This window comes from Arthrobacter nitrophenolicus, from assembly GCF_000332815.1.
In the GTDB taxonomy this organism is placed as follows: domain Bacteria; phylum Actinomycetota; class Actinomycetes; order Actinomycetales; family Micrococcaceae; genus Arthrobacter; species Arthrobacter nitrophenolicus.
The window spans coordinates 1-98,566 of record NZ_AOFD01000009.1 but is presented as its reverse complement, the minus strand read 5'-3'; the positions used below and the strand labels follow the sequence as shown (position 1 = coordinate 98,566).

At 67.3% G+C, this 98,566-nt stretch carries 72 protein-coding genes, 1 tRNA gene and 17 pseudogenes; 63 read left to right on the top strand and 27 right to left on the bottom strand.

The features are described 5' to 3' along the window. Both G205_RS20950 and coaA read right to left on the bottom strand, forming a co-directional pair. A pseudogene (locus G205_RS20950) lies at nucleotides 1-323 on the bottom strand (D-alanyl-D-alanine carboxypeptidase family protein); the annotation flags it as partial. A 5-nt stretch (nucleotides 324-328) separates the two neighbouring features. Continuing rightward, a pseudogene (coaA, locus tag G205_RS05150) lies at nucleotides 329-1,322 on the bottom strand (type I pantothenate kinase). Nucleotides 1,323-1,432: 110 nt separating this feature from the next. On the opposite strand from coaA, the gene glmS reads away from it, so the two are divergent. The 8 genes and pseudogenes from glmS (at nucleotide 1,433) to G205_RS05110 (ending at nucleotide 14,094) form a co-directional block, all read left to right on the top strand. Next, complete coding sequence (gene glmS / locus G205_RS05145) at nucleotides 1,433-3,325, top strand: glutamine--fructose-6-phosphate transaminase (isomerizing) (protein ID WP_035752118.1); 1,893 nt, start codon at nucleotides 1,433-1,435, stop codon at nucleotides 3,323-3,325. A gap of 4 nt (nucleotides 3,326-3,329) precedes the next feature. Then, nucleotides 3,330-3,677, top strand: a complete 348-nt coding sequence (locus G205_RS05140) for a holo-ACP synthase (protein WP_009357040.1) — start codon at nucleotides 3,330-3,332, stop codon at nucleotides 3,675-3,677. 31 nt (nucleotides 3,678-3,708) lie between these two features. After that, entirely contained in the window at nucleotides 3,709-5,301 is a 1,593-nt protein-coding gene (locus G205_RS05135; RefSeq protein ID WP_009357039.1) for a bifunctional ADP-dependent NAD(P)H-hydrate dehydratase/NAD(P)H-hydrate epimerase, read from the top strand. A gap of 64 nt (nucleotides 5,302-5,365) precedes the next feature. After that, a complete protein-coding gene (glgX, locus tag G205_RS05130) occupies nucleotides 5,366-7,621 on the top strand; it encodes a glycogen debranching protein GlgX (RefSeq protein WP_009357038.1) in 2,256 nt (751 codons plus the stop codon). Then, entirely contained in the window at nucleotides 7,618-9,948 is a 2,331-nt protein-coding gene (gene treY, locus G205_RS05125) for a malto-oligosyltrehalose synthase (RefSeq protein ID WP_009357037.1), read from the top strand. Before glgX ends, treY begins: the two co-directional genes overlap by 4 nt. Further along, nucleotides 9,945-11,712: pseudogene (gene treZ, locus G205_RS05120) on the top strand (malto-oligosyltrehalose trehalohydrolase). The gene treY and the pseudogene treZ overlap by 4 nt, the downstream one beginning before the upstream one ends. Nucleotides 11,713-11,814: 102 nt before the next feature. Beyond that, complete coding sequence (gene mgrA / locus G205_RS05115) at nucleotides 11,815-12,858, top strand: L-glyceraldehyde 3-phosphate reductase (RefSeq protein ID WP_009357036.1); 1,044 nt, start codon at nucleotides 11,815-11,817, stop codon at nucleotides 12,856-12,858. Nucleotides 12,859-13,008: 150 nt separating this feature from the next. Continuing rightward, nucleotides 13,009-14,094: an inositol-3-phosphate synthase gene (locus tag G205_RS05110; protein WP_009357035.1), complete on the top strand. Its 1,086-nt coding sequence runs from the start codon at nucleotides 13,009-13,011 to the stop codon at nucleotides 14,092-14,094. A 75-nt stretch (nucleotides 14,095-14,169) separates the two neighbouring features. Here G205_RS05110 and G205_RS05105 read toward each other — a convergent pair whose 3' ends face one another. The 4 genes and pseudogenes from G205_RS05105 to G205_RS05090 all read right to left on the bottom strand — a co-directional run bounded on the left by G205_RS05105 (nucleotide 14,170) and on the right by G205_RS05090 (nucleotide 19,749). Beyond that, nucleotides 14,170-14,766 carry an endonuclease domain-containing protein gene (locus G205_RS05105; RefSeq protein WP_338058382.1) on the bottom strand — a complete coding sequence of 199 codons (597 nt, stop codon included), beginning with the start codon at nucleotides 14,764-14,766 and terminating at the stop codon, nucleotides 14,170-14,172. 450 nt (nucleotides 14,767-15,216) lie between these two features. Beyond that, nucleotides 15,217-16,892, bottom strand: a pseudogene (locus G205_RS05100) (formate--tetrahydrofolate ligase). Nucleotides 16,893-16,983: 91 nt separating this feature from the next. Continuing rightward, nucleotides 16,984-18,248: pseudogene (gene mshA, locus G205_RS05095) on the bottom strand (D-inositol-3-phosphate glycosyltransferase). Between the two features lie 97 nt (nucleotides 18,249-18,345). After that, nucleotides 18,346-19,749, bottom strand: a complete 1,404-nt coding sequence (locus tag G205_RS05090) for a family 4 glycosyl hydrolase (RefSeq protein WP_009357031.1) — start codon at nucleotides 19,747-19,749, stop codon at nucleotides 18,346-18,348. 92 nt (nucleotides 19,750-19,841) lie between these two features. On the opposite strand from G205_RS05090, the gene G205_RS05085 reads away from it, so the two are divergent. From G205_RS05085 to tsaD, 6 genes and pseudogenes are all read left to right on the top strand, one after another. After that, nucleotides 19,842-20,933, top strand: coding sequence for a carbohydrate kinase family protein (locus G205_RS05085; RefSeq protein ID WP_035752135.1), 1,092 nt, complete (start codon nucleotides 19,842-19,844; stop codon nucleotides 20,931-20,933). Nucleotides 20,934-21,042: 109 nt separating this feature from the next. Beyond that, nucleotides 21,043-22,278 carry an alanine racemase gene (alr, locus tag G205_RS05080; RefSeq protein ID WP_009357029.1) on the top strand — a complete coding sequence of 412 codons (1,236 nt, stop codon included), beginning with the start codon at nucleotides 21,043-21,045 and terminating at the stop codon, nucleotides 22,276-22,278. Between the two features lie 43 nt (nucleotides 22,279-22,321). Further along, a complete protein-coding gene (tsaE, locus tag G205_RS05075) occupies nucleotides 22,322-22,858 on the top strand; it encodes a tRNA (adenosine(37)-N6)-threonylcarbamoyltransferase complex ATPase subunit type 1 TsaE (protein WP_035752115.1) in 537 nt (178 codons plus the stop codon). Then, a complete protein-coding gene (gene tsaB, locus G205_RS05070; protein ID WP_009357027.1) occupies nucleotides 22,858-23,529 on the top strand; it encodes a tRNA (adenosine(37)-N6)-threonylcarbamoyltransferase complex dimerization subunit type 1 TsaB in 672 nt (223 codons plus the stop codon). Before tsaE ends, tsaB begins: the two co-directional genes overlap by 1 nt. 44 nt (nucleotides 23,530-23,573) lie before the next feature. Next, nucleotides 23,574-24,032 (top strand): ribosomal protein S18-alanine N-acetyltransferase, encoded by a 459-nt coding sequence (rimI, locus tag G205_RS05065; protein ID WP_052014048.1) that lies wholly within the window; start codon nucleotides 23,574-23,576, stop codon nucleotides 24,030-24,032. Next, nucleotides 24,029-25,116 (top strand): annotated as a pseudogene (gene tsaD, locus G205_RS05060) (tRNA (adenosine(37)-N6)-threonylcarbamoyltransferase complex transferase subunit TsaD). Before rimI ends, tsaD begins: the two are co-directional and overlap by 4 nt. A 91-nt stretch (nucleotides 25,117-25,207) precedes the next feature. Here the strand turns inward: tsaD and G205_RS05055 are convergent. After that, nucleotides 25,208-26,357: pseudogene (locus G205_RS05055) on the bottom strand (glutamate--cysteine ligase). A 595-nt stretch (nucleotides 26,358-26,952) separates the two neighbouring features. Here G205_RS05055 and G205_RS22510 point away from each other — a divergent pair. The 4 genes and pseudogenes from G205_RS22510 (at nucleotide 26,953) to G205_RS05045 (ending at nucleotide 29,000) form a co-directional block, all read left to right on the top strand. Beyond that, entirely contained in the window at nucleotides 26,953-27,567 is a 615-nt protein-coding gene (locus tag G205_RS22510) for a glycoside hydrolase family 3 N-terminal domain-containing protein (RefSeq protein ID WP_268743660.1), read from the top strand. Continuing rightward, nucleotides 27,567-27,644: pseudogene (locus tag G205_RS23965) on the top strand (hypothetical protein); the annotation flags it as partial. The gene G205_RS22510 and the pseudogene G205_RS23965, both read left to right, overlap by 1 nt. Nucleotides 27,645-27,849: 205 nt before the next feature. Continuing rightward, nucleotides 27,850-28,164, top strand: coding sequence for a hypothetical protein (locus G205_RS22505; RefSeq protein WP_235046793.1), 315 nt, complete (start codon nucleotides 27,850-27,852; stop codon nucleotides 28,162-28,164). Between the two features lie 17 nt (nucleotides 28,165-28,181). Beyond that, on the top strand, nucleotides 28,182-29,000 hold the full coding sequence (locus G205_RS05045) for a shikimate 5-dehydrogenase (protein ID WP_268743659.1): 819 nt from the start codon (nucleotides 28,182-28,184) through the stop codon (nucleotides 28,998-29,000). Nucleotides 29,001-29,026: 26 nt separating this feature from the next. Here G205_RS05045 and G205_RS05040 read toward each other — a convergent pair. Next, nucleotides 29,027-30,267, bottom strand: a pseudogene (locus tag G205_RS05040) (THUMP-like domain-containing protein). Nucleotides 30,268-30,320: 53 nt separating this feature from the next. On the opposite strand from G205_RS05040, the gene G205_RS05035 reads away from it, so the two are divergent. Beyond that, nucleotides 30,321-30,701 (top strand): hypothetical protein, encoded by a 381-nt coding sequence (locus G205_RS05035; RefSeq protein ID WP_009357024.1) that lies wholly within the window; start codon nucleotides 30,321-30,323, stop codon nucleotides 30,699-30,701. On the opposite strand, the gene G205_RS05030 is transcribed toward G205_RS05035, so the two are convergent. Then, complete coding sequence (locus G205_RS05030) at nucleotides 30,641-31,558, bottom strand: DMT family transporter (RefSeq protein WP_035752113.1); 918 nt, start codon at nucleotides 31,556-31,558, stop codon at nucleotides 30,641-30,643. The genes G205_RS05035 and G205_RS05030 overlap by 61 nt on opposite strands. A gap of 225 nt (nucleotides 31,559-31,783) precedes the next feature. Between G205_RS05030 and groES the strand changes: the two genes are divergently transcribed. Both groES and groL read left to right on the top strand, forming a co-directional pair. Continuing rightward, a complete protein-coding gene (groES, locus tag G205_RS05025; protein WP_003805290.1) occupies nucleotides 31,784-32,077 on the top strand; it encodes a co-chaperone GroES in 294 nt (97 codons plus the stop codon). 77 nt (nucleotides 32,078-32,154) lie between these two features. After that, entirely contained in the window at nucleotides 32,155-33,765 is a 1,611-nt protein-coding gene (gene groL / locus G205_RS05020) for a chaperonin GroEL (RefSeq protein WP_009357022.1), read from the top strand. 115 nt (nucleotides 33,766-33,880) lie between these two features. Here groL and G205_RS05015 read toward each other — a convergent pair whose 3' ends face one another. Then, nucleotides 33,881-34,480, bottom strand: a complete 600-nt coding sequence (locus tag G205_RS05015) for a dihydrofolate reductase family protein (protein WP_009357021.1) — start codon at nucleotides 34,478-34,480, stop codon at nucleotides 33,881-33,883. Beyond that, nucleotides 34,480-35,082: a dihydrofolate reductase family protein gene (locus G205_RS05010; protein WP_009357020.1), complete on the bottom strand. Its 603-nt coding sequence runs from the start codon at nucleotides 35,080-35,082 to the stop codon at nucleotides 34,480-34,482. Before G205_RS05010 ends, G205_RS05015 begins: the two co-directional genes overlap by 1 nt. Before the next feature lie 122 nt (nucleotides 35,083-35,204). Here G205_RS05010 and G205_RS05005 point away from each other — a divergent pair, with 122 nt between their 5' ends. From G205_RS05005 to G205_RS04975, 8 genes and pseudogenes are all read left to right on the top strand, one after another. Continuing rightward, complete coding sequence (locus tag G205_RS05005) at nucleotides 35,205-36,728, top strand: ATP-dependent DNA ligase (RefSeq protein WP_009357019.1); 1,524 nt, start codon at nucleotides 35,205-35,207, stop codon at nucleotides 36,726-36,728. Between the two features lie 113 nt (nucleotides 36,729-36,841). Beyond that, entirely contained in the window at nucleotides 36,842-37,375 is a 534-nt protein-coding gene (locus G205_RS23695) for a hypothetical protein (protein WP_338058380.1), read from the top strand. A 118-nt stretch (nucleotides 37,376-37,493) separates the two neighbouring features. Then, nucleotides 37,494-38,474: a helix-turn-helix transcriptional regulator gene (locus G205_RS23690; protein ID WP_338058379.1), complete on the top strand. Its 981-nt coding sequence runs from the start codon at nucleotides 37,494-37,496 to the stop codon at nucleotides 38,472-38,474. Between the two features lie 101 nt (nucleotides 38,475-38,575). After that, entirely contained in the window at nucleotides 38,576-38,923 is a 348-nt protein-coding gene (locus G205_RS04995) for a hypothetical protein (protein WP_235046791.1), read from the top strand. Further along, nucleotides 38,920-40,041 (top strand): flavin-containing monooxygenase, encoded by a 1,122-nt coding sequence (locus G205_RS04990; RefSeq protein ID WP_009357017.1) that lies wholly within the window; start codon nucleotides 38,920-38,922, stop codon nucleotides 40,039-40,041. Before G205_RS04995 ends, G205_RS04990 begins: the two co-directional genes overlap by 4 nt. Before the next feature lie 78 nt (nucleotides 40,042-40,119). Further along, nucleotides 40,120-42,228 carry an acyltransferase family protein gene (locus G205_RS04985; RefSeq protein WP_083875012.1) on the top strand — a complete coding sequence of 703 codons (2,109 nt, stop codon included), beginning with the start codon at nucleotides 40,120-40,122 and terminating at the stop codon, nucleotides 42,226-42,228. 211 nt (nucleotides 42,229-42,439) lie between these two features. Continuing rightward, nucleotides 42,440-43,950, top strand: a pseudogene (guaB, locus tag G205_RS04980) (IMP dehydrogenase). A 101-nt stretch (nucleotides 43,951-44,051) separates the two neighbouring features. Continuing rightward, nucleotides 44,052-45,911, top strand: coding sequence for an ABC transporter ATP-binding protein (locus tag G205_RS04975; protein WP_009357015.1), 1,860 nt, complete (start codon nucleotides 44,052-44,054; stop codon nucleotides 45,909-45,911). Here the strand turns inward: G205_RS04975 and G205_RS04970 are convergent. Further along, nucleotides 45,908-46,513: a hypothetical protein gene (locus tag G205_RS04970; RefSeq protein WP_009357014.1), complete on the bottom strand. Its 606-nt coding sequence runs from the start codon at nucleotides 46,511-46,513 to the stop codon at nucleotides 45,908-45,910. The two genes, G205_RS04975 and G205_RS04970, sit on opposite strands and share 4 nt — an antisense overlap. 49 nt (nucleotides 46,514-46,562) lie before the next feature. Here G205_RS04970 and G205_RS04965 point away from each other — a divergent pair, with 49 nt between their 5' ends. The 7 genes from G205_RS04965 (at nucleotide 46,563) to G205_RS04935 (ending at nucleotide 57,557) form a co-directional block, all read left to right on the top strand. Then, the gene (locus tag G205_RS04965) at nucleotides 46,563-47,699 is read left to right on the top strand and encodes a GuaB3 family IMP dehydrogenase-related protein (RefSeq protein ID WP_009357013.1); all 1,137 of its coding nucleotides are present in this window, start codon (nucleotides 46,563-46,565) and stop codon (nucleotides 47,697-47,699) included. Nucleotides 47,700-47,808: 109 nt separating this feature from the next. Continuing rightward, nucleotides 47,809-49,548: a glycerol-3-phosphate dehydrogenase/oxidase gene (locus G205_RS04960; RefSeq protein ID WP_009357012.1), complete on the top strand. Its 1,740-nt coding sequence runs from the start codon at nucleotides 47,809-47,811 to the stop codon at nucleotides 49,546-49,548. A gap of 40 nt (nucleotides 49,549-49,588) precedes the next feature. Then, nucleotides 49,589-50,077, top strand: coding sequence for a PTS sugar transporter subunit IIA (locus G205_RS04955; RefSeq protein WP_009357011.1), 489 nt, complete (start codon nucleotides 49,589-49,591; stop codon nucleotides 50,075-50,077). 73 nt (nucleotides 50,078-50,150) lie between these two features. After that, nucleotides 50,151-51,020: an SURF1 family protein gene (locus G205_RS04950; protein ID WP_009357010.1), complete on the top strand. Its 870-nt coding sequence runs from the start codon at nucleotides 50,151-50,153 to the stop codon at nucleotides 51,018-51,020. Beyond that, complete coding sequence (locus G205_RS04945) at nucleotides 51,017-51,529, top strand: DUF3817 domain-containing protein (RefSeq protein WP_009357009.1); 513 nt, start codon at nucleotides 51,017-51,019, stop codon at nucleotides 51,527-51,529. The genes G205_RS04950 and G205_RS04945 overlap by 4 nt, the downstream gene beginning before the upstream one ends. A gap of 115 nt (nucleotides 51,530-51,644) precedes the next feature. Further along, on the top strand, nucleotides 51,645-53,234 hold the full coding sequence (guaA, locus tag G205_RS04940) for a glutamine-hydrolyzing GMP synthase (RefSeq protein WP_009357008.1): 1,590 nt from the start codon (nucleotides 51,645-51,647) through the stop codon (nucleotides 53,232-53,234). A gap of 129 nt (nucleotides 53,235-53,363) precedes the next feature. After that, on the top strand, nucleotides 53,364-57,557 hold the full coding sequence (locus G205_RS04935; RefSeq protein ID WP_035752110.1) for a DUF4011 domain-containing protein: 4,194 nt from the start codon (nucleotides 53,364-53,366) through the stop codon (nucleotides 57,555-57,557). A gap of 41 nt (nucleotides 57,558-57,598) precedes the next feature. On the opposite strand, the gene G205_RS04930 is transcribed toward G205_RS04935, so the two are convergent. The 3 genes from G205_RS04930 to G205_RS04920 form a co-directional block, all read right to left on the bottom strand. Next, a complete protein-coding gene (locus tag G205_RS04930) occupies nucleotides 57,599-58,336 on the bottom strand; it encodes an RcpC/CpaB family pilus assembly protein (protein ID WP_083875011.1) in 738 nt (245 codons plus the stop codon). A 107-nt stretch (nucleotides 58,337-58,443) separates the two neighbouring features. Continuing rightward, complete coding sequence (locus tag G205_RS04925) at nucleotides 58,444-58,719, bottom strand: FmdB family zinc ribbon protein (RefSeq protein ID WP_009357005.1); 276 nt, start codon at nucleotides 58,717-58,719, stop codon at nucleotides 58,444-58,446. A 116-nt stretch (nucleotides 58,720-58,835) separates the two neighbouring features. After that, nucleotides 58,836-59,456 carry a 5-formyltetrahydrofolate cyclo-ligase gene (locus tag G205_RS04920; RefSeq protein WP_009357004.1) on the bottom strand — a complete coding sequence of 207 codons (621 nt, stop codon included), beginning with the start codon at nucleotides 59,454-59,456 and terminating at the stop codon, nucleotides 58,836-58,838. A 108-nt stretch (nucleotides 59,457-59,564) separates the two neighbouring features. Here G205_RS04920 and galU point away from each other — a divergent pair, with 108 nt between their 5' ends. From galU to G205_RS04900, 4 genes are all read left to right on the top strand, one after another. After that, entirely contained in the window at nucleotides 59,565-60,470 is a 906-nt protein-coding gene (gene galU / locus G205_RS04915) for a UTP--glucose-1-phosphate uridylyltransferase GalU (protein WP_035752108.1), read from the top strand. Nucleotides 60,471-60,475: 5 nt separating this feature from the next. Then, nucleotides 60,476-61,096, top strand: a complete 621-nt coding sequence (locus G205_RS04910) for a GNAT family N-acetyltransferase (protein ID WP_009357002.1) — start codon at nucleotides 60,476-60,478, stop codon at nucleotides 61,094-61,096. Nucleotides 61,097-61,201: 105 nt separating this feature from the next. Further along, on the top strand, nucleotides 61,202-62,110 hold the full coding sequence (locus G205_RS04905) for a hypothetical protein (protein ID WP_009357001.1): 909 nt from the start codon (nucleotides 61,202-61,204) through the stop codon (nucleotides 62,108-62,110). 127 nt (nucleotides 62,111-62,237) lie between these two features. Next, nucleotides 62,238-62,310 (top strand) — tRNA-Ala (locus G205_RS04900). Nucleotides 62,311-62,403: 93 nt separating this feature from the next. On the opposite strand, the gene corA is transcribed toward G205_RS04900, so the two are convergent. The 3 genes from corA to G205_RS04885 form a co-directional block, all read right to left on the bottom strand. Continuing rightward, nucleotides 62,404-63,399, bottom strand: a complete 996-nt coding sequence (gene corA, locus G205_RS04895; RefSeq protein WP_009357000.1) for a magnesium/cobalt transporter CorA — start codon at nucleotides 63,397-63,399, stop codon at nucleotides 62,404-62,406. A gap of 34 nt (nucleotides 63,400-63,433) precedes the next feature. Beyond that, nucleotides 63,434-63,859 (bottom strand): DUF1761 domain-containing protein, encoded by a 426-nt coding sequence (locus tag G205_RS04890; protein ID WP_009356999.1) that lies wholly within the window; start codon nucleotides 63,857-63,859, stop codon nucleotides 63,434-63,436. 73 nt (nucleotides 63,860-63,932) lie between these two features. Then, a complete protein-coding gene (locus G205_RS04885) occupies nucleotides 63,933-64,412 on the bottom strand; it encodes an Lrp/AsnC family transcriptional regulator (RefSeq protein ID WP_200859134.1) in 480 nt (159 codons plus the stop codon). 169 nt (nucleotides 64,413-64,581) lie between these two features. On the opposite strand from G205_RS04885, the gene G205_RS04880 reads away from it, so the two are divergent. Beyond that, nucleotides 64,582-65,832: an MFS transporter gene (locus G205_RS04880; RefSeq protein ID WP_035752102.1), complete on the top strand. Its 1,251-nt coding sequence runs from the start codon at nucleotides 64,582-64,584 to the stop codon at nucleotides 65,830-65,832. A gap of 14 nt (nucleotides 65,833-65,846) precedes the next feature. Here G205_RS04880 and G205_RS04875 read toward each other — a convergent pair whose 3' ends face one another. Further along, nucleotides 65,847-66,350 (bottom strand): Lrp/AsnC family transcriptional regulator, encoded by a 504-nt coding sequence (locus G205_RS04875; protein ID WP_009356995.1) that lies wholly within the window; start codon nucleotides 66,348-66,350, stop codon nucleotides 65,847-65,849. A 159-nt stretch (nucleotides 66,351-66,509) separates the two neighbouring features. Continuing rightward, nucleotides 66,510-67,751: an MFS transporter gene (locus tag G205_RS04870; protein WP_052014044.1), complete on the bottom strand. Its 1,242-nt coding sequence runs from the start codon at nucleotides 67,749-67,751 to the stop codon at nucleotides 66,510-66,512. 106 nt (nucleotides 67,752-67,857) lie between these two features. Between G205_RS04870 and G205_RS04865 the strand changes: the two are divergent. After that, nucleotides 67,858-68,831, top strand: a pseudogene (locus G205_RS04865) (LysR family transcriptional regulator). A gap of 80 nt (nucleotides 68,832-68,911) precedes the next feature. Continuing rightward, nucleotides 68,912-69,862, top strand: coding sequence for an N-acetylglucosamine kinase (locus tag G205_RS04860; protein WP_009356992.1), 951 nt, complete (start codon nucleotides 68,912-68,914; stop codon nucleotides 69,860-69,862). A gap of 15 nt (nucleotides 69,863-69,877) precedes the next feature. Here the strand turns inward: G205_RS04860 and G205_RS04855 are convergent. After that, nucleotides 69,878-70,893 (bottom strand): annotated as a pseudogene (locus tag G205_RS04855) (pirin family protein). A 242-nt stretch (nucleotides 70,894-71,135) separates the two neighbouring features. Here G205_RS04855 and G205_RS04850 point away from each other — a divergent pair. The 6 genes and pseudogenes from G205_RS04850 to G205_RS04825 all read left to right on the top strand — a co-directional run bounded on the left by G205_RS04850 (nucleotide 71,136) and on the right by G205_RS04825 (nucleotide 76,932). Then, nucleotides 71,136-72,236 (top strand): ABC transporter ATP-binding protein, encoded by a 1,101-nt coding sequence (locus tag G205_RS04850; RefSeq protein ID WP_009356991.1) that lies wholly within the window; start codon nucleotides 71,136-71,138, stop codon nucleotides 72,234-72,236. Beyond that, nucleotides 72,236-72,967: an ABC transporter permease gene (locus G205_RS04845; RefSeq protein WP_009356990.1), complete on the top strand. Its 732-nt coding sequence runs from the start codon at nucleotides 72,236-72,238 to the stop codon at nucleotides 72,965-72,967. The genes G205_RS04850 and G205_RS04845 overlap by 1 nt, the downstream gene beginning before the upstream one ends. Beyond that, nucleotides 72,964-73,707, top strand: a complete 744-nt coding sequence (locus G205_RS04840; protein ID WP_009356989.1) for an ABC transporter permease — start codon at nucleotides 72,964-72,966, stop codon at nucleotides 73,705-73,707. Before G205_RS04845 ends, G205_RS04840 begins: the two co-directional genes overlap by 4 nt. Then, nucleotides 73,704-74,666, top strand: a complete 963-nt coding sequence (locus G205_RS04835; protein ID WP_009356988.1) for an ABC transporter substrate-binding protein — start codon at nucleotides 73,704-73,706, stop codon at nucleotides 74,664-74,666. The genes G205_RS04840 and G205_RS04835 overlap by 4 nt, the downstream gene beginning before the upstream one ends. A gap of 140 nt (nucleotides 74,667-74,806) precedes the next feature. After that, a pseudogene (locus G205_RS04830) lies at nucleotides 74,807-76,025 on the top strand (pyridoxal phosphate-dependent aminotransferase). A 52-nt stretch (nucleotides 76,026-76,077) separates the two neighbouring features. Next, nucleotides 76,078-76,932 carry a polyphosphate kinase 2 family protein gene (locus G205_RS04825; RefSeq protein WP_009356987.1) on the top strand — a complete coding sequence of 285 codons (855 nt, stop codon included), beginning with the start codon at nucleotides 76,078-76,080 and terminating at the stop codon, nucleotides 76,930-76,932. Between the two features lie 9 nt (nucleotides 76,933-76,941). Here G205_RS04825 and G205_RS20940 read toward each other — a convergent pair. Together G205_RS20940 and xseA are read right to left on the bottom strand one after the other, a co-directional pair. Further along, nucleotides 76,942-77,159, bottom strand: a pseudogene (locus tag G205_RS20940) (exodeoxyribonuclease VII small subunit). Next, entirely contained in the window at nucleotides 77,152-78,489 is a 1,338-nt protein-coding gene (gene xseA, locus G205_RS04820; protein ID WP_009356986.1) for an exodeoxyribonuclease VII large subunit, read from the bottom strand. The pseudogene G205_RS20940 and the gene xseA overlap by 8 nt, the downstream one beginning before the upstream one ends. Before the next feature lie 164 nt (nucleotides 78,490-78,653). Between xseA and G205_RS04815 the strand changes: the two genes are divergently transcribed. Further along, entirely contained in the window at nucleotides 78,654-79,505 is an 852-nt protein-coding gene (locus G205_RS04815; RefSeq protein WP_009356985.1) for a hypothetical protein, read from the top strand. A 9-nt stretch (nucleotides 79,506-79,514) separates the two neighbouring features. Next, entirely contained in the window at nucleotides 79,515-80,591 is a 1,077-nt protein-coding gene (locus G205_RS04810; RefSeq protein WP_009356984.1) for a 4-hydroxy-3-methylbut-2-enyl diphosphate reductase, read from the top strand. Between the two features lie 92 nt (nucleotides 80,592-80,683). Here the strand turns inward: G205_RS04810 and G205_RS04805 are convergent. Next, nucleotides 80,684-81,909, bottom strand: a pseudogene (locus G205_RS04805) (DNA recombination protein RmuC). 90 nt (nucleotides 81,910-81,999) lie between these two features. Between G205_RS04805 and ychF the strand changes: the two are divergent. The 7 genes and pseudogenes from ychF to G205_RS04775 all read left to right on the top strand — a co-directional run bounded on the left by ychF (nucleotide 82,000) and on the right by G205_RS04775 (nucleotide 90,633). Then, nucleotides 82,000-83,085 (top strand): redox-regulated ATPase YchF, encoded by a 1,086-nt coding sequence (gene ychF, locus G205_RS04800; RefSeq protein ID WP_009356983.1) that lies wholly within the window; start codon nucleotides 82,000-82,002, stop codon nucleotides 83,083-83,085. A gap of 106 nt (nucleotides 83,086-83,191) precedes the next feature. After that, nucleotides 83,192-83,503, top strand: coding sequence for a hypothetical protein (locus tag G205_RS22500; RefSeq protein ID WP_235046789.1), 312 nt, complete (start codon nucleotides 83,192-83,194; stop codon nucleotides 83,501-83,503). Continuing rightward, entirely contained in the window at nucleotides 83,443-84,951 is a 1,509-nt protein-coding gene (locus tag G205_RS04795) for an ABC transporter family substrate-binding protein (RefSeq protein ID WP_009356981.1), read from the top strand. Before G205_RS22500 ends, G205_RS04795 begins: the two co-directional genes overlap by 61 nt. A 292-nt stretch (nucleotides 84,952-85,243) precedes the next feature. Continuing rightward, nucleotides 85,244-86,929, top strand: coding sequence for a peptide ABC transporter substrate-binding protein (locus G205_RS04790; RefSeq protein ID WP_009356980.1), 1,686 nt, complete (start codon nucleotides 85,244-85,246; stop codon nucleotides 86,927-86,929). A 123-nt stretch (nucleotides 86,930-87,052) separates the two neighbouring features. Further along, nucleotides 87,053-87,981 (top strand): annotated as a pseudogene (locus tag G205_RS04785) (ABC transporter permease). Next, nucleotides 87,971-88,915, top strand: coding sequence for an ABC transporter permease (locus tag G205_RS04780; protein WP_009356979.1), 945 nt, complete (start codon nucleotides 87,971-87,973; stop codon nucleotides 88,913-88,915). The pseudogene G205_RS04785 and the gene G205_RS04780 overlap by 11 nt, the downstream one beginning before the upstream one ends. An 11-nt stretch (nucleotides 88,916-88,926) precedes the next feature. Continuing rightward, entirely contained in the window at nucleotides 88,927-90,633 is a 1,707-nt protein-coding gene (locus tag G205_RS04775; protein ID WP_009356978.1) for a dipeptide ABC transporter ATP-binding protein, read from the top strand. A gap of 76 nt (nucleotides 90,634-90,709) precedes the next feature. Here the strand turns inward: G205_RS04775 and G205_RS04770 are convergent, their stop codons facing one another. Next, nucleotides 90,710-91,474, bottom strand: coding sequence for an SGNH/GDSL hydrolase family protein (locus G205_RS04770; RefSeq protein ID WP_338058377.1), 765 nt, complete (start codon nucleotides 91,472-91,474; stop codon nucleotides 90,710-90,712). A 371-nt stretch (nucleotides 91,475-91,845) separates the two neighbouring features. Between G205_RS04770 and typA the strand changes: the two genes are divergently transcribed. After that, entirely contained in the window at nucleotides 91,846-93,774 is a 1,929-nt protein-coding gene (gene typA / locus G205_RS04765) for a translational GTPase TypA (protein WP_009356976.1), read from the top strand. 673 nt (nucleotides 93,775-94,447) lie between these two features. Continuing rightward, nucleotides 94,448-94,819, top strand: a complete 372-nt coding sequence (locus tag G205_RS04760; protein WP_152419530.1) for a hypothetical protein — start codon at nucleotides 94,448-94,450, stop codon at nucleotides 94,817-94,819. Between the two features lie 8 nt (nucleotides 94,820-94,827). Here G205_RS04760 and G205_RS04755 read toward each other — a convergent pair whose 3' ends face one another. After that, nucleotides 94,828-95,007 (bottom strand): putative acetyltransferase, encoded by a 180-nt coding sequence (locus G205_RS04755; RefSeq protein ID WP_035752096.1) that lies wholly within the window; start codon nucleotides 95,005-95,007, stop codon nucleotides 94,828-94,830. Between the two features lie 192 nt (nucleotides 95,008-95,199). Between G205_RS04755 and fdxA the strand changes: the two genes are divergently transcribed. The 3 genes from fdxA to G205_RS04740 all read left to right on the top strand — a co-directional run bounded on the left by fdxA (nucleotide 95,200) and on the right by G205_RS04740 (nucleotide 98,215). Beyond that, nucleotides 95,200-95,526: a ferredoxin gene (gene fdxA, locus G205_RS04750; RefSeq protein WP_009356972.1), complete on the top strand. Its 327-nt coding sequence runs from the start codon at nucleotides 95,200-95,202 to the stop codon at nucleotides 95,524-95,526. A 13-nt stretch (nucleotides 95,527-95,539) separates the two neighbouring features. Next, the gene (dapC, locus tag G205_RS04745; RefSeq protein ID WP_009356971.1) at nucleotides 95,540-96,679 is read left to right on the top strand and encodes a succinyldiaminopimelate transaminase; all 1,140 of its coding nucleotides are present in this window, start codon (nucleotides 95,540-95,542) and stop codon (nucleotides 96,677-96,679) included. A gap of 249 nt (nucleotides 96,680-96,928) precedes the next feature. After that, a complete protein-coding gene (locus G205_RS04740) occupies nucleotides 96,929-98,215 on the top strand; it encodes a citrate synthase (RefSeq protein WP_009356970.1) in 1,287 nt (428 codons plus the stop codon). A 132-nt stretch (nucleotides 98,216-98,347) separates the two neighbouring features. Here the strand turns inward: G205_RS04740 and G205_RS04735 are convergent. Beyond that, a pseudogene (locus G205_RS04735) lies at nucleotides 98,348-98,566 on the bottom strand (UDP-glucose 4-epimerase GalE); the annotation flags it as partial.

The following is a 98,566-nucleotide window of genomic DNA, read 5'->3' as shown; positions in this document are numbered from 1 at the left end:
AGCGGCCGGCGCTTGTTGACGATCAGCCACGGGCTCGCCGGGTCCGTCAGGGAGAACTGCCGCGGCAGCTCGGCGGAGGGCGACGGCGCAGGGGCGGCCTCCGGCGCTGCGGGAGGCACTGCGGCGGCCTCCGCCGTCGTGGTTGCCGAGGCGGTGGCGGCAACAGGGGAGGGGGACGCAGATGAAGGGGCCGACGACGCCGCCGCCGCCCCGGGTGCCTCCGGCGTGCAGGCCGTCAGGACAGTCAGCCCTGCCCCCGCCGCCAGGAAACGGGTAAAGCTGCGGCGGCTGGAAAGAGGCGGGCCGGAGCAGTCGTGGCACACCTGTGCTACACCTTCCGGAGCAGCATGCGGCGGACCGTATGGTCGGCCTCTTTGGTGAGCACCAGCTGCGCCCGCCCGCGGGTGGGCAGGACGTTCTCCTCCAGGTTGGGCTCGTTGATGCGCTTCCAGATTTCCCGGGCGGTGGTCTCCGCTTCCTCGTCGGACAGGCTGGCGTAGCGGTGGAAGTAAGATTCCGGCTGCGCGAACGCCGTGCTCCGCAGCTTCCGGAACCGGTCCACGTACCACTCCTCGATGTGGGACGTCTTGGCATCCACATAAATGGAGAAGTCAAAGAAGTCGCTCAGCGCCAGGCCCTGCCGGCCGTCATGCCGGGGCCGTGCCGGGGCCAGCACATTCAGGCCCTCCACAATCAGGACGTCCGGCCGGCGGACCACCACTTCCTTGCCCGGAACAATGTCGTACGTAACGTGCGAGTACCAGGCGCGCGGACCTCCTCGGCCCCGCCCTTGATCTCGCTCACGAAACGCAGGAGCGCACGCCGGTCATAGGACTCAGGAAAACCCTTGCGGTCCAGCAGCTGGCGGCGCTTGAGCTCAGCCAAGGGATAAAGGAATCCGTCAGTGGTAATCAGCTCCACGTTGGGCGTGCCGGGCCAGCGGCGCAGCATCTCGCGGAGCACGCGGGCGATGGTGGACTTTCCCACGGCCACGGAACCGGCAACGCCGATCACGAACGGGGTGCGCTGGGTCTGCTCGCCCAGGAACGTGGTGGTGGCCGCGTGCAGCTGGCCCGCTGCCTCAACGTACAGGTGCAGCAGCCGCGACAGGGGCAGATAGACCTCCCGGATTTCCGTCATGTCCAGGGGGTCGCCCAGGCCGCGCAGACGGAGAATATCCTCCTCGTTAAGAGGCTGCTCCATCTGGCTGCCAGCCTGGACCAGGTCTGCCGGTCCAGCTCCACGAACGGGGAGACACCCTCTCCATTCGCCTCGTTGCGTTGCAAAGTCACGCTAGTGATTCTGCCCCGCCCCCGGCACATAGCGAAATGCAGGCGCCTGTACGGAGCGCCGCCCGCCCGCAACATAGGAGTCCTTGGCGGCCTGGCCTCGCGTTTTAAAGCTACGGCTCCCAGCCGATAGTCTTTAGCGTATGTGTGGAATCGTGGGATATGTGGGCCGTCGGGTTGACGGCGTAATTGCCGGTCACAGTGCGTTGGATGTTGTCCTGGAGGGGCTGCGCCGCCTGGAGTACCGGGGCTACGACTCCGCCGGTGTGGCGGTGGTGTCCCAGGGCAGCATCGAGTCCCGGAAGAAGTCCGGGAAGCTGAGCAACCTGGTGGCCGAGCTGGAGGCCCGGCCGCTGCCGGAGACCGTGACCGGGATCGGCCATACCCGCTGGGCCACGCACGGCGGCCCGACCGACCGTAACGCGCACCCGCACCTGGCCGACGGCGGCAAGCTCGCCGTGATCCACAACGGCATCATCGAGAACTTCGCCGAGCTCAAGCTCGAGCTGCTGGACAAGGGTGTGGAGTTCCTCTCCGAGACCGACACCGAAGTGGCGGCCGCGCTGCTGGGGGACATCTTCCGCAACAAGCTGGGCGGTGACACGTCCGACGGCGGCCTGACCCGGGCCATGGAGCTCGCCTGCCAGCGCCTTGAGGGTGCCTTCACCCTCCTGGCCGTGCACGCTGACCAGCCCGACGTGGTGGTGGCCGCGCGCCGCAACTCGCCGCTGGTGGTCGGCCTGGGCGAGGGCGAGAACTTCCTGGGCTCTGACGTGTCCGGGTTCATCGACTACACCCGCCGCGCGGTGGAGCTGGGCCAGGACCAGATTGTCACCATCACCGCGGACACCGTGGAAATCACGGACTTTTACGGCAACCCGGCCGAGGGCAAGGAATACCACGTGGACTGGGACCCGACCTCTGCTGAAAAGGGCGGCTTCACCTCGTTCATGGAGAAGGAAATCCATGACCAGCCCGACGCCGTGGCGCAGACCCTGCTGGGCCGCTCGGACATCAACGGCAAGCTGACCCTGGACGAGCTGCGGATCGATGTTGAACGCCTGAAGCAGGTGAACAAGATCATCGTGCTGGCCTGCGGCACCGCCGCGTATGCGGGCACGGTGGCGAAGTACGCGATCGAGAACTGGTGCCGGATCCCCACCGAGGTGGAGCTGGCGCATGAGTTCCGCTACCGCGACCCGATCCTGGACGAGAACACCCTGGTGGTCTCCATCAGCCAGTCCGGCGAGACCATGGACACGCTGATGGCCGTCCGCTACGCCCGGGAACAGGGCGCGAAGACCATCTCCATCTGCAACACCAACGGCTCCACCATCCCGCGCGAGTCCGACGCCGTGCTCTACACGCACGCCGGTCCGGAGATCGCCGTCGCCTCCACCAAGGCGTTCCTGGCCCAGATCACGGCCGCGTACCTGCTGGGCCTGTACCTGGCCCAGCTGCGCGGCAACATCTTCTCCGGCCAGATCAAGGACGTCCTCGCGGACCTGAACAAGATCCCCGCGAAGATACAGAAGATCCTGGACAACGCCGGACCGCTGCGCGAACTTGCCCGCAGCATGGCCAACGAGAAGTCAGTGCTCTTCCTGGGCCGGCACGTCGGCTACCCGGTGGCGCTCGAGGGTGCGTTGAAGCTGAAGGAAATCGCCTACATCCACGCCGAGGGCTTCGCCGCCGGTGAGCTCAAGCACGGCCCCATCGCCCTGATCGACGAGGGCCAGCCGGTGTTCGTGGTGGTCCCGTCCCCGCGCGGCCGCGACTCGCTGCACGCCAAGGTGGTCTCCAACATCCAGGAAGTCCGTGCCCGCGGGGCCCGCACCCTGGTCATCGCCGAGGAAGGCGACGAAGCCGTCAAGGCCTACGCCGAGCACGTCTTCTACGTCCCCGAGACGCCCACCCTGCTGATGCCGCTGCTGACCACCGTTCCGCTGCAGATCTTCGCCGCGGAACTCGCCGCAGCCAAGGGCTACGACGTGGACCAGCCTCGCAACCTCGCCAAGAGCGTCACCGTAGAGTAGTGCCATGATCGTAGGCATTGGGGTAGACGTCGTTGACATCGAGCGGTTCGGCCGCCAGCTGCAGCGCACACCGGGACTCCGGGACCGTTTGTTCGTCCCCGCGGAGCGGGAACTGAACATCCGGTCCCTGGCCGCCCGGTTCGCCGCCAAGGAAGCCGTGGCCAAGGTCCTGGGTGCGCCCGCCGGCATGAACTGGCAGGACTGCTGGATCGGCCTGGACCACAACGGGCCCACCGTCCAGGTCAAGGGCACCGTGCTGGCCGTCGCCGAGGCCAAGGGCGTCAAGCGCTGGCACCTCTCCATCAGCCACGACGGCGGGATAGCCACCGCCACTGTCCTGGCCGAGGGCTGATCCTGCACCGGGCCCGGCCCCAGGTAACCGGATGATCAGCGCCTTCACCGGAACGCAGGTCCGGGCCGCCGAGGAACCCCTCCTGGCGGCCGGGCTGGGCGACGTCCTGATGCAGCGCGCCGCCCACGGGCTGGCCAACGCCATCATCACCGAGCTCCGTGCCCGCGGCCGCCGCATTTACGGCGCGCGCGTGGTGGTGCTCGCAGGCAAGGGCAACAACGGCGGTGACGGGCTGTACGCGGCCGCCTTCCTCGCCGCCCGCGGGATGCGTACGACGGCGGTCCTCACCTCAGGTGCCGGGCACCCGCAGGCCCTGGCCGCCTTTGAACGCGCCGGCGGACGTACCCATGACCTCGCCGGCGCGGCACCCGGCGGGCTTGCGGCGGAAACCGCACGCGCCGACGTCGTGATTGACGCCATCCTGGGAACGGGCGCGAAAGGCGGGCTGCGGGGGAGTGCTGCCGGCCTAGTAAAGGCCATTGTAGAGGCACGCCGGCAGGCCGGGCACGGATTCGTGGTGGCCTGCGACCTGCCCAGCGGCGTGGACTCCGATACGGGCGCGGCTGTGGAACCGGTGCTGGCGGCGGACCTGACCGTCACGTTCGGCGCCGCGAAGAGCGGACTGCTGGCCGACCCCGGCGCGGACTATTCCGGCCGGGTCCACGTGGTGCCCATCGGCATCGAAGACAACTTTCCCCGCCCCTCCGTGCGCCGGCTGGAATCGGCGGACATCGCCGGACTCCTGCCCGGCCCCGCCCGCCGCGCGCACAAATACTCGCGCGGCGTCCTGGGTGTCGTGGCGGGATCCGCAACCTACCCCGGAGCCGCAGTGCTGGCCTGCCGTGGCGCGCTTGCGGCGGGCGTGGGGATGGTGCGGTACCTGGGCCCGCCCGAGGTGGCGGACCTGGTGCGCCAGTCCTGCCCGGAAGTGGTGTGCAGCACCGGCTCGGTGGCCGAGAACCGGGTGCAGGCGTGGCTGGTCGGTTCCGGGCTGGGCCCCGACGACCACGATCAGCTGGCGCGGGCCCGGGATGCCATTGACTCCGGACTCCCCACCGTGGCCGACGCCGGCGCCCTGCCGGCCCTTCCGGACCGGCTCGCCCCGCACGTGGTCCTCACCCCGCACGCCGGTGAGCTCGCCACGCTGCTGCAGCGCCTTGGCGGAACCGAAGACCGCGCCGCCATCGAAGCGGCGACACTGGAAGCCGCCCGGGACGCAGCCGCCCGCACCGGCGCCACCGTCCTGCTCAAAGGCGCCTCCACCCTGGTGGCCGCACCCTCCGGCGACGTCTACAGCCAGGCGGACGGCACACCCTGGCTCGCCACCGCCGGCAGCGGCGACGTCCTGGCCGGCGTCATCGGTGCGCTGCTCGCCCAGGCGGGTCCCGGCGTCGAACATTTGAACGAACTCGCCGTTGACGGGGACGGCCGGTGGGCTGCCCTTGCCGCGCTGGGAGCCGCCCTGCACGGCAAAGCCGGGAGGGCGGCGTCGGACGCCAACTCGGGAGGCCCGATCACTGCTGGCGTAATCGCCAGCGCGATTCCCGGCGCCTGGGGTAAAGTCAGCATGCTTAGCAATCCGGGTGGTCCGAAACGTAAAAGTCACAGCCACCCGCTACGGTAGGCATAGTTCGCACCGGCAGCTGGGGGCGGTTTGGTACCGCTGCCGACCTACGATGAGGAGCAATATGGAAGTCTGGCCTGGATCGGCTTATCCGCTTGGCGCCACCTACAACGGCACCGGCACCAACTTCGCCCTGTTCAGCGAACGAGCAGAAAAAGTGGAACTGTGCCTCTTCGACGACGACGGCAAGGAAACCCGCATCACGCTGGACGAAGTGGACGGCTACGTCTGGCACTGCTACATCCCGCAGGTCCAGCCCGGCCAGAAGTACGGCTACCGCGTGCACGGAACCTACGACCCCGCCTCGGGCAACCGGTTCAACCCGAACAAGCTCCTGCTGGACCCCTACGCCAAGGCCATCCACGGCCAGATCGACTGGGACCCGGCGCTGTTCACCTACAACCTGGGCGAGCCTGACTCCATCAATAACGCGGATTCCGCCAAGCACATGATGATGGGCGTCGTCATCAACCCGTTCTTCGACTGGGAGGGCGACCAGCAGCTGCGCATCCCCTACCACCAGTCCGTCATCTACGAGGCCCATGTCAAGGGCCTCACCCAGCTGCACCCGGACGTGCCCGAGGAACAGCGCGGAACCTACGCCGGCGTGGCGCATCCCGCCGTCATTTCCCACCTGCAGAAGCTCGGCGTGACCGCCATCGAGCTCATGCCGGTCCACCAGTTCGTCAATGACGGCACCCTTGAGGACAAGGGCCTGAACAACTACTGGGGCTACAACACCATCGGCTTCTTCGCGCCCCAGAACACCTACAGCTCCACCGGCGATAACGGCATGCAGGTCCAGGACTTCAAGGCCATGGTCCGCTCGCTGCACAAGGCGGGCATCGAGGTCATCCTTGACGTGGTCTACAACCACACCGCCGAAGGCAACCACCTGGGCCCCACGCTGTCCTTCAAGGGCATCGACAACGCCGCCTACTACCGGCTGATGGAGGGCGACGAAAAGCACTACATGGACTACACGGGCACCGGCAACTCGCTGAACGTCCGGCACCCGCACTCCCTGCAGTTGATCATGGACTCGCTGCGCTACTGGGTCACCGAGATGCACGTGGACGGCTTCCGCTTCGACCTCGCATCCACCCTGGCCCGGGAGTTCTACGACGTGGACAAGCTGTCCACCTTCTTCGAACTCATCCAGCAGGACCCGGTAGTTTCCCAGGTCAAGCTCATTGCCGAGCCGTGGGACGTTGGACCCGGTGGCTACCAGGTGGGCAACTTCCCGCCGCAGTGGACCGAATGGAACGGGAAGTACCGCGACACTGTCCGCGACTTCTGGCGGGGTGAGCCCGCCACTCTTGGCGAGTTCGCCTCCCGCATCACGGGCTCGGCGGATCTCTACGAGCACTCCGGCCGCCGCCCTGTCGCCTCCATTAACTTCGTCACGGCCCACGACGGCTTCACGCTCGCGGACCTGGTGTCCTACAACGAGAAGCACAATGAGGCCAACGGCGAGGGCAACAACGACGGCGAGTCCCACAACCGGTCCTGGAACTGCGGTGCCGAAGGTCCCACGGACGATCCGAAGGTGCTGGCGCTGCGTGCGCGCCAGCAACGGAACTTCATCGCCTCGCTGCTCCTGTCCCAGGGCGTGCCCATGCTCCTGCACGGCGACGAGCTGGGCCGCACCCAGAAGGGCAACAACAACGGCTACTGCCAGGACTCCGAACTGACCTGGATCAACTGGGACAGCATCGACCAGCCGCTGATCGAGTTCACTGCCGCAGTGAACGCGCTCCGCGCCAAGCATCCCACCTTCCGCCGCAGCCGGTTCTTCGACGGACGGCCCGTCCTCCGGGGAGAAGGCGAACGGCTGCCGGACATCGTATGGCTGGACCCCTCCGGCGAAACGATGAAACCCGAGGCCTGGGACAGCGGGTTCGGCCGCTCCGTGGGCGTCTTCCTGAACGGGGACGGCATCCAGGGCAAGGACACCCGTGGACGCAGGATCACCGACGTGAGCTTCCTGCTGTTCTTCAACGCCCACGATGACACTGTTAAGTTCACGCTGCCGTCCGACGAGTACGCGCCGGCCTGGGACATCATCATTGACACTGCCGGGCAGAACGCCGACACTGAACCGGTTCCGGCCGGGCAGCCGCTGCCGGTTGAAGCCAAGTCCCTGGTTGTCCTGCGCGCCCACACCGTTGAGGAAGTCGAGCCGGACCACTCCGTAGCCGCATCCCTGGCCGCGCTGACCCAGACGTCCAGCAGCGAGACGGAAACCATCAGCACCCCCGCCGTGGCGGAACCCGGAAAGACCACCAAGGTGGGGGAGCGGAAGGCTGCGACAAAGTGAGGGCCCCCGCATCCACGTACCGGCTGCAGATCCGCAGCAGTTTCACGCTGTTTGATGCCGCCGAGCAGGTTCCGTACCTGAAATCGCTGGGTGTGGACTGGGTGTACCTTTCACCCATCCTCACCGCGGAGCAGGGCTCGGACCACGGCTACGACGTGACCGACCCGTCCGCCGTCGACCCCGCCCGCGGCGGCCCGGAGGGACTGCTGGCACTGTCCACGGCGGCCCGCGAGCACGGCATGGGCGTCCTGGTGGACATCGTGCCCAACCACGTGGGGGTTGCCTCACCGCCGCAGAACCCCTGGTGGTGGTCGCTGCTCCGGGAGGGCCGCGGCTCACCGTACGCGGAAGCGTTCGACGTCGACTGGGACCTCGGCGGCGGCAAGATCCGGCTGCCCATGCTCGGTTCTGATGAGGACCTGGACGAGCTGGAAGTGGTGGACGGCGAGCTCCGCTACTACGACCACCGCTTCCCGCTTGCTCCGGGCACCTACACGGAGGGCGACTCCCCGCAGGAGGTCCACAGCCGGCAGCACTACGAGCTGATGGGCTGGCGCCGCGCGGATGCCGAGCTCAACTACCGCCGCTTCTTCGCCGTCACCACCCTGGCGGGCATCCGGGTCGAGGACCCCAAGGTCTTCGAGGAAGCCCATGCCGAGGTGGGCCGCTGGTTCCGTGAGGGACTGGTGGACGGACTCCGGGTGGACCACCCGGACGGGCTGGCCGATCCGGCCGGGTACCTCCGCTGGCTCAAGGACCTGACCGGTGGGGCTTATGTCCTGGTGGAGAAAATCCTTGAGCCGGGCGAGGTCCTGCCCGGCGACTTCGCCTGCGAAGGCACCACCGGCTACGACGCCCTGGCTGACGTGGACCGCGTGTTTGTGGACCCCGCCGGGCAATCTGCGCTGGACCGGCTGGACGCGGACCTGCGCGGGGCACCGGAACCGGCAGACTATGCCCGGATGATCCGCGGAACCAAGCGCATGATCGCCGACGGCATCCTGCGTTCCGAGGTGCTGCGCCTGGCCCGGCTGGTGCCGGAATCCTACGGCCTGCCCCAGGACCAGGCGGCGGATGCCATCGCGGAGATCATCGCCTCCTTCCCGGTCTACCGCACCTACCTGCCCACCGGCGCCGAGGTCCTCAAGGAAGCGTGCGAGTCCGCGGCCGAACACCGGCCGGATCTCGCCGTTGCCGTGGGAACCCTCCTGCCGCTGCTGCTGGACCCCTCAAACCCGATTGCGGTCCGGTTCCAGCAGACCTCCGGCATGGTGATGGCCAAGGGCGTGGAGGACACCGCGTTCTACCGCTACACCCGTTTGGGAACCCTGACCGAGGTGGGTGCCGAACCCACCGAGTTCGCGGTTACGCCGGACGAATTCCACCACCGGATGCGCCGTCGGCAGCAGGACCTGCCGCTGTCGATGACCACCATGTCCACGCACGACACCAAGCGCAGCGAGGACGCGCGGGCCCGGATCTCCGTGATCGCCGAGCTGCCGCAGGAGTGGACCGCCACGCTGGACACCCTGCGCGAGCTGGCGCCGGTGCCGGACGGCCCGTACGAGAACCTGCTCTGGCAGGCCATCGTCGGCGCCTGGCCCGCCAGCCGGGAACGGCTCCAGGGGTACGCCGAAAAGGCCGCCCGCGAGGCCGGCAACTCCACCACGTGGACGGAGCCCAACGAGGACTTTGAGTCCGCGGTGAAGGCGGCCGTGGACGCGGCGTTCGATAACCCCCGGGTCAACCAGGCCGTGGCGGAGTTCGTGGCGCGGATCGACGCCTATGCCGCCTCCAACTCACTGTCGGCAAAACTCGTCCAGCTCACCATGCCCGGCGTGCCGGACGTCTACCAGGGCAGCGAGTTCTGGGAGCGGTCCTTGACGGACCCGGACAACCGGCGGCCCGTCGACTTTGCGCTCCGCCGCGAAGAACTGGCAAGGATCGACGGCGGGACGTTGCCGGACGCCGGGACGGAAGCCAGCAAGCTCCTGGCCACCGCGCGGGCACTCCGCCTGCGCAGGGACCGGCCGGAACTGTTCCAGGGCTACACCCCGGTGACTGCCTCCGGCGCCGCAGCCCGCCATCTGCTGGCGTTTTCCCGCGGCACGTCGGAAACGTCGCCCGGAGCGGTGACCCTGGCCACCCGGCTTCCCGCCGGACTGGAAGCCGGCGGCGGCTGGCGGGACACCGCCGTCGAACTTCGCGCTCCGATGCGTGACGAACTCACCGGCACCGCCTTCGGGCCCGGACCCGTTTTGGTGGCGGATGTCCTGGGTACCTACCCCGTGGCTTTGCTGGTTCCGGTGGATGGAGAGAAGGCATGACCCTCGTCAATGACGGTCCCGAACGCTTCGATGTGTGGGCGCCGGAGGCCGGGTCCGTGGTCCTGCTGGCCGATGGCCGGGAGTACGCGATGCAGAAAAAGGAGACGGCGCCCGGCTCCGGAGGGTGGTGGACCGCCCCCGGCGCCCCCGCCCAGGGCGAGGTGGACTACGGCTACCTGCTGGACGGGGACAGCAAGCCCCTGCCCGACCCCCGGTCCCGCCGGCTGCCGTCGGGCGTCCATGAGCTGTCCAGGACATTCGATCCCGCCTCCTACGCCTGGCAGGACTCCGGCTGGCGCGGCAAGGACCTGACAGGCTCGGTAATCTACGAGCTCCACGTGGGCACCTTCACGCCTGCCGGGACCCTGGACGCCGCGGCGGAAAAGCTGGGCTACCTGGCCGGGCTGGGCATCGACTTCGTGGAACTGCTGCCCGTCAACGGGTTCAACGGAACCCACAACTGGGGCTACGACGGCGTGCAGTGGTACTCCGTCCACGAGGGCTACGGCGGGCCGGCCGCGTACCAGCGGTTCGTGGACGCCGCCCACGCGGCCGGGCTGGGCGTCATCCAGGACGTGGTCTACAACCACCTCGGACCCAGCGGCAACTACCTGCCCAAGTTCGGCCCCTACCTGAAGCAGGGGGACGCCAACACCTGGGGCGATTCCCTGAACCTGGACGGTGCCGGCTCGGACGTGGTGCGCGAATACATTTTGGAGAACGCCGCCCTGTGGCTGCGGGACTACCACGTGGACGGGCTCCGACTGGACGCCGTGCACGCCTTCCGGGACGAGCGCGCCGTGCACCTCCTCGAGGAACTCGGCGCCCTGGGCGATGCCGTGGCCGCGGAAACGGGGCTGCCCAAGACGCTCATCGCCGAATCGGACCTGAACAACCCGCGCCTGCTCTACCCGCGGGATGCCAACGGCTACGGCTGGCGGGGCAGTGGAGCGACGACTTCCACCACGCCGTCCACGTGAACGTCAGCGGCGAAACCACCGGGTACTACTCCGACTTCGACTCCCTGGCCGTGCTCGCCAAGGTGCTGAAGGACGGGTTCCTGCACGACGGCAGCTACTCCAGCTTCCGCGGCCGGCACCACGGCAGGCCCATCAACACCGCACTGGTGCACCCCGCGGCGCTGGTGGTCTGCAACCAGAACCACGACCAGATCGGCAACCGGGCCACGGGGGACAGGCTCTCGCAGTCGCTGTCCTACGGGCAGCTGGCTGTGGCCGCCGTGCTCACGCTCACCTCGCCGTTCACCCCCATGCTGTTCATGGGGGAGGAATGGGGTGCCTCCACGCCGTGGCAGTTCTTCACGTCGCACCCGGAACCCGAGCTCGGCAAGGCCACCGCGGAAGGGCGCATCAGGGAGTTCGAGCGCATGGGGTGGGATCCCGCCGTCGTGCCCGATCCCCAGGATCCGGAAACCTTCCGCCGGTCCAGGCTGGACTGGGACGAGGCCGCCACCGGCGACCACTCGCGGCTGCTGGACCTGTACCGGCAGCTGACCGCCCTGCGGCGCAGCATACCGAGCTGGCCGGGCTGGGGTTCACGGAAACGGATGTGGCGTTCGACGACGACGAGCGCTGGCTGCGGTTCCGCCGCGGCAGCGTCGAGGTGCTGATCAACTTCTCCGACGCCAAGATCCGGCTGGACGGCGCCGCCGGGTCCGTCCTGCTGGCCACGGATGAGGCGACCGGCCTGGAGGGCGAGGCTCTGGCCCTGGCGCCGTGGAGCGCAGCAATCCTGAAGTCCTGAGTGATGGACTGAAGTGGCGCCGCGGGCCGGCTGTTGTCAGCCCGCGGCGTAACTTTCCATCGTTGTCCTGTTACCGGGGTCACAGCTGGCAGGATGGAATGTATGACTTTTTCTGCAGCGGGGGACCGCTACGATTCCATGCCCTACCGACGCGTCGGCCGCAGCGGCCTGAAGCTTCCAGCCATCTCGCTGGGCCTGTGGCACAACTTCGGTGACGACAAGCGCTTTGACGAACAGCGCGCCATCCTCCGCCGCGCGTTCGACCTCGGCGTCAACCACTTCGACCTTGCCAACAACTACGGCCCGCCGGACGGCTCCGCCGAGACCAACTTCGGCCGGCACCTGCAGGACGACTTCAAGCCCTACCGTGACGAGCTGGTCATCTCCACCAAGGCCGGGTACTACATGTGGCCCGGGCCCTACGGCGAATGGGGGTCCCGCAAATACCTCATCTCCAGCCTGGACCAGTCCCTGCAGCGGATGGGCCTGGACTACGTGGACATCTTCTACAGCCACCGGCCCGATCCGGAAACCCCGATGGAGGAGACCATGGGGGCCCTGGACCACGCCGTCCGCTCCGGAAAGGCCCTCTACGCCGGTATCTCCTCCTACACGCCGGAGCAGACCATCGAGGCCGCACGGATCCTGAAGGAACTGGGGACGCCGCTGCTGATCCATCAGCCCAGCTACTCCATGCTGAACCGCTGGACCGAGGACGGTTCGCCCAACCTGTACGAGGTCCTCGACCAGGTGGGCGCCGGGTCCATTGCCTTCTCGCCCCTGGCCCAGGGCATGCTGACCAACCGGTACCTCAACGGCATTCCCGCCGACTCCCGCGCAGCCAAGGCCCGCTTCCTGTCGGAGGATGCCATCACTGACGAGAAACTGGACCGGATCCGCGGGCTCCACGCCATCGCCGAAGGCCGGGGACAGTCCCTGGCGCAGATGGCCATCGCCTGGATCCTGCGCGACCAGCCCAAGGGCTCCCCGGTCACGTCTGCGCTCATCGGCGCGTCCAGCGTCCGCCAGCTGGAGGACTCACTGGCCGCCATCAACAACCTGGACTTTACGTCCGAGGAGCTGACAGCGATCGACGAATTTGCCGTCGAATCGGACATCAACCTGTGGAAGCAGCCGGTTTCCTGATTGTTGAAGCGCGGGACGGGGGAACAATGCCCCGTCCCGCGCTGTTGGGTACTATGAAAAGGCGCCGCGCGGCGCCGTACCAGCCGGCCGCCGTCGCGATCCTCCCCGACGCACCCCGGCCGGCTGACGTTTTGTCCTCAAAGGAGTTCCGTGTCTTCACATCCGATCCGTGTTGCCATCGTCGGCGTAGGCAACTGCGCCGCTTCGCTGGTCCAGGGCGTCCAGTACTACAAGGATGCCGACCCCAACACCACCATCCCGGGCCTGATGCACGTTGAGTTCGGCCAGTACCACGTGGGTGATGTTGAATTCGTCGCCGCGTTCGACGTCGACGGCAAGAAGGTCGGGCACGACCTGGCCGACGCCATCCTGGCCAGCGAAAACAACACCATCAAGATCGCCGACGTGCCGCCCACCGGCGTTACCGTCCAGCGCGGCCACACCCTGGACGGCCTGGGCAAGTACTACCTCGAGACCATCGAGGAGTCCACCGAAGAGCCCGTGGACGTGGTCCAGGCCCTCAAGGACGCCAAGGTTGACGTCCTGGTCTGCTACCTGCCCGTCGGTTCCCAGGATGCTGCCGAGTTCTACGCCCAGGCTGCCATCGACGCCGGCGTCGCCTTCGTCAACGCCCTGCCCGTCTTCATCGCCGGCACCAAGGAGTGGGCTGACAAGTTCACCGCTGCCGGTGTGCCGATCGTGGGTGACGACATCAAGAGCCAGATCGGTGCCACCATCACGCACCGCGTCATGGCCAAGCTGTTCGAGGACCGCGGCGTCACCCTGGACCGCACGTACCAGCTGAACGTTGGCGGCAACATGGACTTCAAGAACATGCTGGAACGCGACCGCCTGGAGTCCAAGAAGATCTCCAAGACCCAGGCCGTCACTTCCAACGTCGAGGCCGAGCTGGCAGCGAAGGACGTCCACATCGGACCGTCCGACTACGTCCAGTGGCTCGACGACCGCAAGTGGGCGTTCGTCCGCCTCGAGGGCCGCAACTTCGGTGACGCCCCCGTCTCGCTGGAGTACAAGCTGGAGGTCTGGGACTCGCCCAACTCCGCCGGCGTGATCATCGACGCCATCCGAGCCGCCAAGATCGGCCTGGACCGCGGCATCGGCGGCCCGCTGCTCTCCGCCTCGAGCTACTTCATGAAGTCGCCGCCGGAGCAGTTCAACGACGACCTCGCCCGCGAAAAGGTGGAAGCCTTCATCCGCGGCGACCTGGAGCGCTAACCCCCTTCCGTTGCTCTATCACTTTTGGTCCCTAAAACCCCGGTTTGGGGACCAAGAGTGATAGAGCAACGCTGTTTAAGGCTCGCGGAGGGCGGCGCGGACCTGCCCTACGGCACGGCGGAAGTTTTGGGCCAGGTCGTCGGCATTGAACTTGAAGTACTTCCACCCGGCTGAGTGAAAATATGCATCCCGCCGATTGTCGCGTGACTGCTGTTCCCGTGTCAGGTGATGGCCGCCGTCGTACTCTATGGCAACGCGCTGCCGGCGGTAACCCATATCGGCGGCAGGTGAATAGGGGTCATCCTGCACGATACGCATCTGCAATTCGGGCTCCGGCAGTCCCGCCTCCGTCAGAGCCAGCCGCAAAAACGTCTCAGGGGCAGAGTCCGCGCCAGCGCGAATAAGGTGGACGGCGGCGCGTGCCTTGACGATGCCCTGCAGCTTCGGGTGCCGGGTCAGCATCCGCTGCAGCTCCGGAAGACTGGACCAAGGCTCCGCCCGTACTTCCAATCCGGGCCGCGGCTGGCGAACCAATTGGTCACCGACAGCAACAAGGTCCTCAAGCGGAACAAGCCGGGCCAGGTCAAGCCACGTTCGCGCTGGAGTGGAAATCCAAGTGCCCTCCCAGAACACCACCTCGTCCGCGAAAGCAAGTACGGTATGGCCCACCACGCCCTCACGGCGCACTGGTGGCAGTGCTCTGGGCTTGCTCAGGTGCAGCTCACGGCAGTCCTGAAACCAGGCAGGAAGCCACAAACCGAAAAGGACAGCTGCGGTGAGGTGGGAAATCCAGGCACCGGGGGTCGCAGCCGACAGGGCCCGCGCCATGGCAGGCAACTCAAACTCCCAACCCGACGGCATATACAGCAGACGTCCACCGGATGCGAGGTCCGATGAGCGGAGCCTCCCTGGGCTCAGGCTCGCCGCACGCGCCTCGAGGACAGTGAACGGAGCAGACCTGAGGTGAACGGGTAACGGTTGCACGGGGCGCATGCGAAACATTCTTACCCGGGGCGGCCAACCCTCGCAGAACTTATCCACACCCCCTGTTGCTCTATCAGTGTGGTCCCCAAACCCCTGCTTTAGGGACCACAACTGATAGAGCAACGGGGGGAGGCGGGGTTAGGTGAGGCCGACCGGGTTGCCGGCGTCGTCCACATCCATGCGCAGGGCCGCGGGGACGGCCGGGAGGCCGGGCATGGTCATCACCGCACCCGTGAGCGCCACAATGAAACCCGCGCCGGTCTTGGGCAGCAGGTCACGCACGTGGATGGTGAAACCCTTCGGGGCGCCGAGCCGGGAGGCGTCGTCGGTGAAGGAGTACTGGGTCTTCGCCATGCACACCGGCAGCCCGGACCAGCCGTTCCGCTCGATGTCGGCCAGCCGCTTCAGCGCCGGCACGGAAAAGTCCACGCCGTCCGCCCCGTAGATCTCCTGCACGATGGTCCGGATCTTGTCCTCCACAGACAGCTCCAGCGGGTACAGGTGCCGGAAACTGTTCGGCCCCGCCACCACGCGTGCGACCAGGGCCGCGAGCTCGTCCCCGCCGTCCCCGCCACCGCCGCGCCCCCACACATCAGCGACAGCAGCGTGCACCCCCTCGGCAGCGCACCAGGCCAGCAGCCAGTCCAGCTCCTCCTGTGAATCAAGGCCGAATTTGTTGATGGCCACGATGGGAGTAACGCCGAACTTCTCCACGTTCCGCAGATGCCGGCGCAGGTTGGGCACTCCGGCCTCGAGCGCTGCGAGGTCCAAACGGGTCAGCTGGTCCTTGGCCATCCCGCCCTGCATCTTCAGCGCCCGCACTGTGGCCACCACCACGACGGCGGACGGTGCCAAACCAGCGGTCCGCGCCTTGATGTCCATGAACTTCTCGGCGCCCAGGTCGGCGCCGAAGCCGGCCTCGGTCACCACGATGTCCGCCAGCCGCCGGGCAGTCTGGGTGGCGATGAGCGAGTTGCAGCCGTGCGCAATGTTGGCAAACGGACCACCGTGGACCAGGGCCGGCGTGCCGGCGATGGTCTGCACCAGGTTGGGCTTGATGGCTTCCTTCAGGAGCAGTGTGAGTGCCCCCTGCACGCCGAGGTCGGCCACGGTCACGGGAGCGCGGTCGTAGGAATAGCCGAACGTGATCCTGCCCAGGCGCCCGCGGAGGTCGGCGAGGTCCGAGGCCAGGCAGAAGATGGCCATGATCTCGGACGCCACGGTGATATCGAAACCGTCCTGCCGGGGAACCCCCTGGGAGGGCCCGCCGAGTCCGATCACCACTTCACGCAAAGCCCGGTCGTTCATGTCCAGGACCCGTTTGAAGGTCATCCGCCGGGGATCGATGTTCAAGGCGTTGCCTGGTAGATGTGGTTGTCCACCAGCGCCATCAGGGCGTTGTTGGCCGACGTGATCGCGTGGAAGTCGCCAGTGAAGTGCAGGTTGATCTCATCCATGGGCAGGACCTGGGACAGCCCGCCGCCGGTGGCACCGCCCTTCATGCCCAGGACCGGGCCCAGCGACGGTTCCCGGAGCGCGATCATCACTTTGTGCCCGGCCCGGGCCAACGAGTCGGCGAGGCCGACAGTGGTGGTGGATTTCCCCTCGCCCGCGGGGGTGGGGGACATGGCCGAAACCAGCACCACCTTCCCGGCCGGCGGCGGGGCGTCCAGCCGGGCGGGGTCGATCTTCGCTTTGAACCGGCCGTAGAGCTCCACCGCGTCGGCGTTGATCCCCGCGGCGGCAGCTATTTCCGGAATCGGCCGGATCCGCGCGGCGCGTGCTATCTCAAGGTCGGAGGGGAAGCCAGACATCATCGTCCTTTCCTGTGCGTCACAGGTAACGTACCCCGGGAACGCCGGCCCAAGCCCCGGCCGCGCCGGGTCCCTTACGACGCCGGGTCCCTTACGACGCCGGGACGGCCGGCGCCAGCCGGTGCCCCACGTGATGCTCGACGGCGGCGTGGTAGCTTTCGAGCGTGATGGCGGCGGTGCGGGACCAGCCGGAGTTCTGGGCGCGGATGGCGGCGGCCCGCCCCATGTCCTCCCGGGTGGCGGGATCGTCGTAGAGGGCCTCCAGGCGTCGGCCCAGTCCGCGGCATGGTGCCCGTCAACGAGCAGCCCGGTGCGGCCGTGGAAGATGGCCCGGGAGAGCCCGCCCACCCGGGTGGCCACCACCGGAGTGCCGCAGGCCTGGGCTTCCAGCGCCACCAGGCCGAAGGATTCGCTGAAGGATGGCATCACCACAACGTCCGCCGCCCGGAACCATTCAGCAAGCTCCGGTGCCTTGACCGGCGGAAGCTGCGTGACGACGTCGTCCATTGCCGCTTCTGAAATCCACCGGCGCAGGTTGAACTCCTTGTTCCCGCTCAGGGAGCCCAGAATGGTGAGCCGCAGGTCGATGTCCGGGCGTCTCTGCCGCAGCAAAGCGGCCGCTTTGACCAGGACATGGGGCCCCTTCAACCGCTGGATGCGTCCGGCGAACAACAGGTGGAAGGTGCCGGGACCGATTCCGCGGTTTGCCCGGGACCGGGCCCGGAACGCCGGCGTGAAGGTGCCCAGGTCAACGCCGGGCGGGGCGATATCGATCCGGTCGTACCTGGCACCGTAATGGGATACCAGTTCGGCGGCCTCGGAACTGGTGTTGGCGATCAGCCGCGCCGCTCCGTCCACAATGCGGTGCTCGCCCAGCTCGCGCCGCCGCGGCTCGGGCTGCTCGCCGGACTCCAGCAGCAGGTTCTTCACCTTGGCCATGGTGTGCATGGTGTGGACCAGCGGAACGCCCCACAGTTCGGACAGCTCCAGGCCGGCGATCCCGGAGACCCAGTAGTGGGAGTGGATGACGTCATACCGGCCGTGCGGCTGCCGGCGGCGGATCTGTTCGATCTCGGCCACCATCTGGTGCAGGAGTCCGGGAAGTTCCTCCTTGGGAATCTTCCGGGGCGGCCCGGCCAGGACGTTGTGCACGCAGACACCGGGATCGGGGTGCTCGACGGCGAGCTGGCCTGCGGAGGTGGCTCGGGTGAAGATCTCCACCTCAACGCCTGCCTCGGCGAGGGCGGAGGCGAGTTCGCGGATGTAGACGTTCATGCCGCCCGCGTCACCGGACCCCGGCTGCTCCATGGGGGAGGTGTGGAGGGAGAGTAAAGCGACCCTGCGGATCAATGCCACGGGACCTCCTTCCGGCCGCCGGCTCGTACTGTGCGCGCCGGATCATTGGGCGTTCGATAAAACACTACTCCCTACCCTTAACGCCCGCCGTTGTGTGTCAGGCGGCGCCCCCGCCCCACAATTTCCGCAGCGCAGGAAAGGCGTGTTCGTACCCGGCGAGCAGATCCGAGGCCAGGTCCGGCGAATCAACCAGGGGATGACGCGCGAACGCCGCCAGGGCAGCGTCCCGGGTGCCCTCCGTGGCCGCCAGGACCGTGAGCCGTTCCACCTCCTTGACCCGGCGGAGCAACTCCATCTGCTCTTTCCCCGGTTCCGCCTGGGGCAGCGGCAGCGCGCCGTCGGGGGTCACCGTGCAGGGAAGTTCGACGACGGCGTCCGCCGGCGGCCCGGGAATGGCGGCCCGAGCGGGGGGTGCTTCAGCCGTAGCGGCGTTGGAAGCGGCGGGCAGGGAGTTGCGCGTGTTCAGGATCAGCTGGGTGTCCCCGGCGCCGGACAGGGCGCGCATTGCTGCCAGCGCAACGCGCTCATAGCCACCGCCGGCCAGGTCATCCTCGTCCCGCTGTTCGCCATTAGCCCGGGCCTCGGCCAGGTAGCCCTCCTCGCGCGAGCGGCGCGCCTCTTCCCACAGCCGGTACGCATCAGTGCCGGCGGCAGCCAGCCGCGGATACAGCTCCTGCTGCTGCAGGTGGATGGACTCCCCGCGCGTGACGGGCATGGCCCGCATCGCCCGCCGCGCGTCGTCCAGCCGGTAATAGTAGTAGAGGTACTCATTGGGAAGCGCGCCCAGCCCGGCCAGGAAGGGCTGCGGAAAAAGCCGGCCCTCCTCGAAGGACTGCAGCGCCCGGGGATCAGCGAGCAGGCCAGGCAGGACGTCGCGGCCGCCGGACTCCAGCCGGTACAGCCAGCCCAGGTGGTTCAGCCCGTAGTAGCCCACGCCGTCGAGCCGGCCATCCGGCAGCGCCACGCCAGCAGCCCGCGCCGCCCGCTGCACCAGCCCGCCCGCCGAATCGCAGATTCCGATGACCCTGGAACCGAGCACCGGAACCAGCGCTTCGGTGACCATGCCGGCCGGGTTGGTGAAGTTGATCAGCCAGGCCTCCGGGCTGTGTTCCCTCATCTGCCGGGCCAGCCCGAGCATGTGCGGAATGGTGCGCAGGGCGTAGGAAATGCCGCCGGCGCCCGTGGTCTCCTGGCCTAGCAGCCCGAGGTCCTGGGCCACCTTCTCATCCGCCACCCGGCCCGCGGTGCCGCCCGGCCGGACCGCCGCGAACACCATCTGCGTTCCGGCCAGCGCGTCCGGCAGGCTGGTGGTGGCACGGACCGGAGGGCCTGCCCCCGGTCCGGGCATGCTGCGGAGCACGGCGGTGACGGCGGCCAGGCGGGAGGGGTCGACGTCGTAGAGAACCAGTTCGCTGACCAGCCCGGCGAAACGGCCGGAAGCCAGTGCCCGGTAGACCAGCGGCACCCGGAACCCGCCGCCGCCGGCAATGAGGAGCCGCATACCCAGCAGTCTAGGCCTGCGCCCTCCCGCATCACCGCAGAAAGCCGGGCATCCCCTACCGGATGTCGGCGGCAGGGCGTATCGTGCCGGGCATGGACGCCATTCCTGCCCGCCCGTTCGACCCCCTGGCTGCCGTCCGGTCGCCCGATGAGCCGGGGTTCGACGTCCTCCTGGCCGGGACCGTCTTCCAGGACATCATCTTCACCGGGCTGCCGCACGGCCCGGAACCGGGCACCGAAATCTGGAGCGACGGCATGGGCAGCTGCCCCGGGGGCGTTGCCAACCAGGCCATCGCCGCGGCCCGGCTGGGACTCCGGACAGGCCTCGCGGCGGCATTCGGCGACGACGGCTACGGGGACTTCAACTGGAAGATCCTCTCCAGCCAGGAACACGTGGACCTCAGCCTGTCCCGGCGCGTCCCCGGCTGGCACTCGCCGGTGACGGTCTCGCTGTGCGTGGAAAAGGACCGGTCCATGGTGACGCACGGCCACGCCGCCCCGGTAACGTCCTCCGAACTGATCGGCACGCCGCCGCCGGCGCTCGCCGGCATCGCGGAGGTGGGCGTGGAGGTGGAGCCCTGGGCCAAGGCCGCGCACCAGGCGGGCGTCAAGCTCTTCGGTGACGTCGGCTGGGACCCCACCGGGGAATGGGCGCCGGTCCGGCTGGAGAACCTGCAGTATTTCCACGCGTTCCTGCCCAACCAGCGGGAGGCCATGGCTTTCACCGGCAAGGACGACCCGTGGACGGCGCTGTACGCGCTGGCGGACCGGGTCCCGGTTGCCGTGGTGACGCTCGGCCCGCAGGGTGCGATGGCGGTGGACTCGGAAACGGGGGAGGAGGAGTGGGTGCCGTCCCTCCCGGTCAAGGCCTACGATCCCACCGGCGCCGGTGACTGCTTTGACGCCGCGTTCATCGTGGGCAGCCTCGCCGGCTGGCCGCTGGGGAACCGGCTACGGTTTGCGAACCTGTGCGCCTCGCTGGCGGTGCAGGAAGTGGGCGGCTCGCTCGCCGCCCCCGGCTGGGGGGACATCGCCGACTGGTGGAAGCGTGCCAACGCGCGGCCGGAGCGGCAGATGAGCCAGTGGCTGCGCCGCTTCGGCTTCCTGGCGGAGATCGTCCAGGACGTCCCGCTCGCCGCCCAGCGCCGGGCCGCGGCCACCATCGCACACCTCTCGGACGCTTAGCGCCCGACGGCGGCGCACCGGCAGGTGCCCCGGCGCGCCAACGCGTTCCGGAAACCCTCGCGGTCCGCGTGATTATTCGGCCGGAACCGCCCGCACTAGAATCACTAAGGTGACTTACCCCGCAACAACCGGTGAATTCAGCGGTGCCCCCGGACCGGACCCGCACCACGAGCGGTCCGCCGTGATCGATCTGGACGCCATCCGGCACAACGTCCGCCGGCTCGCTGCCGCCGCCTCCCCCGCGAAGGTCATGGCAGTCGTCAAAGCCGACGCGTACGGCCACGGCGCCGTTCCCGTGGCCCGCGCAGCCATCGAAGCCGGCGCCTCCTGGCTGGGGGTGGCGCACATCTCCGAGGCCCTGGCGCTGCGGGCCGCCGGCATCGACGCCCCGCTGCTTGCCTGGCTGCACACGGTGGACAGCAACTTCGGCGCGGCGGTGGCCGCCGGCGTCGATATCGGCTGCTCCGGCTGGGAACTGGACCGCATTGTGGCGGCCGCCCGGGAGCAGGAACGCCCGGCCCGGGTGCATCTGAAAGTCGATACGGGCCTGGGCCGCAACGGCGCCACGCTCGACACCTGGGACCAGCTGGTGGGCGAGGCCATGGACTACCAGGACCAGGGCCTGCTGCGGGTGGTGGGCATCTTCTCCCACCTGGCCGTGGCCGATGAACCCGACCGGCCCGAAACGGACCAGCAACTGGCAGCCTTCCGCGAGGCCCTGGCCGTTGCCGAGGACGCCGGGGTGGACCCCGAGGTCCGCCACCTGGCCAACACCCCCGCCACGCTGTCCCGGCCGGACACCCACTTCGACCTGGTCCGCGCCGGCCTGGGCATTTACGGGCTCTCACCCTTTGAAGGCCAGACCTCCGCGGAACTCGGGCTCCGGCCGGCCATGACGTTCCGGACCCGCGTGTCCCAGTGCAAGGAGGTACCGGACGGCCAGGGTGTCTCCTACGGCCTCCGCTACCACACCACCGGCCGGAGCACCCTGGCCCTGATTCCGGTGGGCTACGCTGACGGCATTCCCCGCATCGCCACCGGCGGCCCCGTCCGCGTGGCAGGCCATACCTACCCCGTGGTGGGCAGGATCGCGATGGACCAGATGGTGATCGACCTTGGCGACACCGGTCCCGCCGGTGCCGCGCTGCTGGGCGCGGAAGCCGTCCTGTTCGGCAGCGGTGACGACGGCGGCCCCACCGCCGATGACTGGGCCCGCGCCGCCGGGACCATCAACTACGAGATCGTGACCCGGATCAGCCCCCGGGTGCCGCGGCGCTTCATCAACGAACAGGACACGTCCGGGGGCCGGCACGCGGCCGCCCTGCAGACCGGGGGAGCCGCGTGACCGCCGTCGAACAGGGCACTCTGCCAACTGGGAGCAGACCTTCATCGCGGCGACGGCGGACCAGACCCATGAGCTAGGCGCCCGCCTTGCCGGGCTGCTGGAGGCCGGGGACCTGCTGGTGCTTTCCGGCGAGCTGGGTGCCGGCAAGACCACCTTCACGCAGGGCCTGGGAGAGGGGCTGGGCGTCCGCGCCGGCATCATCTCGCCCACGTTCGTCCTGGTCCGCATCCACCCCAACCTGCCCGAAGGCCCCCGGCCCGGCGGCCCGGACCTGGTCCACGTGGACGCCTACCGCCTCGGCTCGGCCGCGGAGATCGACGACATCGACCTGGAGAACACCATGGATTCGTCCGTGACGGTGGTGGAATGGGGGCACGACCGGGTGGAGCACCTGAGCGAAAGCCGGCTGGAAATAGACCTGCACCGCGCCATCGGGCTGGCTGCCGCGGGACCCTCCACCGCGGAGGGCCTGGACTTCGACACAGACGACACGGACGAGCCGCGCACCATCGTCATGCGCGGATACGGCCCGCGCTGGCCGGCCCCGCCCGGGCTGGGCGCCGCCGAAGGGAACAACTGATGCTGATCCTTGCGATCGATACTTCCGCCGTGGCCAGCGCCGCGCTCGTCTCCGATGACGCGCTGGAGGGCGTGGTGGCCAGTTTCTCCACCGAGGACACCCGCAGCCACGCCGAGGTGCTGGCGCCGGGGATCGAGGACATGCTTGCCACAGCCGGCGTCACCGGACAGGACATCGACGCCCTGGTGGTGGGTGTCGGGCCCGGTCCCTTCACCGGCCTCAGGTCCGGCATCGCGACGGCGCGCACCCTCGCATTCGTCTGGGGCAAGCCGCTGCATGGGCTGATGAGCCTGGACGCCGTGGCCCTGGAGGTGGCGGAATCCACCGCGGCCCCGGCCGAATTCCTGGTGGTGACGGACGCCCGCCGCAAGGAGGTCTACTGGGCCCGCTACACCCTGGCTGAGGGGCAGCTGCCGCGGCTCGAGGACGGCCCGCACGTGGGCTTCGCCGCGGACCTGCCGGACCTGCCGGCCTTCGGCGCTGGAGCAGGCCTCTACGCGGACACCCTGCAGGCGGACCCGGACTTCGTGCAGGAACAGCCGGACGCCCTGTACCTGGGCCAGTTCGCGCTGGCCCGGCTGGCCGCCGGCAACGGCCTCCTGGACTCCACGCCGCTGTACCTCCGGGAATCCGATGCCCAGGTCCCCGGACCCCGGAAGAGGGCCCTGTGAGCGCAGCCTCGGATCCCCGCTTGGACGGCATCGTCGTGCGTGACATGACGGTAGACGACGTGATCGCCGTCAGCGTCCTGGAACAGCGCCTCTTCCCGGTGGATGCGTGGCCGCTGCAGATGTTCTATGACGAGCTGGCCCAGCCGGAGACCCGCCGGTACTTCGTGGCCGAAAGCGAAGAGGGCATCGTGGGCTACGCCGGGCTCATGTGCATCGAGCCCATCGCGGACGTCCAGACCATCGCCGTCGTACCCGGCTACGAGGGGCGCGGCATCGGCAGCACACTGCTGACCGGCCTCATCGACGAGGCACGCCGCCGCAACGCGGCGGACGTCCTCCTGGAGGTGCGCGCGGACAATCCGCGGGCGCAGCGCCTGTACCTGCGCTTCGGATTCGAGCAGATCCACGTCCGCCCCCGCTACTACCGCGACGGCGTCGACGCCCTGATCATGCGGCTCCAGCTCATGGGCGACGAGGAAACACACGAAGGAAACCAGCCATGAACCGCACCCAGCCACTGGTCCTGGGCATCGAGTCGTCCTGCGACGAGACCGGCGTCGGCGTCGTCCGGGGCACCACCCTCCTGACCAACACCGTCTCCTCGTCCATGGACGAGCACGTCCGCTTCGGCGGCGTCATCCCCGAGATCGCCTCCCGGGCGCACCTGGACGCTTTCGTTCCGACGCTGGAACAGGCGCTGTCCGACGCCGGAGTCACCCTGCACGAGGTGGACGCCATCGCCGTCACCTCCGGGCCCGGCCTCGCCGGCGCCTGATGGTGGGGGTCTGCGCCGCCAAGGCCCTGGCCGTGGCCACGGGCAAACCGCTGTACGCCATCAACCACCTGGTGGCGCACGTGGGCGTGGGACTGCTGGACGGCAAGGACGGCAAGGCGCCGCAGCTGCCGGAGAACCTTGGCGCGCTGCTGGTGTCCGGCGGCCACACCGAGATCCTGAAAATCAACAGCATCACCGACGACGTGGTCCTGCTGGGCTCCACCATCGATGACGCAGCGGGGGAGGCCTACGACAAGGTGGCCCGCATCCTGGGCCTGGGCTACCCCGGCGGCCCGGTCATCGACAAGGTGGCCCGCACCGGCAACCCCAAGGCGATCCGCTTCCCCCGCGGCCTCAGCCAGCCCAAGTACATGGGCACCGCGGACGAGCCGGGCCCGCACCGCTACGACTGGTCCTTCAGCGGCCTGAAAACCGCCGTGGCCCGCTGCGTCGAGCAGTTCGAGGCCCGCGGCGGGGAGATCCCGGTGGCGGACATCGCCGCCGCCTTCCAGGAGGCCGTGGTGGACATCATCTCGTCCAAGGCCGTGCTGGCCTGCCGGGAACACGGCATCAAGGACGTCCTGCTGGGCGGCGGGGTGGCGGCCAACTCACGGCTCCGGGAGCTGACCGGGCAGCGCTGTGCCTCGGCCGGCATCAGGCTCCACGTGCCGCCGCTGGATCTGTGCACGGACAACGGGGCCATGGTGGCCGCCCTCGGGGCGCAGCTGGTGATGGCAGGCGTTGCCCCCAGCGGGATCGGCTTCGCCCCGGACTCGTCCCTGCCGGTGACCTCGGTGTCCCTCCCGGCCTAACAGCATCACTTGCTCTATCAGTTGTGGTCCCTAAACCCGGGTTTTAGGGACCACAACTGATAGAGCAAGGGGTTTTGCCTGGGGCATCGGGTCAGGCGGTGGGGCCGTTCCGCATCTGCTTGACCAGGTCCAGGACCACGGCCTGGAGATCCCCGCCGTGTTCGGCTGCCACCCGGCGCTGGCGCTGGTAGCCGGCCCCGCGGCGGATGATCTTTTCAACGTCCGCCAGTTCATCCGAGCAGCGCAGCTTCGCTGCCACCGGTTCCAGCCGGTTCAGGGTTTCCAGCAGGTGGTCGGTCACCAGCTGCTCCTTGCCGGCGGCGTCCAGGATGATGATGGCGTCCATGCCGTAGCGGGCGGCCCGCCACTTGTTCTCCTGGACGTGCCACGCGGCATGGTGGGAATGCTGCCGCCGTTGTCCAGGATGGTGGAAAATTCGTCCACCAGGCACTGGGTGAGCGCGGCGATCGCGCCCACTTCCTCCAGGGTTGCCAGGCCGTCGCAGATGCGCATTTCGATGGTGCCCAGGTTCGGCACGGGCCGGATATCCCAGCGGATCTCGGAGAGGGTGTCGATCACGCCCGTGGTGAACATGTCCTGGACGTAGGACTCGTATTCCTCCCAGGACGGGAACTGGAACGGCAGGCCGGCCGTGGGCAGCTGCTGGAACATCAGGGCACGCTGGGACGCATACCCGGTGTCCTCGCCGCCCCAGAACGGGCTGGACGCGGACAGTGCCTGGAAGTGCGGGAAGTAGTTGACCAGCCCGTCCAGCACCGGCAGGACTTTGCTCCGCCGGTCCAGCCCCACGTGCACATGCACGCCATAAATCACCATCTGCCGGCCCCACCACTGGGTGCGGTCGATCAGCTTGGCGTAGCGGGCCTTGTCCGTCACCGGCTGCAGCTGCGGCGGGCTGAACGGGTGGCTGCCGGCGCAGAACAGTTCCACGCCCATGGGATCGGTGATCTCCCGGACGGCGGCAAGGGACCGGCTCAGGTCCTCTTTCGCCTCGGCGGCCGTCTCGCAGATTCCGGTGACGAGTTCCACAGTGTTCAGCAGCAGTTCCTGCTTGATGTGCGGGTGCTCGTCGTCCTCGTTCAGTTCGGGATGGCGGTCCACCACACCGCGCAGCACCTCATTGGCGACGGATGCGAGCTCACCGGTTTTGCCGTCCACCAGCGCGAGTTCCCATTCGACACCGAGGGTTGACTGCTCGATGAAGCGAAGTCAATCTTCACGCGTGTCCTTACTGTCCGGTGCGGGCGGGCGCCGCTCACGGCAGGCGAACGGGTGTTTCAAGTCTATAGCTCAGGGGTAGCCTAGTAATGATGTCCCCGTTTCAACGCCTGCGTGACAGTCCACACAAAATCCTCCCACTCTTAGCCGCAGTTTCTGTCGTAGCACTGGCCTCCTGCACCGCCGCACCCGGCCCTTTACCGTCGTCGGCACCTTCCACCTCGGCACCGTCCGCCACCGTGTCACCGTCGGCGCCAGCGGGTCCGACGACGGCGCCCGCCACGGCGTCCCCCGCACCCGACCCCGGTTCCCGGCCCCTGGGCTGGGGCCCGGAACAGCGCGACCAGGACGCCGCCGCCGCGGCTGTGGCGGGCATGACGCCTGAGGAAAAGGCCGGCCAGGTACTGATGCCGTTCTTCCAGGGCACCAATGCGGAGGCGCATGCCGGCACCATTGAGCGGCTGCACCTGGCGGATCCATCATCATGGGTGACAACGTTCCCCGCGACCCGCAGGGGAAGGTGGACCTGGCCCGCATGGCGCCATCAACCAGCGGCTGGCCCAGGCCACAGCGGCCGACGGCGACCCCTGGCCCGGGATGATCGGGGTAGACCAGGAAGGTGGCCTGGTGGCGCGGCTCGGCCCTCCCTTGACCGAGTGGCCCGCACCCATGAGCTACGGTGCCGCGGGCAGCGAAGGGCTGACCCGCGAGGCTGGGCAGGGACTGGCCGGGGAACTGGCGGGGCTGGGCTTCAACGTTGACTTCGCGCCGGACACGGATGTGACCATGGGGCCGACGGACCCCACCATCGGGGCGAGGTCCATGTCCGCGGACCCGGCGGCCGCCGCCGTGCACGGGACGGCGTTCTCGCAGGGCATGCTCGCCGCCGGAGTCCTGCCCGCGGTGAAGCACTTCCCCGGGCACGGATCCGTGACCGCGGACTCGCACCTGAGCCTGCCGGTCCAGCCCGCCGGCCTGGAGGAGCTCCGCGCGCGGGACTGGAAGCCCTTCCAGGCTGCCATCGCCGCCGGAACCCCGATGGTGATGACCGGGCACATTGCCGTGCCGGCGCTGGAACCGGGCGTCCCGGCGTCGCTCTCTGCCCCCACCTACGCAGCCCTGCGGGGGCTGGGCTTCGAGGGTGTGGCGGTGACGGACGCGCTGAACATGGGTGCGGTGACCAAACAGTATCCCGGCGGCAAAGCCGCGTGATGGCGCTGGCCGCCGGCGCCGACCTGCTGCTGATGCCCGCCGACGTCGGACAGGCCCACGCCGCCATCGTCGAGGCCGTGAAGTCCGGGTCCCTTCCCGCGGAGCGGCTGGATGAGGCCGCCCGGCGCGTGGCCACCATGATGACCTGGCAGGGCCGGCGGGGTTCACCCGCAGCCGCGCCGGCGGGCAGCGCTGCACCGGTTTCGGCCCGGGTCTCGGCCTCGGCCGTAACAGTGGTGTCCGGTCCGTGCGGCGGGCCGCTTGTTCCGGGGGCTGTCCCGGGTGGCCGGCGGAGGACCGGGGGACAAGGAACGGTTCGAGGCCGCCGCCGCCCGGGCAGGACTCAGCGTGGGAACCGGGCCGCTGGTCAACCTCATCGGGTACGGCGGGAAGCCCGCCGGCGGAGACATCGAGGTGGCGCTGGACGCCCCGTGGACGCTGCAGGCCTCCCCGGCGCCGGTCCGGCTGGCGCTCTACGGCCGCAGTGACGCCGCCTTCGACGCCCTCGCCGCCGTGCTGGCAGGAAAGGCGCCGGCACCCGGAAAGCTGCCCGCCGCCGTCGGGAATGTCCCTGCCGGAACCGGCTGCCCCGCCTGAGCGCGTTTAATAGTCAGGTGCCCATTCTGAATAAAGACATGACTCTCTGCATCTCGCTCTCGGCCCGTCCCAGCAACAACGGGACCAGGTTCCACAACCACCTGTATGACCAGCTCGAGCTCAATTGGATCTACAAGGCGTTCGCCCCCACCAACCTGGAGCAGGCCATCGCCGGGGTCCGCGGGCTGGGCATCCGCGGCTGCGCCATCTCCATGCCGTACAAGGAGGACGTCATCGCCCTTGTTGACGAGATGGACCCCTCCGCGAAGGCCATCGATTCGGTGAACACCATCGTGAACACGGACGGCCACCTCAAGGCCTACAACACCGACTACACCGCCATCGAGCAGCTGCTCGCCAGCAATTCCGTGCCCACAAAGTACTCCGTCCTGGTTCAGGGCGCCGGCGGCATGGCCAAGGCCACCGTGGCGGCACTCCGGGACGCCGGCTTCAAGGACGTCACGGTGATCGCGCGGAACGAGGCCACCGGGCGCGCGCTCGCCGGCCAGTACGGCTTCCAATGGCGGGCAGCGCTCGACGGCGGCACGGCGGACCTGATCATCAACGTCACCCCCCTTGGCATGGCCGGCGGGGCGGACGCCGAAACGCTGGCGTTCCCCGCCGAAGCCATCGACAGCGCCAGGATCGTCTTCGACGTGGTGGCGCTGCCCGCCGAAACCCCGCTGATCCGGGCGGCCCGCGCCGCAGGCAAGCCGGTGATCACCGGGGCGGAGGTGGCCACCATCCAGGCGCTGGAACAGTTCGTGCTCTATACGGGCGTGCGGCCCACCCCGGAACAAGTGCGGGCCGCCGAGGAGTTCATGCGGGCCCAGTAGCCCGCAGGGCTTGATAGCCGGCCGGCTCAGGTGCCGGTTGCCACCGGCTCCACCACGATGGCCACCCGGTCCTCCCCGATGCGGGTCAGGACCAGGGTGGCTGTTTTTCCGGCGCCCTTCTTACCGGCATTCCTGCCGCCGGGCAGCAGCTGCTTCCGCAGTTCCTCCGGGGTGACGGCAGTGCCGCGCTTCTTGATGTCCAGCACCGTGATGCCTTCCTGCTTGACCCAGGCCTTGAGCGCCTTGACGTTGTAGGGCATGACATCCAGCACTTTGTAGGCACGCGCGAACGGGGTGTCCGCCAGTGCGGGGGCGCAGATGTACGCGATGTGCTCGTCCACCAGGTGGCCGCCGAGCTCCTGCGCGACGTCGGCCACGAGGCCCGCCCGGATCACGGCGCCGTCCGGTTCGTAAAGGTAGCCCGCCACGGGACCCACCGGTGCCGCCGGTCCGGCACCGAAATCCGCGGCGCTGGCCAGCTCGGCTGCTCCGTTTGGCCCCAGCACCAGTGCTGAGCGGCGGACGTCGGCGCGGCGCACGGCATTGAACCACAGCGCCACCTCGGTGACGTCCCCGTTCACGGACACCCACTGGGCTTCGCAGCCCTGCGGCACGGATTCATGCGGCATGCCCGGGCCCATCTTCACGCCCACGGCCATGCCCGACTCCGCAAGGGACTCCACGAAGGACAGCGGCGGCGAAAAGGCCTCGGGTCCCAGATGCGCGTGGTGCCGGAGGTGGAGGTGACCCGGCGGGCGGGGTCCAGCCACACGCCGTCGATCCCGTCCAGCGGGACGGCGGTGGCGTCCGCGTGGACCACGGTGGCGTTCGGGAAGGGGATGAGGTTTACGGTGGCGCAGGCGGCAGTTGTCTCGTCCTGTTCCACCGCGGTGACCGTGAGGTCAAGCGACGCCAGTGCAAGGGAATCAGCGCCGAGCCCGCAGCCCAGGTCTGCCACGTGGCTGACGCCCGCTTCGGCGAACCGCTGCGCGTGGCGGGCTGCAACGTTCAGGCGGGTGGCCTGCTCCAGCCCGGCCTGGGTGAACAGCATCTGGCTGGCAAACTCGCCGAACTTGGCCTCGGCCCTGGTGCGGAGCCGCGACTGGGTTAGGACGGCGGACACCAGCTCGGGGGAGTGCCCCGCCTTGCGCAGCGCGGAATTCAGCTCGAACGACGCGTCCTCCCGGTATGGACCCAGTGAGGCCAGCAGGTCCCAGCCTTCCGGGGTGAGCAGCGGCGCGATCTGGTCCTGGGGAGCGTTGGGCATGCGTTCCAGCCTAGTGGAGGAGCGTCCTGCGGGATGCCGATAGGGTTGAAAGCATGGAAGACAGCGCAGGCCCCCAGCAGTCCGGAGAACAGCAGCCCACGGACCGGGGTCCTGCCAGGTACGCCCGCCCGGCGCTGATCGCGGCGTCGGTGGTGGCCGTTGTTTGCCTGGCGCTGCTGGTGATCATCTTTTTCCTGGACACGTTCAACGCCACCGTCTACTCGGTAGGCGGCAACAACATCGAGGACGATACCCAGGAGGCCCGAGATATCCGCGGGCTGTATACCGGGGCACGGACCGGAAGCATCGTGTTCCTGGTCGCCTCGCTGTTGGCCGCGGCCGGCGCTGCCGCGGTGCTGTACCGGGGCAGGAATCAGGGGACGCGGGATTCCGACGGCGGCGAGGAAGTGGATTTCGAGGACCTGGGCCGCTGAGGCTGCTGCCCGGCGCTGGTGAGCAGTACGCCTGATATCACCAGGATGCCGCCCGTTACCTGCGCGAGGGTGATGGGCTGGCCCAGCAGCACCGTGATGACCGCGGTGAAGACGGCGATCAGGTTCAGGTAGTTGCCCGCGTTCGCGGCGGTGGTCCGTTTCAGGGCCAGGTTCCACAGCAGGTAGGAGCCCAGCGACGGGAACACCGCGATGAACGCCAGCGACCAGCTTTCCGCGGGAGTGGACGGCAGCCCCGCGCCTGCCACCGCGGCCACGGGGGCGAGGACCACGGCGGCCAGTGCAACCTGCACCGCGGTGGACGTGATGGCCGGCAGGGACAGCCTGCGGGCGATGATCGTGTAGAAGCCCCAGACCGTGATGGCAGCCAGGATCAGCAGTTCCCCGGTGTTGATGGAGAAGGTCAGCAACCGCTGCAGGTCACCGCCGGTGAGCACCAGGACGACCCCCGCCAGGCCCAGGCCGATGCCCAGCCAGCTCACCGGGCGGGGCCGGTCGCGAAGGAAGACGACAGCCAGCACCATGATCAGTGCCGGGTTGGCGGCGGTGACCAGGGACGCGTTCAGGGCCGAGGTGTGCTGCAGCGCGCTGTACAGCAGCAGGGTGTAGCCGCTCATCCCCAGCACGCTCAGCAGCAGCAGGACCGGCCAGCGGCGCAGCACCCCTTTCCAGTCCGGCCTGTCCACGAAGTGCGCCAGGAGGAGCAGCGGTGCGGCGGCCAGGACCCAGCGCCAGAACGTCAGCTGGAGCGGGTCCATCGTCTTCATGGCCGACTGCCCCACGACGAAGTTTCCGGCCCAGAACAGGTTCGCAAGGATCAGGTACACGGCGGCTCGCACCGCTTCAATGTACAGGGCGGATGTGTCCGCTGAAGACGAAACGCTGGCACTCGCCTTGACCGAGTGCTAACCCGGACATAGAGTCTTCATTAGCACTCTCCCTAGGAGGGTGCTAATACATGAAGAGCTGCCAGCCAGGCTGCTGCCGGCACCGCGACGACGGTTGCCAGCCAGGGCGAAAGCTTTCCAAGTCCACGAATTTGCTGACGAAAAGGAGAGGTCCGAGTGTCGGTCTCTATTAAGCCTCTTGAGGATCGTATTGTTGTCCGCCCGCTCGAAGCCGAGCAGACCACGGCTTCCGGCCTGGTGATCCCGGACTCCGCACAGGAGAAGCCGCAGGAAGGCGAAGTTGTTGCAGTAGGCCCCGGCCGCTTCGAAGACGGCAACCGCGTACCGGTCGACGTAGCCGTGGGCGACGTCGTGATCTACTCCAAGTACGGTGGAACCGAAGTCAAGACCGGCGGCACCGAGTACCTCGTGCTGTCCGCCCGCGACGTCCTGGCGATCGTCGTAAAGTAACTTCCCGGATCCCCGTGCCGCTGGTCATGCCTTCTGCTGGCCAGCTGCGCGGGGTTCTGTCTTGAAAGGACAAAACCATGGCAAAGCAGCTTGCGTTTAACGACGCTGCCCGCCGGTCTCTTGAAGCCGGCATCGATAAGCTCGCCAACACCGTCAAGGTAACGCTCGGCCCCCGCGGCCGCAACGTTGTCCTGGACAAGAAGTGGGGAGCGCCCACCATCACGAACGACGGCGTCACCATCGCCCGCGAAGTGGAACTGGACGACCCGTACGAGAACCTTGGTGCCCAGCTGGCCAAGGAAGTCGCCACCAAGACCAACGACGTTGCCGGCGACGGCACCACCACCGCAACGGTCCTGGCCCAGGCACTGGTCAAGGAAGGCCTGCGCAACGTAGCTGCCGGCGCTGCTCCCGGCCAGATCAAGCGCGGCATCGAGGTTTCGGTTGAAGCCGTCGCCGCCCGCCTGCTGGAGAACGCCCGCCCCGTCGAGGGCACCCAAGTCGCCAGCGTCGCCGCCATCTCGGCACAGAGCGAAGAAATCGGCGAGCTCCTGGCTGAGGCCTTCGGCAAGGTGGGCAAGGATGGTGTGATCACCATCGAGGAATCCTCCACCACGCAGACCGAACTGGTCCTGACCGAGGGCATGCAGTTCGACAAGGGTTACCTGTCCCCGTACTTCATCACGGACGCGGACCGCCAGGAAGCCGTCCTCGAGGACGCCCTCATCCTGATTAACCAGGGCAAGATCTCCTCGCTGCAGGACTTCCTGCCGCTGCTGGAGAAGGCGCTGCAGGCTTCCAAGCCGCTGTTCATCATCGCCGAGGACGTCGACGGCGAGGCCCTGTCCACGCTGATCGTCAACCGCATCCGCGGCACCCTGAACGTCGTTGCCGTCAAGGCTCCGGGCTTCGGTGACCGCCGCAAGGCCATGCTGCAGGACATCGCCACCCTCACCGGTGCACAGGTTGTCTCCCCGGAGCTGGGCCTGAGCCTGGACACGGTTGGCCTGGAGGTGCTGGGTACTGCCCGCCGCATCACGGTCACCAAGGACAACACCACCATCGTGGACGGCGCAGGTTCAGCCGAGGACGTGTCCGCACGCGTTGCGCAGCTGCGTGCCGAGCTGGCCCGCACCGACTCCGACTGGGACCGTGAAAAGCTCCAGGAGCGCCTGGCCAAGCTGGCCGGCGGCATCGGCGTCATCAAGGTGGGTGCTGCCACCGAGGTTGAGCTGAAGGAAAAGAAGCACCGCATCGAAGATGCTGTGTCCTCCACCCGCGCTGCCCTCGAAGAAGGCATCGTGGCCGGTGGCGGTTCCGCCCTGATCCACGCCCTCAAGGCACTGGATGAGGACCCCGCCGTGAAGGCGCTGGAAGGCGACGCCGCCGCTGCTGTGGGCATCGTCCGCCGCGCACTGGTGCAGCCGCTGCGCTGGATCGCCCAGAACGCCGGCTTCGACGGCTACGTCATCACCTCCAAGGTCGCCGAGCTCGAAACCAACAACGGCTTCAACGCCAAGTCGGGCGAGTACGAGGACCTGATCGCTGCCGGAGTCATCGACCCCGTCAAGGTCACCCGCGCCGCCCTGCGCAACGCAGCCTCCATCGCTGCCCTGGTCCTCACCACCGAGACCCTGGTTGTGGAGAAGGCCGCTGAGGAAGACGAGCACGCAGGCCACAGCCACTAAATCCCCACCGGCTCCCAAATCCCGCTTCGCTCGACTTGGGTCCCTCGCCCGTGTGGGCCCTTGGCCCGCGCACACAAAAACCGGCCCGGCATCTGCTGGGCCGGTTTTTTGTCGCCTATTTCCGTACCGCGTAGCGCACGTGCGTGGCGAATGGCGAGCTGACGGTCTGCAGGATCTCAAGATTGACGTCCCGGTCGAAGCCGTCGAACAGCCGCTTTCCCGCGCCGAGGAGCACCGGGGCGGTGGAGAGCACCAGCTCATCCACCCGGCCGGCTGCCAGAGCCTGCCGGATCACGTCAGCGCCGCCGCCAACAGAGACGTCCTTGCCTCCGGACGCAGCGGCCGCCCGCTCCAGTGCCTCGTCCAGGCCCGCAACGAACGTGAACCCGGACTCCGGTGGAGGTTGGTCCGCCAGGCGGTGCGTGAGCACGACGAGCGGCCCCGGGAAGGGGTTGGTCCCGCCCCAGGCGCCTGCGGCGTCGTACATGCCCCTGCCAACGATTCCCGCTCCGGTGCCTGCCACGAGTTCGTCGTAGAACTCCTTGTCCGGCCCGTGCATGGCAAACTCGTGCCCGCCGTCGTAGGTCCAGGGGCCGCCCATCACCCAGTAGTGCAGGCGTTCGCCGCCCCTGCCCAGGCCGTAGCGCGGCCCGTCGTCAGGACCGGTGATGAAGCCGTCCACTGAGGTGGTGATGGATGCGATAACCCTTCCCATCAGGTTCCCGGCATGTCCTGGGTCTCGACTCCGCCCGCACGCTCGTAGACCAGCGACACCGCCCCTTTCGGAAAGGAGCGTGCCGGTTCGGCGAGGCGGAAGGTGGCGGGAATGGTCCCGGCGTCGAAGAGCCGCTTGCCCTGCCCGAGGGTGAGCGGATAGAGCCAGATGCGGAGTCGGTCCAGCACGTCCGCCTGCAGCAGGGAACGGATGAGGACGCCGCTGCCGAACATGTGCACCTCCCCGTACTCCTCGCGGAGCCTGCCCGCTGCCGCCGCGTCCGGCAGGACGGTGGTGCCGGCCCAGCCGGGGTCGGTCAGCGATCCGGAGACCACGAATTTGGGCACCCGGTTCAGCGCGCCGCCGATGTCGCCTGACTGGTGCGGCCAGTACGCGGCAAAGATGTCGTAGGTCTTCCGGCCAAGCAGGAGGGCGTCCATGCGGCCGATCCCGGCCTCGATGTCCGCTTCAGACTCGTCATCGGACACCGGCAACTGCCAGCCGCCGAAGGCGAAACCGGCCTCGGTGTCCTCCTCGCGGCCGCCGGGAGCCTGGTAGACGCCGTCGAGGGTCATGAACAGGTTTGCGACGATGATGCCCACCCGCCCATTGTGGAACTCCGCCCGGACCCTGTCCAGAGCCGGGACTGCACCCTGTCCGGAACCGGGACGGCGCCTCGGCGGACAGCCGCCGGACGCCTGCCTGCCCGTGGCAGACTGGTGCCATGCTGCTCGACGAGCTCGTGAAAACCACTGATGCTGTCGCATCCACACGCTCCCGGCTCGCCAAGGTCGAGGCACTCGCCGGCCTGCTGCGCCGGCTTGAACCCGGGGAGATTGCCACTGCAGTCGGCCTGCTCATCGCAAAACCGCGGCAGGGACGGGTGGGAGTGGGCTGGAGCGGGATGCGGTCGGCCATGGGGGACCCGGCCGACGAACCCACCCTGACGGTCGCCGACGTCGACGCCGCCCTGGACCGCCTCCTCGGCACGGCCGGCACCGGGTCCGCAGCGGAGCGTGCCGCCACCCTCCGCACACTTCTGTCCACCGCCACCGAACGGGAGCAGGCGTTCATCGCCGGAGTCCTCCTGGGTGAGCTGCGCACCGGCGCCCTGGAAGGCGTCCTGACTGACGCCGTCGCCCGCGCCGGCGGGCGGCCGGTGGAGTCCGTCCGGCGGGCGGCGATGCTCTCCGGCGACCTCGGCGGCACCGCCCTGGTGGCGATCACCGGGACGGAGGAAGAGTTGGACGCGGTGGGCCTCGTCGTCGGCCGCCCCGTGCAGCCCATGCTCGCGGCAACGGCGTCCAGTGTTAGTGCGGCGCTGGAGACCACGGGGGAGGCCTCAGTGGAATACAAGCTCGACGGCGCCCGCATCCAGGTGCACCGCTCCGGCGAGCAGGTGCGCATCTACACGCGGACGCTGGCCGAGGTGACACACCGGCTCCCCGAGGTGGTGGATCTGGTGCGCACCCTCCCGGTACGCGACGTGATCCTCGACGGCGAGACCCTCGCCCTGGGCGAGGACGGCGCCCCGCGGCCGTTCCAGGAGACCATGTCACGGTTCGGGGCCGACCAGGCGCGCTCCACGCTGCTGCATCCGTGGTTCTTTGACGTGCTGCACCTTGACGGCCGCGACCTGCTGGATGAGCCGCTGGCCACGCGCCTCGGCGTGCTCGAACGCATCGCGCCCGACCACCGCATCCCCGGCGAGATCACCGCGGATCCGGCGGTTGCAGAGAACGTCTCGCGGCAGGCGCTCGCCGCCGGGCATGAGGGTGTGGTGGTGAAGGCGGTGGGCTCGCTCTACGCTGCCGGCCGGCGCGGGTCCAACTGGATCAAGGTCAAGCCGGTGCTGACGTACGACCTGGTGGTGCTCGCGTGCGAATGGGGGTCCGGGCGGCGGACGGGGATGTTGTCGAACCTGCACCTCGGAGCCCTGGACCCGGCCGGCGAGTTCGGCGAACCCGGCAACTATGTGATGGTCGGGAAGACCTTCAAGGGCCTCACGGACGAACTTCTGCGCTGGCAGACGGAGCGGTTCCAGGAGATCGAAGTGCGGCGGACGGCAAACACGGTCTGGGTGGAGCCTGTCACGGTCGTGGAAATTGCGATCGACGGCGTGCAGCAGTCTTCGCGCTATCCCGGCGGCATCGCCCTCCGGTTCGCCCGCGTCAAGCGCTACCGGGACGACAAAACGCCCGCCGAAGCCGACACCATCCAGACGCTGCGCGCCCTGCTGCGTTCCTGACGAAGGCCGCTTGTGCCCGTGCCCCGGCGGGCGTACGGTGACGCTTAGGGACCGCCACTGCAGAAGCACGACGACGGCGGGCCGGCTGGGCGGGGTATCCGAAAGGAGGCCAGGTGTCCACTGAAGCAGGTATTGACCAGGGCCGGGCTGCCTTCCGCGAGCACCGCTGGACAGATGCCTTCGAGAACTTCCTCGATGCCGACCGGCGGGGCGGACTTCCGGCCGCGGACCTGGAAAGGCTTGCCACCGCGGAGATCCTCACGGGCAACACCACCGCAGGCCTTGAGACGCTCACCAGGGCGCACGAGGAATTCCTGGAAGTTGGAGACGTGGCCGGCGCAGCCCGCTGCGCCGGCTGGATGGGCATCCAGCTGAGCAACCTCGGTGAGATGGCGCGTGCGGGCGGCTGGCTGGCGCGCGGGCAGCGGCTGGCGACGGAGCTTGACGAACTCCACGCGGTACAAGGGCTCCTGCTCATGCCCCAGGGGCTGGGAAAGCTCTATGGCGGTGACCCCGCGGGAGCCCTGGAGGTATTTACCCGGGCCGCCGAGATTGCCCGCCTGGCGCAGGACAGGGACGTGACAGCCTGGCACTCCTTGGCACCGGGCAAGCCAACCTCATGCTCGGCCGGCCAAACGAGGGCCTGAAGATCCTCGACGAGGTCATGGTGCTGTCACCTCGGGCGAGCTGTCCCCGATACCCTCCGGCATCGGCTACTGCGCCGTCATCGGCAACTGCCATCTGGCCTATGACCTGGCGAGGGCCATGGAATGGACTATCGCGCTGGACCGCTGGTGCCAGGCCAGGCCCGACATGGTGGCGTTCAGCGGGCAGTGCCAGTCCCACCGGGCAGAGCTCTTCCGGCTGCACGGCGCCTGGGCGGAGGCTCTGAAAGCGGCCGCCGCTGCCCAGGACAGGTCAACCAGGGGTGATCCCCAGGCGCTGTTCGGCGGCTGGTACGAGCAGGGCGAAGTGCACCGTCAGGCGGGCAACATCGCCGCCGCGGAGGAGTCCTACCGGAAAGCGGCAGAAAGCGGCTATGAACCCCAGCCCGGTCTGGCGCTGCTGACACTGGCACGCGGAGACGCTGTCCAGGCGCAGTCGATGATCCGCAGGGCAGCAGGTGTTGCCGACACTGCCACCCGGCGGCACCTGCTGCCTGCCCTGGTGGAAATCGAGCTGGCCGCCGGGGACCTGGCAGCGGCACGCGGGGGAGCCGATGAGTTGGACGCCTTCGCCGGCGAATGCCCCATGCCCATGGTCACAGCCGTGGCCCGCCAGGCAAGGGGGACCGTCAATCTGGCAGAGGGCGAAGCGGCGGCGGCGTCACGGTTGCTGCGGCAGGCCTGGCGCCTCTGGTTCGAACTCGGGGTGCCGCACGAGGCCGCGCGCTGCCGGGTGCTGATCGCGTGCGCCTGCCGCGAACTGGGGGATGAGTCGTCCGCCGCGATGGACTTGGAGGCCGCCCACGCCGAATTCCTTGAACTTGGCGCAGCCCCCGCAGCGGCCTGGGCAGCGTCCTTAATGCAGCACCCGGCCAGTACTCAGGAGGGTCCCCTGACGGCGCGGGAGCGCGAGGTGCTCCGGCTCGTGGCGTCCGGAAAGGGAAACCGTGCCATTGCCGCCGAGCTGTACCTGAGCGAGAAGACGGTAGCCCGGCACCTGAGCAATATCTTCCTCAAGCTCGGCGTGACCTCCAGGGCGGCGGCCACCAGCTACGCCTACGAACACGGCCTGGCGGGATAAGCCCGCACCCCGGTATGGGCAAAAAGACCCATGCCGGCGGGCGTGAAGGTTGCATGATTTGGCCGACGCGCAGCCCCCGGGCGCGCCAATAGCCTCAGGACATGAACCTTCCCATGCTGGCCGGCACCCTCTCCACGGTGCTGTTTGCCGTTGGCATGCTGCCAATGCTGGTCAAGGCTGCCCGCACCCGGGACCTGGCGTCCTACAGCCCGGGCAACCTGGTGCTGAGCAACGTGGCGAATGCCGTCCATTCCGTCTACGTCTTCAACCTTCCCGCCGGTCCCATCTGGGTACTCCACCTGGCCTACGTCCTCGCGTCAGCGCTGATGCTCGTCTGGTGGATCCGCTACGGCCACGGCGGTCCGGTGACAGGACAGGCGCAGATGGGCGGAGCTGGGGGAGGTTCAGTCCACGAAACCGCAACCAAGCAGGGAGTGAAACAGCCATGAACAACGAAGACAGCAGCACGAACGGGACCGGCACAGTGCTGGACACGCTGGTGATCGGGGGAGGGCAGGCAGGCCTCGCGATGGGCTACTTCTTGAAAGCGCAGAAGCGGAAGTTCCTGATTCTGGATGCAAGCCAGAGGGCCGGCGAGGCCTGGCGGCAACGATGGGACTCACTCCGGGTGTTCACCCCTGCCAAATATGACGGGCTGCCCGGCGCACCGTTCCCGGCGGACCGGCTGTCCTTCCCCACCAAAGATGAATTGGCGGACTACCTCGAATGGTATGCCGAGGAATTTGAACTGCCCGTGAACCACGGCGTCCGCGTGGAGCGCCTCTGGCGGGAAGCGGACCGCTACGTCGCCACCGCCAACGGCCACCGATGGGAAGCACGCAACGTGGTGGTGGCCACAGGCTCCACGCAGACACCCGAGGTGCCGGCCTTCGCAGCGGGACTGGCACCTTCCGTGAAGCAACTGCATTCCAGCCAGTACCGGAACCCGCAACAGCTCCAGGCGGGACCGGTCCTGGTTGTGGGGCTGGGGAACTCGGGGGCGGAGATCGGCCTCGAAGTTTCCAGGACCCGGCCGTCCCTGGTGGCGGGCAAGCCGACAGGCGAGATGCCGGTGAAGCATGGCAAAACCGCGGCACGCTACGCTTTCCCGATTGTGCGCTTCCTTGGCCTGCACGTACTCACGCTTGGCACACCGATAGGCCGCAAAGTGGCGCCGGCGCTTAAGGCGCACGCCGAACCTCTGATCCGGACGAAGACGAAGGACCTCGCCGCAGCCGGCGTGCGCGTCGTGCCGAGGGTCGCCGGAGTGGTTGACGGGATGCCTGTACTGGCGGACGGAACGCGCCTTGAGGTCTCGAGCGTGATCTGGTGCACCGGTTTCCGGGAGGATTTCAGCTGGATCGATCCGGCCCTGCTCGACGGCGGTGCTATGCCCAGGCAGTGGCGCGGTGTGGCTTTGGATTGCCGCGGGCTGTTCTTCCTGGGGCAACGGTTCCTGTACGCGGAAGCTTCGGACACCCTTCCGGGCCTCAGCCGCGACGCGCGCTACCTGGCCGCCAAAATTCCGGCTCCCGCCGTTCTCGGATCCGCTGTGGCTGCGGCCTGAGCTGACCCAACGCTTCGCCGAGAGGGCCGTGATGCCTGTTACCTTTCCCGGAAAATCCCCCGCGCCTCGGTAGAATTGATGCTTTGTCCGCCGCCGGAAGGTCTTTTTGTGTCGATAGCGAGAACCGCGGCTGCCTCCGGCCCGGAGCCGAAAGCAGCCGCCAAGAGCCGGAAACCGACATTCCGTCCCGAGGTCCAGGGCCTGCGCGCACTGGCCGTCCTGATGGTGGTTGCCTACCACGTGTGGCTCGGCCGGGTGTCCGGCGGCGTCGACATCTTCCTGCTGATCTCCGCGTTCCTGCTGACGCTCTCCTTCGTCCGGAAGGCCGAATCGGGCAGGCCGTTCGGGCTGTTGGGGCACTGGCTGCACCTGTTCAAGCGGCTGCTGCCTGCCGCCGTCGTGGTCATCCTCGGCGTCCTGGCCGGCACCTGGCTCATCCTCCCGCAGGGCCGGTGGCCACAGGTGCTGGATCAGGCGTGGGCATCACTGCTCTACAGCCAGAACTGGCTGCTCGCCGACACCGCCGTGGACTACTACGCGCAGGACCACGCTGGCGCCAGCCCCCTCCAGCACTTCTGGTCCCTGTCCATCCAGGGGCAGGTCTTCATCCTGTGGCCCCTCATCTTTGCCGGAAGCGCGGCACTGCTGGCGCTGCTGCACCGCATCACCGCGCTCCATGGATTGACCTACCGCGGACTGCTTGCCCTGGTGTTCGGTGCGGTGTTCGCCATCTCGCTGGCGTTCTCGGTGGAACAGACCGCCACCAACCAGGCGTACGCCTACTTCGACACCAGGGCCCGGCTCTGGGAATTCGCCCTGGGGTCCCTGCTCGCCCTTGCCCTGCCCTACCTCAAACCCCGCCGGGCCCTGCGCCTGGTGCTGGGCTGGGCAGGCCTGGCGGGCATGGTTTCCGTAGGCCTGCTGCTGACGGTGGACCGGTCCTTTCCCGGCTTCGTCGCCCTGTGGCCCACGCTTTCCGCCGCAGCCATCATCGTGGCCGGGCAGACCGGGAGCCGGTTCGGGGTGGACCGTTTCCTGAGCAGCAAGCCCGCCGTGGCCCTGGGTGACAATTCCTACGCCCTCTACCTGTGGCACTGGCCCGTGCTGGTGCTGGCGCTCGCCGCCACCGGCGTGGAGGAGCCCAACCTTGTCCAGGGCCTTGCCATTGTGGGCGCCTCGATCGTGCTCGCCGTCCTCACCACCCGCTTCGTGGAAAAACCGCTGCGCGACTGGCACTGGCCGAAGCTGCGGGCCTGGCGCACCGCCGTCGTGATTGCCGCCTGCGGTGCGGTGCTTGCCGGTCCGGTGGCCATCTGGCAGACCACGCTCACAGCCGAGGAAGCCGCGACGGCGGCGCAGCCGCGGGAACTTACACCCGGGGCCGCGGCCCTCAGCCCGGAGAATGCCGGGGTGCCGGCACCCGAGGCCAAATTCATTCCCGGCCCTTCCGCCTTGGACCAGGACTGGGCTGGCATCCACGCCCCCTGCACCGGAGCAAACGCCACGGCCGACCCCATCCTGGAAGGGTGCCGGCAGGCCGTTCCCGCCGAGGGTGCCAGCAAGCGGATCGTGGTGCTGGGCGACTCGCACTCCCAGCAGTACCTCGGCGCGCTGGCACCGATCGCCGAGGCGAGAGGCTGGGAACTGGTCACCCTGCTGATGCCGGCCTGCCGGTTCGGCGCCTCGTCAGACACCCGCAACGCGGAATGCAATGCGTACAACAGCGCAGCTTCCGCCTACGTCCTGGAGCACCGCCCGGACGCCGTCTTCACTGTCGCATCGCTGACGCACGAGGAGGCCCCCTTCGAGACGGAAGTGCCGGGCTACCTGGACGGCGTGCGCCCGTTTACCGAGGCCGGCATCGAAGTGGTGGGCATCCGGGACAACCCGCGCTTCACGTTCAACATGCCCGAGTGCGTGCAGCGGCACGGCGCCGAGGCCCCGGAATGCAACCCGTCGCTCAGCGAATCACTCGTTGATCCCTCACCCCTGGAGGGTTACCGGGGCAAGCTGGACGGGCTGCACCTGATGGACATGAGCGATTTCATCTGTGCCCGCGGAGTCTGCCCCGCCGTGGTGGGCAACGTCTACGTGTACAAGGACGACAACCACCTGACCAGGACCTATGTGGAGAGCATGATCCCCATGTTCGAGCAACGGCTGCTGGCCGCCACCGGCTGGCGCTGACTCTGCCCGGAGGGAGTTCGTGCAGTTGCTCACATTGCACGCGTGGAATAGGGGGATCGGCGCAGAGGTTCTAATATTTACTCAATACTTCCTGCCCCCGGAACGCCGCATGCGGCGGTCCTGATCCCCTGCACAGGCCAGACCCGTAATGACGGGCTGGTCATCGGCTGCAACCCCTACCCGCCCAGCAACCAAGGTAAGAGGCGCACTCATGACCGAGCCCGAACACAACCCCTTTGGCTTCATCGGCCTGACCTACGACGACGTCCTGCTCCTGCCCGGACACACCGACGTCATCCCGTCCGACGCCGACACCTCCTCCCGGATCTCCAAGCGGATCACCGTCCACACGCCGCTGCTGTCCGCAGCGATGGACACGGTCACCGAATCCCGGATGGCCATTGCGATGGCGCGCCAGGGCGGCCTGGGTGTCATCCACCGCAACCTGTCCATCGCCGACCAGGCTGACCAGGTGGACCGGGTGAAGCGCAGCGAATCCGGCATGATCACCAACCCGCTGACCATCCGGCCGGAAGCGACGCTGCTTGAGCTGGACAACCTGTGCGCCCAGTACAGGGTCTCCGGCCTGCCCGTGGTGGACGAGGAAAACCGCCTCCTGGGCATCGTCACCAACCGCGACACCCGCTTCGTGCCGGAGTCCGATTACCCCATCCGGCTGGTCAGCGACGTCATGACCAAGATGCCGCTGGTCACCGGGCACGTGGGCATCAGCCGCGAGGAGGCCTCGCACAAGCTGGCCACCAACAAGATCGAAAAGCTTCCCCTCGTGGACGAGCAGGGCCGCCTCAAGGGCCTCATCACCACCAAGGACTTCACCAAGGCGGAGCAGTACCCGCTGGCCACCAAGGATGACGAAGGCCGCCTGCGCGTTGGCGCCGCCATCGGCTTCTTCGGGGACGGCTGGGAGCGGGCCATGGCACTCATTGATGCCGGCGTCGACGCCTGTTCGTGGACACCGCCAACGGCCACTCCCAGGGCGTGCTGGACATGATCCGCCGGCTCAAGTCCGATCCGGTTGCTGCGCATGTGGATGTCATTGGCGGCCAGGCTGCCACCCGCGAAGGTGCCCAGGCCCTCATCGACGCCGGCGCCGACGGCATCAAGGTGGGCGTGGGTCCCGGCTCCATCTGCACCACCCGCGTGGTGGCAGGCGTGGGTGTCCCGCAGATCACCGCGATCTACGAATCGGCGAAGGCTGCGATCCCGGCCGGCGTGCCGCTGATCGCCGACGGCGGCCTGCAGTACTCCGGCGACATCGGCAAGGCACTGGTTGCCGGTGCCGACACCGTGATGCTGGGCTCGCTGCTGGCCGGCTGTGACGAGTCCCCAGGCGAGCTGATCTTCGTCAACGGCAAGCAGTTCAAGTCCTACCGCGGCATGGGTTCCCTCGGTGCCATGCAGTCCCGCGGCAAGAACACGTCCTACTCGAAGGACCGCTACTTCCAGGCTGACGTCTCCGGTGACGACAAGCTGATTCCGGAGGGCATTGAGGGCCGGGTGGCCTACCGCGGCCCGCTGGCCTCCGTGGCCTACCAGCTGGTGGGCGGCCTGCGCCAGACCATGTTCTACACCGGAGCGCCGACCATCCCCGAACTCAAGGCCCGCGGCAAGTTCGTCCGCATCACCCCGGCCGGGCTGAAGGAATCGCACCCGCACGACATCCAGATGACGGTCGAGGCGCCGAACTACGGTTCCCGCTAAGGCCCGCTTGGTGGTTGAGCCTGTCGAAACCAGGGTTTCGACAGGCTCAACCACCGGCTGATGCCTCCGCCCCTTCCGCCGGGCGGTAATAGGCTGGGGGCATGCCTCCGACTGGCCATCCGGCCGAACTGCAACCCAGACGCGATCCGCAGCGCCGGCTGGCCCTGCGCCCCTACGCCCGGGCTGTAGCCCAGGTCCTGCGGGTCAGCTTCCGCGCCTCCCCGGGCGCGGTCATCATGAAGGTGCTCGGCTCGCTGATCTCAGCGGTGCTGCCCCTCGTCACCACGTACTTCGCGGCCCTGACCACAACCGCTCTGGCGGCCGCCTACACAGGCGACGCCGGTGCCGGCCAGATGGCCATCGTCTATGTCATCATCACCGCCGCGCTGGGCCTCTTCTGGGGCGCCTTCACCAGCGTCGACCGCTACATCCAGCAGCTCATGAGCTTCAAAGTAGGCGCCATCGTGGGCGACCAGATGTACGAACGCTTCCTGGCCCTTGAGTTCTGGCGGTACGACGACAAAGAGACCGTTGACCTCTATGACCGTGCCAAGCGGTTCTCCGATTCCTATGCCCGGGTCCTTGACCGCATCGCCGGCATCTTCACCCAGCTCGTCTCGGTGATCCTGGCCGTAGGAGCCCTGCTGCTGGTCAGCTGGTGGATCGCGGTCATCGTCCTGGTGGCGATCGTGCCCAGCGTTTATCTGCAGTTCAAGCTCTCCCGCGAACAGATCGCGCACTGGAACACGCAGGTGGACTCCCGGCGGCAGCGCCGGATGATCGAGACCAACCTCCTGCGGCCCCAGCACATCGCGGAAATGCGGCTGTACGGAATCGTCGGTTTCCTTATGGATCTCCGGTCGAGGCTGCGGGACGCGGACGAGCGCCGCCGGCTCGATTTCCAGCGGCGGTACATCCCCAAGCAACTGGCTGCCGACGCCCTCCAGTACGGCGCCGAGGTGGTATCGCTGATCTGGGTGGTGGGGCAAATCATCGCCCGCGCCCAGCCCGTCGGCCAGTTCCTCTACGTCCAGCAGATCGTCAGCCGGGCCCTGTCCACCGCGAACAACCTGGTCTCCTCCCTCAGTTCCATCGATGAGGACCTGGCAAACCTCAAGGACTACGAGCTGTTCATGGCCCTTCCCGTGCACTCCGAGCACGCGCCGCCGCTGCTGGCCGCGCCCCGCGAAGTGGAGCTCAGGGACATCCGCTTCACCTACACCGGCAGCGACATCGAAGTCATCCGCGGGATCAGCATGACCATCCGTGAGGGCCAGCACATCGCCATTGTGGGGGAGAACGGGGCCGGAAAGTCCACCCTGATCCGGATCCTTGCCGGCCTCTACCGGCCGGACTCCGGGCAGGTAATGCTCGACGGCGTGGACCTCGCCGCCGTCGACGTCACCTCCTGGCACCGGCACCTGGCGGTGCTGAGCCAGGAGTTCCTCAAGTACGAGTTCGCCACTGCCGCCGAGAACATCTGGTTCGGCGACGTCGACTCACCCAGGGACGACGCCAGGATCCGCCGGGCCGCTGCCGACGCTGAGGCGCTCGACTTCATCAACAAGCTGCCCAACGGCCTGGACAACCACGTCAGCAACTGGATGGAGGACCCCCGAGGCCGCAAAGGCAGCGGACTGTCCGGCGGCCAGTGGCAGCGCCTCGCCATGGCACGCAACTTCTACCGCGACGCCTCGTTCATGGTCATGGACGAACCCACGTCAGCCATCGATGCGCTCGCCGAACACCGGATTTTCACCCGGCTTTTCGCGGACCGCAGCAGCACAATCATTGCCATCAGCCACCGGCTGGCCACCATCGAGAAGGCGGACATTGTCTACATGCTCGAGGACGGCCGGATCGTGGAGCAGGGTACCCACCGGGAACTGGTGGCACTCCGCGGCCGCTACTTTCGCATGTTCGAATCCCAACTCTCCGTTGAGGAGGCAGGCGGGATCTAGGACTCCACCACCGTGGTCCGCACCCGCGCCAGGCTGGGCCGCGGCGGGACGCTGCTGAAGCCGAACGTCACCGGCGGCTTGATGTCAGCCAGCCTCCCGGCGTCGTCCCCGTCCCAGTGCACGACGGCGGAGGTGACGTGGTGCAGGTCGCTCACCCCGTAGTACTCAAGGCGGCCGTTGCCCGCCGTGCCGAACGTCCGGGCGCCCGGCGCGGCCAGGGACGCCAGCGGGCTCACCGCACTCAGCCAGCGGGGATGCACCGCCAGCGGCCGGGGAACGGCCCGCAGCCCCTTCCCGAGCAGGGTCCGGGCACCGATGCGGGCGCGCAGGTGGAGGGGCCCGGCGTCAACGGCCAGGGCCCGGCGGGCAAGCACCACGGACACGTCCTGGACGCGGACCTCGTCAAAGCTGTAGGTGTCGGAGATGAAGCCGGCCACCTCGTCACTGGGAGCGAGCAGCAGCCGGTGGCCGGACTTTTGCTGGACCATGACATCCGCAAACGGCCCGAAAGGGGAGTGCTGCCAGACCCCCACGACTGCCCGCAGGCCGGAGGCGGTGCCAATACCGGCAATATGCCCGTCAAAAATCCACCGCCTGCCCATAAGGCCACTCTAGCCAAGGGCGGCACGCGGGCTGGGATAACCTAGAGCAGTGACTTATGAGATCGAGATCGGCCGTGGCAAGCGTGGGCGTCGTGCCTACTCCCTGGATGACATAGCAATCGTCCCCAACCGTCGCACCCGCGACCCCAAGGACGTCTCCGTCTCCTGGCAGATCGATGCCTACCAGTTCAGCATGCCCGTCATCGCAGCGCCCATGGATTCGGCCATGTCCCCGGCAACGGCCATCACCCTGGGCAAGCTCGGCGGCCTTGGCGTGCTCGACCTTGAAGGCCTCTGGACCCGCTACGAGGACCCGCAGGCCATCCTGGACGAGATCGGCGCCCTGCAGGACGAGACCAACAGCCCCGCCGTGACGCGGCGGATGCAGGAGCTGTACCAGGCACCTATCCAGCCCGAACTCATCACCACCCGCCTGGCCGAAATGCGCGACGCCGGCGTCACTGTTGCCGGCTCCCTGACCCCGCAGCGCACGCAGGAACACTACAAGACCGTGGTGGCCGCGGGCGTCGACATCTTCGTCATCCGCGGAACCACCGTATCGGCAGAGCACGTGTCCAAGGACCACGAGCCGCTGAACCTGAAGCAGTTCATCTACGAGCTTGACGTCCCCGTCATCGTGGGCGGTGCGGCCGGCTACACCCCCGCCCTGCACCTCATGCGCACCGGCGCGGCCGGCGTCCTGGTCGGCTTCGGCGGCGGCGCCACCACCACCACGCGCCGCGCACTGGGCATCCACTCGCCCATGGCCTCCGCCATCTCCGACGTCGCCGCAGCCCGCCGCGACTACATGGATGAGTCCGGCGGCCGGTACGTGCACGTGATCGCCGACGGCGGCATGGGAACCTCCGGCGACATCGTCAAGGCCATTGCCATGGGCGCCGACGCCGTCATGCTGGGCAGCGCGCTGGCACGTGCCGAGGAGGCACCCGGCAAGGGCTGGCACTGGGGGCAGGAAGCGCACCACCTGGAGCTCCCGCGCGGCGACCGGGTCAACGTGGGAACGGTCGGCCCGCTGGAGGAAGTCCTCTTCGGACCGGGTCACCACACCAACGGGACGTCCAACCTGATCGGGGCCCTCCGCCGTTCGATGGCAACCACGGGCTACTCGGACCTCAAGGAATTCCAGCGCGTCGACGTCGTCGTTTCACCCTACGAAGGGAACTGACCCATCGGGGAAGGCCAGGGGCGGCGTCCGCCCCTGGCCTTCCTGCCAAGTGGGCGTCCAGCAAGTAGGGTGGTTCTACTACCGGCACTAGCGGCACTGGAGGCGTTCGATGAAGACTGTTCCTGCTCATGGCGGGGCACTCGGTCCGGCAGCCAGGGAAGCAGCCATCCAGCGGCTTCGTGACACCTCACGGCCAGGCCAGGAACTGGACATCCTCATTGTTGGCGGCGGCATCGTCGGCACCGGAGCAGCCCTCGACGCCGTCACCCGGGGATTGAGCGTCGGCATCGTCGAAGCCAGTGACTGGGCAGCCGGGACCTCGTCCCGGTCCTCCAAGCTCATCCACGGCGGCCTGCGGTATCTCGAGATGCTCGACTTCGCGCTGGTAAAGGAAGCCCTGCAGGAACGCGGGCTGCTGCTCTCCGAGCTGGCCCCGCACCTGGCCCGGCCGGTGCCCTTCCTCTACCCGCTCACCAAACCCTTCATCGAGCGCCCCTATGTGGGCGCCGGCATCGCACTGTACGATGCCATGTCCATCTCCAGCGGACACAGCCGCGGTGTCCCGTTCCACAAGCACCTTTCGAAGCGGGGCACCCTGCGGGCCGCCCCGAGCCTCAAGAATGACGCGTTCGTCGGTTCCATCAGGTACTACGACGGGCAGGTGGATGACGCCAAATACGTCGCCAACCTTGTCCGCACCGCCGCCTACTACGGCGCCCATGCCGTCAACCAGATGGCGGTGGTGGACTTCCTCCGCGAAGGCGAACGCGTGGTGGGCGCCAAGGTGGTCAACCGTGAGAACGGCACGCAGTTCAACGTCCGCGCCAAGCAGGTCATCAACGCCACTGGTGTCTGGACCGACGAAACCCAGGCGATGGTGACCGAACGCGGCCAGCTGAAGGTGCGCGCCTCGAAGGGGATCCATCTGGTGGTGCCCCGGGACCGCTTCCAGTCCACCGTGGGACTGATCCTGCGCACCGAGAAATCTGTGCTGTTCGTCATCCCGTGGGGCCGGCACTGGATCATCGGCACCACTGACACTGAATGGAACCTGGACAAGGCCCATCCGGCGGCCTCCAGCAAGGACATCGACTACATCCTTGAGCAGGTCAACAGGGTCCTCAAGCGGCCGCTGACCCGCGAAGACGTTGAAGGCGTCTACGCCGGACTGCGGCCCCTCCTTGCCGGCGAAAACGACTCCACGGCCAAGCTGTCCCGCGAACACGTGGTGGCGCACCCGGTTCCCGGCCTCGTCGTCGTCGCGGGCGGAAAATGGACCACCTACCGGGTGATGGCCAAGGACGCCGTGGACGAGGCCACCCGGACCATGGACGAGCGGGTCCCGCCCAGCTGCACGGAAACCATCCCGCTGCTCGGGGCCAACGGCTTCCGTGCGGCCTGGAACCGGAGGAACCGGACCGCCGAGGAATCCGGCGTGCACGTGGCCCGGATCGAACACCTGCTCAACCGGTACGGATCCCTGACCCCGGAGGTGCTGGCGCTCATTGAAGAGAACCCGGCGCTGGCCGAGCCGATCCCCGGCGCCGACGACTACCTTCAGGCCGAAGCCGTCTATGCGGCAACACATGAGGGGGCGCGGCACGTGCACGATGTACTCACCCGGCGGACGCGGATCTCGATCGAAGCGTGGGACCGCGGTGTGTCCGCGGTCCCGGTTGTCGCTAAACTGATGGGTGACGTCCTCGGCTGGAGCGACGCGCAGCGCGAAAATGAGGTGCGGCACTACATTGCGCGCGTGGAGGCCGAACGCCTCAGCCAGCAACAGCCGGACGACAAATCCGCAGACGCCGCCCGCCTGGGCGTGGAAGACATCGTGCCCTTGCGCTGAGGGGCCGGATGCCCCGTACTGCCGACTGAAGGGAAACGCCTTGGCGGAAGCACTTGACCCGTATGATGCCGACCTCACCACCCCAGAGATGGTCATCCTCGAAATGGAGGCATCGGACAAGGCCGACGCCGCAACCCAGCTTGCGGAACGGCTCTACGCCGCCGGACGCGTCTCGAACCTTGAAGGGTTCCTGCAGCACGTCAACGCCCGCGAGCACCAGCTGGCCACCGGGCTTCCGGGCGGAATCGGGCTGCCGCACGCGCGCAGCGAGTACGTGACCCGCACGTCCATCGCGGTGGGCGTCGCCAAGTACGGCCACGCCCTGGACTTCGGCGCCGCCGACGGGCCCGCCACGCTGATCCTTCTGATCGCCACCCCCGCCAGTTCCTTCTCCGACCACCTTGAAGTCCTGGCGACCCTGGCCAGGTCCCTGTCCAAGGAATCGTTCCGCGAATCGCTGCGGCGCGCCTACGACGCCGACATCATTGCCGAACTGATCAACTCCAGCCTGGTCTTCTTCGACCACTGATCCGGCGCACTCCGCAGATGCCGCCGGCGTCTGCGTTTAGTTGTTCTACAAAGGTACGAAGTACGGTTAAGACGTGTGGAAAACTGCCCTTAAACCCCGCTGGATCGCTGGATTTGTTTTTGCGATCGCCATTTCCGGGGTCTTCGTGCTGCTCAGCCAGTGGCAGTTCGGGCGCTCCACGCAGCCCGAAGCACCGGTCAACCCCGCCACCGAAAAGGTCCAGCCGCTGACCGGCACCCTCCAGCCGGGCGAGTTCTTCCACGGTACCGACGCCGACCAGATGGTCAGTGCCCGGGGCACCTATGATCCGGAGAAGCAGGTCCTGGTCCCGGACCGCCTGCATGACGGCAAGCCCGGCTACTGGGTGGTTTCCGCCTTCGCCGTCGACGGCGCCCCGGCGCTGGCCGGCGCCGCGGCCTCGCCGCAAACCTGGATCCCCGTGGCCCGCGGATGGGTTGCCAACCCCGAAGACGCGCCGGCGCCGCCGTCTGGCGCTGTTGAACTGACCGGGCGGCTGCTGCCGTCCGAAGCCCCGCTCCCCAAAACTGCACCGCAACCGGGCCAGGCCACCGCCGTTTCCGTGGCCGAGCTCATCAACTACTGGGAAGTCAGCAGCTACCCCGGCTTCGTGGCTGCCACCGCCGAAGTGGCAGGGGGAGCTGATGTCAGCCCTGCGGCCGTGCCCGGCGACCTGCTGCCCCTGGAAATCGGGCCGCAGCCGCCCGGTCAGCAGATCAACTGGCTCAACCTCTTCTACTCGCTCGAATGGGTGGTCTTCGCCGGGTTCGCCCTGTTCATCTGGTGGCGGCTGGTGAAGGACGACTACCACCGCGACCTGGAAGAGGCCCTGGACGACGAACACCACGAGGCCGCTCCGGACCCCGGACAGCGGCCTGACCAGAACCAGCACCCGGAACCGAACCAGCAAAAGGTACAGCCATGATTGAACCGAAACCCGCCACCTCCGCAGCAGGCGGCAACACAGCCGGCAAGGCCGCAGGCAAGAAGCGGCGCTTCGGCGGCACCGAGGCGCAGATCCGCTCGGCCCTGAAGTTCTACAAGGTGCTGGCCTACCTCACCGGCGCCATGCTGCTGCTGCTCTGCGCCGAACTGATCGCCCGGTACGGCTTCGGGCAGTACCTGTTCGCCGGCGGCACCAATGCCGTCACGGGGCAGCCGTTCGGCTTCGGGTTCGCCGACGCCGAGCCTCCGGGAGTGCTGGACGGGGTCAACCTGTCCGTCACCGTCCTGATCGTGCACGGCTGGATGTACGTGGTGTACCTGATGTCCAACTTCCGGCTCTGGTCGCTCATGCGCTGGCCGTTCCTCAAGCTGATCCTGCTCGCCCTCGGCGGCGTCATCCCGTTCCTGTCCTTCATTGTGGAGAAGAAGTTCCACGCCGAGGTGGAGGCCGAGCTGGCCGCCAACCCGCAGGCGCCGCAGCGGTACTGACGTCCATGTTCGACGGCGGGCGGCACCCGGCCGCCGCCCGCCGTCGGACGTCTGCTCCGTCACAGCACCCCTTCTCAAGGTGCGCCGGTGCAACGGCGCAAAGTAGGCTATTACGGTGACTACTCCCACTGCATCCCAGACTTCCCAGAAGCCGGTGCTGGTAGTTGACTACGGTGCCCAGTACGCGCAGCTGATTGCCCGCCGCGTCCGGGAAGCGAATGTGTATTCGGAAGTGGTTCCGCATACCTACTCCACCGAGCAGCTCCTCGCCAAGAATCCGGCCGCCATCATCCTGTCCGGCGGACCCTCCAGCGTCTACGCGGACGGTGCCCCGACCGTCGGTGCCGACCTCTTCGAGGCCGGTGTTCCGGTCTTCGGCATTTGCTACGGCTTCCAGGCCATGGCGAACGCCCTGGGCGGCAAGGTGGACAAGACCGGGCTGCGGGAGTACGGCTCCACGGAAACCACCATCCTGGGCGAGGGACGCTCCGTCCTGGAGGGCATGCCCCAGCACCAGAAGACCTGGATGAGCCACGGCGACTCCGTCCACCGGGCCCCGGAGGGCTTCGAGGTCCTGGCGACGACGGCGGGCGCCGAAGTGGCTGCCTTCGCCAACGAGGAAAAGGGCCTCTTCGGCGTGCAGTGGCACCCCGAAGTCAAGCACTCCGCCTACGGCCAGCAGGTGCTGGAGAACTTCCTGTTCAACTGCGCCAAGATCGAGCCCAACTGGACCACCGGCAACATCCTGGAAGAGCAGGTGGAGCGCATCCGCCAGCAGGTGGGGGACGCACGCGTGATCTGCGGCCTCTCCGGCGGCGTGGACTCAGCCGTCGCCGCTGCCCTGGTCCAGCGCGCGGTGGGCGACCAGCTTACCTGTGTCTTCGTGGACCACGGCCTGCTGCGTGAAGGCGAAGCCGAACAGGTGGAGCGGGACTTTGTGGCGGCCACCGGCGTGAAGCTCTACGTCGCCAACGAGCAGGAGCGCTTCCTGTCCGCCCTCGCCGGCGTCAGCGATCCCGAGACCAAGCGCAAGATCATTGGCCGCGAGTTCATCCGTGCTTTCGAAGAGGCCGAGCTGGCCATCATCGCCGAGGCCGCCGCGCACGGCGAGAAGATCAAGTTCCTGGTCCAGGGCACCCTGTACCCGGACGTCGTCGAATCCGGCGGCGGCGAAGGCGCAGCGAACATCAAGAGCCACCACAACGTGGGCGGGCTCCCCGAGGACCTGCAGTTCGAACTCGTCGAACCGCTGCGTGCACTGTTCAAGGACGAGGTCCGCGCCGTCGGCGCCCAGCTGGGGCTGCCGCAGGAGATCGTGGGCCGCCAGCCGTTCCCCGGGCCCGGCCTGGGCATCCGGATCGTCGGCGAAGTCACCAGGGAACGCCTGGACCTGCTGCGCAGGGCCGACGCCATCGCCCGCGCCGAGCTGACCGCCGCCGGGCTGGACAACGACGTATGGCAGATGCCCGTGGTGCTGCTGGCCGATGTCCGCAGCGTGGGCGTCATGGGTGACGGCCGCACCTACGGCCACCCCATCGTGCTCCGCCCGGTCTCGTCCGAGGACGCCATGACCGCCGACTGGTCGCGGCTTCCGTACGACCTCCTGGCCAGGATTTCCAACCGGATCACCAACGAGGTGGACGGCGTTAACCGCGTGGTGCTGGACGTCACCAGCAAGCCGCCAGGAACCATCGAGTGGGAATAGCATCCTGAGTGGCCGGCCTCCGTCAACGGAGGCCGGCCACTCCTGTTTCCGGATCAAATCTCCGCAAATTCGGGCTCTCCAGTGTTGCGGTCTCTCGAGTCCGGCGCCGGAGCGGCTACGCTCGAACGTATGCCGGTATGGTCCAGGGCGTCACGCGCAAGCGCAGAAAAGAAGGCAGTAGTGTCAGTTGGTCAAGGCCACCCGGAAGGCTCGGAAGAGCTTCGCAAATGGCTGTCCGGGCTCAAACCCGTCACGGGTGCAGACACGATGCTGCGCTTCACCAAGACCCCTGAAGGCTCCATCGACCTGACCCACGCGCATCCGTCCGGCCTTGCCCAGCTCATGGCCGGGCGCCGCACGCGCCTCTCCACCCTGATCCGGGACCGGCAGCAGTACCTCGTGGCGGCACGGGCCTCGCGCAACATCCGCTCCAAGATCTTCGAGCTCGCTAACGACCGCGGGATCGACGCCGGCTACCTCTCGGCCGGCACCGTGGTGTGGACATCCGCCGTCGGGGGCAAGCCGCAGCGCATCTCTGCGCCAGTCATGCTCACCGCGATTTCCCTGACCGTGCGGCCTGGCGAAGACGACTACGAGCTTCAGCTGACCGAGCAGGCGCACATCAACCCGGCGCTGGTCCGGCACCTGAAAAACATCCACGGCATTGTGTTCGACGTCAATGCCGTCACCCGGCTGGCCTACAGCACCGCCCGCTTCGACCCGCAGCCTGTACTGGACCGGCTGGGCACCCTGATCCGGCCCATCCATGGCGCCGAGGCCCAGCACAACCTGTTGGTGTCCACCTTCGCTGACCTGTCCGGAAACCTGGACGACCCCTGGATCAACGATTCCAATCCCATCGTCTCTGCCCTGGCTACCGCGGCCGGGGGAGAAGTGGTGGACGTGGAGGAGCCGGATCCGTCCCGTTTCCCGCCGCTGGACAGCCGGCACCCCAAGGACGAACTGCTCCTGCTGGATGCGGACACGGACCAGCAGTACGTCATCGATGCTGCGCGCGCCGGCGATTCCCTGGTGGTCAGCAGCCCGCCCGGCACCGGACAGACGCAGACGGCCATCAACACCATCGGCGCCCTGGTGGATGCCGGCAAGACCGTCCTGGTGGTGGGGGACCGCCGCGCCAGCCTCAACGAGGTGTCCGGCCAGCTGGAGTCCCTGGGCCTTGAATCCATCCTGTTCCAGCTCTCCGGGAACGTGACGGCCCAGCAGCTCAAAGGCCAGCTGGTCCGGGCCATCGTCCGCAACGAGAAGTCGCTGGAACCGCAGCTCGGCAACCTCTACACCACCCTGACCGAACACCGCCACGCGCTGATGGACCACGTGGCCTCGCTGCACAACGTCCGGCAGCGGTGGGGATGCTCGCCCTACCAGGCCATGCAGTCGCTGGCGGAACTGACCTCCATCCACCCCGCTCCGGCCACCACCGTGCGGCTCAAGCGGAGCGTCCTGGACAGCATCCGCGACCGCGATGAACTGGCCGGAAGGCTCCGCCGTGCGGCCGAGCTGGGCAGCTTCAGCAAGGCCGCCACCACCAGCCCCTGGCACGGCGCGCGGCTCCTCACCCGGAAGGAAACCGAGGAAGCCCAGGAACTGGTCCGCTCCGTGGCGAAGAGCCTGCCTGCCCTGCGGGAGCGCATGAACGCCGTGGCCGAGCACGCGGAGATCCGCCTCGGTGCATCCTTCGCCGAATGGGGCGAGCAGCTGGAACTGCTGGTGGCTGTGCGCGGCAGCCTGGACAAGTTCACCCCGGACATCTTCGACCGGCCGGTCACCGACCTCATTTCCGCCACCGCCCCTTCCTCCTGGCGGCGGGAACGCGGCATCGAGATGACCTCCATGCAGCGGTCCCGGCTGCGCAGGGTGGCCAAGGAATACGTCCGGCCCGGCGTCCACATCGCCGACCTGCACAGCTCGCTGGTACTGGTCCAGGAACAGCGGGCCTTGTGGGCCGGCTACGCCACCACCCAGCGGCACCCTGCTGTTCCGTCCGGGCTTGCCGAGATGAACGCCATGTACCGGGAACTGGACCGTGAGCTCACCCAGCTGGGCGAGGCCCTGAGGCATACCGCGGCGGGCGGCGCGCTCTCCACCGTCCGGTACGAGGAGCTCATGGAGCGCCTTGAGCGGCTGGTGGCGGATACGGACACGCTGAAGACCCTGCCGGAACGGACGCTGCTGGTGGAGAACATGCGCGAGCACGGGCTGGGGGAGCTTCTGGCGGACCTGGCCGAGCGGGAAGTACCCGCCGCCTCCGTGGCCGCCGAGCTGGAACTCGCCTGGTGGCAGTCGGCGCTTGAGGCGATGATCAGCGGCGACGACTATCTGGCAATGTCCGACGGCGACGCCCTGCGGCAGCTCGAAGCCGAGTACCGGCTCGCGGACAACGCGCACATCGCCAGCGGCGCGGCCCGGCTCCGCTGGGACCTTGCCGAACGCTGGCGCGCCGCGATCGCTGACCAGCCGCGCCAGGCCGACCTCCTCCGCAGCCTGCTCAAGGACGGCCGTGTGTCCCTGCCGGCGCTGACCGCCCAGGCCCCGGACCTGATCGGGACCCTGGTGCCGGTGTGGTCCGTGAGCCCCTACCTGATGACCGGGCTGCTGCCCGCGGAGCAGCACTTCGACGCCGTGGTCGTCCTCGACGCCGAAGCCACCTCGCTGCAGGCAGTACTGCCCTCCATCGCGCGGGCGCGGCAGGTCATTGCCTTCGGTGACGCCCGCATCGCCAGCCCGCGCACCTTCACCGTGGGGGTGGAGCGGCTGGCGCCCGGTGAGTCGGCACACCAGCGGGTGGAGAGTGCCTTCACCGCCCTGTCCGCCGTGCTGCCGGTGTGGCGGCTGAACTTCGTCTACCGCGCCGTGGACGAAGACCTGGTCCTGCAACTGAGCAAGAACTTTTACGACGGCGGGCTCCAACGCCTGCCGGAAGGCCAGTCGGCCACGGGGCTGGACCGGTCCCTGCTGGTGGAGTACCTGCCGGATGGAACCGGGCTGCCCAGCGCCGACCACGAAGGCGTTGAATCCGTGGTGGCCGAGGTCAACCGGGTGGTGGAACTTGTCTTCGAACACGCCCGCCTCCGCCCGCGCACCTCCCTTGCCGTGGTCACGGCAAGCCTGCGTCACGCTGCCCGGATCGGGGAGGCCATCAGGCTCCAGCTGCCCAACCATCCCGGACTCGCCGGGTTCTTCGGTGCGGGCCCGGAATCGTTCCGGGTGGTGGACCTGGAACGGGCCCAGGGCCTGGTACGCGACCATGTCATTTTCTCGCCGGGCTTCGGCCGCACCCCGCATGGGCGCGCCCTGCACAGCTTCGGGCCGCTTTCGGCAGAAGGCGGGCGGGAAAAGTTCGCCCTCGCCATGACCCGCGCCCGGCGCTCGATGCACGTGCTGACGTGCTTCCGGCCCGAGGACCTGGACCACACGCGGCTGACGCACGGGGCAGTGGACCTGTATGCCCTTCTGGACCGGGAAATTTCGGGCAACACGGATCTCGGTACGCCGGCGTCCCGCGCTGCCGCCAGCGAACAGGCGCTCGGCGCCGACCCGCTCGTCGCCGACCTGGGCGACCGGCTGCGGGCGCGCGGGGCACGGGTGTGGCACCAGTACGACGGTGCCATCGACGTCGTGGCCGCCGCCGATCCACTGAACACCATGGGCCAGGACGACGCCGATCTTCCGTGGCCTGTGGCTATCGAATCCGACGGCACTGAACAGTACCGGACGATGAGCGTCCGGGAACGGAGCAGGCTGCGTCCCCAGCTGCTTGAGCGCCTCGGGTGGCGGTACATGCCGCTGTGGACCATCGAGGTTTTCACCGACCCGTCTGCCTGCGCAGACCGGATCGCCAAGTACCTCGGACTGGAAAAGGTTGTCCTTCCGGGACGGGTGGCTTCCCCCGGATTCCTTGACGACGACGTCGATCAGGCGCTGAATGATATCGATGCCGCCGCGGACTCCGCCCCGGCATCGAACGTTACGCATTTCCCGGGCCCGGCCTCCGGACGCCGGGCCGGCATCGCCGGAGCCCGGGCCGGTCAGCAGGCAGTACCCGCCGCGGACCGGCAGGACAGCAAGGAGGCGGCCCAGGTGGGCAGCGACGAAAAGACCAACAGCACCAACAGCGAAGCGCGGCCCACGGACGGTGGCGAGGCGGCGGAAGCGCCTGCTCCTGCCACGCGTGCAGGCCAGAAGCCGGCGGAGGGCATCCTGCCCGCCCGGGCTGCCGAGGATGATCCGCGGGCGTGGGGCGACCGCGAGGATGACCACGATGCATGGCTGAAGGAACAGAAGCCGCCGCACTGGGGCTGACATCCTGGCGGGCACTGGCGCCGCCTGAGGAAGGCAGCCCGTCACGGCGTCCCCACCAGGACAAAGAACAGTTTGCCCTGCGTGGATGCCCCGGCCAGCCGGGCCGCCTGTTCCGGAGTGGCGGCTACGACGATCAGGCCGTCAGTCTCCTGCGTGCCAAGCCATTGCCCGCCCTGGCCGCCGGTTGCGGAGGTCCACAGCACGGGCACCGCAGTGGCCAGGACTTCGGACGGAGCGTGCTGGTCGAATCCGTTCGCCGCCGTCAGCACCACGTTGACCAGCTGCCCGGGGGAGACCAGCTGGATGGACGAGGGGTCCGCCATCCGAAGGGGCACTGCAGCCGAGCCGGCGGGACTGCCCGTGAGGAGGCCGGGCCCCAGCAGCTGGGCGTCCGCCAGCAGCTGGCCTTTGCGCAGCGGGGCCGCGAGCTGCCTGCCTGACGCTTCGCCGGGTTCGCGCAGGACCCCGTGTGCGAGCATGCCGGGCGGAACCTGGATGGGGGATATGTCTGTGGCTCCGAGGGCAGACCCGGCAGGAAGGTCCCGGGCGGCTGCAAGCGCTGTGACGGTGTGGACCGGTGCCGGCGTGAGCTGGTGGACGGTGAGTGCCGCCGCCGCGCACAGCAACAGGGCAACGGCAAGCCGCCTGTTTCGGATCAGCCAGGCGCCGAGCCTGGCACCGGGACGTGCCGCTGCCGAACGGCCGGCGGGAACCGGAGGGCGGGGACGTCGAAAGAATCCGGAAGCTTCCCGGCGGGCACGGAAGGAATGAGCAGGCATGCCGCCACGCTAAGCGCCCCGGATATGCAAAAGACAGCGGCCCCGCGCCTATGTGGACAACGTCCCATTGGCTGCAGGGCCGCCGTCGTAACGGCGAACGCCGGAAATCAGCTGGCGGCGGCCGCAGCTGCCGGAGCGGGAGCGGAAGGCGCCGCCGGAGCGGGCGTGGAGGACGCCGGCGCTGCGGAGACGGTGCTGCCCTTGGAGTCCCGGGAATCGGTCCGGTAGAAGCCGGAACCCTTGAACACGACACCCACGCTGTTGAACTTCTTGCGCAGCGCGCCCTGGCATTCAGGGCACGACGTCAGTGAGCTGTCCGAGAACGACTGGACGATGTCGAAGGCGTGGCCGCAATCCTTGCAGGCGTAAGCATATGTTGGCACTGGTGCTCCTCCTCTTGGGCAAACGAGAGGTCCCGTGCTGCCACCTGGTAATCCATTAGCAGTCGCAGGGCCTGAGTGCTAATTCTATCATCCCGCTGCGGCCACCCCGCCTGACCCTAGGCGATCTTGCCCAGCGGCCTTAGCCCGGAGGGAACAAGGACGGCGGGAACGGGACGGTCGAACTCCTCGGCAGGAATCCGGCCCGCCGGGAGAAGTTCATCGTCGTAGATAACAGCGGCCAGCGGAATTTCCTTCCCGGCGGTGGCGAGGTGGCCCAGGAACTTGTCGTAGTAGCCGCCGCCCTGGCCCACCCTGTTGCCGTCGAGATCCACGGCGGTGGCCGGGATGAACAGTGCGGTGGCTTCCCCCGCAACATCGGGTCCATGGCGGGTCCCTGCCGGTTCCATGATGGGTGCGAACCTGCTGCGTTCAAGCGGGCTGTCCGGACTCCAGAAAACCCAGCTCAGCTCGCGGCCCGGCTCGCAGACGGGGAGCAGGACTTTGTGGCCGTTGCCGTGGAGGGCCGCGATGAGGGGCAGCGTGGGCGGCTCCACGCCGGTACCGAGATACACGCAGAACGTGGCCTGCCTTCCACCGGACATGGATTCGGCCCAGGCCGCACCGTGCATCGCCAGGGCGGCGCCGGCGGCTTCCAGTTCGGCAGGGGTCAGGGCGGCCCGCCGCCGGCGGTGGGCAGTCCGGATGTCGTCCTTCACGGTGGCTTGCTGCTGGGCCATTGTGTCTCCTTGTTACCCGCGTTGTGGCGGTTGATGGGCCGGTTCCGGGGCGGCTGCCCGCCGGTCCGTTGATTACTGAATGCTTGACGCTGACGTTAGATTAGTCCGGTGAGTACCAGTAACCCGAGAGTTCGCAAAGCCGTCATCCCCGCTGCCGGACTGGGCACCAGGTTCCTTCCTGCCACCAAGGCTATGCCCAAGGAAATGCTGCCCGTGGTGGACAAGCCTGCCATCCAGTATGTGGTGGAGGAGGCCGTACAGGTGGGCCTGAACGATCTCCTGATGATCACGGGACGGAACAAGCGGGCCCTTGAGGACCACTTTGACCGGGTCCCGGCGCTGGAGTCCATGCTCGCGGACAAGGGGGACACCGAGAAGCTGGAATCCATCCAGGCGGCCAGCAACCTCGGGGACATCCACTATGTGCGCCAGGGCGACCCCTACGGGCTGGGCCACGCCGTCCTCCGGGCCAAGCAGCATGTAGGCGATGAAGCTTTCGCCGTGCTGCTGGGAGACGACCTCATTGATGCCCGCGACGAACTGCTCAGCACCATGATCGATGTCCAGGCCAAGACCGGCGGGTCAGTGGTCGCCCTCATCGAGGTGGAACCGTCCCAGATCAGCGCCTACGGCTGCGCGGACATCCAGGAGATCGAGGGCGAAAGCTATGTGCGCGTCAACGGCCTGGTGGAGAAGCCGTCCGCGGATGAAGCGCCGTCAAACCTTGCCATCATCGGCCGCTACGTGCTGCACCCGGCCGTCTTCGAGGTCCTGGAGCGCACGGCCCCCGGCCGCGGCGGCGAGATCCAGCTGACGGACGCCCTGCAGGAGCTCGCCACGGGGGAAGGCGAAGGCTACGGCGTTTACGGCGTCGTGTTCCGGGGCCGCCGCTACGATACCGGCGACAAGCTGAGCTACCTCAAGGCATGCGTCCAGCTGGCCATTGACAGCGAGGACCTCGGTCCGGGCCTGCGGGAGTGGCTGCCGGGGTTCACCAGCGGCCTGTCCAAGTAGCAGCCGTGCGATTCGGCCCCATCTGGCCCGTAACCCTGGAGTGCGGTGACCTTGTCCTGCGGCCCATCAGGTACCGGGACAAAAAGGAGTGGACGGAGGTCAGGTCCCGCAACAGCGAGTGGCTCGCGCCGTGGGAGGCGTCCAACCCGGACCCCCGCGGAGGGCTTCCCGACTACCGGCAGATGGTCCGTTCGCTGAACGCGCAGGCCGCGCAGGCCACCGCCCTGCCCTTCGTCATCACGGAGCGGACTGCGGGCCTGCGGAATCCGCCGATCATCGGCCAGCTGACGGTCTCCTCGATTGTGTGGGGCTCGGCAATGATGGCCACTTTGGGGTATTGGGTGGACCAGGCCAGGGCAGGGCGCGGGATTGCCCCCACTGCGGTGGCCCTGGTGACGGACCATTGCTTCCAGACCCTCGGGCTGCACCGGATGGAAATCAACATCCGGCCTGAAAACGGGCCCAGCCTGCGGGTGGTGGAGAAGCTGGGCTTCCGGGACGAGGGCTACCGGCCACGTTACCTGCACATCAACGGAGAATGGGCGGACCACCGGTCGTTCGCCCTCACATCGGAAGAGGTTCCGGAAGGCCTGCTGACGCGCTGGCTTGCCGCCAGGCCGTCATAATTCCACTCATTTGCTGTCCGGGCTGCGACACACCGCGGCTAATGCGGCGGCAGGAGGCGTGATGCTCATACGGTTTTGAGTGTGGACTTCCCCCTTAGCAGCTCAGTGATCCTTGTGGTTGCCGTCGTGCTCTGGATTGTGTGGGTTGCCCCCTACGTCCTCCGGAACCGCCGGCACCAGTTCCAGCCAGCCGGCGATTTTCCGTCGGACGGCCCAGCCGAGGAAAAACCGGATCAGCCAGCCGGTCTGGTACTGAACGCCGCCGCCCAGCAGGAGAAGCCCATGGAAGCCAGGAAGAGCGCCGGACCCTCCGCCACGTCTGCCGGCCCGGCCCCCGCAGGCCGCCTTCGGATCCGTTACGGACGTACGGCACTGGCGCTTGCCGGACTCCTGGCTTTAATGACGGCGCTGGTGTCGGCGCTTCTGCTGCCTTTTGGCCTCGGCTCGCCATTCCTGCCGCCGGCCTGCGCTGCCCTGACGGCGGTGTCCGTGGCCATCCTGCGCTGGCTGGCAGTCCGCGACCGCAAGGCCAAGGTGAACGCGGCCTTTCGTGCGGCCATGAGCGCACCGCCGGTTAAGCACGTGTCCGAGCGGATTCCGCCGAAGCCGGAGTCCGCCCCCGTCCGCCGGGAAAGCCCGCTCTTTGACGCCGAGGCCCACCAGCCGAAAGTCCAGCAGTTGACAGCCCAGGAACTTCGCGAGGCAGCCCTGGCCGTTGCTGTGGCTGCGGGTGATCCGAGCGCAGCGGCTGCGGCGCAGGGCAAACCCGCCGGCACCCCTTGGGAGCCGGTAGAGGTTCCCAAGCCTGTATACGTTGACGCCGCCAAGGCCGAACGCCCCGAGCCTGAGCCGCTTGAGCTGCCGGCCGCCCCGAAGGCAGTGGGCAAGCCCTCGCTGAAGCAGGGTGCAGCAGGGGCGCCCGCCGCCGCGCCGGCTGCCGAAGCCCAGCAGCTCAGCAAGGCACAGAGCGCGTTGAGCAACCTCGACGACGTCCTGCAGCGCCGCCGCGCATAGCCTGGCCGGCGTACGACGGCGGCGCCCGCCTGCTGCTGGCCCCTCACCAGGGTGCCGATTGGCATTGGGGCGGGAAAATTTGTAGCCTAGGGTCACCGGTCCAGCACCTGCACCAGGCGGCCGTTCCGGGGCTATAGCTCAGATGGTAGAGCGCTTCGTTCGCATCGAAGAGGTCAGGGGTTCAAATCCCCTTAGCTCCACAATTGTGGCGGGTTTTAGATTCATGAATGATTCAGCTCATCGTCAACACCCCGGTCTTCGGACCGGGTGTTGTTCTTTCCGGGAAGCCAGGCCTACAGCCAGCCCTTCTTCTTGAAAATGCCGTACATCCCCGCGCCCACTGCCGCCATGAGGCCGATCGCCATCGGGTAGCCAAAGGCCCAGTGCAGCTCGGGCATGTGGTCAAAGTTCATGCCGTAGATCCCGGCCACGAATGAGGGCGCAAACAAGATGGCTGCCCACGACGAGATCTTCTTGACCTGCTCGTTCTGCGCGGCGCTGGCTTCATTCTGCCGGTTGGCCGTCAGGGTGCCGTCAAGCGTCAGGGCATTCTGGAGCAGGTCCCGGAAGGAATCTGCCCGGGAGATCACCCGTTCAACATGGTCCTCCACGTCGCGCAGGCTGTGCTGGAGTTCGCTTTCCACGCCGTACTTCGCGAAGCCGCGCTTGAGCTGGTGCATCATGTCCGGCAGGGGGTGGATGGCGCGCTGGAACTGGATCACTTCCCGGGCCAGTTCGTAGATCCGGCGGGAGACGGTGGAATCGCCGCTGAAGAGCTGGTCCTCAATCTCGTCGATGTCGTTCTCGAGCCCCGCCACCACTGGCGCGTAGTCGTCCACCACTGCGTCCAGGAGGGCGTACAGCACCGCCTCCGGGCCGTGCCGGAGAAGGTCAGGCCTGCCTTCAAGCCGCTTCCTGACGCGGGCCACACCGGCTGTCTCGGCATGCCGCACGGTGACCACGAAGTTCTTCCCGGTGAAGATATGGAGTTCCCCGAACTCCACTGTTTCACTGGCGTCCAGGTAGCGTGCCGGCCGGAGGACGGTGAAGAGGTTGTCCTCGTAGCGCTCCATCTTGGGGCGCTGGTGGGCCGAGATGGCGTCCTCCACTGCGAGGGCGTGGAGCCCGAACTCCGCGGCCACTGCGGTCATCTCCTCCGCGGTGGGACGGTAGAGCCCGATCCACGCCATCCCGCCGTGGTGGGCCAGCGTCTCGAACGTCTGCTCCAGGTTTTCCGGCTCGGCATGGCGGACGCCGTCAACGTAGACGGCATTGTCGATGATGGTCATGGGCGGGCGCCTTCGCTGTACGTGCTCACAATGGTCAGGACATCGCTCCAATAATGGCGCCGGACACGGCCATTGCCACTAGGTCGTGACCGGCGTCGATCACTGTCACAGCAGCCGGACGCCCTGCAAATCCGTTGTGGATTACGTGGCCTCCGGCACGGAAGACAAGTCCCAGCACCAGCGCGAACCAGGCTCCTGCGAGGGCATTGTCAAGCCCCAGCTTGCTGATGAGGACGGCCAGGAGGATGGCGGTCAGGGCAGAGGCCAGCATCATGGGAAGCCAGATCCCCGCTCCGCCTCCGATGTTCTTCAGGTCCTCCTCGGTCTTGCCTATGGCGGCCATCCACCGGGTGCCCAGCACTGCCGGCATGTACCACACGAAGCCGATGGCCATGCTGGCCACGAAAGCCAGCAGGACCGCGAGCCAGTTGATCTGTGAGACGTAAGAGAGCCAATCCATTCAAGAAATCCTAGCCGTCCGGGCCCGGCAGGCAGGGGAGGCCGGCCCCGGTACTCCGGGAGGGAATCCGGGGTCAGCCGGCGGTCGCCTTCGTGAGGCCGCTGATGAGGGGCTCGGTCCGGTAGGGAATATGGGTGTGCAGTGCCAGCACCGTTTCGGTCCGGATGACCCCCTTGATCCGGAGGACCTGCCGGAGCGATGCCTGCAAATTGTGGGTGTCCGTGGCCACCACCCGGCACCAGACGTCGCCGCGTCCCGAAATTTCATGGACTTCCAGGACCTGGGGGATCAGCCGCAGCGCGGCGATCACACCGTCGAGTTCCCGGTGTGTGACCTCGATGGTCACAAACGCCACCACGTCGTAGCCCACGGCCTCAAGGTCCACTTCCCGGCCGCCCGGGCGCAACACACCCGCCCGGATGAGCCGCCGGACCCGGGACTGGGCGGTGTTGCGGGCCACGCCAACCGATTCGCTGAGATCGCCGATCTGGATCCGGGGGTCGCGGATCAGCGCCAGGAGGATCTTGAGGTCGGTGGGGTCCAAATTATTCAAATGATCACTCTCCATCACTTGGGCATGAAACTTTTGATGAACTTGCTCAATTCTTTCACTGATTTCGCATCAAACGATCAGCCATGCCCCAATCTGGAACCATCGCACATCCACGCCGCGCCGGGCTCCCACAAGGATCACCTGCCGCGGCAAAACCAAAGGCGGCACCATGACGGTCTTCAGCGAGCTTCGGATGCGCCCGGCCCCTGCCACATCTGCCGGGTGGGACGCATCCACAACGGCACGGCTTGTGATGGCCGGTGCAGTCATTTTCGTCCTGCTGGTAGGCGCCAATCTCGCTACGCCGCTGTATCCGCTCCTGCAGGCGGAGCTGGGACTCACGCCGCTGGATGTGTCCGCAGCGTTTGCCAGCTACGTCCTCTCCCTGGTGGCCACCCTGATTCTGGCCGGGCACTGGTCGGACCACATAGGACGCCGCGCCGCGCTGCTGCTTGCCGTGCTGACCGGACTGATGGGCGGCTGGGTGTTCGCCGGTGCGGACTCTCTCGCCGCACTCTGCACGGGGCGGGCACTGCAGGGCGTTGCCGTGGCACTCGCCACGGGCGCCAGTGCTGCCGCCCTGCGGGAGCTGCTGCCCTCGCGGCCGGAGTGGGCATCACGGTTCACGCTGCTGGCCTCCGCCGGCGGAGTAGCGGCCGGCCCTGTTCTGGGCGGGCTGCTGTCGCTGCTGCCTGGCGCCACCAGCGCCCCCTACACCGTGTACTCCGTGGTCCTCGCGGCGCTCCTGGTGCCGCTCTACCTGATCCGGGCGCGGCCGGCCATCATGCTTCCGGCCGTGTCCCGCCCGCTGCAGGTGCTGGCGCCGCGGCCCCTCGCCGTGCCGGGGAATGCCAGGGGCGCTTTTTGGCTGGCATCGGCCGTGGGCTTCCTCAGTTTCGCTGTGTTCGGCTTCTGCCTCTCCCTGGCGCCCGGCTACTTCGCCCAGGTCCTGGAGACGCAGTCCCGGCCGTTGATCGGCCTGCTGGCCGCCCTTCCGCTGGGTGCCTCCGCACTGAGCCAGCTGGTGACCCTCCGCGGGCGCTACACGGTCCCCGCGGGGCTGGCAGTGCTGGGCGGGTCCGTCTTCCTGCTGGGGGCAGCCGGCGCGTGGCATAGTCCGCTGCTGCTCGTGGTGGCCGCCGTCGCTGCCGGTGCCGGGCAGGGGCTGGCCTTCAGGACCACGTTCAACGAGGTCGCCGCCATGGTGCAACCCGTCCGCCACGCCCAGACTGTCAGCACGGTCTACGTCATCACCTATCTGGGCAGCGCCGTCCCGGTCCTTGGCCTCGGCTGGCTGGCCGGACTTGCCGGACAGGAGGCTGCGGTGGCCGGCTTCGTCCTTGCCTGCGGTACCGCCGCGCTTGTGCTGGCCGTCCTGACGCTGGTCCGGGCAGAGCGCCGGCACGGACGGTCCCGCTAGTCCGGTACGCCGCCTTACTCCGGGAGCGGCCCGTGGTTGCCCTGGATGTGTTCGAACACCAGGGTGGTTTCGGTGTGCCCCACCACCGGGTCCGTGGCGAGGTTGTCCAGCACCCAGTCCCGTAGGTCCTCCGTGCTTCCGACGGCGATATGCAGCAGGTAGTCCACGGAACCCGAGGTGTGGAACGTGGACAGCACCGCCGGCAGGTGCGGAACGCGGGAAGTGAACCGGTCGATCTGGTCACGGTCGTGGGCGCGGAGCCGCACCGCAACAAGTGCCTGGACTGACCGGCCGATGGCGGACAGGTTGAGCTTCGCCTCGTAGCCCTGCACGATGCCCCGTTCGGACAAGGCGCGGGTCCGCATCAGGGCGGTGGACGGGGCGATCCCCACCAGTTCGGCGAGCTGCTTGTTGGAGATCCTGGCGTCGTTCACCAGGGCTTCGAGCAGCCGCTCGTCAATGGCATCCAGCGGCTCCAGGTGCGCTCCCGGCCTGATGTTCCTGGGATTGGTGGTCACTGCTGTTCCTTCCAACGGTCCTGCATTCATCCTAGACCGCTGAATCTGCGCCAAGATGCCCTTTGCTGCGGGTCCCGCCGAATATCAGCATCCGTAGCACGGCCGTCCCGAGCGGTTAATTCGCTGCCCCTTGAACCGGGCGCCGCGCATCCCGGCCGGTCAGCCGCCTGCACCTTGCGCGCGGGGATGTACGACGGCGACGGCGGCCGCGGTAAGGCAGGCAAGGACCATGACCCCTGCCGCGAGGGCCTGCCAGCCCAAGGACTGGAAAACGAGCCCGCCGGCCCACCCGATGACGCTTGACCCCAGGTAATAGGCCAGGTTGTACAGGGACGCCGCCTGCGCACGGCCGCTGCTGGCGATGGCTCCGGTCCAGCCGGCCCCGATGCTGTGCGCGGCGAAGAAGCCGCCCGTGAACACCACCAGGCCGGCGAGGATGAGCGGAAGGTACGGAACAAGCGTCAGGCCGAGTCCCGCCGTCGAAAGGGCCAGCCCGGCCAGCAGGACGTTCCGCCGCCCAAAGCGTGTGGTCAGCCCGGCGGCCCAGCGTGAAGACACGGTTCCGGACAGGTAGGCCAGGAAGATGAGGCTGATCAGCGTGGCTGGCAGGTTGAAGGGGGCACCGGACAGCCGGAAGCCGAGGTAGTTGTAGACGGCCACGAAACCGCCCATCATCAGGAACGCCTGGACGTACAGGGCGAGCAGCCTGATGTTGCCAAGGTGCCCGCCGAGGGTCTTGAACGCACTGCCCAGTCCTGCCGCCGGTGACGAGACGAAGCCCCGGGCCCTTGGCACCAGGACCAGGAAGGCAACGGCGGCAAGGGTGGCCAGGATGGAAACGGCCAGCGCCGCGGCACGCCAGCCCCACAGCTCACCGGCCGGTCCCGCCACCAGGCGGCCGGCGAGGCCGCCGAGGGTGGTGCCGGCGACGTAGCTGCCCGCAGCCAGGGCGGCGTGTGCCTTGGTCACTTCCTCGTTGAGGTAGGCGATGGCGATGGCAGGGATCCCGCCCAAGGCCATTCCTTCCAGCAGCCGCAGTGCAAGGAGCATTCCGAAGCTCGTGGACAGCGGCACCAGCAGGCCAAGGACCGTGGCGATGGAGATGCCCCAGGTCATGGCCTTGACCCGTCCGATCCGGTCGGCGAGGAAGGACCAGGGGATCACGGTGACGGCGAGGCCCACGGTGGCCAGCGAGATGGTGAGCGCGGCCTCGGCCGCGGTGATGCGCAGGTCGGCCGCCAGCAGGGGAAGGACGGCCTGGGTGGAGTAGAGCTGTGCAAAGGTCGCCACTCCGGCGAAGGACAATCCGGCCAGGATCCGGCCGTAGGCCCGGGACCCCTTGGCGTGCCCGTCCCAGCGCGGGAGTGGTGGGGTGCCGGTCACGCGTGCTTCACAGGCCATTTCCTTAGCCTAGGCCTGGTCCCATACATGCCTCCAATGCATAATTCGTGGAAAACTGATAGCAAAAACGGATTGAAATACGATATGCAGCGAGGGAGCCAGGAACATGCAGGCAGACCACAGGCAGTTGGCGCAGATACTTCCCCTCCTGCCCGTGCTCGCCGAGCTGGGCCGGACGGAGCACGTGACTGAAACGGCGGAACTTCTCGGAGTGCCCCAGTCCACGGTGAGCAGGGCACTGGCACGGGCCAGCGCCGCCGTCGGTACGGAACTGTTGGTGCGGGACGCAGGGGAGTCCGGCTCACCCCTGCCGCCCGGACGCTCCTCCCGTATATCGAACAGGCACTCACCGAATTCCAGACCGGACTGGATCTGGTGCGGGAGGAATCGTCGGTGGTCCGGGGCAGGATCTCCGTGGCGTTCCAGCACACCTTCGGCGAGGCCACGCTGCCGCTGCTCATCAGCGCCTTCCGGAGCCGGCATCCCGGCGCTGTGTTCACCTTGAGCCAGGGTTCAAGGAATGCCTGCCTCGAGGAGCTGGCGGCCGGGGAGGCAGACCTGGCCCTCACGGCCCCGGTGGGTGCTGACGGCACGCACCTGCAGTCCGCGCCGCTGTATCGGGAACCGCTGCGCCTCGTGGTGCATCACAGCCATCCGCTCGCCGGCCGGCAGTCGGCGGCGTTGCCGGACATCAGGACGGAACCCTTTGTGGCACTCGAGCCCGGTTACGGCATGCGTTCGCTGACGGATGCACTGTTCCGTGAGGCGGGGTACCGGCCGCGCATTGCCTTTGAAAGCCAGGATTCGCACACAGTCCGCGGCCTCGTGTCCGCCGGGCTTGGCGTGAGCATCCTGCCCCCGGGAGGGGATGCGCCGGGCAGGACCGTCAGCCCGGAGACCGGAAACCTTGGCTGGGCGGAGGTTCCCCTCGATTCACCCCTGGCCTTCCGGGAAGTGGGCTTGAGCTGGCGCCGCAGGAAGACCGGCGCCGAACCGGTGCCGGTGCGGCTTTTCCGGGACATGGTGGTCGGCGAGGGACCCCAGCTGCTGGCAGGACTCGTCAGGCAGCGCACCGGCTGAGCCGGAGGGAGCGGGCACACCCACGACGCCCGGGCCAGTCCCGGCAGGATGGCAGCTGCGCCGGCCAGTAACCTTGTGACGTGACCAACACCGAAAACCCCTCCGCACTGCCCACCGACAAGACTGTGGCGTACGCACCCAACCCGCTCGCCGGCGTCGTGATTGGCCTGGATATCGGTGGAACCAAGACCCACGGCATCAGGTTCGAGGACGGGGTGCCTGTTGCGGACGAGTCCGCAGGCAGCTCGAACGTGCAGAACGTCAGCCGGGAGGAGGCCGCCCGCAACATCGCGGACCTCTTCGGCCGGATTGGCGGCGGAACCGTATCGCGGGTGTATGCCGGATCAGGCGGGATCGACACGGAAGAGGATGCGGCCGCCCTGGCATCGCTGATCCAGCCGCACGTCCCGGATGCCCTGGTCACAGTGGTGCACGACTCGCGGCTCCTGCTCGCAGCAGGCCATGCCAGCGCCGGGGTGGCAGTGATCGCCGGGACCGGTTCGGCAGCCTGGGGAAGGAACGCCGACGGCGGCGAGGCCCGGGCAGGAGGCTGGGGCTACCTGCTGGGTGATGAAGGCAGCGGGTACTGGCTGGGCCGCGAAGCCGTGCGGCACAGCCTCCGGCGGATGAACCAGGGACTCCCCGCGGACGAACTCACCACCGCCCTGCTGCAGTCCTGCGGAGTGGATCATCCCAACCGGCTCATCGCACTGTTCCACTCCCCGGAGACCGGACGCCGCTTTTGGGCCCAGCAGGCACGGCACGTGGTGGCGGCAGCAGCCGCCGGGCACCCGGGCAGCCAGGCCATGCTGGACCAGGCCGGCCGGGACCTTGGGGACCTGGCCCTGCAGGTGCTCCATCAGATCGGACTCGGCGGCCCGGTCATCCTGGGCGGCGGGCTGGGAATGAACGTGGAACCACTGCAGGATTCCTTCCGCCGGCACCTTTCCAGTGCCGGCGCCACAGATGTACGGGTCCTGGACCAGGAACCCGTATTCGGGGTGCTGCAGCTGCTGGCGGAGCCGGCCTGAGGCGGCTCGGCCGAATCAGACGGCCCGCTTCCGCGGAGTGAGCCGCACCGCCGGCAGCGGGGGTGCGGGGATGCGCCCGGCTTCGGCGCCCGCATCGGGTCCGTGGCCGGGCACCAGGCCGTACCTGGCGGACTGCGCGTCAGCTACAGACAATTCGGCCTGGGCTTCCCAGTCCTCCCGTGCCTGTTCCACCTCGTCGTGTGTCCGGCCCACGAAGTTCCACCACATCAGCAGTTCCTCCTCGAACGGCTCGCCGCCGATGAGCAGGAAGCGGGTGCCCGGCAGGGCCTGCAGCCGCAGTTCCTCCCGGCCCGTGCCAGGTAGCCCAGCGGCCCGGAACGAAGTTCCTGCCCGTCCAGCGTCAGCCCGCCGTCGAGCACCAGGATGCCATGCTCAAAGTCCGCATTCAGCGGGAGCACCGCGGCACCTTCACAGGACACGTCGGCTCCCACGATGGGCGAGTACATGGTGGCGGGGGAGGCCACGCCGGCCAGTTCTCCCACCATGACTGTTGCAGTAAAACCGGCGCCGCTGGCCTTGGGCAGTTCCCGGTGCTGCTCGAACGACGGCCCGCGGTGCCGCTCGCCGTCGGGCAGCGCCACCCACAGCTGGAGGCCGCGCTGCAGCGGCAATTCCCCGCCGGCAGGCGGGAGCACGGCAAACTCGGAGTGGGAGACACCGTGCCCTGCGGTCATGATGTTCAGCTCTCCGGGCCGGACCACAACGTCGCTGCCCACGCTGTCCCGGTGCCGGATATGCCCGGCCAGCGGCCAGGTGACTGTCTGAAGCCCGATGTGCGGATGCGGCAGCACGGACATCGCCGTCCGGTCAGGACCGAAACTGTCCAGGAAGCACCACGCCCCGATGGTGGGAAGGCCGCGCTGGGGCAGGGTCCGCTGGACATTCATGGCCCGCACCCCGCCCAGCGGGACTTCACGCTCCGGCCACAGCTGCAGGCAGGGTCCTGGACTCCCCTCGGCGCTCGCCGGCGGACAGATTTCCTGCTGGGGTGAAATCTCCAAGTTGGTCACCCTCCAACTCTAGGCCGGTGCAGGCGGGCCGGTCAGTGCTTCCCCCAACGCCCCGTGATCAGGATCTGCGCCAGTCCGCATCACGTGCGGCTCCGAATGGTCACAGTAGGGAATCCTTTGCGCGGATTAGGTGCCGCCACCGGTGATGCCGGCCCCGGATTGGGTTACCGTAACTATCAGCGTGCTGATGACAATGTCGCGTGCATTCAGATGCCGTCCAACAGAACAGGTAAGTCCGCACCATGGACCAGGCGATGATCGAGTTCCAGAGCGTTACCAAGCAGTACCAGGGCGGGCAGCCGGCCGTGGACAACCTCTCGCTGTCCATCGCCAAAGGCACCATCACGGTCTTCGTCGGACCATCAGGCTGCGGCAAGACCACCTCGCTGCGCATGATCAACCGGATGGTGGAACCCACCAGCGGCACCATCACGGTGGGCGGCCGGGATGTCACCTCCGTGCCGGCCTCCGAGCTGCGGCGCTCCATGGGGTACGTCATGCAGTCCGCCGGCTTGCTGCCGCACCGCACGGTGCTGGACAACATCGCCACCGTTCCCCGGCTGAACGGGGTGTCCAAGGCGGACGCCCGCAGGCGCGCCGAGGAACTCCTGGACGTGGTGGGCCTGGCCCGACCCCTGGCCAAGCGGTACCCCTCGCAGCTTTCCGGCGGCCAGCAGCAGCGCGTCGGGGTGGCCCGCGCCCTCGCCGCGGATCCGCCGGTCCTGCTCATGGATGAACCCTTCAGCGCCGTGGACCCGGTGGTCCGCGACGAACTGCAGCAGGAGCTGCTGCGGCTGCAGAAGGACCTGGCCAAGACCATCGTCTTCGTCACCCACGATATTGACGAGGCCACCACGCTGGGGGACAGGGTGGCGGTCTTCGCCGTGGGCGGCAGGCTCGCCCAGTACGCCACGCCGGAGGAGATCCTGCGGGCACCGGCCAACGATTTCGTTGCCTCCTTCGTGGGCCGGGACCGGGGCTTCCGGCATCTGGGCTTCACCCCGTCCGACGGCGTCACGCTCCACCCGGTGCCGACCATCGTCCGCGGCCCGTCCGGCCCGGAGTCCGACCCGGCAGCAGCCGGCGGCTGGCAGTTGGTGGTGGACCAGGACATGCGCCCGCTCGGCTGGTCGACCCCCGGCACCGACACCGGGCTGATTCCCGGCGGTTCCCTGTTCCGGCCCGGCGAAAGCCTGCGGAAGGCGCTCGACGCGGCCCTGTCGTCGCCGTCGGGCCTGGGCGTGGCAGTGGATTCGGAAGGCAAGGTGCTGGGCGCCGTCCGGGGCGGCGAAGTCCTGGCGCTGATCGAGGAAGCACGCCAGCTGCGGCAGGCCGCACTCTGATGGAGTGGTTCCTCGCCAACAGCGGCATGGTCTTTGAACGCGCAGGCCAGCACATGGTGCTGGCCATTGTGCCCATGGTCCTGGGCCTGCTGATTTCCATCCCGCTGGCCCAGCTCGCCCGGCAGCACCGCGCACTCCGCTCCGTGGTGCTGACCGCATCCTCGCTGCTGTACACCATTCCGTCGCTGGCCCTCTTCATCATCCTGCCCACCATCCTGGGCACCCGGATCCTGGATCCGCTCAACGTGGTGGTGGCCCTGACCATCTACGCCATTGCGCTGCTGGTCCGCGCCGCCCTGGACGCCTTCGATTCCGTGGACGCCGAGATCAGCCAGGCCGCTGTGGCCATGGGCTACAAGCCGCTGGCACGGTTCCTGCAGGTTGACCTGCCGCTGTCCCTCCCGGTCCTGTTCGCCGGCCTGCGGGTGGTCTCCGTCAGCAACATCTCCCTGGTCAGCGTCGCCGCCCTGCTGGGCATCGGAAACCTGGGCATGCTGTTCACCTCGGGCCTGCAGCGGGACTTCGTGACCGAGGTGGTGGTGGGAATCATCGCCATCCTGGTCCTGGCGCTGGTCATGGACGCGTTGCTGGTCCTGCTGGAGCGCATCCTGACCCCGTGGGAGCGCGCCGGGAAGGGACGTGGCCCGCAGGGCCTGGCCGCAGGCAGGCTCGAGCCTGCATCCGCGGAGGCAAGGCTCGCCGCTCCGGGGACTGGGGGTGGAAGCGCGTGAGCGTCTTCAGCGATACCTTTGCCTGGCTGGCCGACCCGGAAAACTGGACCGGCGCCGCCGGCATCCCGGCGAGGCTGGGTGAGCACCTCCAGTACACGGGCCTGGTGATGCTGATTGCCGTGGCCATCGCGGTCCCCGTGGGCATGTATGTCGGACATACCGGCAGGGGCCGGGTGGCGATCGTGGCGCTGGCAGGGGCCTTGCGGGCCCTGCCCACACTCGGCCTGCTGACGCTCTTCGTCCTGCTCGCCGGGATCGGCCTCATGCCGCCGGTCTGGGCGCTGGTGATCCTGACCGTGCCGCCGCTCCTGGCCGGGACCTATGCAGGGATTTCCAGCGTGGACCGGAACGTGGTGGACGCCGCCCGCGCCATGGGGATGACTGAGCTCCAGGTCCTGTTCCGCGCGGAGCTTCCCAACGCCCTGACGGTAATGTTCGGAGGTTTCCGGACCGGCGTGCTGCAGGTGATCGCCACCGTCTCTGTGGTTGCCTACATCAACCTCGGCGGCCTGGGCCGGTACCTCTTCGACGGGCTGGTCCTCAGCGACTTCCCGCAGATGCTGGGAGGGTCACTGCTCATCGCAGCGCTGGCCATCGCCGTCGACCTTGTTTTGTCCCTGTTCCAGCGGCTGTTCCTGACACCAGGGGCAGCAGGGCAGTCCCGCCGCAGCCAGCAGGCTGCGGCCGATCTCACAGACCCCGTAGCCACGGAGCCTGTTGTCCAAGGAGGTAAACCATGAAACAAAGCCGTCACCCACGCCTGGGCAGGCGGACATTTGGCGGGCTGGCCGCAGGACTCGGCCTGGCAATGGCGCTGTCCGCATGCGGCGGTTCGTCAGACCCCCTGAGCGAGGCTCCGGAAACCACAGGCGGAGCATCCGGCGAAGCAACCTCCCTGGTGGTCGGCTCCGCTGACTTCCCGGAGAGCCAGATCATCGCCGAACTGTACGCGGGGGCACTGAACGCCGCCGGCGTTACCGCCACAACCAAGCCGAACATCGGCTCCCGCGAGGTCTACTTCAAGGCCGTCCAGGACGGTTCCGTTGACGTTGTCCCGGACTACACCGGCAACCTGCTGCTGCACGTCGACAAGGCAGCCACGGAGGAGTCGGCCGAGGACATCGCCAAGGCCCTTCCGGACAAGCTGCCGGACGGCCTGGCCGTGCTGGACGCGTCCAAGGCGGAAAACAAGGACGCCATGGTGGTCACCAAGGCAACGGCCGAGAAGTACCAGCTGAAGTCCATCGAGGACCTCGCAAAGGTCTGCAGCGAGATCACTGTCGGCGCCCCTGCCACCTTCGCCGAGCGTGCCTACGGGCTGCCCGGCCTGAAGGAGAACTACAACTGCGAGCCGAAGAAGCTGGAACCCTTCAGCGACGGCGGCGGGCCGCTGACCCTGAAGGCGCTGCTGGAGGACCAGGTCCAGGTGGCCGACATCTACACCACCACCCCGTCCATCGCCGACAACGACCTGGTGGTCCTGGAGGACCCGAAGAACAACTTCATCGCCCAGCAGGTCATCCCGCTGTACAACGAGGCCAAAATGACGGACAAGGCCAAGGAAGCGCTGAACAACGTGTCCAGCCAGCTGACCACCGAGGACCTGATCAACCTCAACCGTGCTGTCAGCGGCAGCCAGAAGCAGGGTGCCAAGGAAGCAGCCGAAGCCTGGCTGAAGGATAAGGGCATTCTCAAGTAGGGGCCTTTCACGCGCCCGCCGGGCCTTCCGCACTGTGATGACGACGGCGGCTGCCGGACTTTCCGAAGTCCGGCAGCCGCCGTCGTGCGTGTGGGCGAGGTCTCAACAGCCGTGCATCCTTCCTGTGGCATATTTGAGGGATGGCAGAATTCAGGCAGTCCACGAAGCTCAACAACGTCCTTTACGACATCCGTGGACCGATCCTGCAAGCCGCCCAGCAGATGGAAGCGGAGGGCCACCGGATCCTCAAGCTGAACATCGGCAACCCCGCACCGTTCGGCTTCGAGGCCCCCGACGCCATCCTGGTGGACATGATCCGCCACCTGCCCCACGCCCAGGGCTACAGCGACTCCCGCGGCATCTTCTCCGCACGGACGGCCGTCTCGCAGTACTACCAGACCCGCGGCATCCAGAACATCCACGTGGACGACATCTACCTGGGCAACGGCGTCAGCGAACTCATCACCATGTCCCTGATGGCGCTGCTGGACGACGGCGACGAAGTCCTCATCCCCACCCCGGACTACCCGCTCTGGACCGCCTCCGTCGCGCTGGCCAGCGGAAAACCCGTGCACTACCTCTGCGACGAGGAATCCGGCTGGCAGCCCGACCTGGAGGACCTGGAAGCCAAGATCACGCCCCGGACCAAGGGCATCGTGGTGATCAACCCGAACAACCCCACCGGCGCCGTGTACCCGGAGGAGACGCTCAAGCGCATCGTTGCCCTGGCAGAGAAGCACGCTGGTGATCTTCGCCGACGAGATCTACGAAAAGATCCTGTACGAGGACGCCGTCCACATCAACCTCGCCGGCCTCACCGGCGACCACGTCCTGTGCCTGACCTTCAGCGGGCTGTCCAAGGCGTACCGGGTGTGCGGCTACCGCGCGGGCTGGATGGCCATCTCCGGCCCCAAGAAGGACGCCGCCGACTACCTTGAAGGCATCAGCCTGCTGGCCAACATGCGGCTGTGCGCCAACGTCCCGGCGCAGCACGCCATCCAGACGGCGCTGGGCGGATACCAGAGCATCAACGACCTGATCCTGCCCGGCGGCCGCCTGCTGGAGCAGCGCAACAAGGCCTACGACATGCTGAACGCCATCCCCGGCGTGAGCACGCAGCAGGCACGCGGCGCCCTGTACCTCTTCCCGAAGCTTGACCCCGAGGTCTACCACATCCGGGACGACGAGAAGTTTGTCCTGGACCTCCTCAAGGAGCAGAAGATCCTGGTGTCCCACGGCCGCGCGTTCAACTGGGTGCGTCCGGACCATTTCCGCATGGTCACGCTCCCCAACGTCAAGGACATCGAGGAAGCTGTTGGCCGGATGGGGGACTTCCTGAGCAGGTACCAGGGGAACTAGCCTGTGCACACGGGCTTTGAGTCCCGTGGCACCTCGCGGAAAGGATCCCCCCATGGCCGGCGTCATTCGCTTCGATCAGCATCCTTCTGAAACCCTTCGGGTAGGGGACGGGTTTTCCCTCTCCGACGTCGATCCGGACTCCACTCCCGGCTACAGCGGCACCAAGGAGGACGGCCGGCTCCTGCTGGCAGACATGGACGACGAGCTCACCGAGTTGCAGGAAAAGCTGTTCGCCGAGTCCCGTTTCGGCGGCCGGAAGCGGATCCTGCTGATCCTCCAGGCCATGGACACCGCCGGCAAGGGCGGGATCGTCAAGCACGTCATGGCGGCCATGGATCCCCAGGGTGTCCAGTTCAAGGCCTTCAAGGCACCCACTGACGAGGAGAAGTCCTACGATTTCCTCTGGCGGATCGAGAAGGAAGTGCCGGCCGCCGGCATGGTGGGCGTCTTCGACCGGTCCCACTACGAGGACGTCCTGATCCACCGGGTGCACGGCTGGGCCAGCCCCGACGAGATCAAACGCCGCTACGCGGCGATCAGGGAATTCGAGGACCGGCTGACCGACTCCGGTACCAAGGTGGTGAAGGTGATGCTCCACATCAGCGGCAAGGAGCAGAAAGAGAGGCTGCTGGCCCGGCTGGACAACCCGGAAAAGCACTGGAAATACAACCGGGGGGACCTCGACGAACGCGCGTTCTGGGAGGACTACATGAACGCGTACCAGTCGGCCATCGAGGAGACAAGCACTCCGGACGCTCCCTGGCACGTGGTTCCGGCCAACAAGAAGTGGTACGCCCGGATCGCCGTGCAACAACTGCTCCTGGGCGCCCTGGAAGACCTGCACCTTGAGTGGCCCAAAGCCGAGTTCGACGTTCCCACCGAGCGGGAACTGATCCTCCGCTCCTGAGCGTGCCTGTTAGAGCGGCTGGTCGCGGGCAGCGGCCAGCCGCTTCCTTGCCCCTTCCAGCCATTCCTCGCATCGGGTGGCCAGGGCTTCGCCCCGCTCCCACAGCGCCAGCGACTCTTCGAGCTGGCGCCTCCGGCCTCGAGCCGGCCCACGACGGCGATGAGCTGCTCGCGTGCCTCCTCGTAGCTCAGGCCCGCGATCCCGGCGTCTGTTGTCTGCTCACTCATGAGCGTCTCCTTCCTGAAGTTCGTCCGTGTCCGCAGCAGGGCTGCCCGTTCCGGTGGAGGTGGCGCCGAAGCGCCCTTCCGCCACCCGGATGGAAAGCGGTGAGCCTGCCGGTGCATCCGCCGGGCGGCGGACCACAGCGTGGCCGGCAACCGCAGTGGGCGCCGCCTGTCCACCTGAGAGTTCGACGACGGCGTACCCGCGGTCGAGTGTCTTCTGCGGCGACAATGCCCGCACCTGCGCCTTGAGGTGTTCCAGCTGGTCCGCAGCCCGGACCACGGTGGAGTTCACGGCCGCCGACGACCGCCTCAGCAGCCGCTCGATCTCCTCCGCCCTGACAGTGACCAGCCCTTCCGGAGACGCCAGGACGGGGCGGGAGCGCAACGAGGCAAGCCTGTCCGCTTCCCGGTCCACCAGGCGGTCTATGCAGCGGCGTAGCTGTTCCCGCGCCTGCCGGACGCCGGCCAGTTCCTCGGACACCTCCGGGACAATCCGTTTGGCTGCATCCGTGGGCGTGGACGCCCGCAGGTCGGCGACGTCGTCCAGCAGCGGCCGGTCCGCCTCGTGCCCGATGGCACTTACCACCGGGGTGGCCGCCGCCGCCACGGCCCGGATCAGTTCCTCGCTGTTGAACGGGAGCAGGTCCTCGAGTGCGCCGCCGCCGCGGGCGATCACAATGACGTCCACCACGGGGTGGGCATCCAGCTCGCGGAGGGCCCGGACTACCTGCGACACCGCAGCGTTGCCCTGGACGGCCACTTCCCTGATTTCAAACTCCACCGCTGGCCACCGCAGCGCGGCGTTCCGCAGGACGTCCTTCTTGGCGTCCGAGTCCCGGCCGGTGATCAGGCCGATCCGGTGCGGCAGCAGGGGGAGCGGTTTCTTGCGTGAATCGGCGAAGAGCCCTTCAGCGGAGAGGGCCTGCCGGAGCCGTTCAATCCGCGCCAGCAAATCACCCAGGCCCACCGGCCGGATGTCGCGGACCAGCATATTGAGCCGGCCTGTCTTCATCCAGAATTCGGGTTTCAGCAGGGCCACCACGCGCGATCCGCGTTCAAGGGGCAGGTTCTGCCGCTCCAGTACCTTGGTCCAGACCGAGGCGGGCAGGGAAACTTCGGCATCAACATCCCGCAGCGTCAGGTAGGCGTTGCTTCCGCGCCGGTTCAGCTCGATGACCTGGCCTTCAACCCACGCGGAGGGCGTCCTGTCGATGTGGGCCTTGAGCTTCTGCGAGAGCAACTGCAGCGGCCAGGGGTTGTCCGGGGTGGTTTCAGCGGCCGTCGCAGGCAGCGTGGAGGGTGCGGTGCCGGGAAGGGAAGCCTGGTCAGACATGCAAACGCCCTTGCGGGACTGGAGCTGCGGGCATGGGGTCCTTCGTCTGTTGTACGGCGGCCATTCAACCTTATCCATAAGCTGTAGCATGCGGGACTGACAGAATCCCGCCAGGATCCTTTGCCTAGGATGGGTCTACCGCCAACAACGACGAAGGACCTGCTGTGCGCACTTTTGTTTCCGCCGTGGCCACCGTGCTGGGTGTCCTGCTGGCAGCCGTGGCCGTCCCGGCCATCTGGCTCGACCGCAACCTCGTCCAGGAGGACGGGTTCGTGGAACTGGCGGCCCCGCTGGGAAAGAACCCGGAGTTCCAGCAGCAGCTCGCCACGGCGGCTGTAGGAACCATTGACACCAGCGCAGTCCCCGGCTTCCTCGAGGACCTTGTCCAACCGGTGCTGGAGGACGCCGCCACGTCACTGGCCGGCCTGCCGGGGTATCCGGCGGCCTGGGAAGAGACCCTCCGCAAGAGCCACCGGCTGAGTTTCCCGCAGGCCCCAGCAGATCCGGGCGCCACCGGATCCGTGTCCTCCCTCACCCTGGACGTGGCGCCGCTGGTGGCACTGGGTGTTGAGGAGATCTCGCGGGCCACCAGGCTTCCGCTGGATCCGCCGGGGGAGACTCTGATCAACGTCGGCCAGCCCGAACAGCGGGAGTGGACGGAGCGGCTGGCGACCTACGCCCCCATGGGCTACATGCTTGCTGCAGGGTCCGGCATCGCCTTCCTCCTGGCCCTTGTTGCGGCCCGCCGGCGCTGGACGGTACTGATGGCCGCCGGGCTGGGCGGGTTGGCCCTCGCCGGGCTGTGGGCCCTCGGTGCGCAGATAGGTTCGGCGCGGGCGCTGGCCACGGACACCGGCAACGAGGTGGCCAACTTGTTCCGGAACGAATTCGTGGCCGCGGCCACCGCCGACTTCACGCGCTGGACCGTTGCTGCAGCCATCGCCGGTGGCGTGCTGGTGGTGTTGGGCACTGTGGCCGGGATCGCATCGCGGAGGCGGCCGGGGGCAACCCGGTAGCATGGAGAAATGACCTCCTCTGTTTCCCTTTCGATGCCCACCATCCCGCGTCGGCGCCGCTCCCCGGAGGAAGTAGCAGCTGCAGCCCCCGTCCTGGGAACCAAGAAGGTGCTGCTGGCCGCGCCCCGCGGTTACTGTGCCGGCGTGGACCGCGCGGTCATCGCCGTCGAAAAGGCCCTGGAACACTACGGCCCGCCGGTCTACGTGCGTAAGCAGATTGTGCACAACGTCCACGTGGTCAGCTCCCTGGAGGAAAAGGGCGCCATCTTCGTGGATGAAACCGATGAGGTGCCCGAGGGCGCCCTGGTCATCTTCTCTGCGCACGGTGTCTCTCCCGCGGTGGTCGAATCAGCCGAGGAACGCGGGCTGCGCACCATCGATGCAACCTGCCCCTTGGTGACCAAGGTGCATAAGGAAGCCGTCCGGTTCGCCAAGGATGATTTCGACATCCTCCTGATCGGCCACGACGGCCACGAGGAAGTCGAAGGCACGGCGGGCGAAGCGCCCGAGCACATCCAGATCATCAATGGCCCGCACGAGGTGGACAAGGTCACCGTGCGGGACCCGGAAAAAGTCATCTGGCTCTCGCAGACCACCCTCAGTGTCGACGAGACCATGGAAACGGTCCGGCTGCTGAAGGAACGCTTCCCCACGCTCCAGGACCCGCCCAGCGACGACATCTGCTACGCCACCACCAACCGGCAGGTGGCCATCAAGAAGATCTCGCCGCAGGCGGACTTGGTGATCGTGGTCGGCTCGGCCAACTCCTCCAACTCTGTCCGCCTCGTGGAGGTGGCCCTCGAATACGGTGCCAAGGCTTCCTACCGGGTGGATTTCGCCAACGAGGTGGACGAAGCCTGGTTCGAGGGTGTGGCCACCGTGGGCGTGACGTCCGGTGCTTCCGTTCCCGAAGTCCTGGTGCAGGATGTGCTGCGGCTGCTGGCCGAGTACGGCTACGGCACCGTGGAGGAAGTAGTCACCGCTGAAGAGGACCTCCTGTTCTCGCTGCCCAAGGAACTCCGCGCAACACTCAAGCAGGCTGGCGACGTCAGCCGTGCACTGGGCGGGCGCAGGCCGCGCAGCTGAAACAACGCTTCAACAAACGGGGCGGGCCCGCAGTTAGCAGCTGCAGGGCCCGCCCCGTTTCTTTTGCCCTGGCCCGGGCTGCTTTGCCCTTCCTAGGCCGCAGCCTCATCGTGCTGGAGCTCAGGAGCCGAAAGGGCGCGGGGTGTGGCCTCCACTGCCGGTGGCGCCGCCAGGCCCGATTCCTCCAGGGAGTTCAGCTTCCGTGCCGTAGGCAGCACCCGCGCCTCGAGTGTGCCCACCATCGCGTTGTAGCGGTCCACGGACGACTTCAGCGATGAGCCCAGCTTGCTGACGTTCTCGCCGAGTGTTCCCATCCGGTCGTAGAGCTGCCGGGCAAGGTCGAACAGTTCCCGGGCGCTGTCCGTGAGCACATCCTGCCGCCACGTGAAGGCCACTGACTTCAGGACAGCCAGCAGGGTGCTGGGGGAGGCCAGGACCACGTTGCGGGACAAGGCATGGTCCAGGAGTTCCGCGTCCGCCGAGAGGGCAGCTGCAGGATGGATTCCGCCGGGATAAAGCAGATCACCAGTTCGGGTGAGTTGCCCGGGATGTCCCAGTACTTCTTGTTGCTGAGGGCATCCACGTGCGCACGGAGGGCCTTCGCGTGGGCGGCCAGCAGCGCCTGCTGCGACCGGCCGTCCGCCTGGACAGTCCGCCCCTGCTGCCCGGGCCGGGAGTCCGCTGCGCCAAGCTGCTGGGCCTCCAGGTAGGACGACAACGGAACCTTGGCGTCCACCACCAGCTGCTTTTCGCCCGGAAGCTGGACCACAAGGTCAGGGCGGACAGACGAATCACTGCCGGCGCTGTGAAGCTGCTCCACGAAGTCCACATGGCGGAGCATCCCCGAGGCCTCCACCACCCGCCGCAGCTGCACCTCGCCCCACTGTCCGCGGGCGCTGTTTGAGCGCAATGCCGATTCCAGTGCGTGGGTGGACCGGATCAGCTGCTCATCCGAGTGCCGGGCCTCCTGCAGCTGCTGCGCGAGCTGGCCATACTGCTCCACCCGGTCGCGCTCCAGCAGGGCCACCTGCTGCTGCACCGCCGAGAGCTTCTCCGCCACCGGGGCAAGCGCGCGCAGCACGCTGCCGTCCTGCGTCCGTGCCTCGCCAAGTTCCCGGTTCTGTGCCGCCAAAAGCCGCCGCTCGGCGTCGGCCGCTGCGAACTGTGCGCTGACCTCTGAAAGCCGGGACGAGACAGCGTCGAAGTCCGCCTCCAGGGCATGCGAGTTCTTCCGCAGCACAAAGTAGGTGGCAGCTGCACCGGCAAGGGCGCCGAGCAGCAGCATGAACAAGGCCAGAATCAACGCAAAAACATCCATGCCCTCACTGTTGCATGGGGGGCGGACAATCGGGGGCAGTGACATCCACGGGTACAGGCGGGGGACGCCCTGCGGGTAGAATCAATGCTCGTGGCTCTTACTATTGGCATCGTCGGACTGCCCAACGTCGGCAAATCAACCCTCTTCAACGCGCTTACCCGCAACCAGGTCCTGGCCGCGAACTATCCGTTCGCCACCATCGAACCGAACGTCGGCGTCGTGAACCTGCCCGACCCCCGCCTCGACAAGCTGGCCGGGATCTTCGGTTCGCAGCGCATCCTGCCCGCAGCGGTCTCCTTCGTGGACATCGCCGGCATCGTCAAGGGCGCATCCGAAGGCGAAGGGCTCGGCAACCAGTTCCTTGCCAACATCCGTGAAGCCGAAGCCATCGCCGAAGTGGTCCGCGTCTTCGACGATCCCGACGTCGTCCACGTCGACGGCAAGGTGGATCCGCGCTCGGACATGGAAACCATCAACACCGAGCTCATCCTCGCCGACCTGCAGACCATCGAGAAGGCCATCCCCCGGATCGAAAAAGAGGTCAAGATCAAGAAGCGCGAGGCCGCAGAGCTGGCAGCCATCAAGGCAGCGCAGGCGGTCCTTGAACGCGGCGACACCATCTACTCCTCGATCAAGAGCGACAAGCTGGAGATGGAACACCTCAAGGAGCTCGGCCTGCTGACGGCCAAGCCCTTCATCTACGTCTTCAACGCGGACGAGGCAATCCTGGGCAGCCCGGAAAAGCAGGAGGAGCTCCGCGCCCTGGTTGCCCCCGCAGACTGCATCTTCCTGGATGCCAAGCTTGAGGCCGACCTCGTGGAACTGGACGAGGAAGAAGCCCGCGAAATGCTGGAAATGAACGGACAGGACGAGTCCGGCCTCGACCAGCTGGCGCGGGTCGGCTTCCACACCCTGGGCCTGCAGACCTACCTCACGGCAGGCCCCAAGGAAGCACGCGCCTGGACCATCAAGCAGGGGGACACCGCGCCACAGGCGGCGGGCGTCATCCATTCGGACTTCCAGCGCGGGTTCATCAAGGCCGAAGTGGTCTCCTTCGACGACCTCGTCGATGCGGGCTCCATGGCGGAAGCCAAGTCCCGCGGCAAGGTGCGGATCGAAGGCAAGGAATATGTCATGGCCGACGGCGATGTGGTGGAGTTCCGCTTCAACGTCTGAGCCGGTCCAGCGTCTGCCTGCGCGGACACCTTATCCTGACTATGTAGGGCGTGATCCTGGCAGCTCCAGGTCCCCTTTCCCCGAAGGGAAAACACAAGGAGGCGGCATGCCGGTCGGGCGTCTGATGCGTTATGTCACCGCGGCCCTTGCGGCTGTGGTGGTGCTTTCGGGCTGCTCCGGCGGCGGCACCGCGCCTGTGATCGTAGGGGAGGCGAAGCGGGGCGGGACTGCCACGGTCGCCGAAGTCAACGCGTTCTCATCCTTCAATCCGTACAGCGCCGACGGCAACACGGACATCAATTCCAAGATCGGTTACATCACCACTCCGGGTTCTACTACCTGGACGACAAGGCGGCGGTGGTCCGCAATGACAAGTTCGGCCGGTTCGAGAAGGTGTCCGACGAGCCCCTCAAGGTGAAGTACACCGTCAACGAAGGCGTCAAATGGTCCGACGGCGAGGCCATCGACGCCGGCGACCTCCTCCTCAGCTGGGCGGCAGGGTCAGGCTACTTCGACGACGCCGACCCCATGGCGGGAACCGGCACCAGATACTTTTCCACGGCATCGGACACCAGCGGGCTGGCCGGCACGGTCTTTCCCGAAGTGGGGGGAGACGGGCGTTCGATCACCCTCGAATACGCCACTCCGTACGCTGACTGGGAAGTAGCCTTCGACGTCGGCCTCCCGGCGCACGTCGTCGCGGCCAAGAGCGGGCTGAACGATGAAGAGGACCTGGTTGAACTGCTTCGCGACTCACCGCGGGGCGACCCAGAGAAGCCCGCGGTCAACACGGAGCTGAAGGCGGTCAGCGATTTCTGGAACTCGGGCTTCGATACGAAGGCCCTCCCGGACGACCCCGCCCTGTACCTTTCCAGCGGCCCGTACATCGTGGTGGACATCGTTCCCGAAGTCTCGATGAGGCTTGTCCGGAACCGGGATTACGTCTGGGGGTCCGAACCGTGGCTGGATGAAATCAACGTCCGGTTCACGGGGGCCCTTTCGGGGGCCGTCGACGCCCTGCGGAACGGGCAGGCGGACATCATTGCCCCCCAGCCCTCGGCCGGAACCGAAGACGTGTTCGCGGGCCTGGCGGAGCAGGGCAATACCCTCGAACGGTACAACCAGTCCGGCTATGACCACCTGGACCTCAACTTCTCCGGCCCGTTCGCCAGCCGGGATGTCCGAGAGGCATTCCTCAAGACCGTCCCGCGCCAGGCCATCGTCGACGCCGTGGTAGGGGACTTGCAACCGGACGCAAAACCGCTGGACTCCCACGTCTTCCTGCCGGCACAGCCCAAGTATGCGGACACCGCCAGGAACAACGGCTCAACAGAATTCGCCGAGGTGGATATCGAAGCTGCAAAAGAGCTCCTTGACGGGGAGACACCCACGGTCAGGATCCTCTACAACCGGGACAACCCCAACCGTGCAGAGGCCTTCGCCCTGATCCGGGACTCGGCGGCACTTGCGGGATTCCGGGTGGAGGACGGCGGGCAAAGCAGCGCCGACTGGGCCAGGTCACTAGGCGAGGAAGGCCACGACGCTGCGCTGCTGGGCTGGATTGGCAGCAGCGCCGGGGTGAGCCGCGTGCCGCAGATTTTCCGGACGGGCGCTGGCAGCAACTTCAACGGCTTCTCGGACACCGACGCGGATAAAGCCATGGAAGAGCTCGCACGGACCACGGACCTGGGCAAACAGGACGAGCTGCTCGCGGAAATCGACAAACAGATCTGGGAAAACGCCTACGGGCTCCCGCTCTACCAGACCATCGGCACCACCGCCTTCGGCCCGCGGATCACCGGCGTGAAATCAAGCTCCGGGCCCCTGGGCGTCTGGTGGAATGTGTGGGACTGGCGCCTGGCCTAACCCTTCGCTTCCAGCGGGACCTCCTTCCAGCGGCGCATCCTTGTGAGCGCTCACGCATCCGATTAGCGGCGCGGGCTACTCGCGAGTAGCATGTGACTTGCACAACTTCCGTTCACCGGGTATCGCACTGGAGCATCTCGGTCACGGTTTGGCAACGGAGTACCAGTATTTGGACTCCGTGCGGTTAGGCTAATCGTCATATGTAGGCTGCGTCACAGTGTGAAAGCTGCGTCCGGCCTGCGGGGAAGCACAAGAATTCCCTCGATATCTCCCACAACTCATAGGAGGCGGAATGCGTTTCACGCGCACTTCCAAAGCACTGGGCATCGTGGCAATCGCCGCGCTTGCCCTGACCGGGTGCGGCGCTGGAGGCGGCACCACTGAAGGGGGCGGCGAATCAACCGGCGACCCCAACAAGGTCATCAGCGCCTACAGCAACGAACCACAGAACCCGTTGCTGCCGGCAAACACCAACGAAGTGTATGGCGGCCGCGTTGTCGAGCTGCTCTTCGAAGGCCTGCGGACCTACGACGCCGACGGCAAGCCGGTCAATGCCCTCGCGGAATCCATTGAATCCGATGACGCCCAGAACTGGACCATCAAGGTCAAGCAGGGCACGAAGTTCACCAACGGCGAGGAAATCACCGCCAAGACGTTCGTGGACTCCTGGAACTACGCCGCCAACTCGAAGAACCTGCAGAACAACGGCTTCTTCTTCGAGTCCATCGAGGGCTACGAGGAAGTTTCCGCCGTCACCCAGGAAACCAGCGCGGACGGCAAGACCAAAACCACCCCGGCTCCCACCGCGGAGACCATGTCCGGGCTGGTGGCCAAGGACGACTCCACCATCACTGTGAAGCTGGCCCAGCCGGAGGCTGACTGGTCGTTGCGGCTTGGTTACTCGGCATTCTTCCCGCTTCCCTCTGCCGCCCTGGCCGACCCGAAGGCCTTCGGTGAAAACCCGGTGGGCAACGGTCCGTACAAGATGGAAAAGGAAGGCGCCTGGGTTCACGACCAGTCCATCTCGCTCGTGAAGAACCCTGACTACAGCGGTCCCCGCGAAGCCAAGAACGGCGGCGTCACCTTCAAGTTCTACACGGATCCGGGCCCGGCTTACACGGACCTGCAGTCCGACAACCTGGATGTCACCGACGTGCTTCCGTCCAACGCGCTGAAGACCTACGTCACCGACTTCCCGGACCGCAACGCCACCAAGCCGGTGGCAACCAACTCCACGCTGAACATCCCGCCGTACAACCCGAACTTCCAGGGTGAAGCCGGCAAGCTCCGCCGCCAGGCACTGTCCTACGCCATCAACCGCGAGGAAATTGCCAAGGTCATCTTCAACGGCACCCGTACCCCGGCCAAGGCCTTTGTTCCGCCGGTGATCGAAGGTTTTGAAGAAGGAATCAAGGGCAGCGAAGTTCTGAAGTTCGACGCCGCCAAGGCCAAGGACCTGTGGGCACAGGCGGAGAAGATCCAGCCGTACGACGATTCCAAGCCGCTCCAGATTGCCTCCAACACCGATGGCGGCAACAAGGAATGGATCGACGCTGTAGCCAACGGCTTCAAGAACAACCTGGGCATCCAGGCTGAAATCCAGCCCTTCGCGAAGTTCGCAGAGGTGCTGAACCTGCGCAAGTCCCAGCAGCTTCCGGGCCTGACCCGCGCCGGCTGGCAGGGCGACTACCCCTCGCTCTACAACTTCCTGGGACCCGTCTGGGCAACGAACGCCTCCTCCAACTACGAGAAGTACACGAACCCCGAGTTCGACAAGCTGCTCAAGGAGGGCCTCGCCGCCAAGACCACGGAAGAGGCAAACGCCAAGTTCAACCAGGCACAGGAGATCCTCTTTGAAGATCTTCCGGGCCTGCCGCTCTGGGACCAGGCACGGCCGATCGTATGGAGTAACAACGTTGTGAAGGCCGAGACAGGCTGGAACGGCGGCATCCGCTACTTCGATATCACGGCTAAGTAGTTCCAGAACTCACTTGCCGCCAGGCAGATGGGGGTCCGGTCACAGCCGGGCCCCCATTGGCTTGCACGGCAGGAAGGCACCCCATGAACCTGTTTACTTCCCTGCCGGAAGGCTGGTGATCCAGTGGTCCGCTTTATCCTGCGCCGACTGCTCCAGGTGATCCCGGTCTTCCTCGGCACCACGCTTCTCGTTTACTACATGGTGTTCGCACTGCCCGGCGACCCCATCGCGGCGCTCTTCGGCGACCGCCAGCCGCCGCAGGCAGTCATTGATACCCTGCGCAGCCAGTACCACCTGGACGAACCGTTCTGGGTCCAGTACGGCCTCTTCCTGAAGAACCTCTTCACGTTCAACCTGGGCAACGACTTCACCGGCCAGCCCATCGCGGCAAGTCTCGCCAGGGTCTTCCCTGTGACGGCGATGCTCGCCATCGAGGCCCTGGCGATCCAGGCGATCTTCGGCGTAGCCTTTGGCGTTTTCGCAGGCCTGCGCCGCGGCGGCTGGTTTGATTCCACGGTCCTTGTGGCGTCCCTGGTGGTCATTGCAGTTCCCACCTTCGTGCTGGGCTTCGTCTTCCAGTTGGTATTCGGCGTCCAGTTGGGCTGGGCCAAACCAACAGTCGGGGCGAATGCGGACTGGGGCAGCCTGCTGCTGCCCGCCGTCGTCCTGGGCCTCGTGTCCTTTGCGTACGTCCTCCGCCTGACCCGCGCCTCCGTCAGCGAAAACATGAACGCGGACTATGTCCGGACCGCGACCGCCAAAGGCCTTTCCCGGCCGCGGGTGGTCATGGCCCACATCCTGCGCAACTCGCTGATCCCTGTCGTCACCTACCTCGCGCCAACCTCGGCGGCCTGATGGGCGGCGCCATTGTCACCGAAGGCATCTTCAACGTTCCGGGCGTCGGCAACAAGCTGTACCAGGCAGTCCTGCGCAGTGAAGGGCCCACCATCGTCTCCATTGTCAGCGTGCTGGTGCTGGTGTTCGTGGTGGCCAACCTGCTCGTCGACCTCCTGTACGCCTGGCTTGACCCGAGGATCCGCTATGACCAGTAACAACAGCCACTTCGTGGCTCCCATCGATGAAACGCCGCTGCTGGCAACGGACGCCGTCAAGACTGACCAGGCACCGCTCAGCCTATGGTCGGATGCGTGGCGCAAGCTCCGCCGTCGTCCGCTCTTCATCATTTCGGCGCTGCTCATTTTGGCACTGACCGTGGTGGCCCTGTTCCCCGGCCTGTTCACTTCAGTGCCGCCAAACGAGGGCTGCGAGCTGGCCAACTCGGAAGGCGGTCCCACTGCCGGGCACCCGTTCGGATTTACCTTCCAGGGCTGCGACGTCTACTCGCGCGTCATCCACGGAACCCAGGCATCGCTGTCCGTTGGCATCCTCTCGGTGCTGTGCGTGCTGGTCATCGGGGTCACCATCGGTGCGCTGGCCGGCTACTACGGCGGCTGGCTGGATTCTGTCCTTGCCCGCCTGGGTGACATCTTCTTTGCGTTGCCCCTGATTCTGGGCGCGCTGGTGATCACCCAGCTGCCCTTCTTCCGCGAGAACAAGAGCGTCTGGACGGTGGTGTTCGTCATCTCCCTCCTGGCGTGGCCGCAGATGGCCCGCATCACCCGGGGCGCCGTCATCGAGGTGCGCAACGCCGACTTCGTCACGGCCGCCCAGGCCTTGGGGGTCTCCAAGTTCGGGGCGCTGGTGCGGCACGTGCTGCCCAACGCACTCGCTCCCATCATCGTGCTGGCAACGCTTGAGCTGGGTGTCTTTATCGTGGCCGAGGCAACCCTGTCCTTCCTGGGCATCGGCCTGCCGCAGAGCATCATGTCCTGGGGTAATGACATCGCCGGGGCGCAGGCGTCCATCCGGACCAGCCCGGAGATCATGCTGTATCCGGCTGCGGCCCTGTCCATCACGGTACTCAGCTTCATCATGCTCGGTGACGCCGTCCGTGACGCCCTCGATCCCAAGAGCCGCCAGCGATGAGAGATAAAGAGATGACAACTCCAGACGTCCGCATCGAAGAAGCCGGGACCACGGGCACCAGGCCGCTGCTGGAAATCCGCGACCTCGCCATCACGTTCAAGACCAGCGGCGGTGAAGTCCAGGCTGTCCGCGACGCGCACCTGACCATCATGCCGGGCGAGACGGTGGCAATCGTGGGGGAGTCCGGCTCCGGCAAGTCGACCACCGCGCTGGCGGCGATTGGACTGCTGCCCAACAACGGGCGGGTCTCCGGCGGCCAGATCCTGCTCGACGGCGAGGACATTGCCCATGCCAGCGAGCAGCGCATGATCGAGTTGCGCGGCAACACCATCGGCATGGTTCCGCAGGACCCCATGTCCAACCTGAACCCCGTATGGAAGATCGGCTACCAGGTCCGCGAGACGCTCCGTGCGAACGGACGGCCCAGCGGACCTGATGACATCGCCAAGGTGCTGGCCGAGGCCGGCCTGCCGGACGCCAAGCGGCGTGCGAACCAGTACCCGCACGAGTTCTCCGGCGGCATGCGGCAGCGCGCCCTGATTGCCATCGGACTCTCGTGCCAGCCGCGCCTGCTGATCGCCGACGAGCCGACGTCCGCCCTGGACGTCACCGTGCAGCGCCAGATCCTGGACCACCTTGAAACCATGACCAGCGAACTGGGCACCTCGGTGCTGCTCATCACCCATGACCTGGGGTTGGCAGCCGAACGGGCCGACAAGGTCGTGGTGATGTACCAGGGCCGGGTGGTGGAGGCAGGTCCGTCGCTGGAGCTGCTGCGCAACCCGCGGCACCCCTACACCAAGAGGCTGGTGGAGTCCGCTCCGTCGCTGGCCAGCCGCCGCATCCAGGCGGCCAAGGAACAGGGCGTGGAGACGGCGGACCTGCTGGCTCCGGCTGCAGAACCGGCGGCTGCGGACAACGTTCTGGAGATCCAGGACCTGCGGAAGGTCTATAAGCTCCGGCAGGGGCTGGGGAAGTCAACGGACTTCGCGGCCGTTGACGGCGTCAGCTTCAACGTCCAGCGCGGAACCACGACGGCGATCGTGGGGGAGTCCGGGTCGGGGAAGTCCACGGTGGCGAAGATGGTGTTGCAGCTGGAAAAGCCCACGGACGGCCGGATCCTGTTCGACGGCGTGGACACCTCGAAGCTTAAGGCAGCAGAGCTGTTCAAGTTCCGTCGCCGGGTTCAGCCGATCTTCCAGGACCCCTATGGCTCCCTGGACCCGATGTACAACATCTTCCGCACCATCGAGGAGCCGTTGCGGGTCCACAAGATTGGCAACAGTGCGAGCCGGGAGAAGAAGGTCCGGGAGCTGCTGGACCAGGTGGCACTGCCACAGTCCGCCATGCAGCGGTACCCGAACGAGCTCTCTGGCGGGCAGCGGCAGCGTGTTGCCATTGCCCGTGCCCTGGCGCTGGACCCCGAAGTCATCATCTGTGACGAAGCGGTGTCCGCCCTGGACGTGCTGGTCCAGGCGCAGGTCCTGAACCTGCTGGCGGACCTGCAGTCGAACCTGGGGCTGACCTACCTGTTCATCACCCATGACCTCGCCGTGGTCCGCCAGATCGCGGACCACGTGTGCGTCATGGAAAAGGGACGCCTGGTGGAAACCGGCTCCACAGATGAGGTCTTCGAATCGCCGCGGGAGGACTACACCAAGGCCCTCCTCAATGCCATCCCGGGCGCGAAGCTGATGCTGCCGCCTGAAGTGGCGTAGCCGCGGCATCACCTACAACGGTTGGAGCCGGTGCCTTCCAGGCGCCGGCTCCAGCCGTTTTGCATGCCTTGAGCTGTCAGTCCTGTGATTCGCCTGGGGCTCCGGCGGCCAGTACTGCGCCCGTATCCGGGGCCTGCGTCCTTTCGAGCCCCAGGTCGCGCAGCCGCTGCTCCAGCAGGGAGCCCAGCGCCCTGCGCCCGGACGGGTTCATGTGGACGGCGTCCGCGAGGTCCTTGGCCAGGCCGTACCGGGTCAGCCAGTCGCCCACCGACACAAACGGCAGCCCGCGCTCTGCCGCCACCGACCCCAGCAGGGTGTCCACGTCCGTGCGGCGCCCTCCGCCGTCGTCCTTGCTGCGCGCCAGCGTACCGATCATTGCCATCCGGGTGCCGGGATAGCGGGCCTGCAGTTCCCCGATCAGGCTTTCCGCATTGGTGGTGATCTGCCGGTCGGTGGCGCCGCTGGCGGCGTCATTGCCGCCACCTTGGATGACGATCAGGGCAGGTGTCCCGGAAGGAAGCAGCCAGTCACCGTCGCGGAGGGCCTCAATGTAGTTGCCGGTGCTGCCGTTGGCGGAGACGAACCCGGTGCCGCCGCGTCCGCAGAAGTAGACCTTGTACCCGGCTGCCGTCAGAGCCTGGCGGGGCCATCCGTCGAGGGGTTCCGACTGGGAGTCGCCGATCAGGAGTGCCGTCCGGCTGATGTCCGGGACCACCGCCTCGAGCCGGCCGTTGGCAGGATTCCGGACCCTGGAGCCCGTAGCCGGTGCTTCGGCGGCTGCCGCGTGGCCTGGGGCGGCCGCGGCCTGGACGGCAGGCGCTGCCGGGGAAGGGGCCGGCAAGGTGCATCCCGCTAAGGAAACCAAGGCGCACAGTGCAACGACGGCGGCGGCTCCGAAGGTGCCAAGGCTGCCGCCTGCCAAGGCTCTATTCATATGAAGTCTCCGGGCCTGCTCAGTGCGTCGTTGCGTGGTGTCAGAGTAATCATGTGGCATGCCGGAACGGTTGGCCAGTGATTTTGCTCACTTTTTTCCGGCGTGGCGGAGATGCGGCTGCAGGGCAAGCCATCGGAACCCCTGATTTTTAGGCCAATAAATGCCAGTGCCGGTAAGATGGGGGAAGGCGCCCTGTGCAAAGGGCCTGATCCGTCGTGCGTTCCGGTTAGGAATTGGCGCGATACAACAGCTGACTCCACTGAATCGAGCCATTACGCATGTCTGAAACCACCACCAACACCGCGGTAGCCACTGCATCGCGCAGTGACCTGCGCAACGTCGCGATCGTGGCCCACGTTGACCACGGCAAGACCACCCTGGTCGACGCCATGCTCAAGCAGACCAACTCCTTCGCCGAGCACAACCACCTCGAAGACCGCGTGATGGACTCCGGTGACCTTGAGCGCGAAAAGGGCATCACCATCCTGGCTAAGAACACCACGGTGGCCTACAACGGTCCGTCCTCCAACGGCGAGACCATCACCATCAACGTGATCGACACCCCGGGCCACGCCGACTTCGGCGGCGAGGTGGAGCGCGGCCTGTCCATGGTTGACGGCGTGGTGCTGCTGGTGGACTCCTCGGAAGGACCCCTGCCGCAGACCCGCTTCGTGCTGCGCAAGGCACTGGCCGCGCACCTGCCGGTCATCCTGCTGGTCAACAAGACCGACCGGCCCGACGCCCGCATCGACGAAGTGGTCCACGAGTCCATGGACCTGCTCCTGGGCCTCGCCTCCGACCTCGCCGACGAGGTGCCGGACCTGGACCTGGACAAGGTCCTCGAAGTGCCGGTCGTCTACGCCGCCGCAAAGGTTGGCCGGGCTTCCTTGGAGCAGCCCGCCAACGGCTCCGCTCCGGACAACGAGGACCTGGAACCGCTGTTCAAGGCCATCATTGAGCACATTCCTGCACCCACGTACAACCCTGAAGGTGTGCTGCAGGCGCACGTCACCAATCTGGACGCCTCCCCGTTCCTGGGCCGCCTCGCCCTGCTCCGCATTTACAACGGAACGCTCCGCAAGGGCCAGCAGGTTGCCTGGGCCCGCCAGAACGGCGAGCTGAAGACCGTGAAGATCACGGAACTCCTGGCCACCAAGGCCCTGGAGCGCGTTCCTGCCGAATCCGCAGGCCCCGGTGAGATCGTCGCCGTCGCCGGCATCGAGGACATCACCATCGGTGAGACCCTGACCGACGTCGAAAACCCGCAGCCGCTGCCGCTGATCACCGTCGACGATCCCGCGATCTCCATGACCATCGGTATCAACACCTCGCCGCTCGCCGGCAAGGTCAAGGGCGCCAAGGTGACTGCCCGCCAGGTGAAGGACCGCCTGGACAAGGAGCTGATCGGTAACGTCTCCATCAAGGTGCTCCCCACCGAGCGTCCGGATGCCTGGGAAGTGCAGGGCCGTGGTGAGCTCGCCCTCGCCATCCTGGTGGAGCAGATGCGCCGTGAAGGTTTCGAGCTGACTGTCGGCAAGCCGCAGGTTGTCACCAAGACCATCGACGGCAAGATCCACGAGCCGATGGAACACATGACCATCGACGTGCCGGAAGAGTACCTCGGCGCGGTGACGCAGCTGATGGCAGCCCGGAAGGGCCGCATGACCAACATGGCCAACCACGGCACCGGCTGGTGCCGCATGGAGTTCATCGTTCCGGCCCGTGGCCTGATCGGTTTCCGCACCAAGTTCCTCACCGATACCCGCGGTGCCGGAATTGCGGCTTCCATTTCCGAAGGCTACGAGCCGTGGGCCGGCCCCATCGAGTACCGCACCAACGGTTCCATGGTTGCCGACCGCGCAGGTGTTGTGACCCCGTTCGCCATGATCAACCTGCAGGAACGCGGCTCGTTCTTCGTCAAGCCCACCTCCGAGGTGTACGAGGGCATGATTGTTGGCGAGAACTCCCGCGCCGATGACATGGACGTGAACATCACCAAGGAAAAGAAGCTCACCAACATGCGTGCCGCTTCTTCCGATACCTTCGAGAACCTGACGCCGCCGCGCGAGCTCACCCTCGAAGAGTCGCTGGAATTCGCCCGCGAGGACGAGTGCGTGGAGGTGACCCCGGAAGCCATCCGCATCCGCAAGGTCATCCTGGACACCAACGAGCGTGCCAAGGCAAACCGCGCCCGCGCCAAGGCGTAGCAAGACCGCAGTTCCCGAAGAAAGCCACCGGCAACTTGCCGGTGGCTTTCTTCATACCGCTGTGCGGAGTGAAACGGGCCCTTGGGCCGCAGCGGAAGTCCCGGCGCATCGAGCTTCGCCGGCCCTGCGCCCTGCCGCTTTCCACATAGGCGTGGCTCCCGCTGCGTCCGGGAGGCCGGAACCGGCAGCATGCACCCATGAGAACTGTTACCGATGTCTTGGCGGCGATGGGCGGAGTGGGCAGCACCAGCAACCTCAGGCAAGCCGGTGTCCCGCGCGGGAGCATTGAAGCGGGCGTGCTGGATGCTTCCGTTCAGAGGATCGCGCGCGGTGTTTACGCGCTGCCCGATGCCGACCCGCTGCTCGTCCATGCCGCCCGCCATCACGCCGTGCCGGCGTGCGTCACCGCTGCTGCGGCGGCGGGTTTGTGGGTGGTCAGCACGCCCGACGTGCCGCATCTTGCCGCGCGGCACGGACGTAGGATCCCCGGCTGCGTGGTTCATCGGGGCAGTGTTCCGCCTACGTACCTGGACGTTGTGTGCCAGGCGCTGCGCTGCCTGCCGCCGCTGGACGGACTGGTCGTTGCAGAATCCGCCGTCAAGAAGGGGCTGATTCAGCTGCCGGTCCTGCGGGAACGCTTCCCGGCCTGCGGGAAAAGTCAATCCTCAGCCTGGTGGCCAGAATCAGGCCCCAATCCGGCTCCATTATCGAGACGATGGCCCGCTATCTGTTGGAAGAGGCGGGCCTGACGGTCGAGATGCAGGTAAAGATTCCCGGTATGGGCCACCTGGACCTCCTGGTTGATGGCCTCCTGGGGATCGAAACCGACGGCTTTGACCACCACAGCAGCCGGTCTGCATACCGCGAGGACAGGAGGCGGTGGAACGTCACTGTCGTCCGCGGCGTCCCCACGCTGCGTGTGACCTTTGAGATGCTTGCCGGCAAGCCGCAGGAGTTCGTGCTGATGGTGCAGCGGGCACTTGCCACCTACGCAGTGCGCAGTGACAGCGGGCATCGGCGCGCAGTGGACGTCCCGGCGCAGTGAGAGATACCCTAGCCGCGCGGCCGGCGGCGTTCGGGCGCCGGGGGAACCTGCTTGGCCGCCACCACAAGGCCAAGGGGAATTACGACGTCGGCCTGCCGGGTTCGGATGGTGCAGGCACCGGCGTCGCAGGAGACCAGGTGGCCCAGGGCGTCCGTGAGGCCGTCCTCGAACCGGTAGCGGACCACCACCCGTGTTCCGGGTTTGGCTGCGGCAAGGAACTGCGGGGGTAGGCGGCTGACTCACCAGTTCATACTAGGGGTGCCGGCTAGGTTCGCGGGAACGGGCTGGGAGATAATAGGCTCAGATGTCAAGAGTCCGGCCGCAGCTGCCGGATGCAAGAACCGGCGGGTCGCCGGAACCAACGTGGAGAGGCCAGGGACGTGACGTACGTAATCGCGCAGCCGTGTGTGGATGTCAAGGACAAGGCATGTATCGAAGAATGCCCCGTCGACTGCATCTATGAAGGTGAGCGTTCGCTGTACATCCATCCGGACGAATGCGTCGACTGCGGCGCCTGCGAGCCCGTATGCCCGGTTGAGGCGATCTACTACGAGGATGACACTCCGGACGAGTGGGCAGACTACTACAAGGCCAACGTCGAGTTCTTCGACGACCTCGGTTCACCGGGTGGTGCCGCCAAGATCGGCAACACCGGCAAGGACCACCCGATGATCGCCGCCCTGCCGCCGCAGAACCAAGACCACTGACGCCCGCGGGAAGATGACTGCAGCAGTGAATTCGTTCGGCCTTGACCTGCCCGATTACCCGTGGGAGGCCATGGCGCCGTACCTCGCGAAGGCCTCGGAGCATCCTGGCGGAGTGGTGAACCTGTCCATCGGGACACCGGTGGATCCCACCCCGGCACTGATCCAGGATGCGCTGAAGGCCGCTGCTGACGCACCGGGATACCCCACCGTGCACGGCACACCCGCACTCCGCGAGGCCATCGCGGGCTGGTTCGAGCGCCGACGGGGAGTGGCCGGGCTGGACCCCCGCAACATCATGCCCACGGTCGGTTCCAAGGAACTGGTCGCGTGGCTGCCGCTGCTGCTGGGCCTGAAGCCGGGGGACGTCGTCGTACGCCCCAAGGTGGCGTATCCGACGTACGATATCGGCGCAACGCTGGCAGGGGCCACCTCTGTTGCGACGGACAACCTGGACGAGCTCGACGACGCCACGCGCTCCCGGGTGCGCCTGATCTGGGTCAATTCCCCAGGAAACCCCACCGGCAGCGTCCGCGACGCCGACTCCCTGAAAGCCCTCGTTGTGCAGGCCCGGGAACTGGGTGCGGTGGTGGCGTCCGATGAATGCTACGCCGAACTGGGCTGGGGAACCTGGGACGTCCAGCGCGGCGGCCAGCGCGTCCCCAGTATCCTGGATCCGCGGGTTGCCGGCGGATCGCACCAGGGCCTGCTCGCCGTTTATTCGCTCAGCAAGCAGTCCAACCTCGCAGGCTACCGCGCCGCCTTCGTGGCCGGCGATCAGGACCTGATGCCCAACCTCGTCAACAGCCGCAAGCACGCCGGCATGATCGTTCCCTATCCCGTGCAGGAGGCCATGCGCGTGGCGCTGGGAGACGACACGCACGTCGAGGCGCAGAAGGACCTTTACCGCGGACGCCGGGAGCGACTGGTTCCTGCGCTCCTGGACTTCGGCCTGGAGATCAAGGATTCCGACGCCGGCCTGTACCTCTGGTCCACGGCGGGGGAGAACACCTGGGACACCGTGGCCCGGCTGGCGGAGCGCGGCATCGTGGTGGGCCCCGGGGTCTTCTACGGCGAGTCCGGCAACGGCTATGTCCGGGTTGCCCTGACGGGAACCGACGAGCGGATCGACGCTGCGGTGGACCGCCTCCGCTAAGCCGGAGGCGCACGCACCCCCGTAACAATCGTGTGACTCGCGCCACATCGCGGGCATTTCAGGGGGAATCAGGCTGTCTCGAATTAGTGACACCCGCCAAGGGGCGGTACTTTTTAACTGATCAATGGTGGCTTTCTACAAGAAGGCAGCCCGGGTGTTGGAACCTGTGTCCTCAGGGTCAGTGCGCGGCTCACCTGATATTGGATCAAGCTTTCGACAGAGGCCCAGACGCCTCATGAAGGGGACTCCATGACTGAGACCAACAACGCTGCGACCCTGCTGCACGCAGGTGGGGAGCTCAAGCTCCCGCGCATCCCGGTTATTGAAGGAAACGAAGGCTACGACGTTTCCAAGCTGCTGAAGCAGACGGGCGCAGTCACCTTTGACCCCGGCTTCATGAACACCGCGGCAACCACCTCGGCCATCACCTACATCGATGGCGATGCGGGCATCCTGCGCTACCGCGGGTACCCCATCGAGCAGCTGGCACAGCACTCCAGCTTCCTTGAGGTGTCCTACCTGCTGATCTACGGCAACCTGCCTACGCCCACGGAACTGGATGAGTTCGACCAGAAGATCCGGCGCCATACCCTGCTCCACGAGGAGCTGAAGGGCTTCTTCGGCGGCTTCCCCCGCGATGCGCACCCGATGCCCGTCCTGTCCTCCGCAGTGTCCGCGCTGTCCACGTTCTACCAGGACTCGCTGGACCCGTTCAACGCCGAGCAGGTGGAAGTTTCCACCATCCGGCTCATGGCCAAGCTGCCGGTCATCGCCGCCTATGCGCACAAGAAGTCCATCGGCCAGCCCATGCTGTACCCGGACAACTCCCACAACCTCGTGGAGAACTTCCTGCGCCTGAGCTTCGGCCTGCCGGCCGAGCACTACGAAGTCGATCCGATCGTGGCCAAGGCCCTGGACCTGCTGCTCATCCTGCACGCGGACCACGAGCAGAACTGCTCCACCTCCACCGTGCGCCTGGTGGGCTCCTCCAACGCCAACCTCTTCGCCTCTGTCTCCGCAGGCATCAACGCCCTCTTCGGCCCGGCCCACGGCGGCGCCAACGAAGCTGTGCTGAAAATGCTCCGGCAGATCCAGGCCGAGGGCCTCAAGCCCGAGGACTACATGGAGAAGGTCAAGAACAAGGAGGACGGCGTCCGCCTCATGGGCTTCGGGCACCGTGTCTACAAGAACTACGATCCGCGCGCCAAGATCGTCAAGGCCACCGCGCACGAGATCCTCGAGAAGCTCGGCGGCAACGACGAACTGCTGGACATCGCCCTCCGCCTGGAAGAGAAGGCGCTCAACGATGACTACTTCATCCAGCGCAAGCTCTACCCGAACGTGGACTTCTACACCGGCCTGATCTACAAGGCCATGGGCTTCCCGGAGAAGATGTTCACCGTGCTGTTCGCAATCGGACGCCTCCCCGGCTGGATCGCCCAGTGGCGTGAAATGATCAGCGACCCCAACACGAAGATCGGCCGTCCGCGCCAGCTCTACATCGGCGAACCGGCCCGGGACTACCCGGCACGCTAACGCACCCGGCCAGGTCCGGATAGTACGACGGCGGCCGCCCACCTTTCCAAGGTGGGCGGCCGTTTGCGTGGTGCCATCGGTGATCGGGCTTGTCGAGATGCAGGGTTTCGACAGGCTCAACCACCGGTCCGATCAGTTGTTGTAGCCGTTGGGGTTGTTTTTTTGCCAGCGCCAGTGGTCTTCGCACATTTCGTCGATGGTTTTGGTGGTGGACCAGCTGAGGTCGGCGAGGGCGGAGGTGGCGTCTGCCCAGAAGGCGGGCAGGTCTCCGGCGCGGCGGGCGGTGATTTCGTAGGGGATGGGTTTGCCGACTGCTTTTTCGAAGGAGTGCAGGACTTCCAGGACGGAGGA

Bases quoted from the DNA above. Each gene is read 5' to 3' on its own strand.
- glmS (WP_035752118.1), top strand. From the start codon at position 1,433: ATGTGTGGAATCGTGGGATATGTGGGCCGTCGGGTTGACGGCGTAATT.
- G205_RS05140 (WP_009357040.1), top strand. From the start codon at position 3,330: ATGATCGTAGGCATTGGGGTAGACGTCGTTGACATCGAGCGGTTCGGC.
- G205_RS05135 (WP_009357039.1), top strand. From the start codon at position 3,709: ATGATCAGCGCCTTCACCGGAACGCAGGTCCGGGCCGCCGAGGAACCC.
- glgX (WP_009357038.1), top strand. From the start codon at position 5,366: ATGGAAGTCTGGCCTGGATCGGCTTATCCGCTTGGCGCCACCTACAAC.
- mgrA (WP_009357036.1), top strand. From the start codon at position 11,815: ATGACTTTTTCTGCAGCGGGGGACCGCTACGATTCCATGCCCTACCGA.
- G205_RS05090 (WP_009357031.1), bottom strand. From the start codon at position 19,749: ATGCGGCTCCTCATTGCCGGCGGCGGCGGGTTCCGGGTGCCGCTGGTC.
- G205_RS05085 (WP_035752135.1), top strand. From the start codon at position 19,842: ATGGACGCCATTCCTGCCCGCCCGTTCGACCCCCTGGCTGCCGTCCGG.
- tsaB (WP_009357027.1), top strand. From the start codon at position 22,858: ATGCTGATCCTTGCGATCGATACTTCCGCCGTGGCCAGCGCCGCGCTC.
- rimI (WP_052014048.1), top strand. From the start codon at position 23,574: ATGACGGTAGACGACGTGATCGCCGTCAGCGTCCTGGAACAGCGCCTC.
- G205_RS22510 (WP_268743660.1), top strand. From the start codon at position 26,953: ATGATCGGGGTAGACCAGGAAGGTGGCCTGGTGGCGCGGCTCGGCCCT.
- G205_RS05035 (WP_009357024.1), top strand. From the start codon at position 30,321: ATGGAAGACAGCGCAGGCCCCCAGCAGTCCGGAGAACAGCAGCCCACG.
- groL (WP_009357022.1), top strand. From the start codon at position 32,155: ATGGCAAAGCAGCTTGCGTTTAACGACGCTGCCCGCCGGTCTCTTGAA.
- G205_RS05015 (WP_009357021.1), bottom strand. From the start codon at position 34,480: ATGGGAAGGGTTATCGCATCCATCACCACCTCAGTGGACGGCTTCATC.
- G205_RS05005 (WP_009357019.1), top strand. From the start codon at position 35,205: ATGCTGCTCGACGAGCTCGTGAAAACCACTGATGCTGTCGCATCCACA.
- G205_RS23690 (WP_338058379.1), top strand. From the start codon at position 37,494: ATGGAATGGACTATCGCGCTGGACCGCTGGTGCCAGGCCAGGCCCGAC.
- G205_RS04995 (WP_235046791.1), top strand. From the start codon at position 38,576: ATGAACCTTCCCATGCTGGCCGGCACCCTCTCCACGGTGCTGTTTGCC.
- G205_RS04990 (WP_009357017.1), top strand. From the start codon at position 38,920: ATGAACAACGAAGACAGCAGCACGAACGGGACCGGCACAGTGCTGGAC.
- G205_RS04985 (WP_083875012.1), top strand. From the start codon at position 40,120: ATGCTTTGTCCGCCGCCGGAAGGTCTTTTTGTGTCGATAGCGAGAACC.
- G205_RS04975 (WP_009357015.1), top strand. From the start codon at position 44,052: ATGCCTCCGACTGGCCATCCGGCCGAACTGCAACCCAGACGCGATCCG.
- G205_RS04970 (WP_009357014.1), bottom strand. From the start codon at position 46,513: ATGGGCAGGCGGTGGATTTTTGACGGGCATATTGCCGGTATTGGCACC.
- G205_RS04960 (WP_009357012.1), top strand. From the start codon at position 47,809: ATGAAGACTGTTCCTGCTCATGGCGGGGCACTCGGTCCGGCAGCCAGG.
- G205_RS04945 (WP_009357009.1), top strand. From the start codon at position 51,017: ATGATTGAACCGAAACCCGCCACCTCCGCAGCAGGCGGCAACACAGCC.
- G205_RS04935 (WP_035752110.1), top strand. From the start codon at position 53,364: ATGCCGGTATGGTCCAGGGCGTCACGCGCAAGCGCAGAAAAGAAGGCA.
- G205_RS04930 (WP_083875011.1), bottom strand. From the start codon at position 58,336: ATGCCTGCTCATTCCTTCCGTGCCCGCCGGGAAGCTTCCGGATTCTTT.
- G205_RS04920 (WP_009357004.1), bottom strand. From the start codon at position 59,456: ATGGCCCAGCAGCAAGCCACCGTGAAGGACGACATCCGGACTGCCCAC.
- corA (WP_009357000.1), bottom strand. From the start codon at position 63,399: ATGACCATCATCGACAATGCCGTCTACGTTGACGGCGTCCGCCATGCC.
- G205_RS04890 (WP_009356999.1), bottom strand. From the start codon at position 63,859: ATGGATTGGCTCTCTTACGTCTCACAGATCAACTGGCTCGCGGTCCTG.
- G205_RS04880 (WP_035752102.1), top strand. From the start codon at position 64,582: ATGACGGTCTTCAGCGAGCTTCGGATGCGCCCGGCCCCTGCCACATCT.
- G205_RS04870 (WP_052014044.1), bottom strand. From the start codon at position 67,751: ATGGCCTGTGAAGCACGCGTGACCGGCACCCCACCACTCCCGCGCTGG.
- G205_RS04850 (WP_009356991.1), top strand. From the start codon at position 71,136: ATGGACCAGGCGATGATCGAGTTCCAGAGCGTTACCAAGCAGTACCAG.
- G205_RS04845 (WP_009356990.1), top strand. From the start codon at position 72,236: ATGGAGTGGTTCCTCGCCAACAGCGGCATGGTCTTTGAACGCGCAGGC.
- G205_RS04835 (WP_009356988.1), top strand. From the start codon at position 73,704: ATGAAACAAAGCCGTCACCCACGCCTGGGCAGGCGGACATTTGGCGGG.
- G205_RS04825 (WP_009356987.1), top strand. From the start codon at position 76,078: ATGGCCGGCGTCATTCGCTTCGATCAGCATCCTTCTGAAACCCTTCGG.
- xseA (WP_009356986.1), bottom strand. From the start codon at position 78,489: ATGTCTGACCAGGCTTCCCTTCCCGGCACCGCACCCTCCACGCTGCCT.
- G205_RS04810 (WP_009356984.1), top strand. From the start codon at position 79,515: ATGACCTCCTCTGTTTCCCTTTCGATGCCCACCATCCCGCGTCGGCGC.
- G205_RS22500 (WP_235046789.1), top strand. From the start codon at position 83,192: ATGCCGGTCGGGCGTCTGATGCGTTATGTCACCGCGGCCCTTGCGGCT.
- G205_RS04790 (WP_009356980.1), top strand. From the start codon at position 85,244: ATGCGTTTCACGCGCACTTCCAAAGCACTGGGCATCGTGGCAATCGCC.
- G205_RS04780 (WP_009356979.1), top strand. From the start codon at position 87,971: ATGACCAGTAACAACAGCCACTTCGTGGCTCCCATCGATGAAACGCCG.
- G205_RS04775 (WP_009356978.1), top strand. From the start codon at position 88,927: ATGACAACTCCAGACGTCCGCATCGAAGAAGCCGGGACCACGGGCACC.
- typA (WP_009356976.1), top strand. From the start codon at position 91,846: ATGTCTGAAACCACCACCAACACCGCGGTAGCCACTGCATCGCGCAGT.
- dapC (WP_009356971.1), top strand. From the start codon at position 95,540: ATGACTGCAGCAGTGAATTCGTTCGGCCTTGACCTGCCCGATTACCCG.
- G205_RS04740 (WP_009356970.1), top strand. From the start codon at position 96,929: ATGACTGAGACCAACAACGCTGCGACCCTGCTGCACGCAGGTGGGGAG.